The organism is Pseudomonas sp. UTLPPB19802, from assembly GCF_059730225.1.
This window is the reverse complement of the sequence record NZ_AP048545.1, coordinates 5,868,937-5,981,920: the sequence shown is the minus strand read 5'-3', so window position 1 is coordinate 5,981,920 and position 112,984 is coordinate 5,868,937. Positions and strand designations below refer to the sequence as shown.

The window sequence follows — 112,984 nt, the reverse complement described above, 5'->3', positions numbered from 1 at the left end:
CACTGGCTCTCTAACCGTGTGGCCGCCCAGGGCCCTGGAGTTTTTTCATGGTAGATCACACCAAGCCGCCATTGAGCGGTACGAGCAAGATCCTGCGTTTGAGTGGTATTGCCGTGGTCGTCGCGGCGCTGGCTGGTGCCTTCGGCTACGTCAGTGGCCGGCTCGATCCGCAGCGCCTGACGCCTGCGCGTATCGTCGATACGCTGGAGCACAACAGCGGCCACTATCCGGGCCTGCGGCGCAACCATGCCAAGGGCGTCTGCGTCGCCGGTTACTTCGAGAGCAGCGACGAGGCCCGTCCGTACTCCATCGCCAAGGTTTTCGCCGAAGGCAGCGTGCCGGTGGAGGGGCGATTTGCCCTGCCCGGAGGCAACCCTTACGCGCCGGACAGCAGTGTGCCGATCCGCAGCCTGGGGCTGCGCTTCATCCTCGCCAATGGCCAGCAATGGCGCACCGGGATGAACAGCATGCCGGTGTTTCCGGTGAGCACGCCGCAAGCCTTCTACGAACAGCTCAAGGCGGCCGCGCCGGACCCGGCGACCGGCAAGCCGAACCCGGCGGCGATGGCGGCGTTCTTTGCCGCGCATCCGGAAACCGCCCAGTTCCTGCAGTGGGTCAAGACTGCCAAGCCATCGGCCAGCTACGCCACCGAAAGCTATAACGCGCTGAATGCGTTCTACCTGGTCAATGCCACGGGCCAGCGCCAGGCGGTACGCTGGGGTTTCGTCCCGGTGAGCCAGGACGAACCCGGTGCGGTGGCCCCGGCCGGTGCCGACTTCCTGGAAAAGGACCTGGTACAGCGCCTGGCGGCCGGTCCGCTGAAATGGCAGTTGCGCATCACCCTGGCCAACCCCGGCGACCCGACGGATGACGCGAGCAAGGCCTGGACCGGCGAGCACAAGGTGCTCAATGCCGGCACCCTGGTGCTGGAGAGCACGCAGCCGCAGGACAGTGGCGATTGCCGCGACATCAACTACGATCCGCTGGTCCTGCCCAGTGGTATCGAGGCTTCGGCCGACCCATTGCTGGCGGCGCGCTCGGCGGCCTATGCCAGTTCCTACCTGCGTCGCACCAGTGAAGTTGGCCAATTGCCTGCTGGCCAGGCCAAACAGGAGTCCCGCCCATGAGCGCCCCCTTGAAGCATTTCGTTCCCCTGGCGCGCCTGTTGCACTGGCTGATGGCGCTGATGATCCTGGCGATGCTGTTCATCGGCGCCGGCATGGTGGCGTCGGTGTCGGCGCGGCATGAGTGGCTGATCAATCTGCACAAGCCGCTGGGTATTGCGATCCTGGCATTGGCGATCGTGCGGCTTGTGGTGCGCTTGCGCACACGGCAGCCGGCGTTGCCGGCGGATCTGCCGGATTGGCAGGTGCTGGCGGCGAAGTTGTCCCATGTGTTGCTGTATGCGTTGATGCTGGTGTTGCCACTGCTGGGCTGGGCGATGATCTGCGCGGCTGGTGATCCGGTGATGCTCGGCAGTTCGATCCGGTTGCCGGCATTGCTGTCGGCGGATGCCACGACCTTTGCCTTCTTGCGCAAGGCCCATGGCTACCTGGCCTACCTGCTGTTCCTGACGGTGCTGGTGCACCTGGCGGCGGCCTTGTTCCATGGCCTGATTCGTCGGGATGGGGTGCTGGAGAGCATGCTGCGGGGCAAGGGCTGAGGTCTTGCCTGAATCAGCGGGGCGTCACTGCCTGCAGTGACCACCCCCAATACACCAGCGCCGTGGCACTGATCGCGGCCCCCAACAGGCAGACTCCCGTCCATCCGGCCCACGCATACATCGCCGTGGCCCCCAAGGCTCCGCTGGCACTCCCCACCGAATAGAACAGCATGTAGCCCGCGGCCAAGCGGCTCTGGGCCTGGGGCCGGATACTGTAGATCAGCGCCTGGCTGGTCACATGCACCGCCTGCAGGCCCAGGTCGAGGGCGATCACCCCGACCAGCAGGGCCCACAGCGAAGATTGGGTGAAGGCGATCGGCAACCACGACAGCAGCATCATCAGCAGCGACAGGCCACTGACCCACTGCGCCCGGCCGCGATCCGCCCAGTGCCCGGCGCGCGCGGCACCCAGGGCACTGGCCGCACCGGCCAGGCCGAACAGGCCGATCTCGGTATGCGACAACGACAGCGGCGGGGCGCTCAGTGGCAGCACCAGCGGCGTCCACAGCACGGTCCCGGCGGCAAAGATCAGCATCGCCAGCACCGCCCGGTCTCGCAGGATCTTTTCTTCGCGAAACAGCCCGAACAGCGAGACGATCAGCGCACCGTAGCCTTGCCGCGGCCTGGCTGGCTCATGCCGGGGCAGGACCTGCCAGAGCGCCACGGCCATCAGCAGCGTCAGCACTGCCGACAGCAGGTAGACCGAGCGCCAGCCGGCCAGGTCGGCCATGCCGCCGGCAACGGTACGCGCCAGTAGCAGGCCGACGACGATGCCGCTGGTGACGCTGCCGACCACCTTGCCGCGCTCGCCAGGTGCCGCCAGTTGTGCCGCGTAGGCGACCAGGGTCTGGGTCACCACCGCCAGCAGGCCGATCAGGCTCATGCCCAGCAGCAGCCACGAACGGCTGGGCGCCAGGGCGGCGAGCAGCAGGGCCAGTACCGACAGCAGCATCTGGCCGACGATCAGTCGTCGACGGTTGAGCAGGTCACCGAGCGGGACCAGCAACAGCAGGCCCAGGCCATAGCCGACCTGGCTCAGGCTGACCACGATGCCGACGGTGGCGTGGTCCATGGCGAAGGCTTCGGCCATGGCGTCCAGCAGTGGCTGGGCATAATACACATTGCCCACTGACAGGCCGCAGGCGATGGCGAACAGCAGGACCGTCACACTGGAAAGCCGGTTTTCGACCTCCGGTATGGCCAAGGCTTCAAGCGCCATGGAAGGACTCCTTGGGTATCTGGTTGCAATTAAAAACCAGTTGTACCCTAGAGATACCGGTTTTATATTGCAACCACATTTTCCTGTCGGGGGTACCGTGCCGTGGTCAAGCGTTCGAGTCTGGAAGCCGCCGAATGCCCTGTGGCACGCTCGGTGGGCGTCATCGGCGATGGCTGGTCATTACTGATCGTTCGTGACGCATTCGACGGTATTCGCCGCTTCTGTGATTTTCAGCGCAATCTCGGCGTGGCCCGGAATGTCCTTGCCACTCGCTTGAAGAGCCTGGTCGAACATGGGGTGCTGGCCATTGCGCCGGCGTCGGATGGCAGCGCCTACCAGGAATACGTGCTGACGGAAAAGGGCAGGGGTTTGTTCAACCTGATCATCGGCCTGCGCCAGTGGGGCGAGGCGCATTGCTACGAACCGCAGGAGCCGCACTCGGTGCTGGTCGACCGCGAGCAGGGGTTGCCGCTCAGGCCGCTGGAACTACGCGCCGAGGACGGCCGCCTGTTGGGGCCTGACGACTGTCGGCGAGTCCCGGCCACCTGACCGCTCACTCGCCGACGAGTCGTTGCTGGTCGCCGCTTGTCTTGAAACCTAGGCAGGATTGAACAACGTCACGGCGACGATCTTGTTGCCGTCGACTTGAACCAGCAGCAGGCCTCTTGGCCGCGGATGACCTTTCTGGTAGCTCTCCACCAGCACCTGGTCAGCTGTCGTGGTCGTGGCCTGCAAGTGATGGGGTGCACGCAACAGTGCCCGTATCTGGGGTGAAATCGGAAAGTGCTCGCGGTTGTCCCGAACCGCTTCGCAGAAATCCAGCACCACGGTGCGTGGCGCAGGGGCGGGTGGCGAAGTCATTCCAGCTTCGGCGAACAACTGGTTGAGGCGGTCGGCGGTGGCCACGGCCCGGGGAAAACCGGTGAAGGCCGAGGCCTGCAACAGCAGCTCGATGTATTCGCCGGGGGCGAGGCCCGAAGCCAGGCCGGTCTTGAAGTGCACGCTCAATGGTGGTCCAACCATGCCGGCGGCAACGATGGCGGCGAAGGTGGCCGCCTCACGCAGCCGGGGATCGAGGCCGGGGCGCTGATGCAGATGGCCATAGACCACGCCGACGGCCAGTTCACCCAGCGCTGGGGTGGTGTGAAACAGCGCATCGAGGCGCGCGCCGCCGTCGGGTACCAGTTCGATGAATTGCTTGCGGCCTTCGCGGTAGAGCTCGGCCACCGGGTCGTTGTTGTTCATGCTGTCTCCATGGGCGATAGATGGGAACTTCGCGCGTCGACGACAGCAGGACATCGACTCCTGCCAGCCTAGCCAATTCCCTGGAAAATGCTAACGCCAAGGTGTGTCGCGCCCGGTCGATCGAGGCTAGAGTGGCGGCTTTGCCGGAGCGGATCGGGAGCACGACTGTGGCGACGTTTTATGATGCACGGGGGAATATCTACGCGGTGGCGAGCCCGGAGGAGGTGCGCGCTCTGGGGCTCGATGTGCCAGCGGATGCGGCGCAGGCGGCGGTGCACCGTCGCGACTGGTCCCTCGCCGCGGTCGAGGCACTTTGCGGTTGGGCCGGCCAGGAACCGGGACGAGGTGGCAAGCACCACCGCTCCGACGGTTTGCTGGTCGGGCCGTTCCAGTCTTCGGCGCCGTTCGACCTGTTGATCGTCAACACCGATGGCACCCTGGCCGAGCGCAGTGGCAATGGCCTGACCATCTTCGCCCAGGCCCTGAGCGAGCAGGGGCTGCTGCCGGGGCAGGGTAGCAGTCTGTTGCGGGTCCATCACGATCAGGCGGGCGGCACCTCCCCCGTGGCCACGCAGGTGGAGCCGGCCCAGGTCGAGGGCCAGCAGGGTTTCTGGCTGGCACTGGGCAAGCCGCAATTCGGTCCGGAGGCGGTTGCCGCCTTCGGCGTCGGGGACCGCGAGTTGAATGGGCGCGTGCTGAGCCATGTCGCCACCCTGGCGCAGTTGAACGACGCCTGGCAGCGCAGTCAGTTCGTCCGGGTCGGCAATCCCCATTGCGTGACCCTGGTCGAGGATGCCTCGGCACTGCCGAGCAACGCCCAGATGCTCGAGGCCGCACTGGAACCGGGGTTGACCGCCATTGCCTATGCGCCGCCGGTGGGCGAGGGCGAGCCGTGCCCTGCCGGAATCAATCTGCAATGGGCAACGCTTGAGGCCCCAGGGCATTTGCAGGCGCGGGTGTTCGAGCGTGGCGAAGGGCCGACGGCCTCTTCGGGCACCAGTGCCAGCGCGGTGGCCTGTGCTGCGTGGCGGGTCGGCTGGGTCAGCGCTGGCGAGGTCAGGGTCGGCATGCCGGGTGGCACTGCGCCGATTCGCCTGCAGGAGCAGGCGGGTGAACTGCAGAGTGTCCATCTCTTCGGAGCGGCACGGCGCCAGGTCTGATCGAGACGACAAAACACCCCTGACGTGTTGTTCGGATTCTCCTCTCTAGCCACGGGGCTGTTGTGCCCTTGTCCGGCCAGGGCGCTTTTTGGCTTGATGAATCGACGGGATCGTCAGCCGATCCCGGACCGGGCCACAAGAACGGGCCCGGATTCTCAACCCGATCAAATGGAATTTGCGATGAAAGCGCTCAAGGGTATGTGCGGTATGTTGTTGTGTGCGGGGCTGGTGCTGACGGCCGGGGCCAATGCTGGGCAAACGGGCGAGGAGCCCATTGCCGCGTCCTCCACCGCCCCCGACGGGGTCGAACCGTCTCCGGCGGAAGTGCTGGGCGGGATCCGCACCGATTATTTTTCCTGCTCGGTCGGGCGTTTCAGGGGGGAACTTGAAGCCCGGGTGGCCTTTGCCGCGGCTGGTGGGGCCGCGTACTTCGATGTCAGCGCGGTGAGGTACCGGATCGTGCGCAGCGGCGGCCAGGGCGGTGGCGACAAGGCCAATATCAATTTTCACCTGGACACGGTGAATCGCCAGGGTGTGGTCAGGGGCAACGATGTCTACAGCTCGCCCGACTCACTGAAGCAGGATGGCAACTGGCACCTGCTGGACATCAATCGGATCGTGCGTACCGACTACCAGGGCGCCGTGACCTTCGAATTCATCTTTGACCGCTCCAAGGCCGCCGACAGTCGTTGCGCCGCCCACAAGACCTATCAGTGGGCCGGCGCTCCGGTCGCCCGACCTGCTTCTGCCGAGTAAAGCATTCACAGGCGCTCGAGGTCGGGCGCCGGGCGAATCAGGAAGTGATCCAGGTTCTCGATTTCACAGCTGAAGACGCTGAACGTCTGCTCCGGATTCTTCTTGCTCGGCACCTGTTTCAATTCCGGGGTGACCCCGTAGAAGAAGCAGTACAGGTCATCGGCCTGGTCGATCACGCTCTTGATCTCTTCAAGGAACGCCGTGCGCTGGCGGTAGTTTTCGATCAGGCTCTTGCTCAGGTAGACATTCACCGAGTAGCGCTTGCGGTCGGCCCAGACCGGCTTGTCGAAGACCACGCTGAAGCTGCTCTTGTAGTCCTTGATTTCCTTGATCTTGCCCCAGTAGATCAACCCCTGGCGATCCTGGCAGTACTCGACCTTCTTGAAGAAGGCGTTGTAGTTCAGGCTCAGCTCGCCGATGGTCAGCGGCATGCGCTTGAGCAGTTCCTTGTTGGCAAAGTTGGAGACGAAGCACTCCACCGGATGGGCGAACACGCTGGTGCGAGTCGGCGCCGTCCTGGCGCTGCCGTGAGGGGCGCTGTCGGCGGCAGGGCGGGCCACTTGTGGTGCCGTTGGCAGATCAGCCGCCTCGGGTACGGCGGCCTTGCGGGTGTACACGCGACGGTTCAGCAGCAGTTCCACCGGGAAATTCTGCTCGCCTTCGATCTCGTCCGGCGATGGGTCCGAGTCGAGCGTATCGGGCGCGGTTTCCGGGCTGAGGTAGGGGCAATCCGGCAGGTGCCGGGTGTTGGGGGTGTTCTTGAAGTGTGGCGTGCGCTTGAAACGCACCCGGCGGGCATTGTAGGTGGTCAGGTGATTGCCGGGGTCGAACGCGTTGCGACAGGCATCGTTGGGACACTGGAAGGTTTCCGTGGCCGAATCGAAGGGCACGGTTTCATCGAAGTTCAGGTCGCGAACATCGTAGATCGTCAGTTTCTCGTCGAGGCTGACGCAATAGGCTTTGTCGAATTTCATGCTCGGTCCATCGGCGGCGCGTTAGGCCATTAATATCACAGGCATCCTGGCGCCGTGTACCTGCCGCCGATGGTGGTTGGTTGTGGGCGGCGTCGGCGGTGAGAGGCTTCGCGGGCAAGCCCGCGAAGCGCTTCAAGCGCAATCACACATTCAACAGCCGCTCCCGCAGCTTGGCGATCTCGTCGCGCATCTGCGCGGCGGCCTCGAACTCCAGGTCGCGAGCCAACTGGTACATTTTCTCTTCCAACTGGCGAATGCGCTTGCTGATCTCGCTCGGTGAACGCAGTTCGTTTTCGTAGCGTGCGTTCTCCTCGGCGGCCTTGGCCATGCCCTTGCGCTTCTTGCTGCGCGAACCGGGCACGGTGGCACCTTCCATGATGTCGGCGACGTCCTTGAACACGCCCTTGGGCGTGATGCCGTTGGCCTCGTTGAAGGCGATCTGCTTGTCGCGGCGGCGTTCGGTCTCGCCAATCGCCCGCTGCATGGAGCCGGTGATGTTGTCGGCGTAGAGAATCGCCCGGCCATTGAGGTTGCGCGCGGCGCGGCCGATGGTCTGGATCAGCGAACGTTCAGAGCGCAGGAAGCCTTCCTTGTCCGCATCGAGAATCGCCACCAGCGACACTTCCGGCATGTCCAGGCCTTCGCGCAGCAGGTTGATCCCCACCAGCACATCGAAGGTGCCCAGGCGCAGGTCGCGGATGATCTCCACCCGCTCCACGGTGTCGATATCCGAGTGCAGGTAGCGCACCCGGATGCCGTGGTCGGCGAGGTAGTCGGTGAGGTCCTCGGCCATGCGCTTGGTCAGGGTGGTGACCAGCACGCGTTCTTCCACGGCCACGCGCTTGTTGATTTCCGAGAGCAGGTCATCGACCTGGGTCAGCGCCGGACGCACTTCCACCTGCGGGTCTACCAGGCCGGTAGGGCGTACCACCTGCTCGACGACCTGGCCGGCGTGTTCGGCCTCGTAGTTGCCAGGCGTGGCGGAGACGAAGATGGTCTGCGGGCTCACCGCTTCCCACTCGTCGAAGCGCATCGGCCGGTTGTCCAGCGCCGAGGGCAGGCGGAAGCCGTATTCCACCAGGGTTTCCTTGCGCGAGCGGTCGCCCTTGTACATCGCTCCGACCTGCGGGACGCTGACGTGGGATTCGTCGATCACCAGCAGGGCGTCCGCCGGCAGGTAGTCGTAGAGGGTGGGTGGCGGTGCACCGGCTTCACGCCCGGAAAGGTAGCGTGAGTAGTTTTCGATGCCGTTGCAGTAGCCTAGTTCGAGGATCATTTCCAGGTCGAAGCGTGTGCGCTGTTCCAGGCGCTGGGCTTCCACCAGCTTATTGTTGTTGCGCAGGTATTCCAGGCGCTCCTGCAACTCCTCCTTGATCCCCTCGACAGCTTCGAGCAGGGTTTCCCGTGGCGTCACGTAGTGGCTCTTGGGGTAGAAGGTGAAGCGTGGCAGCTTGCGGATCACTTCGCCGGTCAGCGGGTCGAAGGCCGACAGGCTCTCCACCTCGTCGTCGAACAGTTCGACGCGGATCGCTTCCAAGTCGGATTCGGCCGGGTAGATGTCGATCACGTCGCCGCGCACACGGAAGGTCGCCCGGGCGAAGTCCATGTCGTTGCGGGTGTACTGCAGGTCGGCCAGGCGGCGCAGCAGGGCACGCTGGTCGAGCTTGTCGCCGCGGTCCACGTGCAGGACCATCTTCAGGTAGGTCTCCGGGCTACCCAGGCCGTAGATGCAGGACACCGTGGTGACGATGATGGCGTCCTTGCGTTCGAGCAGCGCCTTGGTCGCCGACAGGCGCATCTGTTCGATGTGGTCGTTGATCGACGCGTCCTTCTCGATGAAGGTATCGGAGGAGGGGACGTAGGCTTCCGGCTGGTAGTAGTCGTAGTAGGAAACGAAGTACTCGACGGCGTTGTTCGGGAAGAATGTCTTGAACTCGCCGTACAACTGCGCGGCCAGGGTCTTGTTCGGTGCCAGCACCAGTGTCGGGCGCTGAACCTGGGCGATCACGTTGGCGACGCTGAAGGTCTTGCCCGAGCCGGTCACCCCGAGCAGGGTCTGGTGGGCCAGGCCGGCCTCGATGCCCTGGACCATCTGGCGGATCGCCTCGGGTTGGTCGCCGGCGGGCTGGAAGCGGGTGACGAGCTGGAATTGGGACATAACGTACCTCTTGCACGTGCCATGGAGGCACTTCTGCCCGGCAGGCCGTGCAGCGACGAAAAAGATCGACCACGACGGCAGGTCGCGGAAAAAAACATCATAAGCCTGGAAATGGTGTTTCGTCCGATCGCTTTCAAGGCAAGCGTCTGTCGGACGTGGCGTTACATTTTGACTGTCGGGCGTAAAATAAATCCAAAAAACTTCTCGGATTCCGACAATAGTCGGTCGCCCTCGCCATTGATGGCCTCTATACTAGCTCCCCGTTTGTGCACCGCTCTAGTGCAATCGGCTGGAGCGCTGTCACGCCCGATCACCCTCCATTCAGAGCCGCCGCAATAATGAGCCTGTTCTCCGCTGTCGAAATGGCACCACGCGATCCTATCCTGGGCCTCAACGAAGCATTCAATGCCGATACCCGTACCGACAAGGTCAACCTGGGCGTGGGCGTCTACTGTGACGAAAGTGGCAAGATTCCACTGTTGCGTGCCGTTGTCGAAGCCGAGACCCAGCGCGCGGCGCAGCACGCTTCCCGTGGCTACCTGCCGATCGACGGCATTGCCGCCTACGACAAGGCCGTGCAAACCCTGCTGTTCGGTCAGGATTCGCCGCTGATCGCTGCCGGCCGTGTACTGACCACCCAGGCCGTTGGTGGTACCGGCGCACTGAAGATCGGTGCGGACTTCCTCAAGCAACTGCTGCCGAACGCTACCGTGGCGATCAGCGACCCGAGCTGGGAAAACCACCGCGCGCTGTTCGAAACCGCCGGTTTCCCGGTGCAGAACTATCGCTACTACGATGCCGCCAGCAACGGCGTGAACCGTGCCGGCCTGCTGGAAGACCTCAACGCACTGCCAGCCAAGTCCATCGTCGTACTGCACGCCTGCTGCCACAACCCGACCGGTGTCGACCTGACTCCCGAGGACTGGCAGGACGTGCTGGACGTGGTCAAGTCCAAGGACCTGGTGCCGTTCCTCGACATGGCCTACCAGGGCTTTGGTGCCGGCATTCATGAAGACGCCGCTGCCGTGCGCCTGTTCGCCGAGTCGGGCCTGACCTTCTTCGTTTCCAGCTCGTTCTCCAAGTCGTTCTCGCTGTATGGCGAGCGCGTCGGCGCGCTGTCGATCGTCAGCGAGTCGAAGGAAGAGACCGCTCGCGTCCTGTCCCAGGTCAAGCGCGTGATCCGTACCAACTACTCCAACCCGCCGACCCACGGCGCGACCATCGTGGCCACCGTGCTGAACAGCCCTGAACTGCGCGCCCAGTGGGAAGCGGAGCTGGGTGAGATGCGCGAGCGCATCCGTGACATGCGCATGCAGATGGTCGAGCTGCTGGCCAAGCATGGCGCCAAGCGGGACTTCAGCTTTGTCGGTCGCCAGCGCGGGATGTTCTCGTACTCCGGCCTGACCGTGGAGCAGGTGGCACGCCTGAAGAGCGAGTTCGGTATCTACGCGCTGGATACCGGTCGTATCTGCGTGGCATCGCTGAACCAGCGCAACATCGAGGCTGTGGTCAAGGCCATTGTCCAGGTGATCTGAGTGCAAGGCGGGGTTTTTCCCGCCGCTGTTTTCGGATGAAGAAGGCCCGCAGCGATGCGGGCCTTTTCGTTTCTGGCCGAGGTGGGTGGGGTTTGCCACGCCCATTCGCGGGCAAGCCACGCTCCTACAGGGATCGAGGTGATCAAAGAACTTTGTACGCCGCAAGACTGTAGGAGCCGGGCTTGCCCGCGAATGGGCCAGCAGCCTCGCCGAAAAATACCCAGGCCCCCTCATCCATGAATTCATAAATTGTTACAAATGTCGTAAAGCACTTTTATCAAATCCTTGTTTGTCAGGTTTCCGAGCCCGGACATAAGCTTCCCTGAGCTTCGAAAGTCAACCTGAGCGCCTGCGTCCACGGTTTGAACAATGGCCTCGTTGTCCACTTCCAGTGCAAGTTGAGAAGTAAGGATTCCCGATGCAGTCAAAGTGCGAAGATTCTTTAGCCTCCCATCCCTGCAACAACCCCGACCTCTCCACCGAAAGCAACCCACCCAGCAGTTCCCATCGACTGGCCGAAGAGCTGCTCGACAAGGCCGGCTTGCGCTTGGACGGGCGTGCGCCGTGGGACATGCGCCTGAATCGACCCGGCGTGCCGGAACGGGCGTTGTCCGAGGGCAGCCTGGGCTTGGGCGAGGCCTATATGGACGGTGACTGGGACGCCGAGCAACTGGATGAGTTCTTTGCCCGGCTGCTGCGTTCGGGGCTGGCCGATGGGGTCAACCCGATGGCGATGTTGTTGCATGTTGCCCGGGTCAAGCTACTCAACCTGCAGAACCGCAAGCGAGCCTGGCAGGTCGGGGAGCAGCACTACGACCTCGGCAGCGATTTCTACGCGAGCATGCTTGATCCGCGGATGACCTACACCTGCGGCTATTGGCGCGACGCCGACAATCTGATCGAGGCGCAGAATGCCAAGCTCGACCTGATCTGCCGCAAATTGCGCCTGGAACCCGGCATGCGCGTGCTCGACATCGGCTGCGGCTGGGGCAGTTTCATGTCCTATGCGGCACAGAATTATGGCGTCGAATGCGTCGGCGTGACCATCTCCCGCGACCAGGCCGCCTGGGCGCAGCAGCGTTATGCCGGGCTGCCCCTTGAGTTCCGCCTGCAGGACTATCGCGATGTCGACGAACCGTTCGATCACATCGTCAGCATCGGCATGTTCGAGCACGTCGGGCACAAGAATCATCGGGTCTACATGGAAACCGCCGCGCGCTGCCTCAAGGACGACGGGCTGTTCCTGCTGCACACCATCGGCAAGAACCGCCGCGACTCCACCACCGACCGCTGGATCGACAAGTACATTTTTCCCAATGGCGACCTGCCTTCCATCGGCCAGATCGGTGATGCCGTCGACGGCCTGTTCGTCGTCGAGGACCTGCATAACTTCGGCGCCGACTACGACAAGACGTTGATGGCCTGGTGCGAGAACTTCGAAGCGGCCTGGCCTCGCTTCGCCCCACAGATGGGCGAGCGCTTCCGTCGCATGTGGCGCTATTACCTGCTGTCCTGCGCCGGTGCGTTTCGCGCCAGGGACATCCAGCTCTGGCAATGGGTGCTGTCGAAGCAGGGTGTGGTCGGTGGTTATCAGCGTGTGTCCTGAACACGTTGCAGGGTCGAGTTAATTGTCGATGAACAATCTTTCATGGCTAATTAACTCGGCGAACATGGTTCAGCCCAATAGAAAACTATATATAGAAACCGGCAGTAAAAAATAACAAGAGAGGCCTCTGGTCGGTGGCCTGGAGTGTTCCGGTTTCTATCGCAAATGCCCACAGGGCAAGCCTCCGGACGCGACAGGCAAGGCCCGGCCAGATCCCCGCTTCTGCACTCGTGAAGATTGTCTTTGGCTCTCGGGCCACTCTGCCATTTTCAATGCACCAGGTTTCCACTCTCCGCGCGGATGACGGCGTGTGCGCAGCCGTTCGCTCCAACAAAAGAGTGAAACTTCATTAACCAGGGGATAATAACGATGTCGGTAAAGATCAACTTGCTTACGCTGGCGGTATCGCTGGGGCTGGCCCAGGTCGTGATGGCGGATTCCATCGCCGACCAGGGCGACGCCAAGGGTTTCGTCGAGGACAGCAGTCTCAACCTGCACCTGAAAAACCAATATTTCGACCGTGATCGCAAGGATGGTAAATCCGACCTCAAGGACTGGACCCAGGGCATCTTCGGCAACTACAGCTCCGGCTTCACCCAGGGCACCGTCGGCTTTGGCGTAGATGCCTTTGGCTACTGGGGTATCAAGCTCGATGGCGGTGCGGGTACCGCTGGTACCGGCAACCTGCCGATCGGCCGCGACGGCTCTCCCGAGGATGATTACTCCAAGGCCGGTGCCGCGCTCAAGCTGCGGGTTTCCAAGACCGAACTGCGCTACGGCGACATGCAGCCAACCGCGCCGGTGTTCGCCGCCGGCGGCACCCGGCTGATCCCGGAAACCGCCACCGGTTTCGACTTGCTCAGCAGCGAGATCAAGGGGCTGGACCTGGAGGCCGGGCACTTCACCAGCGGTACCGGGGTGGTCACCACCAGCCACGACCATGATCTGTACGCGGTCTATGCCAACGTCCCCACCAATGCCGTCAGCTACCTGGGCGGCAAGTACAGCGTCAACGACGACCTGAGCTTCACCCTCTACGGTTCCGAGTTCCAGGACATCTGGCGCCAGTACTACACCAACGCCAACTACAACCTGCCGCTCTCGCCGGGGCAGTCGCTGAACTTCGACTTCAACCTCTACCGCACCCTCGACGAGGGCCAGGCCAAGGCCGGGGCGATCAACAACACGACGTTCTCCTTCGCCACCGCCTACACCTTCCTGACCGCTCACACGGTCACCCTGGCCTTCCAGAAGGTGCACGGCGATACACCGTTCGACTATGCCGGCTTCGGCACCAACGGTCCCGGTGATGGCGGCGATTCGATCCTGTTGGCCAACTCGGTACAGTATTCGGACTTCAACGGTCCTGGCGAGAAGTCCTGGCAGGCGCGCTACGACCTGAACATGAAAAGTTATGGGGTGCCGGGCTTGAGTTTCATGACCCGCTATATCCACGGTGACGACATCGATGGTACCCGGATGGCTGCGGACAGCCCGTATCGCGCCTATGGCTACGGTGCCAACGGCGAGCACCATGAAACCGATGTCGAGGCCAAATACGTGGTGCAGGGAGGGCCGGCCAAGGATCTGTCGCTGCGCTTGCGCCAATCGTTCCATCGCGGCAACGCCGACCAGGCCGAAGGCGACAACAACGAGTTGCGGCTGATCGCCGACTACCCGATCTCGATATTCTGATCAGTGAGCGGGAGGAGGGGACGCTTCTCCCGCATCCAGCAGGGCGTCTGTTCGTGCCGCTTCCACGCGGTTCCTGCCCGTACGCTTGGCCTGGTACAGCGCCGCATCCGCCTGGCCATAAGCGCAGTCGAAACTGGTGCCCACGGGGCTGGCGCTGACGCCGAAGCTCGCGGTGATCTGGCGGTTCACGGGTTGGCCGAAGACATGCTCGGCAATCGCCGCGCGCAGACTCTCGGCCAATTCCAGGCCGGCCTCAAGGGTGCCGGCGGGCATCAGCACGGTGAATTCCTCTCCACCCACGCGACCGATGAACCCGGCGTTGCCGACGATCCGGCGCAGGCAGCCGACGATACCCTGGATTACCGCGTCGCCGGCGGGGTGGCCGAACTCGTCGTTGATGTGCTTGAAGTGGTCGATGTCCAGCACCACCATCACCGCCCCGGTTTTCTGCAGGGCCTGCACGGTCAGGTCGATGACTGCGCCACGGTTCAACACGCCGGTGAGAGCGTCATGGGTGGCGCGGTATTCGAGCTGGTGCGCAAGGGTCTGCAGTTGGGTGTTGAGCGTGTTCATTTCCCGTTCGGCGCGATCGCTGCGTCGTATCAGTCGCCGTGTCTCGCGCATCAGGCGCTCGAAGTGGGCAGTGAGGTCGGCCAGCGCCTGCTGGTACACCGGGGCACCGGCTTCAGTCAGCGCCAGGATCGAACGGGCGTGTTCGAGGGCGTCAGTTTCGCTGCGGAACAGGTCGTGTTCGGCTTCATCCTGTGCCGGTGCGCCTACGCGAGAGACTGAAGCGGTCATGCTCATCATCCTTGTCGGGGAGTCACTGGAGGGTCGTGGCGTGGTCGTTGAAGACGATCGCGGTGAAGTCGGCCTTCAACTCTTCGCCGAATTCGAAGATGGTTTCGTCTTCTTCGTCGTGGTACCAGTTCACCTGCATTTCGTTACCGGCCTGGGCCGCACTGTCCAAGGCATCGAAGATGCTGAACAGCATCTTGGTGCTGGAGCTGTTGAAGTAGGCCAGTGCGATGTGGGTAGTGATGAGGGTGTCCTCGCGGGACGCGAGGTAGGCGCGCAGTTGCTGGAGCACGGGGGCATAGAAGGCCGCAGCATTTTCCGGGTAGGACTCGCCCTTGATCGTCAGCAGGTTCTGATCGAAACGAAAGTCGACTTCCGGTGAGGTGGCGGTTGCTTCGATGTAGAAGTTGTCCATGGTGATTGCGTCACTCTAATCAGATAGTTGCTTTAAGGCAGAACAGCGTGGTCCCCGGGTCGTCCGCCCTTGGGAAGAAATCGAACTCCAGGGGTGCGCTGGAATCACGCGCCATGGTCAGGAAACCCAGGCCGGCGCCCTTGCTCTCGACGGGCGTTTCCGCACGCAGGGTGACTTTGTAGGCCTGCTTGATCTCCTCCAGGGACATGTTGCGCAGCGGTTCCAGCTTGGCCCGCAGACGGTCGACGTCGTGGGTGGCGATAGGGTTGGCGCACAGCATCAGGTGGCGCTCGCCTTCGCTGCTGATGCACACCGCGCCCTGGCGCAGTGCGGACTCTTCGCCGGGCTCGTTGGGCAACGAGTCGGAGGAGTAGTGGATGATGTTCTGCGACAGTTCGACGAAGGACGAGAACAGCTTGCGCCGCGTCGGCCCGTTCACCCCGGAGATCTCCAGTTGCAGGCGCACCACCTCGGCCATCGCGCTGACGATGGTGTGGGAGAAATAACCCATGTGATAGAAGATCACATTGCGCTGTTGGGCCAGATCGAAAAAGTGGTAGTCGGGGTGGGCAGTATTCGAATTGATCATTGTTCGTTTCCAAGACGCGCACAGAAAAGGGTGAGATCGTCACGCCGTGCCTGCTCTCCTTGCCAATTGGCCAGCGTGCGTTGCAGGGCTTCGCAGATGACGGTCGCCGGCTGATTGCGGTGCTCCAGTATCGCGTTGAACGCCTTGCTCTTGCCGAAGGCGATGTTGCGCGGGCCGCCGATCTGGTCGGTGAGGCCGTCGGTGGCGATGAACACCAGGCTGGCGGGGGCCAGGGTGATGCGGTTCACCGGCCAGTGGTAGTCGATGGCGCTGTCCACGTAGCCAACGCCGACCCGTTGTCCGGCCAGGGTTTCCATCTGCTCGGCGGTAGGCTGCAGGACATGCAGCGCCATGCGTGCGCCGGCGAAGCTGAGGGTCTGGCTGGCGTTGTCGAACCAGAGGAAGGCGGCGTCCAGGCCGTCATCGGATTCAGGCGTGCCATCGCTGCCGTGCACCTGGCCCAGTAGCTCCTTGACGCTGCGGTTCACCGCCGCCAGCAGTGCGCCGGGATCGCGTGGGCCAAGTTGCGCCAGGGCCTGGGTCAGTGACGAGGAGGCGATCAGGGTCATGAAGGCGCCGGGCACGCCGTGGCCCGTACAATCGGCGATTGCGCCGAACCAGCCATCGGCGTAGGCGCAGAAGTGGTAGAAGTCGCCGCCGACGACATCCCGTGGTTCCCATAGCAGCACGGCGTCTTCCAGGGTCGCCTTGAGGGTGTCCCGCGAGGCGCGCAGCATCGACCGCTGGATGACGCTGGCGTACTCGATGCTTTGCATGATCTGGCGATTCTTCTCGGCCTGCATGGCCGCCACCACCGCCATCAGTTGCAGGCCGCTGCCGAGCCCGGCGAAGCGCCCGTCGCGGGTGACGATGAAACCGTCGGATAGAGCCTTCTCACCGGATTCCACGGTCTTGAAGGTCAGCTCCTCGATGCTCATCCCGGCATCGACGATCAGGGGCTCCTTGTCCATGAAGGCGATGCAGCTCTTCTTGTCGTATAGCTCGCGGTGAAACGGCTTGCTCATCATCGACAGGAAGATGTTGCGATTGATCAGTCCGATGGGGCGAGCATTCTCCACCACGGCCAGGCACGCCATTTCCTTCTGCGAACTGAATGTTTCCATCACCAGGGCATTGGTGCTGTTGGCGTCGATCGCCGGCATCTGCATGCAGAGATCACCGGCACAACGGTGGTCTCTGGAGCGTTGTGGACGCATGAAGGAGAAGTTTTCTGCACGCATGCTGGGGATCGCCGGGCAAAGTGAAGGCACAACGCTATCTCGCCAATATGACGCTTGTATGACGATCTCTCGTTTGCCCCTCGACCCTGGTCACCTGTGGCCGTGAGGACCCGGTCTGCTGCGGCTGTGTATCACAGTGTATACGGACTGCCTGCTGATACATCGCGCGACTTCCTGGCCGGTTGCGCGACACAGAGGGGATACACGCCCGCGATTAACTTTGCTCGTCGAACAGCGCAGCCGGTTGAGCCGCTGATTCGCTCACACCATCGTTGATTAAGGAGAAGACCATGAAGAGCAAATACGCCGCCCTCGCCGCCACCCTCGCCATTTCCCTCAGCGCGTTCGCTGTCGGTGCCCACGCCGCCGACGACCAGTCGCCCAAGGAAAAATGCTACGGCGTCTCCAAGGCTGGCCAGAACGATTGCGCCGCCGGTGCCGGTACTTCCTGCGCGGGCACCGCCAAGACCGACTACCAGGGCAACGCCTGGGTGCTGGTGGACAAGGGCACCTGTACCCAGATCAAGACACCCAAGGGCTTCGGCTCCCTGACGGAGCAGCCATGAACCGTACCGACGGGGCAGTGACCGCCGGCCTCGGCCGGCTGTTGCCCGAATCCCTGTTGTTGCTGGTGGCCCGCGTCGGGATCGCTTCGGTGTTCTTCCTGTCGGGACGGACCAAGGTCGAAGGCCTGCTGACGATCAAGCCAAGCACCTACTTTTTGTTCCGTTCGGAGTATGCGTTGCCGCTGATTTCGCCCGAGCTGGCGGCGCACCTGGCGACCTATGCCGAGCACCTGTTCCCGATCCTGCTGGTGCTGGGGTTGCTGACCCGGCCCGCGGCGCTGGCCCTGCTGGGCATGACGCTGGTGATCGAGGTGTTCGTCTACCCCGACGCCTGGCCGACCCACCTGACCTGGGCCGGACTGTTGTTGCCACTGATCGCCCATGGCGGCGGCAAGTGGTCGCTGGATGGGCTGTTGCGCCGCGGATCGAACTGATCCACCCGCCCGACACCCTTTCGAACAGATGAATTTCAACCACAACATCAAGCCATGACGGCTTGAGGAGATGCAGCATGCGCAAGTTACCCATCCTGGCCCTGAGCGCCCTGGCCCTGGCTGCCCCGATGTTCGCCAGTGCTGCCGCGCAACCGGCGGCGCCTGCAGGTGCCAAGAATATCGTCATCGTCCATGGTTCGTTCGTCGACGGCTCCGGCTGGCGAGTGGTGCACGACATCCTGAGCCACAAGGGCTACCACGTCACCGTGGTGCACCAGCCGGCCACCAGCCTGGATGCCGACGTTGCCGCCACCCGGGAAATCCTCGACCAGCAGGTCGGTCCGGTGGTGCTGGTCGGCCACAGTTCCGGCGGCGCGGTGATCGGTATCGCCGGTGAGCGGGACAAGGTCAAGGCACTGGTCTACGTCGCGGCGTTGCAGCCGGAAGTCGGCGAGACCCTCGGCCAGTTGCTGAGCTCCATGCCGTCGCCGAGCAACGACATCCATGCCACCCGTGACGGCCTGCTGTTCGTCGACCGGGCCAAGTTCGGCGAGGACTTCGCTGCCGACCAGACCACCAATCGCACCGACTTCCTGGCGGCCTCGCAAGTGCCGGCTGCTGCCGCGACCTTCGGCACGCAGAACTGGGCGGCCGCCTGGCACAAGAAGCCGAGCTACGGAATCGTCGCCACCGACGACAAGGCCCTCAACCCGGACCTGCAGCGCTGGATGTACAAGCGTGCCGGTTCCAGGGTCACCGAGATCAAGGCCAGCCACACCGTGTACATCTCGCAGCCTGAGGCGGTGGCGAAAGTCATCGAGGAAGCCGCGCTGAACGCCAAGTAATTCCCACAACCCATATCGATCCACCCATACCTTTATTTACCTGGAGATACACCATGACCACTACCGCTTCCCGCCTGAGCCTCGCCACCGCCGCTGCCCTGATCGCACTGTCCTGCGCTTCCTTCACCGTCTCGGCCAGCGCCGCCGACAAGGAGCAGCCGGGCCGCTGCTACGGCGTCAACAGCTGCAAGGGCGAAAGCCTCTGCGCCACCGCCAAGAACGACTGCAAGGGCCTGAACGGCTGCAAGGGGCAGGGCGTCGTGGTGAAAACCCCAAGCGAATGCCTGAAGGCCGGCGGCACCCTGACCGAGCCCAAGTAAGCGCCACCTGGTAGTGAGGCCCCGATCCATGGGGCCTCTCTGACCTGATCCGTGGGAGCCGGCAAGCCGGCTCCTGCAGACCCCCTTCCTCTCAAGCGAGCATCCGCGATGTCGATATCCACTCCTGTTTTCCCGGGCTTCGGCCTGGGCCTGCGCAAGGAACATTATCGGGACTTCCTGGAGACCGAGGTTCCGGTCGATTTCGTCGAAGTCATTTCCGAGAACTTCATGGTCGACGGTGGCCAGCCCCGGCATATCCTGCGTCAGGTTCGCGAGCGGCATCCGGTGGTGCTGCACGGTGTTTCGATGTCCATCGGTTCGGCAGACGGCTTGAACCCGGACTACCTGCGCCGCCTCAAGCAACTGGTCGACGAGATCGACCCGCTGTTCGTTTCCGATCACTTGAGCTGGTCGCGCATCGGCGGCTTCAACTCCCACGACCTGCTGCCGGTGCCCTACACCGAAGAGGCGCTGGAGATCGTCTGCCGCAATATTTCCACGGCCCAGGATTTCCTCGGCCGTTCCATGCTGTTTGAAAATCCGTCGAGCTACCTGGCCTTCGACGGCGCCTCGATGACCGAGTGGGAATTCATCGGCGCCATGGCCGAGCGTACCGGCTGCGGCCTGCTGCTCGACGTCAATAATGTCTTCGTCAGTGCCAGCAACCATGGCTTCGATGCATTGGCGTTTCTCGACGGACTGCCCGCCGACCGTGTGCGCCAGATGCACCTGGCCGGACACAGCCAGGGCGAGCATCTGCTGATCGACACCCATGACAGCCCGGTCTGCGAAGACGTCTGGGCGCTGTACGCCGAGGCGGTGGCGCGGTTCGGCACGGCCGCCACCATGATCGAGCGCGACGACCATATTCCGCCGCTGGCCGAACTGCTCGACGAGCTGGCGATTGCCCGTTCCATTGGCGCGGCGAATGCCCGTGGCGGCCTGCGGAGGGCAGTATGAACCTGGCTCAATTGCAACGGCAGTTCCAGCAGTGGCTGGTGACCGGTTCCGATGAACTCGCACGTCCCCTGGGTGACGGCCTGGATGCTGGCCTGGCGGTTTACCAGAACAACTACCGGGCGCAACTGGTGGGTTGCCTGGAACAGGCGTTTCCCCAGGTGCGCCGGTGGATCGGCGACGAGGCGTTCCTGGCTGCGGCGATCAGCCATATCGACCGGCAGCCACCCCATGCCTGGACGCTGGATGCCTACCCGCAGGGCTTCCATGCCAGCCTGGTCGAGCTGTTCCCCAACAGTCCCGATGTGCATGAACTGGCCTGGATCGAGTCGGCGATCAATGACGCCTTCGTCGCCGAGGATGCCCAGGCGCTGCCGCTGGAAGCCTTGGCGACCATCGACTGGGACACGGCGCGGCTGTGCCTGACGCCGTCATTCAGGAGCCATGCGCTGACCACCAATGCCGAACCGATCTGGGCGGCGCTGTGCGAGGAAACGCCGCCACCGGAGAGCGAGATGCTCGCCGAGCCGGGTGGGGTGATCGTCTGGCGTCGGCAATTCACGTCACGCCTGCGGCCGCTGGAAAGCCTGGAGTACCAGGCGCTGCTGCACCTGCAGGAAAACGGCAGTTTCGCCGCCCTGTGCCAGTGGCTGGTCGAGCGCCTCGGCGAATCCGAGGGCGTGGCCCGGGCCGGCGCGCTGTTGGCCGGTTGGCTTGCCAGTGAACTGATCGTTTCGATCAATTGATCCCCACACTCTCTCTGCCAAGGAACTGCACCATGTCTGAGTACCTGTTCAATCGTCGTCGTTTCCTTTTATCCGCCGCTGCTGGCGCGGCGGCCATCGGTCTGGCCGACGTGGCCCCGGCACTGGCGTCGACGGGGCAGGGCGCGACAGCTCGTGCCGACAAGCCGGGCAACCCGCTGGCGCGTCTGCCCGTTCGCCAAGTGCGTACCGACCTGCTGGATATCGGCTACCACGAGGCCGGCCCGGAGAACGGCCGCCCGGTGATTCTGCTGCACGGCTTTCCCTACGATATCCATAGCTATGCCGAAGTCGTACCGCTGCTTGCTGCCCAGGGTTTTCGGGTGATCGTGCCTCACCTGCGCGGACATGGCAGTACCCGGTTCCTCGACAGCGCCACGCCACGTTCCGGCCAGCAGGCGGCCATCGGCCAGGATGTGCTGGATTTGATGAACGAGCTGCATATTCCCGAGGCGGTGCTCGCCGGCTATGACTGGGGCGGCCGTGCGGCCTGCGTCGCAGCGGTGTTGCGCCCGAGTCGTTGCGTGGGGCTGGTGTCGGTCAACGGCTACCTGATCCAGGACATCGCCAAGGCCGCCAGCCCTCTGCCAGCCGAGGTCGAATGGGGACTGTGGTACCAGCATTACTTCCAGACCGAGCGCGGGCGTGCCGGGCTGGCCGCCCATCGCCGCGACATCGCGCGACTTCTCTGGCGCAACAATTCGCCGACCTGGCATTTCGACGAGCAGACCTTCGAGCGGGCGGCAGAGACCTTCGACAATCCGGACTATGTCGACGTCGTCATCCATTCCTATCGGCATCGCATGGGGCTGGCCGAGGGCGACCCGAGCTATGCCGAGGCCGAGCAGAAACTCGCGTTGCTGCCGGCCCTCGGCGTGCCGACCATTACCCTCGACGGCATGGCCGATGGCGTGATCGCGGCCACCGATGGCAAGGCGTCCGCCTCCCGCTTCAGCGGTTCGCGCAGCCACCGGCAGATTCCTGGTGTCGGCCATAACCTGCCCCAGGAAGCGCCCAAGGTCTTTGCCGATGCGGTGACTGAATTGGTGCGTGGTGGCAAGTGGCGTACCTGATTCGGCCAGCGCCTGATAGGCAGCGGATTGCATGAAGCATTGATGAAAACTCGCGGTCCGTCGCACAAGACGCTTGGCTCGGCCTGAGGCCGGGTGCTACAAGACCCTCTGAAACATCATCCTGTTCAGAGGTCGCTATGAAACGCTGGATCGTCAATAACCGTGGGCTGCTGATCTTTCTCCTGTGTTTCGGCATCTTCCGGACCTCCATGGCGGACTGGAACCCGATTCCCTCGGGTTCCATGCGTCCGACCTTGCTGGAAGGCGATGTGGTGCTGGTCAATCGGCTGGCCTACGACCTCAAACTCCCCTTGAGCGATATTTCCCTGGCGGCGCTGGGCAATCCACGGCGCGGCGACGTGGTGACGTTCACCTCGCCCAAGGATGGCGTGCGGTTGATCAAGCGGCTGGTCGGTGTTCCGGGGGATGTGCTGGAGATGCGTAACGAGGTGCTGTACGTCAACGGCGTTGCCGCGCACTACAGCGATAACCGCGATATCAGCGAGCCGGGCGGCCACGGGATGAGCATTCCCGGCGTGTCGGTCACCGAAGTGTCGGACAACAGCGTGCGCCGGGTACAGTTCCTGCACGGAGTGGCGGCTGCGCGGGACTTCGGGCCGATCACGGTGCCGGCAGACAGCTACTTCATGCTCGGGGACAATCGCGACAACAGTGCCGACTCGCGCTACATCGGCTTCGTGCCACGTCACCTGCTGATCGGTCGGGCGCACCACATCGTGGTGTCGGCCGATATTCTCGGCCACTGGATGCCGCGCCTGGACCGTACCGGCAAGCGGATCCTTTGACTGGGACAGATGTGCAAAAGCCCGCTCCAGAAGGGCTCTGGAGCGGGCCGATTGCGCAACCCAGGACTCAGGGCTGGGTCGACTTGAAGCTGGGCAGGGCCTGGACCTGCTCCCACCACTGGGCAAACCCCTCGATATCGAACATCCGCTCGGCATCTGCGGTTTGCGAGATGTAGCTGCAGAACGGCACCAGGTAGAAATCGGCGAGAGAAGGATTCGGCCCGGCGATGAAGCGGTCCTGGCCCTTGATCTTCATCAGTTCGCGCAGCACTTGGCGCGATTTTTCGATGCCGGCTTCGCGCGCCGCTTCGTTCTTGCCACCGATGAAGTCGGGGAACAGGTGGTAGCCGGCCACCGCCACCAGCGCGTTGTAGCCGTAGGAATCGTAGATACCGATCGCCATGTTGGCGCGGGCACGGCCCTGGGCGGTGTCTGGCAGCAGCGACGGGCCGGGCAGTACCTCGTTGAGGTAGTGGGTGATGGCTCCGGTTTCGATCACCTTGAAGCCATCATGCTCGAGCACCGGCACCTTGCCGAACGGATGGCGCAACAGGTGTTCGGGGTGATGGGGCTCGCCCTGGATGACGTCCACCGGGACCTGTCGGTAGTCCGCGCCTTTTTCGGCGAGAAGCATTCTGACGGTACGGACGTAGGTGCTGCCGCTGAAGCCGTAGAGGGTGACGCTCATGCTGATGATCTCCGTGGGGTGGTCTTGATGACCGTTACAGTTCATCGCGTCGGTGTATCCGGGATGTGTTCGGCATTCGCGGAAAATTGAGCGGGTGTGTCGCCACGGCACTGATACACACTGTGATACAGGATTGCAGGTGGGGAGGGGCTCGGCACCTTGTCGATCAGGGCTTGACTTCTCTTTTTATATCAGTAACATAGACGCCATTCCGCAATAGCTCAGTTGGTAGAGCAAATGACTGTTAATCATTGGGTCCCTGGTTCGAGTCCAGGTTGTGGAGCCAGATAGAAGAAGAACCTGCAGCGATGCAGGTTTTTTTTTGCCCGCAATTCAGGCGGTTGTGGCGGGCCGTCGCTTACAGTCGAGGAAATCAGCATGGCGGAAATGGCACAGCAGGACGATCTGTTTCAGGTGGACAAGCGGCTTTCCCTCAAGCCCGTGATGGACTTCAACGCCTTTTTGCTCCAGGCGTTCGCCGACGGCCCGTGCCAGTGCCTGCGCTGCGTGGAGAACTCCGGTGTCGAGACCGGCTATGCCTTCCAGCACACCTTCGAACTGGGCAAGGTGGTCAACCGCCAGTTCGCCCGGACCACGCCAAGCGATGTGCTGCTGGCGCTGAAGAAGGCCTGGTTGTCGTTCTTCAAGACCGAACTGGAGGTGCCGGGCCTGCTGGATCTGTTCAAGGTGCAGGAATTCGCCAAACCCGAATTGCACATCCGCCTGCGTCCGCTGCTGCTGGCCTCTGGCCTGATCGTCGAGCGGGACGGCGAATGGTTGTTGCAGGCGGTAGCCGAGTAATCGCCCAGGGTGCGGACGGTCGGTAGGGCTTTCCCCCGCTTTACTGGCCTGGATCAAGGTTTTGCACCGCACAACCCCTTAACGTGAATGCACACCGGTTCACCGCGTTGCGGCGAACCACCACTCTGTGGCCGTCATGCGCCATATGTGTGTTGCGGCCAGGCCAGGAATGCCTGGGGCAGGGTGGCAGTCTCCTCACGTCAATCATGGATGATGCAGAACATGCAGAACCTGGATCGAAAATACGATATCCAGCCGCTTCAACGAGCGGATATGACCCTCCACCTCAACGGCCAGGACGTACCCGCGGCAGAAGGCGAGACCGTGCTCTCGGTGCTGCAGTCGGTCGGCCTGCGTCAGGTCTCGCGCAACGACCACGGGCAACTGGCCGGCGCCTTCTGCGGCATGGGCGTGTGCCAGAGCTGCCTGGTGTCGATCGATGGCCGGCTCAAGCGCCGGGCCTGCCAGACGGTAGTGAAGCCGGGCATGCGGGTCGAGACCGGCGTCAGCCGGTTTACCGCGCTGGAGGTGCTATGAGCCAGCTTCCAGTCATCGTCGGCGGTGGTCCGGCCGGCATGTCCGCGGCCATCGAGTTGGCCCGCCACGGGGTTTCCAGCGTGCTGTTCGAAGAGGCTTCGCGCCTGGGTGGGGTGGTCTATCGCGGGCCCTTGCGCAGTGGCGTCGATCTCGATTATCTGGGCGCGCGCTACAGCTCGACCCTGGAGAAACTGCACGGCGAGTTCGCCACCTGTGCGGACCGGGTCGATGTACGCCTCAACACCCGCATCATCGGCGGCGAAGGCGCCCGGACGCTGATGGCGCTGGATGCCGATGAGTCGCTGTATCCGGTCGAGTACCCCCAACTATTGCTGGCCTCCGGCTGCCATGAGCGCAACGTGCCGTTCCCCGGCTGGACCCTGCCCGGGGTGATGTTGCTCGGCGGCTTGCAATTGCAGATCAAGAGCGGCGTGGTCAAGCCGCTGGGTGCGACGGTCATTGCCGGTACCGGACCGTTGTTGCCACTGGTGGCCTGTCAACTGCATGCGGCAGGCGTACCGGTGGCAGGTATCTACGAGGCCAGTGCCTTTGGCCGCATAGCCCGGGAGAGCCTGGCCCTGCTGAACAAGCCGCAGATGTTCCTCGACGGCCTGAGCATGCTGGCCTACCTGAAGCTGCACGGTATTGCGATGCACTATGGCTGGGGCGTGGTCGAGGCGCAGGGCCAGGAGGAACTGAGCCGCGTGACCCTGGCGCCATACTCCGAGGACTGGCAGCCGGACCTGGCGCGTGCGCATCAGCTCGAAGCACAGACCCTGGCGGTTGGCTATGGTTTTATCCCGCGGACCCAGCTCAGCCAGCAGATGGGCCTGGCTCACGCCTTCAATACCGACGGCTACCTGTGCGCCGAAACCAATGTCTGGCAACAGAGCAGCGAGCCGCATATCCATCTGGCCGGTGACATGGGCGGCATTCGCGGTGGCGAAGCGGCAATGCTGGCCGGGCGGATCGCGGCCATTTCCATTCTGATGCAACGTGACGTGCTGGATGCCGACACGGCCCTGTCCCTGCGCCAGGGCTATCTCGACAGGTTGGCGAAGATCCGCAAGTTCCGCTCCGGCATCGATCGCTACACCCGGCGTGGCACCCGGCAGATCGACCTGCCCCGGCCCGATACGGTGATCTGCCGTTGCGAAAATGCCACTCGTGCCGACATCGACCTCGCCTTGTCCCAGGGGGTGCAGGACATGGCCGCGCTGAAGATGCGTACCCGCGTGAGCATGGGCGATTGCCAGGGCCGGATGTGCGTCGGCTATTGCAGCGATCGCCTGCGCGATGCGACGGGCCGCGCCGATGTCGGCTGGTTGCGACCGCGTTTTCCCATCGAGCCGATTCCCTTTTCCGCCTTCGAACAACTGGGCAAGGACGCCTGAGCCATGAGCAGAACCTACGATGTCGTGATTGCCGGTGGTGGTGTGATCGGTGCTTCCTGTGCCTATCACCTGTCCCGCGAGAAAAACCTGCGGATCGCCCTGATCGACGCCAAGCGTCCGGGCAATGCGACCCGCGCTTCAGCCGGAGGGCTATGGGCCATCGGTGAGTCGGTGGGGTTGGGCTGCGGGGTGATCTTCTTTCGCATGATGTCTGCCCGACGCCGTCGCGAGGCCAATGGTGCGGCGGTGGTGGTGGACTCCAGTACGCCGCATATCCTGCCGCAGTCGTTTTTCGACTTCGCCCTGCAGTCCAATGCCTTGTACCCACAGTTGCATCGCGAGCTGCTCGAACGCCATGGCATGGACTGCAAGTTCGAGCGCACCGGCCTCAAATATGTGATCTACGACGACGAGGATCGCCTGTACGCCGAGCATATCGTCTCGCACATCCCGCACCTGGCAGATCAACTGCGCTGGCTGGATCGTGACGCGCTACGCGAGGCCGAGCCGGCGGTGAGCGGCGAAGCGCAAGGCGCGCTGGAATTTCTCTGCGACCATCAGGTCAGCCCGTTCCGCCTGGCTGATTCCTATACCGAGGGCGCACGGCAGAACGGGGTCGACCTGTTCTTCAACACCAACGTCACCCAAGTATTGCACCAGGGCGGTCGCGTGAGCGGCGTCCGCACGGCGGAGGAGGGCGAGTTCCATTGTTCGACGCTGATCAACGCTGCCGGGGCCTGGGCTGCCGAGCTCAGCCAGCAGGCTACCGGCATCGCGATTCCGGTCAAGCCGGTGAAGGGACAGATTCTATTGACCGAGCGCATGCCCGGCCTGTTGCGCGGTTGCCTGACCACCAGTGACTGCTACATGGCGCAGAAGGACAACGGCGAGATCCTGATCGGCAGCACCACCGAGGACAAGGGCTTCGACGTGAGTACCACCTTCCCGGAAGTGACCGGGCTGGTACAGGGCGCCGTGCGTTGCGTGCCGCAACTGCAGGGCATCAACCTCAAGCGTTGCTGGGCGGGCCTGCGTCCGGGCTCACCTGATGAACTGCCGATCCTCGGGCCGATGGCGGGTGTCGAGGGTTATCTCAATGCCTGCGGTCATTTCCGTACAGGGATCCTGACCTCGGCGATCACCGGGGTGATGCTCGAGCGCCTGGTCAATGAAAAGCCGTTGCCATTGGACATCACCCCCTTCCTGGCGGATCGGTTCGAAGGGGCGACGGCCGTGGAGCCGGCGCCACAGAAGAATCTCGAACACGCCTGAAATGCGCGGGAGCGGTCGCCGCTCCCGTCACTCAACCCAGGGAGGCCAGGTGTTCTACCGTCTCCGGGTACTTCTCCACCAGCCGGATCAGGGTCGTGGCCTGGGCATTCGGCCGGGCTCGTCCCTGTTCCCAGTTTTCCAGGGTGCGGGTATTGGTGCGCAGGTACATGGCGAACACTGCCCGCGACAGTTTCAACTGGGTGCGGATTGCCACCAGTTCCTCGGCACCGAGCGGCTGCAGCTTGCTCATCTGGACTTTGTGGGTGCGCAGGGTGACTTTCCCCTGGCGTTCGTCGGCCAAGGCATCGAAGCCCTCGACCAGTTCTGCAAAGATGTCACGTTTCATGATTTTTTCTTGCCTCTATTTCCAGGAACAGAAGCCGCTTCAGCACGGTTTTCTGTTGCGGACTCAGGTCATCCTGTTCGTCCTTGTCATACGGGGTGAACAGCCAGAACCGGGCGCCTTGTGGCCACCAGTAATAGATCACCCGGATACCGCCCCGTTTGCCTTTTTGCCGTTGCATGTCCATGCAGCGCACCTTGCGCAACCCTCCCGTGCCTTGAATCACTTCACCGGCTTCGGGGTTTTGTATCAGGGCCAACTGAAAACAGCGGAATGCCTCGTCACCCAGGTAGCTTTTGCGGTGACGTTCGAAAGGCGGCAATTCGATAAACAGAGCATTCATTCTTTGTACGCTATCTACGTATAGAAGGAAATAGAAAATTTGTGTCTGTTTTCACCCTAGTAGAGTTCCGACGACCCTTTTGTCAGCTGTTTCCTGCGGTTGAGTGGCTTTTGGAGACAGTTGAGGATTGCTGTTGGTAAGGGGGGATACCGTAATCCTTCAATGAGCGCCCCAAGGAAGGTCATACTGACCCGTGTAGTCGATATGACTATTGATTTTTCAGGGTCATAATGACCACGATCAGGCTGCAGCGCCCTGTTTTCAGGGGGTACGCATTTGGCACGGATGATGAGTGGCAATACGACATTAATCTCTGCCGGAGTCATGCCCATGCTGTTCGTACGTGCCAGCCACCACCGCTCCCTGCTCCAGGACAATGCCCGATTGCGTGAAGAACTGGATCAGGCCCGTCAACGCATTGCCTTGCTGGAGGCCGCCCCGGTCGCGGGAGAGCAGCAAGCGTTATCCGCCGATCAGTTGGCCTTCTACCAGGGACTGGCCGGCAACCTGCTGCTCTTCGGCCGCTCCATTTCCCATGTTGGCGAGTCCTTCGACTATCTCAATCTGCGGCTGGTGGACAACAACCAGCGGGCCACGAGCGTGGCGGCAGCGGCGATCGAGAATCGGCAGAAGTTCGGGGTGTTGCAGGAACAGGCCCATGTCATGGAGGATGGCCTGGCGGACCTCAACGAACAGATTGCGCAACTGGTCATCCGCGCCAGCGAGATCGACCGGATCGTCGGCCTGATCAGCTCCATCGCCAACATGACCAACCTGCTTGCCCTTAACGCGGCCATCGAGGCGGCTCGGGCCGGCGAGTCGGGACGCGGTTTTGCGGTGGTCGCCAGCGAGATTCGCGACCTGGCGGAAAAGACCGCCAGCGCCACCCAGGACATCATTCGCGAAACCGCCGATATCAAGGCCATGATCGGTGTCGCCCAGGAGGGCATCCAGCAGCAGGCGGGTACCGCCGGCGCCTTTCACACGCTGACCACCGAGGCGAGCGGGGCGATGTACGAGGTCTACTCCCTGGCCCAGCGCATGCAGCGGGAGATGAACCAGTCGTGCTTCCGGGCCTCCATCGAGCAGGCCAACCTGGCCGAGCTGGCGCTGAAGGTTTCGGTCTATGAGGGGGTGTTGGGTGACGGGCAGGATAGCGTGCTGATCAGCGACCATGATTGCCCGTTCGGGCGCTGGTACTACGGCGAAGGCAACCAGCAACTCAAGAGTTACCAGGCCTTCAGCCGTATCGAGCGTCCCCATGGCCTGGTGCATTCTGCTGGCGCCGAAGCACTGCTGGCCCACCGCGAGGGCCGCCTTGAAGACATCCTCGGCCACCTGGATATCATGGAGCGCTCGAATGTGGAGGTAATGGACATCATCAAGCATGTGCTCGCCGAGCACGAGCGGCGTGAGCAGGCCAGCCTGGCCTGAAATTCAGATCATCGGGTCCCAGCGCTGGGACCAGTCGGTGTCGGCCTTGATGATTTCGCGCAGCAGTTCGAAGGCTGTCTGCAGGGCGGTCGAGTCCCGTTCGCGGGCGTACACCAGGTAGGTCGGGTAGCTGAACTCCGGCGCCTTGGGCACCCGCTCCATCACGCCGCTGTCGAGGTAGCTCTGGACCACGCGGGTGCGGAAGTAGCCGGAGCCGCCGTTGCCGAGGATGAACTGCAGGGCCACCGGCCCCAGGTTGAAGCTGGCGGCGGCCCTGGCCTTGTCCGGCAATGCGGCGTCGTGCTGGCGCCGAAAGCTTTCGCCCCAGTCGATATACACATAAGGCTCGGGGTTTTCCGTCAGGCGCACCATGATCAGTTTTTCCTCCAGCAACTGCTCGACCTGCAGCCCCGGCCAGTAGGTCGGTTGATACACCAGGGCAGCATCGAGCACCCCCAGTTCGAGCTGGCGCAGCAGTTGCTCGCCGTCGCGGATTTCCGTGCGCAGGGCGTGGGTCGGGATGTGCTCGCGCAGGGCTTTGGCCCAACTGAGAATCAGCGGGTTGCACAGGCTGACTTCGCCGCCGATGTGCAGCACATTGTTGAACCCTTCCGGCAGCGGCAGATCGCGGCGTGCCGCATCCCAGGTCTGCACCAGTTGGTTAGCGTAGACCACGAAGGCCTCGCCGTCGGCGGTCAGCCGGGCACCGGCGCGATTGCGCACGAACAGCCTGGCATCGAGCTGGCTTTCGAGCTTCTGCACCCTGGCGGTGATCGCGGTCTGGGTTACGTGCAACTTCTCGGCGGCGGCCACCAGGCTGCCGCAGCGGGCGATTTCGAGGAAGGTGCGGGCGAGGTCGATATCCATGGGATGTCCCGGGGCAAGGAGCGGGCAGTGTAATCGCTAACGGACCGTTCTGGTCTACGCTGGCAATGTCCCATTACGACTGGAAAGGAAATTCCCATGGGCTGTCCCCAGGTGTGCAGTGGCGCCACCCTGCAATGCAGCTTCGGCGCCGCGCCAGGCATGCTGAACGTGTTGCCGGTCAACCGCGCCCTGACCAGCAGCATGCCCGCCGCTAACATCATGGATCACATCCCGCTGGTGAACATCACGACTTTTGCCATGTGCCAGAGCCTCGCCAACCCGATGGTCGCCGCCGCGACCGCCGCCGCCCTCGGCGTGCTGACCCCCATGCCGTGCATTCCGGCCACCGCCGCACCGTGGATTCCCGGAGGCCCACCGACCCTGTTGCTGGGCAGCATGCCGGCCCTGGATTCCAATAGCTGCGTGATGTGCACCTGGGGTGGCGTGATCAAGATCGTCGTGCCGGGCCAGGTGCAGATGCTGATTCCCTGAGTATCAGGCCTGTTCGGGATCTTCGTGGCGCAGCCACCACCAGCGCCAGCGTGAGATCGGCTTGCCCTCGGCATCCAGTGGCCGGCCATCTTCGGCATAGGGTTGGCCGGCGTCGAGCAACTGGCCATTGCCGTAGCGGCTGCTCACGGCTAGCTGTCCGTTCGGGTGAAAGCGCTGGTACAGGCCATCGCGCACGCCGTCGCGGTTGTGTTCGACTTCGGCGACGCTGCCATCAGCGTAGTAGTTGGTGGCCTCGCCATGCAGCAGCCCGTTGCGGTAGGCCGCCTTGCGTTGCAGGACGCCTTCGGGGCTGAAGAAACTGGCGACGCCCTGGGTTTTCCCGGCGACATAGGGCACCTGCGCCGAGACCCTGCCATTGGGATGATAGAGCGTCGACAGCCCCTGCAGCTCGCCTTGGCTGTAGTTGAGCTGGGCCTGCGGGCGGCCGGCTTCCTCGATCTTCAGCGGACCTTCAAGCTGTTCATCCAGCAGGCGTCCGGTGAGATGGCTGTCACCGCGTGTCAGGTCCAGCTTCGTCGACTCACTCATGTCCCGACCTCAATTGATCTTCACCAGGCCGCCCTTGATGGTCAGCATGCCACCGCCATCCACCGTCTGCTCGGCCCCACCCTTGTTGGTCAGGCTGATGCCGGCATCGTTGGTCATGGTCGTACCGGCCTTGTTTTCCAGCGAGGTGCCGGCCTGGTTGTTCAGGGACGTGCCGGCCTTCTGGCTGATGGACGTGCTGGCCTGGGCCGCCAGGTCGGCGCCGCTCTTGATCGCGAAACTGCCGCCGCTCTGCAGGGTGAGGGTGCCGGTGACCTTGATGGTCAGGTTGCCGTCGACGGTCAGGTTGTAGTTGCCGCTGACCTTGTGCTCGTAGTTGCCGCCAGTGCTGTGGGTCTGGTCGGCACCGACTTTCACCGTGCGGCTGTCCTTCACGTCGAGGTTGTCGCTGCCGGTCTGGATGGTCACGCTGCGCTTGCCCTTTTCCAGGGTCACGGTCTCGTCGCCTTCCTTGACCGTGCGGGTGCGAGCGTTCTGCACGGTCAGCGTCTCATCGTGGCCGACGGTGGCGGTGGTGTCGTTGAGTACGTTTATCTTGAAGTCCTTCTGGGCCTGGAGGAACACTTCCTCGGCATCCTTCTTGTCCTCGAAACGCAGCTCGTTGAAACCACCACCGCCTTTGGAAGATTGGGTCTTGATCCCGGACTGGGTCTGGTTGTCCGGCAGCGCATAGGGCAGGGCGTTGTCACCGTTGTAGACACAACCGCTGACCAGCGGCCGGTCCGGATCGCCGTCGATGAAGGTGACGATCACCTCCTGGCCGATCCGTGGCACGAATTGCATGCCGAAACCCTTGCCGCTCCAGGGTAGTACCACACGAACCCAGCAGGAGCTGGTTTCATTGTTCTTGCCTTCGCGATCCCAGGGAAACTGCAGCTTGATCCGACCGTATTCGTCAGTCCAGATCTCCTCGCCGGACTTGCCCACCACCAGCGCAGTTTGGGTGTGCATGCGTGGCTTGGGGGTGCTGCGCGGCGGGCGAAAGGGCGTGGCCTTGGGAATCGCCTCGAAGCGGTTGCGGTAATGCTGGTGGTCAGCCTCGTGGGTAACCGAGGTGACCACCCAATCGATATTCAGGCTGGCGTCGTCATGCCCGGAGAGGGTGAACCAATGTCCCGGCACCAGCCAGCGGCAGTCGCTTTCGCCGACGAAGCGTTTTTCCTGGCTGCGCAGGCCATCCACGCGCTGCTTGCTCAGGGTATCGCCGCGGGCCTTGGTGGTGTAGCCACCGGGGTGTTCATACACCGAGCGGGGCCCGGCCACGGCTTCGGCCTGGTCGTAGAGCGAAGTGGTGGGGGTGGTGAATTCGTAGTCGGTGGTCCTGTAGGTGCCGGCGACGGCTTGCAGGCACAGTTGCCCGGAGCGGATGCCATGCAGTTCGCGGACACCGATTTCCTGGCCCAGATAGGGCACCTTGGGACCGTTGGGGATCGGCGGGAAGGCGTCGTTGTTGTCGGCCAGAACGAGTGTGTGCAGACCGTCCCCATGGGTGAAGAACCAGAAGATCCCTTCTTCCTCCAGCAGCCGCGAGACAAAGGCGAAATCGGTTTCGCCGTACTGGATGCAGTATTCGCGTGGACTGTAGCTGCCGGTCAGCGAGAGCTTGAAGTCGGTGAAGCCGTGGGCCTTGAAGATCGTGGTGACGATGTCCGAGGTGCTGAGGTTCTGGAACACCCGGTTGTTGCTGGCCAGCGTCAGCCACCAGAGCCAGGGACGCAGCACCAGTTGATAGCGCTCGGCGGTGGCGTCGGCGGGGAGTTGGCGGATTTCGGCGACCAGCGCGTCGAGGGGGCGCTGCTGGGCGTCGTTATGGAAGGTGCTGGTGACGTGGGTGGCAATGGCGTCGGAGAGGGTGAGGCTGGTGCCGTCGCTCAGGCCGAGTAGCAGGTGTTGGCCGAGTTGGTTCAGGGCTTCTTCGCCGGAAATGGACGCAGGGTATAGAGCCGCCAGGGATGTTGCGGTGAGTGATAAACTGGTGTTGGTATCGACGGAACGAGACATCGGGTTGACTCAGTCAGATAGTGGTTCAGAATTAACTTCAATCCGTTCGAAGGTGATTTATCTGTGAAATGAATTTTCTCTCAATCCGGAAAGCTACCAACAAGGCTTGGTACGTTTTGATTGACCCATATTGGGGTTTTTTCGTTTTCGAAGTTAAAATATGTGACGATGGCGGAGCTATAGACTTCCCATGTGTCATTTTTCTTTACACAGACAATGCAGTATTCAAAGTTGAAGACTCTGAGTCCGGCTTCAGAAATCTCTCTGACTTTTCCTTCCAAGGGTCTGCCTACTCCTGCGTATGTGGGCTCGGTCAGGCGAAATTTTTCCTTGCCGGTATCGCTAGGAACATCACTCATGTATTTACCGTTGTAATCATGGAAAAAACGGTTAGCTGCGATACCTTTACCGCCTTTTATTTCATGAACCGCTAGGGCACATCCATTCATAGGGAAGGTGACAGCCAGAGTGCCGCTGTACAGGCCTTTGGGAATGTCGACAAATTTAGCATGCTGTCCTTGGTAGGGTATGTACCAATCGGTGCCCCCGGCACTGACTTCGATCGAAAATACATTCGCTGTTGGCGTACGGGCCAACGACAGGCGGGATGGCCCGCCGGTATTGTCCGAAAAATCCTCGTCTGTACGGACGAACAGGCCAAAGTTATCAAAGAAAACCTGGGGCGTTGTACGTAGCAAGGCAAGGCTTGCAGATGTTCCAGTGCTGGTGCTTGCCTTCGCTTTTTCCTTGGCTTGTATGTTTCCCATTGGTTTTCCAGTTTTACTTGAAATTGGATTTAAGGTGTGGGTTATTTAAAATCCGGGATTCATAGAACTGAGTGCTCGATTTCCTCCCTTTCGACAGTAAACTTTCTAAGTTTTTCTCGTATGTCTTTAGGGATTTTGCAGATGATTTCTGCGCCTTTCCAATACATGAAATTTTTTGCCGGAGATTTGGCGAAGGTGTCCGGAGTATTCGCCAGGTTTGCTTGCCATATATCAACGGCGGTTCCGATGCCCGCTTCTATTTCGCCGAAGGTGCTGCCAATGCAGACAAAGTAATGATCGAATTTTGCATTGCCCATGATGGCGATGTCGTAGTTGTCAAAGTAGGTGTCCTTGATTAGTGTGAATACGGCTGCTCCGGCACAGCTGAAGCAGCGACCTTTTTTTAATTTCATAACTATTCGCCCTAGTTCAATCCAGTAGGCAGGAACTTCCAGTGCATTGGTTTTTATACCAAGTTGCATGTTGACTACTGCTGCGGCAGATCCTTTTTGCATAGTTGTAAATATGTCATCGGGTGTATGTTCGTAGCGGCCGTGCTTGCCGGTGGGGATATCGGTGATTTTTATTTCCTTCCAGACCTCCTGATATCTCATCAGCTGTACAGCGACATTGCTTTTCTTGGGCGTGGAGGACGTCGCTACCGAAGGAATACTGGATGTAGTGGTTGATGTTCTTTGTACTCTGGAGGGGGCATGCTGCACACGACGAATTTGTTGTTGCACTATCGGTTTGAGATTCGCAGGCTCGACATCATTAGCTTCTATATGTGAGCTCAATTGGGCAAAAAGTGCTGATGTTGTCTTCAATGTCGAGAAGGAATACATGTAAATAAAGGGTTTATCACTTTTTCCAATAAACCAGTCCACTGCCTCTTTAAGCTGGTCATCGTATGAGTCTTCGAGGATTACTCGCCGAAGAATCATGGCTGCGGATTTGCTGGCATCGCTCTTGTTCCAATGAAACCAGATCCCGTCCCAGGCGTTCAGCGCATTTTCTACCGCTGTCCTATACTTCATTCGAGCACCCACTCCGCCAATTTTCCGGTCACCTGCGTCATCAACACATTCTCGACATCCCGGGCACCCGCCGCACTGCACTTGGCCAACACCGCCTTCACAATCCCCGCATCGAACTCGAACTGCTTGCCGGTCGCCGCCTTGTACCGCTCGCGCAATTTCTCCAACTTCGCCAACACAATTCCCTCCAGCGTCGCTTCATCCAGCGGCCGATAAGGCACGATCGTCATCCGCGCCAGGAATGCCGGCCGGAACGCCTGCAGCAACACCTTGCGCAGTTGCTCGGTGAACCCATCGGTACCCAGTTGCGTAACCGGTGTGTCGAGAATCAGCTCAGCGCCGACATTGCTGGTCGCCAGCATCACGGTGTTCTTGAAGTCCACCACTAGCCCGGTACCGTCCTCCATCACGCCCTTGTCGAACACGTTGTAGAACGCCTCCAGCACATCCGGATGGGCCTTTTCGATTTCATCGAGCAGCACCACTGAATAGGGTTTGCGCCGTACCGCTTCGGTCAGTACGCCGCCGGTGCCGTAGCCGACGTAGCCGGGCGGGGCGCCCTTGAGCTGGCTGACGGTGTGCGCTTCCTGATACTCGGAAAGGTTGATGCTGATCAGGTTTCGCTCGCCGCCGTACAGGGCGTCCGCCAGGGCGTAGGCGGTTTCGGTCTTGCCGACGCCGGTCGGGCCGAGCAGCAGGAACACGCCGACCGGTTTCTGCGGGTCGGTCAGCCCGGCGCGATAGGCCTGCAGACGCTGGGCGATGGTACCGAGTGCCGTGGCCTGGCCCATCACCCGTTGGCCCATGCGCTGGCCAACGGTACGCACGGCGTGAGCTTCGTCAGCGAGCATCTTGCCGACGGGAATGCCGGTCCAGCCGGCGATCACCGCCGCCACGGTCTTGGAGTCGACCTGCTCGGGCACCAGCGGGTCGTCCTGGCGGATCGCGTCGAGCCCGGCTTCCAGGCGCACCAACTCGGCGGCCAGGGTGTCGATGCGGCCATCGGTTTCGCCATCGGGCTTGCCGTTCTCGACGCTGTCGCTCAGGGCCAGCAGTTCACGGCGTTTTTCCAGCAGTTCGCGGACCGCCTCGCGCTCTTCGCCCCAGCGGGTTTCCAGTTCGCGGATGGCCTGCTGGTTGTCGCGGGATTCGCTTTCAAGCACGGTGATGCGCTCGCGATGATCGAGCCCGGTGGCTTGTTCGCGACGCAGCCGGCCGACTTCTTCCTGCAGGCTCTGCTGGCGATGGCGCAGGCTTTCCAGCGGCGGCGGCACATCATGCTGGCCGAGGGCGACCCGCGCGCAGGCGGTGTCGAGAATACTGATGGCCTTGTCCGGCAACTGTCGCCCGGAGATGTAGCGATGGGACAGTTTCACCGCATCGTGGATCGCCGCATCCAGTACCTGTACGCCGTGGTGCTGTTCCAGCTTGGCGGCCACGCCACGGAGCATTTCTACGGCGGTGGTTTCGTCCGGTTCTTCCACCTGTACCAGTTGGAAACGCCGGGCCAGGGCCGGGTCCTTCTCGAAGTATTTCTTGTATTCCATCCAGGTGGTGGCAGCCAGGGTGCGCAGTTCGCCACGGGCCAGCGCCGGCTTGAGCAGGTTGGCCGCATCGCTGCCACCTTCGGCACCACCCGCACCGATCAGGGTGTGGGCTTCGTCGATGAACAGGATGATCGGTTTGTCGGCGCTGCGCACGGCGTCGATCACGCCTTTGAGGCGTTGCTCGAACTCGCCCTTGACCCCGGCCCCGGCCTGCAGCAAGCCCAGGTCCAGTACCCGCAGGTCGACTTCCTGCAAGGAGGGCGGCACGTCCCCGGCGGCGATACGCAGGGCCAGGCCTTCGACCACCGCCGTCTTGCCAACGCCCGGCGCACCGACCAGGATCGGGTTGTTCTGTCGCCGGCGCAGCAGGATGTCGATGCACTGGCGGATTTCGCCGTCGCGGCCGACGATAGGGTCGATCCGCCCGGCGTGGGCATCGGCGGTCAGGTCCTGGGTGTACTGGTCGAGGATCGAGTCCTGGGCTGGGTTGCGATTGCCAGGTTTCTCCGGGGCCGCCGTCGCCGAACGTTTCGGTCCACTGTGTTCGCGGGAACTCTCCGTCCACTCCAGCAGGTTGCTACGCAACGCCTCGCGGGGAATCTTCAGCAGCGACGAGGCGCTGTTGAGCAGCAGGCTGCGGCGCTCGTCACGGTCGAGCAGGGCCAGCAGCAACAGCCCGGAGCGGATGCTCTCCAGCCCCAGCACGCTGGCCTGCACCACGGCATCCTCAAGCAGGCCGATGGTCTGTGCCGACAGTGCCGGTGTACGGGTGCTGCCGGACTTGAACAGCTCCAGCGCCTGGTTGATCTCCGCCGCCAGGGCATCGCGCTCCAGGCCGAAACGCGGCAGCAGCCAGGCAAAATCGCCGCCTTCGATCTCCAGCAGCTCCAGCAACAGATGTTCGATTTCCACATAGTGATGGCCCCGCTGCAGGCAGCGCTGGGCAGCCTTTTCCAGGGCGCGACGGTTGTCGGTGTTGAGGCGTCCGATCAGGCTGCCCAGTTCCATGCTCAAGCGATCTCCAGTTGGTGCAGGCGGGTTTCAATACGCTGTAGCCGGTCAATGGGCTGCGACTGCAAACCGCTGTTCCAGCTCAATTGTGGTGGGGCGTACTGGTCGAGCAGCATGGGGCTGGCCCCGCGTATCAGCAGGGTCAGGCCGCAATCCAGGTCGGGGCCGAAATACAGGGCGGCGAGGGCGGCCAGTGCCGGGTGGTCACCGCCATCCGGGAGAAAACGCACCGCCTGGCTATTGGGCAGGGGACCCAGGGTCAGGCGAATGCCGGCATGCTCGTCCCAGACCTGGGTGCCCGCCACGGCATCACGACCCAGGGTCAGGTTGCGCCCGCCAGGTACGATGCGGCTGCGACTGGCCGGGGGAATCTCGCGCCAGCCGCCGACATAGGCCTCGACCGTCGCCGGGATATTGAAATGTTGGCGGACCACCGCCGCGAAGCCCGCCAATGAGCGTCGGCCGCCGGCAAACAGGGCGCCACGGGCGAGAACCGCAGCATCGGGTAGTGCCCCGCGATCATGCAGGGCCCTGGGCAACAAGCCGCTCAGGGCGCGCAGTTGGCTGTGCACGGGTGTCGCGGCGGGTGGAAGGAAACCGAGCGCCAGCCGGTGCTTGCGCATCACCCGGTACAGCAGGCTGATCAGCCGGTGCTGGAACAGGTTGAGGAATTCGGCGGGCGCATGGTTCTTTTGCCTGGCCTGTTGTTGCAGCCACTCCTGGTCAGCGTAGGGCAGCGGACCATCGGGGCCGCCGAGACCGAATACCGGTGTGTTCAACACGGGTTGACGACCCCCGGTTTCCTCCAGGCTCTCCACTTCGCTGCTGGGAAACAGCGGCGTCAATGGCCCACGCAGGCGCACGGCTTCGGTCCTGGGGGCGGTGCCGGTGCCCAGCGGCGTGCCCTGCGGCTGCTCGCTTTCGAGCAGCAACAGCGCCTGCAGCAGTTCGAAGGCCTGCGGATCGTCGCGCAGTTGCTGGCTCAGAGGGACAGTGGCTGGCCGGGTTGGGGTTGCCATGTCTTGACCTCCTTGTCGGACTGCACCAGTACCGTACGCACGAAGCGGTTGGCGGTGGCATAAAGAGAGAAGAACTGCGCCAGCACCGCGCTGAACAACACCGCGCTGTCGCCGACGAAGCGTTGTGGGTCGAGCTGTACGCTCACTTGCAAGCCATTGCGCCAACCGCGCCAGGCATCCTCGCCGACATGGGCGACCACCCGTTCGCAGGTCAGGCTCATCAGGCCTTCGATCTGCCGGTGGGCACTGGCCTCGCCGCGCAGGTTGTGCAGTTCGAGAATTTCCTTGAGGGCCTCCAGTGCTTGCGGGCCTTCGACCAGCGACAGATGGTTGAGGGTCAATTGCGAGACCAGTTTCCAGCGCGACTCACCGTTCAGTCGCGGCAGGCTCTGCGGGCTCGGCGGGTTGCGCAGGCGAGCCCAGGCCACCGGTCCCGGCCGCTCGAAGTTCAGCGGCGTACCGGCGCCAAGGCTTTGCGCCAGATGGCGGTTGGTGCACAGCAACTCGGCGGTCACGCTGTATTCGGGAGCGTCTTCGCGGGGTTTGAACTGCGTGTCCACCAGGCTCAGCATCAGGTCGCTGCCGAGCCGGTTGGGGGTTAGCCCGCTGATGCGTCGGGCATGCCAGTACAGGCGGTCCTCGCCCATGGCGTGGTGGCTGCTGTAATAGGCTGGCACCTTGAGCACGCCACGCGGGGTCATGGCGCGCAGGCCGCGGATACTGTGGATCTCGACGCTGTTTTCGCGGTGGCTGTCGGCGATCAGCCGGTACTCGCTGCGGGTACCGTCAGGGCGCAGTGGTTCGGAGGTACGTGGGAACAGGTTGAGTACCGGGCTGCAGCCCAGCACGATGTCGCTGGCCTGCAGGTGCAGGCGACTGCCGGGCGAGCGGTCGAACACCAGGTACAAATAGAGGATTTGATGATCGTCCTGGCCGCCGCCGAAGGGCAGGTCGAAGAAGCTGAATTTCTCCGGGAAGGCGAAGTACTCGGCGAGCAGGCGCAAGCCGGGGTGGACGCCGTCTTCCTCCGGCAGCAGGGCTTCGTCGTTGGCGAATCCGACGATCTGCGGCAGGCCTTGCAGCGCTTGTGGCACCGTCCCGGGCGGACCGGCCAGCACCTGGGTGGTGTGGGCGCCAAGCAGATCGTAGAGCCTGGCGTTGACCACCGGCGAGGCGGCCAGGTGCAGGCGCAGTTGCCGCGCTTGCAGCTCCGACCAGAGGGTCTTGCCCTGGCAGCGAAAACCCAGGCGCAGGGCCGAGCTTGCCTGGTTCACTCCGGTCAGGGCCTGGGTCTCGTCGCTGTCGAGCAGCAGCGCTTCGGTGATTTCCAGCGGCCACAGGTCAACCTCGGTGCTGGTGCGAAAATGGATGCTCTCGCCCTTGACGGTGGTGACGAACAGCGGCGTATCCCGAGGCAGTCGATAACCGGCGGCGAGGTTGCCCTTGCTCGGGTCCGGCTGGAACTGGACGATGGCGCAGGACGGCAGGGGCCTCACCGATAATGGGTAGAGTTGTTCCAGCAGGGCGTCGCTGAACTGCGCGTAGTCATCGTCGAGTCGTCGTTGCAGGCGTGCGGCCAACAACGCGAAACCTTCCAGCAGTCGTTCGACATGGGGGTCGGGGCATTCACCGGGTGACAATTCCAGGCGGCGCGCCACCTTCGGGTACTGCTCGGCGAAGATGCCGCCTGCGTGACGCAGCCAGGTCAGCTCGCGCTGGTAGTAGTCGAGCAGTTCGGCATCAATCGAGTCGCTCATGGCGGACCTCGAACCCTTCCCGGGTCTTCTCGATGACGAACGCCACTGGCCAATGCTGCCGACCGCTGCGCAGGGCGCCGTGGAGGACGATGCCCAGTTGTTGCGGCTGTCCTTCCAGGGCTTGCACGTCGACGGCGTCCAGGGCCAGGCGTGGTTCGAAATGTGCCACCGCCTGGCGGATCTCCCGGGCGAGCTTGCGTCGGTCATCGCTGCGCTGGCCCTGCAACGCGGTCCAGTCGGCGATGCCATAGTCGAGGATGCTGGGCGGTGAGGTCAGTGCCTCGCCGGCCCGGCGGGTGTTGAACAGGCGTAGCAGTTCGCCACGCACCGAGTCGGCCAGTGCTGGCAGGTCGAAGGCCTCGACTTGCGACGACTGCCCCTCGCCAGCCGCGAGGCGCTCGAACAATGGAGGCAGAATGCCGGTCGCCGCCATGGCCGCCCGACTCCCTTACTTGACCAGCTTGTTGGCGGCCATGTCCCAGGTCGACGCGGCCGTGCCTTCCTTGGTGCCGTCATCTTTCTGGGCGGTGAGCTCCCACTTGATCTTGGTGAAGTTCAGCGAGATGGTTTCCACCGGCTTGCCGCCCGCACCACCGCTGACGCTGACGTTGGACAGCACCACGTTGTTCAGCGTGTAGATGATGAACGGCAAGAGTTGCCCGCTGCCTTCGGCGGCGTTGCGGCCGATTGTGATCTTGGCTTCGGGGATCGGTTTGCCGGCGCAGCAGTACTCGTTGAGCGAAGGGGTCGAGGTGTCGATGAACTTGGTCAGGGTGAACTCGCCGATGTGCGGCTTGCCCGAGGTCCGTTCCGAGTTGCTGACGTCGTTGGTCACTTGCATCGCCACGTTGTGGCTGTAGGACATGATTTCGATCTTGTCCTTGTAGCCCTCGAGCAGGCTGTCGCCCTTGATGTCGCCGCCGAGGTCGAGAATGATTGCATCCATCGCCTGAAACTCCTGAAAGTATGTTTACTGCAAGGAACGGGAAATCCCGCCGGCCACGAGGCCGGCGGGTACAGGCTCAGGCTGCGACCGGTGGCGGCAGGCTGGCGACCAGGCGAATCGAGGCGGTCAACTCTTCCAGCTGGAAGTGCGGTCGCAGGAATACCGTGGCGCGATAGGCTCCGGGCTTGCCGGCGATCTCCGTGACGTCGACCCGGGCTTCGCGCAGCGGGTACTGCGCCTTGATTTCCTGGGGCGCGTTGTCGTTGATCAGCACGTAGTCGGCGATCCAGTTGTTCAGGTAGGTCTGCACGTTATCGCGGGTCATGAAACTGCCGACCTTGTCGCGCATGATCACCTTCAGGTAATGGGCGAAGCGCGAGGCCGCGAGCACGTAGGGCAGCATGGCCGAGATCCGTGCGTTGGCGTTGGCCTCGTTGGTGTTGTAGAACTTGGCCTTGTTGGTGGTCTGGCCGCCGAAGAATACCGCCACGTCGCTGTTCTTCTTGTGGCACAGGGCAATGAAGCCGAGGTCGTTGAGTTCCTTCTCGCGACGGTCGGTGATCGCCACCTCGGTCGGGCACTTGAGCGACAGGTCGCCCGAGCTGGTGCGGAAGGTATGCGCCGGCAGTCCCTCCACCGCGCCCCCGCCCTCGGCGCCACGGATCGCCGCGCACCAGCCGTACTTGGCGAAGGCCCCGGTGATGCGCTGGGTCAGGGCCCAGGCGGCATTGCCCCAGAGGTACTTGCTGTGGTCGGTGCCGTTGACGTCTTCGACATAGTTGATGCCTTCCACCGGCTTGGTGTCCGGGCCGTAGGGCAGGCGCAGCAACGTGTGTGGCAGCACCAGGGATACATAGCGCGAGTCTTCGCTTTCGCGGAAGGAGCGCCACTTGATCAGTTCCTGGCTCTCGAAGATCTTCGACAGGTCGCGCGGCACGGCCAGTTCGGTGAAGCTGGTCATGTCGAACAGTTTCGGGCCGGCGGCGGCGATGAACGGCGCGTGGGCGGCGGCGGCGACGTTGGAGAGTTTTTCCAGCAGGCCGATGTCCTGGGGGTGACGGCCGAAGGTGTAGTCGCCCACCAGCAGGCTGTAGGGGTGCCCGCCAAGGGTGCCGTATTCGTCTTCGTAGATCTTCTTGAAGAGGGCGCTCTGGTCGAATTCGACGGCCTTTTCCAGGTCGTTCTGCAGCTCTTTCTGGCTGACGTTGAGCAGGCGCAGTTTCAGCCGGGTGCTGGTCTCGGTGTTCTGTACCAGCATGTGCAGGCCGCGCCAGGAGGCTTCGAGCTTCTGCATTTCCGGGTGATGGTAGATCTCGTTGAGCTGGTCGCTGATCAGCTTGTCGATCTGGCTGATGCGATCGTTGATCATTGCCACGGTGTCCTTGTCGACCGCCATGCCTTCATCGAGGACCTGGGTGGCGAACTCCGCGAGCATGTCACGGGCATATTCCTGCTGGCTGTCGTCGTGGGCCATGCGACCGTCGGCAATGATCTGGTCCAGCAGGGACAACGTCTGGGTGGAACCTTCGCTGCCGGTATTTTCGGCACTGGCGGAACTGGGCATGACAAATCCTCCGTGAATGGATGGGCGATCAGGCTTGCGGTTCTTCGGCAGGGGCGGCGCCGTCTTCGTTGGCGGCCGGGACATCGGTCACGCGGGCCGACGACTTGATTTCCTGCAGGCCCTCGGTGTTGGCGATCACGTCGCGCAGCAGCTTGTCCAGGTCGTCGTTGCCGTCGAGCTTGGTCAAGAGGTCGCGCAGGCGCTGGCGGGCTTCGAACAGACGGCGTAGCGGGGTGACCTGCTCGACCACCTGGACCGGTTCGAAATCGTCGATGTGCTTGAACTTCAGCTCGATGTTGAGCTTGCTCTCGTCCTTCTGGTCCAGGGTGTTCCTGACTTGCAACACCGCGCGCGGGCCGATGGAAGCGAGGACTTCGTTGAAGTTGTCGCGGTCGATCTCGACGAAACGCCGCTCGCCGAGTTTTTCCGGCGGGTTGACGGGCTTGCCCGACAGGTCGGCGAGGATCCCGACCACCAGGGGCAGCTCCTTCTTCTCGATGGCGCCGCCGGTTTCCACGTCGTAGGTGATCTGGACCCGCGGCGGACGAATCCGATCGAGCTTGTGCTGGGTGCTTTCGGCCATGTTGGCTGACTCCGATGCGTTGTGCGGGCGCAATGCATCGGTTGCCCGTGATCGCATCCCTTGCCGAACCGCGAAAGCCAGACAGGGTTGGAGAACACGAGCCTGTCATTCCTTCGACGGTCCCTCCGGTCCGTCATGACAACGAACTACCCAAGACGCTAGAACAGGTCTATAAAAAAGCAAGGCAAATCTATATCTGACCGGCACGGGAAAGGGAAAATTCAATTTTGTGCAAGAAAATCCTGGTTTTTGTATCGGCGCTGATACTGTCGGGCTGCTCGTTTTTCGGGCCAAAGGTCGGTGTGAGCAGCATTACGCTGGACGTCGCGCCCCTGGCCAACGACAACGCGCCGATCGCCGTGGACTTCGTCGCGGTGCGCGATCCCGACCTGTTCAAGCAACTGATCGGGATGAGCGCCCGGCAGTGGTTCAGCGAGCGCGAGCAACTGCGACGCGACTATCGCCAGCAATTGGATATCTGGGGGCTGGAGCTGGTGCCCGGGCAGTTCGTCGCCGAGCAGGACTTCCCCCTGAAGGGTCAGCGCGCGGCTGGACTTTTAGTGTTCGCCAGCTATAACACTCCCGGTGCGCACCGGCTCAGGCTGGATGATCAGCGGGAGGCCTGGCTGAAATTCAACAGCCGGGAAATGAGTCTGTTGAACCCGGCCGATCGCTGATCGGCCCTGCCTGCAAGCACCATCGGACGTCGAAAGGAGTCGTATGAGCCTGTTACCTGATGCGGTCTGCTGGTACGAGGGCATGCAGTTGCTGCCCCAGCACTTCCAGTTGCAGGGCCTGCGGGCCGAGGTCCTGGCGGCGCACCTGGCACAGGCGGGCAATCCGTGGTTCTGGGGTGTCGAGCAACTGGAGATCGATCCCTCGGCGCTGTGCGCGGGGGAGGTCCGTATCCTGTCCCTGCAGGCGACCATGCCCGATGGCCTGCCGGTCCGTCTGGATGCGGCGGACGGGGCGCTGCTGCAGCTCGACGTGAGCGAGGCCATTGCCAACTCGATCCATTCGATGGCCACGGTGTACCTGGCGGTCAATCCGTTGTGGCGCGGTGGCCAGTTGCGTGAACTCAAGGGCCGTCTGCAATCCTCTACCCGCGAGGCCCTGGCCGATCTTACCAGCGGTGAGAACCCGCAACCGGTCACGGTCTGGCGGCCGAACCCGCACCTGTGCACGGATGCGAACAGGGCCGACTCGGTCTGCCTGCCGCTGCTGCGTATTCGCAAGGAAGGTGGTGGCTTCGTTCAGGTGCCTTATGTTCCACCCAGCCCCAGGCTGTTGCCGGAGTCGTCGCTTGGCCGGCGGGTCGCTGCGCTGTGCGCGCGTGCTCGGGAAAAATGCCTGTTTCTCGCCGGCCGCCTGCGTCAGGCACAACAGGCGGGCAGCCAGGACGATGCCATGGAGATCCGGCGCCAGCTCGGTGCGCTCTGGTCACGCCTGCCGGAAGTCGAGGGACTGCTCAACAGTCGGGTCGCCACGCCCCAGGCCTTGCATGGCGTCCTATTGGGGATGGCCGGGGGCTGGTCGGTACTTGAGCCGTTGGCTGGCGTGCCGGCCTTCATGCCGCTGGACTACCAGGACCTGCAACGCGGCTACGACGAAGTGCTCAACTGGCTCGAACTGGGCCTGGAGCAGATTCGTGTCGGTTATCGCTGCCTGCCGTTCGAGCAGAGCGGCGAGCTGTTCTTCCTGCAATTGCCCGAGCGTGACCCCGAACAACGCCTGGTGATCGGCCTGCGGATGCCGGCCGGGGCCAGTGAGAGTGCCGCCGCCGAATGGCTGGAACGGACCATCATCGCCTCCGATCGCAACCTGACGATCCTGGCCCGCCAGCGCATGCCGGGCCTGCGCCACCAGGTCATGAGCCGTCATGAGCAGGTGGCCTACAGCGTTGGCAGCGACACCCGCCTGTTCATCGTCGAGGCGCGAGGCGAGTGGTTCGACCCCGAGCAGCCGCTGCACATCATCGCGCCGGCGTCGAAGCTGGCGGTCAACCCGTGGCAGATCGTTCTGTTTGTCGAGCAGGCCAATGAAACGCTGTAGTCAAGGAAGGGGAAGGCAATGCCGGATGGGAGTCTCGGAGCGGGGTTGCAGCAGTCACCGTTGAGCAGCGCGTTTCGCCAGGCCTGGCTGGAATGGCAGCAGGCCTGGAACGGCTTGAACAGGGACGACGAGGATGTGGCACGGCAGGTCGGCAGCGCAGTGGAGTTCTCCACGAAGATCAGCCGCAAGCTCTGGCGCAATGCCTTTGCCAGTGTCGGCGACTCGGCCGAGCACCAGGTCAAGGCTACCGTCTATGCGTTTGTCGCGCTGGTGGACGAGACCCTGTTGTATGCGAACTGGCCGGGTCAGCGGACCTGGCAGGACGATCCCCTGGAGTCGCTGCTGTACGCCTCCCGGCATGCCGGTGAGCAGTTGCCCCAGGCGATCGAAAAGATCCTGGCTGACGAGGTCTCGGGTACCCGCGACCTGGCCAACGTCTACCTGCAGTGCCTGATCCTGGGTTTTCATGGGCGCCTGCGCGGGGAAGCCGGGCTGGCGCTGCATGAGAAATGGCGGCATGCGCTGTTCGCCTTCGCCTGGCAGCGTGACGCCGACTATGTTGATGTCAGCGACTGCCTGGAGCGGCCCGCCAATGTTCCGGCCCGCCGCTTGCCGATCCGCCAGTCGTTGCCTGACGGCCTGCGCCTGGGAGTGGTGATTCTTGGGGTGGCGCTGGTGCTGTTCGGTCTCAGCCACTACTTCTGGTACGACATCAATGCGCAGGTGCGCTCGGGCATCGATACCAGCGACAGCGCCCTGGAGCAGAACCCATGAGCCCCCTGGCGATTGTTGCGTGGGTGGTCGGCGTGCTGCTGGTGCTGGTGCTGCTGGCCGTGGCGGTCTGGTGGTTGCGGACCCGGAGCGGTGCGGCGATTCGCAGTTTCTACGCTGCGGTCCGCAACATGGAGCAGGAACAGGGCATACAGGATCGTTATCAGTCGCCCTGGCTGCTGATGCTCGGCAACGAGGTCCAGGGGGCTCAACTGTGTTCCAGTTGGCACCTGTTGCCCAGCGACAAGCCGGCCTGGTTCGGCCGTTGGTGGTCTGACCCGGACGGCGCGGTGCTGGTGGTGCCGGAGGCGCTGTTCCTGCCGGACGAAGGGCTGAAGCTCAAACGCGGCAGTTGGTGGCGCCTGCTCGGCCTGCTTCTGCGCCTGCGTGCCAGGCGCCCATTGGACGGGGTGATCTGGACCGTCCCGGCCGGCCGCCTGTGGGACGACGAACAGGCGGCTGCCCTGGGCGTTGCCGCGCGTCGGCGTTTCATTGATCTGTTGCAGCGTTTGGGCCTGAGCCTGCCGGTGTATGTGGTGGTCACCGATATGGAGCAGATTCCCGGCTTCCAGGAGTTGGCCAGCGCGCTGCCCAAGGAGTCCCGCGAGCGGGTGCTGGGCTGGACTTCGCCATTTGCTCCGGAGACGCTCTGGCAATCGGAGTGGAGCGACCAGGCCCTGGACCAGATGACCCGGGTGCTGGGCGAGGCGATCACCGAGGTCGGCGTATTGTCAGGGCATCTGAGCGAAGACCTGTATGCGCTGCCGGATCGCTTCGACACCTTGCGCCGCAACCTGCAGACCCTGCTCGATCCGGTGTTCCAGGGTAACGCCCAGAATGAGGCACCACGTTTTCGCGGGGTGTATTTCACCTCCAGTGAAGCTCCGGGTTCGGCGCCGGCGTTTTCCGCCAGCGATGTACCGTTGCTGCACAGCACCTTTGCCCGCTTGCTCTGGCCCCGTCGGATCATCGCTGAACAAGGGCTGGCCCAGGTGGTGCCGCGGCTGTTGCGGCTGCGCCAGCGTTGGCAGCGGGTGGTCGGGGTGACGGCAGCGTTGGTCGGGCTGGTATGGGCGGTGGTCATGGTCTGGGCCTGGCAGACTTCGCTCAAGGATGCCCAGGAACTGTCGCGCCTGTTACAGGAAACCCGCGAGGGCTACGTCACGGTGGCGGACGAGGCACACCGGCTTGGGCCGACCCGGCGCAACGTGCAGGCTTTCTGGCGGTTGATGGAGCAATCGCCGCATTGGCATTTCACCTCGCTGGCCTTTCCGACTTCCTGGTTTTCATCCCACGACGACGAGCGTGACCAGTTGCTGCACGAGATGGCCATGACCCATATGGTACTGCCACTGCGTGACCTGTTGCAGGCGAACCTGGTTCAGTTGCGGGCGATCCGGAACACCGAGCGACGGCCCAATCTGGAAAGCGAGGACCCGTCGCAATGGCAGACCTATATCAAGTCCAGGGACCTGGTAGAGCGGGCCATGGCACTCGAGCAGCAATACCTGTTGTTGACCAGGGCGATGAACAATCGCAAGGCGCCGCTGGATGACCTGGCGGCGCTCAGCAACCTCACGCTGGGCCTGGGTATCAATGCCGCCACCTTGCCTCGCGCCAGTTTCTACAACCGATACCTGGCGCAGATGGACCTGTCGAACCTGATGCACGTCGACATTCCAGCCGAGCGCCTGACCATTGGGGACAACTTCAAGGAACTGATGGGACGTTGGCTGGACCAGTATTACCTGGCCGAGAACTTTGTCCGCCAGGCCGGTTACCTGAAGTTGCACCTGGACCAGCTGGAGTCCGGTGCGGTCAATTCCCTGGTCGAACTGGAAGACCTCAAGGGGATGATCGAGGACCTGCAGACGGCGGTCAGCCTGACCAATTCGACCTGGAGCCGAGGCAAGGGCCAGGACTTGGTGCCCGGCTACAGTGCGCTGATGGAAAAAGTCCGTCAGAGCGCCTTGCTCGGGGCGCCGGTGGCGCAGAGCCTGGAAGACCAGGCGGCCAGGCTGCAGCAGAGCTTTCGCGACCAGTGGATCGCCAAGACGGGGTCCAGAGGCAACCTGTTGATCCAGCAGGGCAGCGGACAACTGGTCCTGCAGGAGCACGTATTGCAATTGAACAATGCGATCACCGCCTTGTTTCGTCGTGATTTCGTGGCCATGGCCATGCGGGCCGGCGACAGCGTCCCGGGCAGCTACCAGAGTCTCGACAATGATGGCCTGAACACTGCGCTGACCTATTTCGCCAGCTTCAAGAGCTACGCCGGCGAGGAGATGCCGCGCATCCCGCCGGCCTATCGCGGGGCTCTGCTGCATGCCGCCGAGAATGCGGCGGCCAGGGCCATGTGGATGAGTCTGGACAACGGCCAGGGACGGGCGTTGGACACGACGTTCAATATCAAGACCGAACAGGCATTGGCGGTGCAGAGCGCGTTCATCGAACTCAAGCGGCCGGACCTGGCCACCAACCTGCAGAACTTCCTCAATCGTCAGGCGCTGGCCGAGGTCGGCAGCGGGCTGGAGCAGATCAACGCCCAGGCAGTGTTCCATGAGCGGGTCGATATCGATAGCTGGGACGGTTCGAAGAACCTTGGCCTGCAGTTGTTCCGGGCCAACGATGTGCCGGACCTGAAACTCGACCTCAAGCAGCAGTTCACCAGCATGCAGGCCATCGCCGAGGCCCGGGCGCCAGCGCTGGAGTGGCTCAGGGCCCAGCAGCAGAACCTGGGCGCGGGGGATTTCGAACGGTTCACCCGGCTCAACTCCCTGAGCGATGAATTGAACAAGTACAAGGAGCAGAATCCGGCCAGTTCGCCGGCGCTGATCGAGCAGTTGGTCAGTCGCGATTTCATCGATATGGACACCAACTCCTGCGGGCAAATCCTGGCCTCGGCCAACCTGCCCAGCGGTCATGGCGAACTGGCGCTACGTGTGGTGGCCCTGCAACAGAGCGCGATGCGCCGTTGCCAGGCATTGCAGCAGACGCAGGCGGTCGCGGCTTGGAACGAGCTGGCCGGCTATTTCAACCAGTACCTGGCCGAGCGCTTCCCGTTCTCCCATGGGCTGCAGGCAGTGGATGCCGAGCCGGCGCGGGTCCGGCACCTACTGGAGCTGATCGATACGCGCCTGCCCAGGGCCCAGGCCGGGCTGGTGCTGAGCCAGTCGCCTGAGCGGCTGGCCGCGGCGGATTTCCTCGAACGGTTGAAACAGGCGCGGGCCTGGCTCGGGCCGCTGTTCCAGCGCGACCAGAGCGGGATGATCGGCTTCGACATGGACGTTCGCTGGCGCACCGACCGCGAGGAGGAGCGCGGCGCCGACCAGGTGATCGCCTGGGCGCTGAATGCCGGTAGCCAGCAGATCAACTACCCGGGTGATGCCCAGCAACGTTTGCGCTGGATGGTCGGGCAGCCCCTGCGGCTGACCTTGCGTTGGGCACGCAACGGCTCCGAGCGGCCGCTGAGCGATCCGTTGCAGCCGAGCCTGGCGGTGGCTGATCTGGAAGCCGGTTGGGAATATGGCGGGCCGTGGTCGCTGCTGCGGATGATGCGTTCGCACCTGTCGATCATCCGCCAGCCGAGCATGGACTACACCGACTTCCCGCTGACCCTGCGCCTGCCGGTGCGAGGCTCGCTCAACGGCGATAGCCAGACCACCATGTTCATCCGGCTGTCGCTGATGACCCAGGGCGGCAAGCTGCCGTTGTCGCTGGCACCGCTGCCGGTGCGGGCTCCGCTGTCGCCGTTTTCCAGCTTTGGTACGGCGGGCCTGGGTGCGCCAGGTCCTGGCACCACCGGAACCGCGATCGGTAGTCAGGGGGCATTATGAGTCAGGCGGTTATCGAACTGTCGCTGTTGGTCGAGCCGCTGCTGACGGCGATTTCCGAGGATGCGCCGTGCGGGCAGAACCTGCGTTACGAGGCTGACTATGATCGGCTGCGCGAATTGCGGCGCGAGGACGATACCAGCTTGCCGGCTGGAGTATGGGAACGGCAGGCCAAGCGGGCAGAATGGTCGGGTGTCGAGCAGTTGGCCAGTGAAATCCTCCAGGGGCGCAGCAAGGATCTGATGGTCGCCGCCTGGCTCGGTGAGGCCTGGCTTCATCGCCGCGGCCTGGAGGGCTTGCAGGCGGCGTTGGCGTTGCTCTCGGGGTTGTGTGAACGCTATCCCGAGCAGGTGCATCCGCAGGCCGAGGAGGGCGACCAGTCCTGGCGGGTAACACCCCTGGACTGGTTGGTACGGCGTTATGCCGAGGTGCTGCATACACGGGTACCGTTGTTCGAGCCGGGCGGCGGCAGCGAGTTTTCCGGGTTGAATCTGTATGCCTGGCAGCAGTTGCAGGCGCGGCAGGTACTGGCCGGTGACAACAAGGCGGCCAAGGTCACTGTCGAAACTGCCCGGCTCGACCAGCAGAAGGTCAACGAACTGATCCGCGCCACGCCCTTGTCTTGGTGGCTGCACACGCAGAACCTGTTGCTGGCGTCGTTGCGTCAGTTGGAGGTGCTCGAGCAGTGGACCGATCGTTACCTGGGAGAACTGGCCCCGACCTGCCGACCTTTACGCGAGGTCATCCAGACATTGGCCACATTGGCCCGGGAGTTTATCGCCATGCATCCGCAACAGCCGGAACCGCCTGCGGGCGTGATTGAACCTGTGAATACGGACGTTGCGGCCGCGGTGCCCGAGTCGTCCGAGCCGGCCCAGCCGGCAGAACGCCTGGCCACCCCGCGCAGTCGCGAGGAGGCCTACCGGCAACTGCTGCTGATTGCCGACTACCTGGCCCGGACCGAGCCCCATAGCCCGGTACCCTATGTGGTGAAGAAGGCCGTGGAATGGGGCAACAAGCCATTGAACGAACTGCTGGGGGAGCTGATCAGCTCCGATGCCGAGGCTCGGCGGGTGTGGAGCCTGCTGGGGGTGTTGTGACAATTGTCGGGCCGGCTCGCTTGCCCGGCGATTTTGTGTCTAGACTCTCCTGTGCAATGCAGCAGGCCTTCTACTGTCCAGGGTACTGGCCAAGGCCGGACGTCTGTTTCACTTGGGAAAGACAGTAGGCGTGGTTATCCAGTCAGCTCCCCGTCGTATTGAAACGGCTTTCGAATGCCAGCGAGCAGGTGTTTGAGTCGTAGGGTGCGTGTCAGCGCCCCTCTCATGTCGTAGCGCGTAGTCGATCGTCACCAGCACCCCACGAAAACACACATGTGCGAACTGCCAAGGCAGCGCCTTGTCCGTTCGAATGGGAGAGTGTCATGACTTGTCACCTGTCCGGTGCGCGATCCGGCTCATGGAAACGCTACAGCGGGTTCGCGTGGATTCTCTGTCTGTTGATCGTCGCCCCAGGTTCATGGGCGGCAGATGGCTTCCTGACGATCGAACCCGCGCAGTCGCCGCAGCAGTTGCGGCAAACCGATGATCCGACGTTGTCGGCGGTTCTGGAGGCGCAGGCGTTTACCTCGATACAGAGGGTCCGGGCCAATGCCGATCTGTTGTCCGATCAACTCGATGTCCTGCAGATACCGTTGGGCAATGGCCGCGTGGTCAGTGCGCGCAAGCTGCTGTATCGCGCCACGCCGACCGGCTCTGTCTGGCGAGGCGAGATTGTCGAGCCGGGAGCGGCTGGTCCAGGTGGCACCGAGGCCGACAGGTTGCTCGATGAACTGAATTCGGTGGTACTGGTACGCAACGCCGATCAGGTCAGCGGAATCATCCGGGTGGGCGGCGAGGTCCATAGAATCCTGCCGCTTTCTCACGGCGGACAGCTCCTGGTGCAGGTCGACCCGAGCAAGAGGCGCCACTTCGACGAGGGCTACGGTCAGCGGCGGCCCGTGCCTGGCAAGGGTTCGGAGATCTCGACGGTGGAGTCGGCCGCTGCATCGCAGCCACGTGACGGGATCAGCACGATCCGGGTCATGATCGTCGCCACGCCCTTGGCAGTGGAAAAGCTCGGCGGCAATGCCGGCCTGCAGGCCCAGGCTGCGCTGGTGATGGAGGAGTCGAATCAGTCGTTTCTCAACAGCGGCATCCCCACCCGCTTCGAGAGTGCCGGCACCTATATCCTCAATTATGCCCAGCAGGCCCAGGCGGACGGTGATCGGTTGCTGGACAAGATCGAGAGCCGATCCGACCCGGACCTCGGCGCCCCGACCTGGGCGCTACGTGATGAACATCGGGCGGACCTGGTGGTGCTGGTGGCGGATATCCGCTCCTATTGCGGCCTGGCCACGCTCAATTCAAGCAAGGCCACGGCCTATGGCGCGGTCGACTGGACGTGCTTCTCGGACGGTACGACGGTCCAGCACGAAATCGGCCACAATATCGGGGCCGACCATACCCCGGAAGAGGCGCAGGGCAATGCGTTCCCCTATGGCTCCGGCCACCAGAAGACCTCGGGCGATGTCCGCTGGTCGACGATCATGGCGCCTTACTGTTCGCGTTGCACGGTGATCAATTACTGGTCCAACCCCTATCGCACCTACAAGGACGCCCCCCTGGGCGTGGTGAATGTCAGCGACAACACCAGGGTCTGGGTCGTGCGTGCCCCCGTGGTGGCGAACTTCTACCCTGATCCGGTGGAGGCCAATCCACCCTATGCGGTTGCCCGGGCGGAGCCCTCCTCGGTACTCGGCGCCCAGGTGGTGCGGCTCGACGGTTCGCAATCTTCCGACCCGACGGGAGGCGGGTTGCGCTATCGCTGGGAGCAGACGGACGGTACACCGGACGTCAGTATCAGTGGCAGTTCGTCGAGGGAGGCGCGGGCGAGCATTCCGGCGGTGAACCGCAGCAGCCGTTTCACCTTTCGCCTGACGGTGACCAATAGCGACGAGCTGAGCGACAGCCAGGAGGTGAGCGTCAATGCCGAACCGTCCAGTCCCGCGCCCGTGGCCGTTATCACGAGCGACGAGCAGGTCGAAGTCGGCAAACCCCTGGAATTTTCGGCAGCGGCCTCGACGGGCAGCCAGCTGACGTATGCCTGGCGCCTGCCCGACTTCACTCCAGCCAGCGCCAGCAGCCAGCGAGTGGTCGCCATCGCGCCGGCCACCGTCGGTAACCGCACGGTGCAACTCAATGTGCGTGACGGGCAGGGGCGAGAAGACCTGAAAACCCAGGTCGTGCGGGTCGTCGCCGGTTCCGGCGGTGGCGACGATTGTGTGCCGAGTGACCCGACTGCCGGGCAATACCCGCAGTGGGACTCGCTCAAGACCTATGTCGGTGGCAATACGGTGCAGCACAACGGGGTGGTCTGGCGGGCCGGCTGGTCGACCCGTGGTGTCTCTCCGGACAAGACCGATGCCTTTACCCTGGTCAGCCAGCTGCCGGTGCCGTGGCAGGCCGGGCGACCCTATGTCACCGGCAATCGGGTGATTCACGGGGGCAAGTCGTACCAGGCCAGTTACTGGGTGAACACCCCGCCACCGGGTGTCGCCTGGACGTTGCTCGGCGACCACACGTGTCCGTGAATCATGGATGAGCCAGCGCCCCGAACGGCTTAGGGGCGCTGGTGGGTCATTCGCTGAAGAACTGCGCGATCAGCCAGATATTCGCTGCGCTGATCGCCACAAACAGCAGCCAGGCCAGGCCCCTGGTGTACCAGCGGTTGACGAATTCGCCCATCAGGCGCTCGTCGCTGGTCATGCGGATCAGCGGATACAGGGCGAACGGCAGTTGCAGGCTGAGCACCACCTGGCTCAGCACCAACAGCTTGCCGACTGCCCCTTCGCCCATCAACCAGACGCCGATGAACGCCGGGATCAGTGCCAGGCCACGGGTGATCAGGCGGCGCTGCCAGCAGGGGATCTTCAGGTTCAGGTAGCCTTCCATGATCACCTGTCCGGCGATGGTACCGGTGAAGGTCGAGCTTTGCCCCGAAGCCAGCAGCGCGATACCGAACAGGATACTGGCAAAGGCGCCGCCCACCAGCGGGTCGAGCAGGTGGTAGGCATCCTGGATTTCCACCACATCGGTGTGTCCGGACTGGTGGAAGGCCGCCGCCGCGAGAATCAGGATCGCCGCGTTCACCAGCAATGCCAGGGCCAGCGAACCGATGGTGTCGAAGCGCGCCAGGCGCACCGCGTCACGCCGGCTTTCGAGGTCCTTGCCGACCAGCCGGGTCTGTACGATGGAGGTATGCAGATAGAGGTTATGCGGCATCACGGTCGCGCCGAGGATACCGATGGCCAGGTACAGCGGCGCGGTTTCACTCAGCGTCGAAAGCGACGGCTTGAAGCCCTCGAAAACGTCCGGCCAGTAGGGTTTGATCAGCACCAGCTCAATGAAAAAGCACACGCCGATAGTTGCCACCAGCACCAGCATGATCGCTTCCAGGCGTCGGAACCCGCGGTTCTGCAAGGCCAGGATCAGCAGGGTGTCAAAGGCCGTCAGGACGATGCCGAAGGTCAGCGAACAGCCCAGCAGCAGGTGGAAGGCCAGGGCGCAGCCGAGCACTTCGGCCAGGTCGGTGGCAATGATCGATACTTCTGCCAGCAGCCACTGGGCCTTTGCCGAGCGCGGGCTGTAGCGATCACGGCACAGTTGCGCCAGGTCGCGGCCGGTGGCGATCCCCAGGCGCGAGCACAGGCATTGCACCGCCATGCCAGCCAGGCTGGCCAGCAGCACCACGAACAGGAGGCTGTAGCCATAGCGTGAGCCGGCCTCGATCGCCGTGGCCCAGTTGCCGGGGTCCATGTAGCCGATGGAGACCAGCAGGCCGGGGCCGGCGAAGCGCAGCGCACGCTTGAAGAACGGCGCGCTGCTGTCGACTGCTATCGAGCCGTTCACTTCAGAAGGGCAGAAGGGGGCGGTGGCAACTTTCGGCAGGCTGAATTTCACACGGCGATCCAAGGCTGAGGGAATGGGCTCCCCAGCTTAGACGCTTGCAGGCTTCGGCCCAAGCCCGGTTGGTTGTGCTTGGCATCTTGCGGGTGCTCCAGTTTGCGCGAATTTGTCGAGAATCAATCTATATAATAATCATTTACATAAATAGATAAAAATCATTTGCGATTAACTGGCGTGTGAACAGGCAGGTAGTCGAGTGCAGGACCGTCTTACGGAGGGAGGAATCGTGGAAAGGCAGCCCGTGGCGCGTTACGCCACGGGTGGGGGCAGGGCTCAGGCCTTGGTGTCGATGGAGAGGCTGGCGCCGGAGCTGGCGAACTGCTGCAGGTTGAGCATCACGCTGATCGCGCGCTTGTACTCGGGAATCATGTAGTTGGAGAACTGGTCGTTCTTGGTCGGGCCGCTTTGCAGAGCGCTGATCTGGTTGGCGAAGTAGTCCAGGGCGTTGAACTTCTCGTTCGGCTTTTTCTGCGCGCCGGCGGTGGACAGCAGGTTCGCCGTGGACGCACTGATCAGGCCATGTTCCTTGAGAATGTCGCTGTACTTGGACAATTGCTCGGGGGTGACCGCTTTCGGGTCGAAGCCCTGGAATTTCGACTGGAGCTTGTCCTGGGCCATCTTGGCCGTGTCGAGCGCTTTCGGGTCCGGCTTGATGTCCTTGAGGACGTCGCGGGTCTTGACCTCCTGCTTGGCGGCCTTTTCCGCCGCAGCGGTATCCAGCTTCAGGACCCGCGAGCGCATTTCGGTGGCCCAGGCGGTGATCGAACCTACGCTCATACCCGACCTCCAGCGTTGTGGTGGCTGGTGGCCTTGGCGTCCTGCCGGATTTCTGGTGAGAAAACCATGGGGAATATCCTGTCGACTGTAGGGTGCTTGAAAGACTTCCAATCAATTGTATCGACGGGGTATGAAATATATTCAATTTCGTTACAAACTTCATACAAATGCTACAGGCCTTGCCGTTCAAGGCTGCCAGGGCGTCACGTCGCCGCTGAGCTTGCGGTCGAGAAAGCACGCCGCGCTGATCAGCGCCAGGTGGGTCAGGGCTTGTGGTGTATTGCCCAGGTGCCGGGCCTGGGGATCGAATTCTTCGGCATACAGCCCCAGTGGATTGGCGTAGCGCAGCAGTTGTTCGAATTCCAGGTGCGCCTGTTCGACGCGCCCGGCGCGGGCCAGGCACTCGACGTACCAGAACGAGCAGGCGGCGAAGGCGCCTTCGTTGCCCGGCAGGCCGTCGATGGGGTGGTCGTCGTTGCGGTAGCGGTAGACCATGCCATCGCGTACCAGGCTTTTCTCGATGGCGTCCAGGGTCGCTAGCCAGTGCGGATCGGTAGCACCGACAAAACGTACCAGCGGCATCAGCAGCATAGAGCCGTCCAGGCCGGTGCCACCGGTGTGCTGGACGAAATGCCCGCGTTCGGCGTTCCAGAAGTTGCTCCAGATATCGTTGTGGATCGCCTGGCGGGCCTCGTCCCAGCGGGCGAACGGTGCCGGCAGCGAGCGTTTGGACGCCAGGCGGATGGCCCGGTCCAGCGCCACCCAGCACATCAGCCGTGAATGCAGGAAGTGGTGCTTGCCGCCGCGCATCTCCCAGATGCCGACATCGGGCTTGTTCCAGTTGGCGCAGACGTGGTCGATGAGCTGGCCGACCCGCAGCCAGCCCTGATGGGAAATGGCTTCGCCGTATTTGTTGGTCAGGTACACCGCATCCATCAGTTCGCCGAAGATATCCAGCTGGACCTGCTCCCAGGCCTGGTTGCCGATGCGTACCGGGCGGGCATTGCCGTAGCCGGACAGGTGCGTCAGCTCGCTCTCGGGCAGTTCCTGGGTGCCATCGATGGCATACAGGATGTTGAGCTTGATGGACTGGTCGCAGCCGTCGTCGACGCGCCGGCGCAGCCAGCGCATGAAATCGTTGGCCACCTCGATATAGCCCAGGCGCATGAAGGCGTAGACGGTGAATGAGGCGTCGCGGATCCAGGTATAGCGATAGTCCCAGTTGCGTTCGCCGCCGCGGCTTTCCGGCAGGCCGAAGGTCGCCGCGGCGAGGATTGCTCCGTGCTTGCGCGAGGTCAGCAGCTTGAGTGCCAGGGCCGAGCGGTTGACCGCCTCGCGCCAGCGGCCCCGGTAGGTGGAACGGCCGATCCAGTGTTGCCAGAAGGTCAGTGTGTGTTGCAGCGCGACGCCGCTGTCGCCGAGCTTGACCCGTGGATCGTCGACGGCGCCGAGGAGGAATTCGGCTTCTTGTTCCTGGCCCAGCTGGAAGCTGGCAACGGCGGCCTGCTGCTCCAGGCGCAGCGGCTGGTCGGCGCACAGGCGCAGGCTTGGCTGGCCTGGGGCGTCGAAGCAGACGTCGGCGCCATCGAGCCGGGCCACGGTTGCCGCGCGCGCGTAGTCATGCCGTACGGCGCAGCGCACATGGAAGCTGGCCTGGCCGCTGATCACCCGGACGCGGCGGATCAGCAGGGGCAGGTCGTCTTTGTCATCGCTGACCGGCAGCAGGTCGGTGATTTCCACCACCGCCTGGGCACTCAGCCAGCGGGTGCGCAGGACGTTGGTGTCGGGCAGGTAGATCTGCTCACGGCGCGCATCGGGCAGGTCCGGCGCCAGCTGGAAAATCCCGGCATCGGGGCTGTCGAGCAGGGCGCAGAAAATCGCCGGGCTGTCGAAGGCTGGCCAGCAGAAAAAATCGACGCTGCCACGGTCATTGACCAGTGCGGCACTGCCCATGTCGCCGATGACGCCGTGGGCTTCGATGGGGCTCTGGGGTTCCTGGGGGTGATCGGTCATGGCCGCGAGACTCCGGGTCGAGGAACAGGCTGCGGTGAGTGCGCGGGTGGGCGGCACTCACTGAGCTGACCGGTATTGCTCGCCGTAAGTTCAGGCCGATGGCGGTTTACTGCGCTGGCGTGTCTTCTGGCATCTCGTCCGGCGCGTCGTCCGGTTCCAGGTTGCCACCCAGGTGATCGCCGAGCTTGAGGCGGCTTTCCTCGACCCAGCCGGTGAAGTCCTTGCCGCCCTTGGCGACGTACATGACTTGTGCCCAGTCGTCCTGGGTACTGGCATAGACGGTGACGCTATCGCCGGGAATGATGAACACCTTCTTGTCGATGCAGGCGCTGTTGGGCGCACTGTGAAAGTAGGCCCGCCCCTGGCCGATGACGGTAGCTTCGAGAGGGGGACGCCAACTGCCGGCTTCGGCATTGGCCTTGGTATCCAGGGCCGCGCAATCGATCGGCGCCTCGGCGGCCTGGGTCAGGGGCGAAAGGCTCAGCAACAGGCAGGCAAGGGTCAGTGGGCGTTCCATGCAGGAAGTGTCCGTAGGCGGATTGGGAAAGTGGGCGATCATAGCCTATCGCCCCGTCAGTCATCACTCGGGCAGTGCAACGGGCGTGAGTACCGGTTGACCGGAAAAATACGCCAGCAGGTTTTGCGCGACCAGGCTGACCGTGGCTTCCGAGGCCTCCGGCGACAGGCCGGCGACGTGGGGTGTCAGCACCACATTGGCCAGGCCCTTGAGTACCTCGGGTACATTCGGCTCGTCGTCGAAGACATCCAGCGCCGCACCGGCGATCCGGCCTTGTTCCAGGGCTGCCACCAAGTGGTCGGTGTGCACCACGCTGGCGCGGGCGATGTTGACGATAAAACCTTCCGGGCCAAGGGCGTCCAGCTCCGGCTGGCCGATCAGGCCGTTGGTAGCGGCACCGCCGGGAGTGGCAATGATGAGGAAGTCCGAGGCGGCAGCCAGCTCGGCTGGCGTGGCGCAGTAGGCATAGTCGAGGTCTTCGCGTTGACGGCGGTTGTGGTAGCTCACCGACATGCCGAAACCAAGCGCGGCGCGTTGGGCAATCGCCAGGCCGACGGCGCCCATGCCGAGGATGCCCAGGCGCTTGCCGCCCAGCGACGGGCGCATCAGCTTGCGCCATTCGCCACGGCGTACCGACGCATCAGCCCGGGGAATATCACGGACCAGCGACAGCAGCAGGGCCATGGCGTGATCGGCCACCGACGAGGCATTGGCGCCGGCGCCGTTGGTCACGACAATGCCACGCTGTTTGGCGGCGTACAGGTCGACCTTTTCGTAGCCGGCACCGATCACGCAGATGATCTCCAGCAATGGCAGGGCGGCGATTTCGTCGGCGAACAGGCCGAGCGGGCCGCGGGTCAGCACGGCCTTGATGCGCTCGCCATGGGCGGCGATGGCCTCGGCGCGCAGGGCGCTGGTGGGCGCCAGGATCAGTTCGAAGCCATGGCGCTCGATGATCGGCAGGTATTCGTTGACGGTCTCGGTCAACACCAGTACTACGTTGGACATGCGGCTCTCCGCCAGTCGGCCAGTGAATGTCGGCCAACCTACCGCCCGGAACCGCGGCGGGCAAGCCCGCGAATTCATCCTTCTGCACTGACCTGCCTTGTGGGAGTCCGCAAGTCGGTTCCCACGGTGGAGCGCATTTCAAATAGGCAGTCCGAGCAGCGCCTTGGGTTCGAGAAAGGCCTCCATTCCATAGGCGCCGTACTCGCGACCGATCCCCGATTGCTTGAACCCGCCGAACGGCGCCTTCGGCTCATGGGCCAGGGTATTGACCAGCACGCGCCCGGCCTCGATCTGCCCGGCGACCCGACGGGCCCGCTCGACGTCGTTGCCCAGCACATAGGCTTGCAGACCGTAGGGCGTGTCGTTGGCGATACGCAGGGCATCTGCTTCGTCACGGTAGGTGATGATCGACAGCACCGGGCCGAAGATTTCTTCACGGGCGATGGTCATGTCGTTGGTCACCCCACTGAACACCGTCGGCCGGACGAACCAACCGGCCTCCAGGCCTTCAGGCAGCCCTTCACCGCCGCTCAGCAGGCGCGCACCGCTGTCGATGCCGATGCGTATGTAGCGCTGCACCCGCTGCCACTGCTTCTCGCTGACCATCGGCCCGATGCTGGTCTGTGCCGCCCGTGGATCGCCGCTGCGGATTCCGGCGATGGCCTTGCGCACGGCCGCCTCGGCCTCGGCCAGGCGTTGTTCCGGGACCAGGATCCGGCTGCCGGCGACGCAGGCCTGGCCGCTGTTCATGAAGCCGGCCTGCAGTGCCAGGGGAATGGCCTGGTCGAAGTCGGCATCGTCGAGGATCAGCACCGGCGACTTGCCGCCCAGTTCCAGGGTGACTCGCTTCAGGGTGTCGGCGGCCGAGCGCAGGATCTGTTTGCCGACTGCGGTCGAGCCGGTAAAGGAGATCTTCGCCACGTCCGGATGGCTGCTGATCCGCGCGCCGACGGTGTCGCCGCGGCCGGTGACAATATTGAACACACCGGGTGGCAGCCCGGCCTCGTGCAGCGCCTCGGTGACGATACGGGTCTGCAAGGCACTCATTTCACTGGGCTTGATCACTGCCGTGCAGCCAGCGGCGAGGGCTGCGGCCAGCTTGCCGCAGATGAAGCCGGCATTGCTGTTCCATGGGGTGATCAGGCCAGCGACCCCGAGCGGCTGCATGTGGACCTGGGCGCTACCGGCCTGGCGGGTGAATTCATAGTCCTGCAGCACCCGCGCCGACTCCTGCAGTACGCTGGCCGCGTGCCGGGCCATCCACAGTGAGCGCGAGGTGGGGGCGCCGTATTCCTCGATGATCGCCTCGTTGAGTTGCTCCTCGCGGGCGGCAATGGCGGCGTGCATGCGCAGCAGCATGTTCACCCGCTCGGCCTGGCTGGTGCGCGAGAAGGCCGGGAAGGCTGCCTTGGCGGCAGCGATGGCGGCATCGGCGTCGTGTTCGTCGGCGAGACGAACCTGGCCGATGACCTGGGTACTGGCTGGGTTGAACAGATCGAACCATTCCTCGCCATGAGGGGTGACAAAGGTGCCGTTGATGTAGATCTGATCGATGCGGTGCATGGCTGCTCCAGAACGTGTGCGGGTGGTGTCGAACACGGTAAGCCACTAGCATTGGCCTGATAAGCAGGATAAATCGACATGACTTGATGAGGAATTTGGGATAATGCGCACGTCCGGTCTGAGTGAGCTGGAGGCGGTACTGGCGGTGGCCCGGCATCGGAGTTTTCGTGCGGCGGCTGCCGAACTGGATGTGTCCACTTCGGCGCTGAGCCATGCGGTATCAGCGCTGGAAGGGCGGATCGGCGCGCGGCTGTTCAACCGTACGACCCGGAGTGTCGCCTTGTCCGAGGCCGGGGCTCAGTTTGTCGAGAACATCTCGCCGGCGCTGTCGACCATCCGCCAAGCCATGGAGCAGGCCGGCAGCCATGCCGGGATTCCCAGCGGGACCTTGCGCATCAACACCTCGACGGGCGCGGCGAACCAGGCGATGTCGCTGTTCATCGAATACATGCGGCGTTATCCGCAGATGAACGTGGATATCGTCACCGAGAGCAAGCTGATCGATATTGTCGTGGAAGGGTTCGATGCCGGGATTCGGCTGCACGAGAGCGTGCCCCAGGACATGATCGCCATCCCCTTGGGCCTGCCGTTGCGCCTGCTGGTGCTGGGCAGTCCGGCCTACTTCGCGCAACATCCGCTGCCGCAAACGCCGACCGACCTGCACCAGCACCGCTGTATTCGCCTGCGCATGCCCAGCGGGCGGATCTACCACTGGGAGTTCTCCCGTCACGGCGAGAGCCTGGAGGTGGATGTGCCGGGCGTGCTGACCCTGGATGAGCCGAGCCTGGTCCTGGAGGCTGCGCGCGCCGGGTTGGGGTTGGCCTATGTCTCTGAGTGGAACGCCGCAGCCGATATCGCGGCGGGGACCCTGGTGCCGGTCATGCAGGACTGGAGCCCGCCGCTGGATGGGCTGTCGCTGTACTACCCCGGCCGCCGGCATGTGCCGGCGGGACTGCGGGCGCTGATCGAGCTGATCCGCGAGCGCAACCGGCCGCGTCTGTAGTCATTCCGCTTCTGTGCGTGCTCCTTCGCGGGCTGGCCCGTGAAGGGACCTTGGGGTCAGTGCGCCTCTCCAGCCTTGACTCCTGCCGGCAGCGCCCGGGTAAGCAGCACCGCGAGCATGCTGATGCCCAGGGTGATCCCGACGAAGTGGAAGGCGTCGTTGTAGGCCATGATCAGCGCCTGCTGATGGGTGATCTCGCTGAGCTTGCCCAGCGCCGCCGCATCGCTGCCCAGCTTCTCCGCCAGCAGTGCCAGGCGCTCGGCGACCTGCGGGTTGGCCGGGACGATAGCTTCGCGCAGGTAGTCGAAGTAGATCTTGGTTCGCGCGTCCAGCAGGGTGGCGAGCAGGGCAATGCCGATGGCGCCGCCGAGGTTGCGCAGGATGTTGAACAGGCTCGACGCCGAGCCGGCGTCCTGGGGCTGGATGTAGGCGGTGGCGATCAGCGAGATGGTCACCATGATCAGCGGCTGGCCGAGGGCGCGGATGATCTGGATCTGGTTGAACTGCGGGCCGGCGAAGTCTGGGTTGAGTACCCCCGAGGAAAAGCTCGCCAGCCCGAACAGGCCAAAACCCAGGGCGCAGAGTACTTTCGGCGAGACGAATTTCATCAGCTTGGGCACCAGCGGAATCAGGAACAGCTGCGGCACGCCCATCCACATGATCACTTCGCCGATCTGCAGTGCGTTGTAGTTCTGGATCTGCGCCAGGTACAGCGGCAGCAGGTAGATCGAACCGTACAGGCCGACGCCCATGCCCAGGCTGGAGATGCTCGACAGGCCGAAATTGCGATTGCGCAGGATGCGCAGGTTGATCAGCGGGTCGGGCCTGGACAGTTGCAGGATGACGAAGGTGATCAGGCTCAGCAGGGCGACGCTGCCCAGGGTCAGGATCAATTGCGACTCCAGCCAGTCCTTGCGATGGCCTTCCTCCAGGAACACCTGCAGGCAGCCCAGGCCGACCCCCAGGGTGACGATCCCGGCGTAATCGGTGCTCTTGAGCAGTTCCCAGTGCGACTCTTTCTTCTCCAGGCCGTAGAGCAGGCCGGCGATCATGATCAGGCCTGGGGGAATGTTGATGTAGAAGATGTATTCCCAGCCCCAGTTCTCCGTGAGCCAGCCACCGAGGGTCGGACCGATCGACGGGGCGAAGGTGGCGGTCATGGCGAACATCGCCATGCCCTTGGCACGGTGGTGTTCCGGTAGCTTGATCAGGGTCAGGGTGAAGGCCAGCGGGATCAGCGCACCGCCGGTGAAGCCCTGCATGGCGCGGAACACGATCATGCTTTCCAGGTTCCAGGCCAGCGAGCACAGCAGCGACGAGGCGAGGAACCCCAGCGATACCCAGGTCGCCAGGCGCCGGGCCGAAAGCAACTGCACCAGCCAGGCGGTCAGCGGGATCATGATGATTTCCGCCACCAGGTAGGAAGTGGAGATCCACGAGCCTTCCTCCAGGGTCGCCGACAGGGCGCCCTGGATGTCCTTGAGCGAAGAGTTGGTGATCTGGATGTCGAGCACCGCCATGAAGGCGCCGAGCATCACGCTCATCACCGCGATCCAGTCGCGCCGGGTCGGCTCGCCGACCGGGCGGATCAGTGCATCACCGGCCATTGGCGGTGTCGCGGATATCGACCTTGACGGTAACCGACATGCCCGGACGGATCAGCCCTCGCAGCGGGTTGTCGGCAGGGAAGACCAGCTTGACCGGAATCCGTTGCACCACCTTGGTGAAGTTGCCGGTGGCATTGTCCGGCGGCAGCAGGCTGAACTGCGCGCCGGAGGCAGCGAACAGGCTGTCGACCCGGCCCTGGATCGGCGTGTCCTCGTAGGCGTCGAACAGCAGCGTGGCGTTCTGGCCGGGGCGCATGTGGCCGATCTGGGTTTCCTTGAAGTTGGCCTGGACCCAGATGTCCTGGTCCGGAACGATCGACAGCAGGTAGGCGCCGGTTTGCACGTACTGGCCGTTGCGCGCCGCGCGCTGGCCGACCCTGCCACTGATCGGCGCGCGGATCTCGCTGCGGCCCAGGTTCAGTTCGGCCTGGGCCAGCTCGGTGCGGGCGCTGGCGATCTGGCCGTCGAGGCGCTTGAGTTCGGCGGTCAAGGCATTGACCTGCTGGCGTTGGCTCTGCAGGTCGGCCTGGGCCTTGGCCACCTGGGAGCGGGCGATATGGTTGTCGGCGGACAAGGTGGTGACCCGCTCTTCGGAAACGTAGCCGGGCTTGCGCAGGGTCTGCGCCCGCGACAGGTCGATCTGTGAACGACCGAGGCTGGCCTGGCTGGACGCGACCTGGGCGTCGGCGGCGGCGATCAGGCTGGCCTGCTGGGTCAACTTGCTCTGCGCCTGCAGCCGTTCGGCCTCGCGGGTGGCAAGGGTGGCGTTGGCCCGGTCGACGGCGAGCTGGAAGTCGGCGCCTTCGAGCCGGACCAGCAACTGGCCTTGCTCGACAGGCTGGTTGTCGGCCACCAGCACCTGGTCGATGCGTGCCGCGAGTTGGCTGGAGACCCGGGTAATTTCACCCTGGACATAGGCGTTATCGGTGCTTTCATGGAAGCGCCCACGCCAGAACCACTCGGCGAAGAAGCCGAGGGCGATCAGCAGGACGATCAGCAGGAAGACGAACAGGCGGCGTTTGAGTTGGGCGGGCATGGGCAACGATCGAATAATTAGTGAACTTCTCGGTAGACAAATTTGGCACAGCGTAATTAGTGGGTAAATGCCACTAACGAATAAACCGGGGTTTTAGTGGTCCAGCGTTATTTTTAGACCGAAGCTTGGCTTATATGCCCTCGGCCGGGTGCCCCGTGCTGGAGGCGAGGGCGGTCGGCCTGTTACCATTCGCCCTTTGTTTTATCTCTATTTCGAGACCGCCCATGACCACTGTTCGCACTCGCATCGCGCCATCGCCTACTGGCGATCCCCACGTTGGCACCGCCTACATCGCCTTGTTCAACTACTGCTTTGCCAAGCAGCATGGTGGCGAGTTCATCCTGCGGATCGAAGACACCGATCAGTTGCGCTCGACCCGCGAGTCCGAACAGCAGATTTTCGATGCGCTGAACTGGCTGGGCATTACCTGGGCCGAAGGCCCGGACGTTGGCGGCCCGCACGGTCCGTACCGGCAGAGCGAGCGTAGCGAGATCTACAAGAAGTACACCCAGCAACTGGTCGACATGGGCCACGCCTTCCCGTGCTTCTGCACCGCCGAAGAGCTGGACCAGATGCGCGCCGAGCAGATGGCTCGCGGCGAAACCCCACGCTACGACGGTCGTGCGCTGCTGCTGTCGAAGGAGGAGGTGGCCCGTCGCCTGGCCGCTGGCGAACCCCATGTGATCCGCATGAAGGTGCCGAGCGAAGGCGTCTGTGTGGTGCCGGACATGCTGCGTGGCGATGTCGAGATCCCGTGGGATCGCATGGACATGCAGGTGCTGATGAAGACCGACGGCCTGCCCACCTACTTCCTGGCCAACGTGGTCGACGATCACCTGATGGGCATCACCCACGTCCTGCGCGGCGAAGAGTGGCTGCCGTCGGCGCCCAAGCTGATCCTGCTCTACGAGTACTTCGGCTGGGAGCAGCCGCAGCTCTGCTACATGCCGCTGCTGCGCAACCCGGACAAGAGCAAGCTGTCCAAGCGCAAGAACCCGACCTCGGTGACCTTCTACGAGCGCATGGGCTTCATGCCCGAGGCGATGCTCAACTATCTGGGGCGCATGGGCTGGTCGATGCCGGACGAGCGCGAGAAGTTCTCGCTGCAGGAGATGGTCGACAACTTCGACCTGTCCCGCGTCTCCCTGGGCGGGCCGATCTTCGATATCGAGAAGCTGTCCTGGCTCAACGGCCAGTGGCTGCGCGACCTGCCGGTGGAAGAGTTCGCCAGCCGCGTGCAGAACTGGGCGTTCAACCCCGAGTACCTGATGAAGATCGCGCCGCTGGTGCAGAGCCGTGTCGAGACCTTCAGCCAGGTCGCGCCACTGGCGAATTTCTTCTTCGCCGGCAGCCTGCCGCTGGATGCCAAACTGTTCGAACACAAGAAACTCTCGCCGGATGACGTGCGCAAGCTGATGCAACTGATCCTGTGGAAGCTGGAAAGCCTGCGCCAGTGGGAGAAGGACAGCATCACCGCGACCATCCAGGCGGTGGTCGATGCCCTGGAGCTGAAGCTGCGCGATGCCATGCCGTTGATCTTCGCCTCGATCACCGGGCAGGCCAGTTCGGTATCGGTGCTCGATGCGATGGAAATCCTTGGTCCGGACCTGACGCGCTTCCGTCTGCGCCAGGCTCTGGAACTGTTGGGTGGCGTGTCGAAGAAAGAAAACAAGGAATGGGAAAAGCTGCTCGGCACCATTGCCTGAGTCGGCACCCGACTCAGGGCCTGGCCCAGTGGTGGCCACACCGTAGCCGTATCCATCGGTTACGGGCGTGGCCGACAACCCCGGTTTTCCGGGGGATGGCGGTAAGTGATTGTTATCGCGGAAAAATTTTTTGAAAAATGTTCAAAAAAAGTTTGACAGGGGAGTGGGTCGCACTTAATATGCGCCCCGTCCACAAGACAACACGGAAACACAGCAGCAACGCTGAGATGAAGTGAAGTCTGACACTGTGGGGCTATAGCTCAGCTGGGAGAGCGCCTGCATGGCATGCAGGAGGTCAGCGGTTCGATCCCGCTTAGCTCCACCAAATTAGAAGCTTCAGGTTACGCTACACTGACCTGGAGTTTGTACCACGAATCGGAACCAGCGCCGATAAGGGTACACAAGGGTTATGTCCCCTTCGTCTAGTGGCCTAGGACACCGCCCTTTCACGGCGGTAACAGGGGTTCGAGTCCCCTAGGGGACGCCAGTTTCACACAAGTGGCATTGCAGTTTGAATGTCGCTGCGCCGCGAGGCGATAAATCTGGGGCTATAGCTCAGCTGGGAGAGCGCCTGCATGGCATGCAGGAGGTCAGCGGTTCGATCCCGCTTAGCTCCACCAATTTACGGTTCAAGATCTGGCCACACCGGTCTTGATTCGAAGTTGCAGGATACTGAAGGTGCATGAGTCACCGAGAAGTAAAAAGTCGCCAACAAGTCGACTCCTGTAATGTTAGAAGGGTTTGCGTCCCCTTCGTCTAGTGGCCTAGGACACCGCCCTTTCACGGCGGTAACAGGGGTTCGAGTCCCCTAGGGGACGCCACGATTGCCCGCTCTGCGGGATTTTTAAGGGTCATTCATCATTGAATGGCCCTTTTGTTTTTCTGGCGTTTACCTTCTTTCGCCCTGAATCCTCTTTTCGTATTTTTCAGTCGGACCAACGGTCGCACGAAAGTCTTGCGAAAAAATATTATGAGAATAATATTTCCAACGTAACCTCTGGAGATGGCAATGAACGACAAAAAGGCCCAGACCCGTGAGCGCATCCTCCAGGCTGCCAGCGCCGCGTTGATCCAGCGTGGCCCGGCCGAGCCCAGCGTGAGTGAGGTGATGGCTGCTGCCGGCCTGACCGTGGGTGGCTTCTACGCACATTTCGAGAGCAAGGATGCGTTGATGCTTGAGGCATTCAAGCAGTTGCTCTCGCAACGCCGGGCAAAAATAGAAGAAGTCGACGACCAGCTGGATGGCGAAGAACGACGTGCCCTGATTGCCGCGTTCTACCTGTCGCGCAAGCACCGCGATGCCGTCGATCACGCCTGCCCGCTGCCGGCGGTAGTGGGGGAGATCGGTAGCCTGCCGGCGTGCTTTCGCGAGGCGCTCAACGAACATGTGGAATTGATGGTCGCGCAACTGGCGGCCAGTCCCGAGGACACCGACAAGGCTTTGGCCGATATCGCCCTGATGATCGGCGGCCTCGCCGTGGCCCGGGCGCTGGGTCCGGGCGAGTTGTCCGACAGATTGCTGCGCGCAGCCAAGTCGGCGGTGCGCTGAAGGTTCGTCCTGCCCTGAGGGAGTATCCGATGAACACTTTGCGCTGGATTCGTGGCATCAATGGCACCTTGGGGCGTGTGGCACCGCAGGTTGCGGCGAGCCGGATGCGTCAGGTCTTCATGACGCCTCGCGAGCGCTCGCCGCGGGACTGGGAGCTGCCGCTGCTGGCGACGGCCGAAAGAATCACCTTGCGGTTCGGCTTGTCCGCGCTGCGGTGGGGGCAGGGCCCGACGGTATTGCTGATGCACGGCTGGGAGGGGCGGCCCACCCAGTTCGCCAGCCTGATCGAAGCGCTGGTCGCAGCCGGGTACACCGCGGTAGCCCTTGATGGCCCGGCTCATGGCCAGTCGCCGGGGCGTGAGGCGAATGTGGTGGCGTTTGCCCGGGCGCTGCTTGAAGCCGCTGCCGAGCTGCCAGCGCTCAAGGCGGTGATCGGTCATTCCATGGGTGGTGCCAGCGCGATGCTCGCCACCCAGCTTGGGCTGCGTACCGAGGCGTTGGTCAGCATCGCCGCGCCGGCGCGGGTGCTCGGTGTGCTGCGAGGTTTCGCCCGTTATGTCGGCCTGCCGCCGCGGGCGCGCTCGGCGTTTATCCGTGAAGTCGAACGGGATGTCGGGATGCGTGCGGAGCACCTGGATATCGAGCATTACCAGATGGAGATGCCAGGTTTGATCGTGCACGCCGAAGACGACCAACTGGTGGCGGTCAATGAATCCCAGCGTATTCACGAGGCGTGGTTCGACAGTCGCCTGTTGCGCCTGGAAAGCGGTGGCCATCAGCGCGTGCTGGCCGATCCAAGGCTGATCGAAGGGGTTCTTGCGTTGTTGGCCGGGCGGAGCCTGGCGCAGCGCCAGTCGGCCTGATCCGTTACACTGCCCCGGTCTTTGAATCGACCGGGAGTGGTACATGAGCTGGGATCTGGCGACACCCTTCACCCTCGACCTGCAGGTGGCCGCCGAGGACATCGACGGCCTCGGGCACGCCAATAACGCGGTGTACGTCACCTGGCTGGAGCGCTGCGCCTGGCGCCATTCCCAGCGCCTGGGGCTGGACTTGAGCGAGTATCGCCGGCTGGACCGGGCCATGGCGGTGGTGCGGCACGAAATCGACTACCTGGCGGCCGCCTACGAAGGCGACGAGCTGCAACTGGCGACCTGGATCGTCGATTGGGACCAGCGCCTGAAAATGACCCGGCGTTTCCAACTGGTCCGTCCCAGCGACAACCTCACACTGCTACGCGCGCAAACCACCTTCGTCTGTATCGAACTGTCCAGTGGCAAGCCCAAGCGCATGCCCGAGGAATTTCTGCAGGGTTACGGACCCGCCGTGCTGTCGGTCTGAGGGTGTACCGATTTGGCGCGGAACCCCGTAAACTGCCGCGCCTTTCGTTCCCTGCTTTTTTCAATGAGAGTCACCCATGCAAATTGCCCTGGCGCCCATGGAGGGGTTGGTCGATAACATCCTGCGCGATGTCCTGACGCGCGTAGGCGGCATCGACTGGTGCGTCACGGAGTTCATCCGCATCAACGATTCGTTGCTGACGCCGGCCTATTACCACAAGTTCGCTCCCGAGCTGCTCACCGAAGCGCGCACGGCGGCCGGTGTCCCGCTGCGCGTGCAATTGCTGGGTTCCGACCCGGTATGCCTGGCCGAAAATGCGGCGCTGGCCTGCGAGCTGGGTTCGCAGGTGATCGACCTGAACTTCGGCTGCCCGGCCAAGACCGTGAACAAGTCCCGCGGTGGGGCGGTGCTGCTCAAGGAGCCGGAGCTGCTCAACAGCATCGTCGAGCATGTGCGGCGGGCGGTGCCGGCGCATATCCCGGTGACGGCGAAGATGCGCCTGGGCTTCGACAGTCCGGACGGCGCGCTGGTCTGCGGTACGGCCCTGGCCGAAGGCGGCGCATCGCAGATCGTCGTGCATGCGCGGACCAAGGTCGATGGCTACAAGCCGCCGGCTCATTGGGAGTGGGTGGCGCGGGTGCAGGACGTGGTCAAGGTGCCGGTGTTCGCCAATGGCGACATCTGGTCGCTGGAGGATTGGCAGCGCTGCCGCGAGGTCAGTGGTGCCGAGGACTTCATGCTCGGTCGCGGCCTGGTGTCGCGTCCGGACCTGGCCCGGCAGATCGCGGCGCACAAGGCCGGTGAAGAGGTCGTGGAGATGAGCTGGGCCGAGCTGCTGCCGCTGCTCCAGGATTTCTGGCTCCAGGCTCGCGAGCAACTCACGCCGCGCCAGGCGCCGGGTCGCCTGAAGCAATGGCTGGCGATGCTGACGCGCAATTACCCGGAGGCGGTCGAGCTGTTCAGCTTCGTACGCCGCGAGACCGATTGCGATACGGTCAGCCTCCTGTTGCAGGTGCCGGTGTCCGAGGCCGCCTGAAATGGGCGGCTGAAAAAAATTTCGACAATCTCTTGAAATGCGTTTGGCCGCTCCTATCTAAGGGGTACGCGATGCCGAATTCGGGTCGCGAATCAACCGACTCGCTGAATTTCAGGAGATTGACATGACTACCGCATTTTCTTTGGCTCCACTGTTCCGTTCCTCCGTTGGTTTCGACCGTTTCAATGACCTTTTCGAAACCGCGCTGCGTAACGAGCCAAGCAGCAGCTACCCTCCCTACAACGTCGAGAAACACGGCGAAGACCAGTACCGCATCGTCGTCGCGGCTGCCGGTTTCCAGGAAGAAGACCTGGAGTTGCAGGTTGAGAAAGGCGTGCTGACCGTCAGTGGCGGCAAGCGCGAACCCAAGGCTGAACACGTCAGCTACCTGCACCAGGGCATCGCCCAGCGTGCCTTCAAGTTGTCTTTCCGCCTGGCCGACCATATCGAGGTCAAGGCTGCCGGACTGAGCAACGGCCTGCTGAACATCGACCTGCTGCGGGTCGTGCCGGAAGAGGCGAAAGCCAAGCGCATCCCGATCGGAGGGGTGCAGCAACCGGCCCTGCAGCACTAAGCTCCAGCGTGCATGACAGAACCCCGCCTCGGCGGGGTTCCTTGTTTTTGGGGCTTGTACCTTTGTGTGAATGGATGCCTTGAGGTGAATGCAAATCCTGTGGCGAGCGGGCTTGCCCGCGCCGGGCTGTAAGGCAGCCCCAAAACCATCCACCTCGGTATATCAGGCAGAATGAGGTGGCTGGTTTCAGGGCCGCTTCGCGCCCCAGCGCGGGCAAGCCCGCTCGCCACACCGCCACGCAAGCCCGCTAACCCAACTAAACCCGTTCTTTTGGATGCTCACTCCAGGAGTTTCTTGAAATCTGCCAGCGGCAACGGCCGGCTATGCAGGTAGCCCTGGTACAGGTGGCATCCCAGCCCTTCGAGGAAAATCAGCTGCTCCGGCAACTCCACCCCTTCGGCTATCACCTTCAGCCCCAGGCTGCGGGCCATGGCGACGATCGCGCGGATGATTTCCGCGTCGTTGGGATCATGGGTGGCGTCACGGACGAATGACTGGTCGATCTTCAGCGCGTCCACCGGCAACCGCTTGAGATAGGTCAGCGATGAATAGCCGGTGCCGAAGTCGTCCATGGCGAAACTCACGCCGAGCTTGTTCAGGCGGCGCATCTTGTTGATGGTGTCCTCCATGTTCTGGATCACGATGCCTTCGGTGATTTCCAGCTTGAGCATCGAGGAGGGCACGTTGTGTTGCAGCAGGCAGCGCTCCACCCGTTCGACGAAATCGGCCTGGCGGAACTGCCGCGGGCTGATGTTCACGCATAGGCTGAAGGAATGGACGATCAGCCCTTCGCGCAATAGCACGCCGAATGCTTCGCAGGCATGGTCGAGAATCCAGGTGCCGACTTCGAGGATCAGCCCGCTGTCTTCCAGGACCTTGATGAATTCGGTAGGCGATTGCGCACCGAGTTCCGGATGATGCCAGCGCACCAGGGCTTCGGCGCCGACGATGCGGTTGTCGCGGGCGTCCACCTGGGGCTGGAAGTGCACGCTGAATTCGCCCCGCGAGAGCGCCTGGCGCAAGTCGTTCTCCATGCGCAGGCGTTCACTGGCGGCTTTCTGCATGGTGCTGTGGAACATCTGGGTGATGTTGCGCCCGGAGTCCTTGGCCCGGTACAGCGCGATATCTGCGCGCTTGAGCAGGTCGGCGGGCGTCGAGCCATGGTCGGGGATCAGTGCCACGCCAATGCTGGGGGTCACCTGCAGCCGCTGGCCGTCGAGGAACATCGGTTCGGCCAGTAGCTCGCGGATGGTGTCCGACAGGTCGTGGACCTTTTGCTCGACCTCGCTGCGCGAGCCCTCCAGGCCGCTCAGCAGCACGACGAACTCGTCGCCACCCAGGCGTGCCACGGTGTCTTCGACGCGCACGCTGGCTTCAAGGCGGGCAGTGACCACCTTGAGCACGGTATCGCCCACCGGATGGCCGAGGGAGTCGTTGATATGCTTGAAGTGGTCCAGGTCGAGAAACAGCAGGGCGCCGCGCAGGTTGTGGCGCTTGAGCAGGGCGATCTGCTGGCTCAGGCGATCCATCAGCATGGCGCGGTTGGGCAGGTTGGTCAGTGGGTCGTGGTAGGCCAGGTGACGGATCTGCGCCTGGGCGTTTTTCAACTGGCTGATATCCCGTGCGGTCAGCAACAGGCAGGCGGTTTCATTGAGGGTGATTGGTTCGATCGACACCTCCACTGTCAGCACATCGCCACGCTTGTTGTGCCCGAGCATGTCGCGGTGCGGTACGTGGCCCTTTTCCTTGAGTTCTTCGAGCAGGGCGCTGCGCTGCTTGTGGTCGGCCCAGATACCCACTTCATAGACGGTGCGACCGATGACCTCGCTGCTGGAATAGCCGGTCAGGCGGCAGAAGCCGTCGTTGACCTCCAGGTAGCGCCCACTTTGCCGCTCGAAGATGGTGATGGCGTCGGGGCTGGAGTGGAAGGCCTTGGCGAACTTCTCCTCGCTGGCCTTCAGCGCGGCCTCGGCCCGCTGCTGCTGGGTGATATCGCGCAGGGTGGTGACGATACAGGGTTGCTGCTCGACCTCGATCTGCCGGCTGTTGATTACGCAGGTCAGGGCCTGGCCGCTCTTGTGGTGCACGACCACCGCGACATTGTTCAGCGCCTGGTCGCGGATCACCTGCTGGATGCGCTGCAGGCGCTTGTCCGAGTCTTCCCAGAGGCCGATCTGATCGGCGCTGCGATGGCGGATCTCGTCGAGGCTCCAGCCGAAGGTCTGGGTGAAGGCCGGGTTGATCTCGATGAACTGGCCGCTGTCCTGCAGGGTCACGCAGATCGGATCGGGGCTGGCCTGGAACAGGCTGGCGAACTTTTCTTCCGAGGCCTGCAGGCGCTGCTCGCGCTCCACCTGCTCGGTGATGTCGAGCAGGGTGCCGGCCATGCGCAGCGGGTTGCCGTCGCTGTCGCGGTAGAGCCTGGCGCGACTTTCCAGGTAGCGCGAGCTGCCATTGCCCAGTTCCACCCGGTAGGTCACCTGGTAGTTGCCGGCCGGGCCTTCGCGCAGGCTGCGATAGGCATTGCGCATGTTTTCGCGTTCTTCGGGAGGCACCCCGTCGAAGAAGGCATCGAAGGATTCGTGAAAGGGGTGTGGTTCCAGGCCATGCAATTGTGCCGCCCGCGCCGAACCGTAGAGCATGCCGCTGGGAATGTGCCAGTCCCAGGTACCCAGCTGTGCCGAGTCCAGGGCCAGGTCGAGGCGTTCCTGGCTGTCCTTGAGCGCCTGCGCGGCATTGTTGCGTTCGGTGGTATCGAGAAAGGTGCTGAGCAGGTAGGCCTGGCCTTCCAGTTCGACCCGCTGGGCGCTGAGGATGCCATCGTGGATCTGGCCGTTGCTGGCGCGAAACTGCACTTCCTGGCTGGCGGCGTCGCCCTTGGTGCGCAGCGTCTGTACCAGTCGTCCGCGTTCTTCCGGATGGACCCACAGGCCCAGTTCCAGGGTGGTCATGCCGATCACCTGCAGGGCCGGCCAGCCGAACAGGCTTTCGAAGTACTGGTTGGCCTCGCTGATCAGGCCGTCTTCCTCGCGGGTCAGCAACACCATGTTGGGGCTCAGGTGAAACAGCGTGGCAAAGCGTTTTTCCGAGCTGCTGAGGGCCTGTTCGCGCTGGCGCTGCTGGGTGACTTCGCGGATCACCCCGATCATCCGGGGCTTGCCGTTTTTGTCCGGCAGCAGGCTGCCGCTGATTTCCAGCCAGTGCATGCTGCCGTCCGGCCAGCAGATGCGGTGGTGCATGGCCCGTTCCACCGGTTCACCGGCCAGCACCGCGTGAAAGGCGCGCAGCGTGCGCGCCCGGTCCTCGACGGGGAGCAGGTCAAGGTAGTCGACATCCTGGGGAAGTGGCTGGTGCGGGTCGAAGCCGAACAATGCCTGGGTACCACGTGACCAGCTGACCTGGCCGTTCTCGATATCCCAGGACCAGGCTCCCAGGCGGGCGCCATTGAGGGCGGCCAATAACTGCGGGGCGCTTTCCCAGCTCTTTTCCGACTCGTGAGGGTCGAGGGCATGGATGCGCGGCAAGGGCGGAATACGGCTAGCGTTCTTGGGCATCAACGGCAGTCCTTGGGTGAAAGGCACGTTATTGCTGCAAGAGACCTGGCCTGAGACAGAACCGGCTTATGCCGTGGAGGTCGGCAAATCCGTCTGTGCATCCAATAAAGCCATGAAGGCTCGTGCGGCATTCGACAGCGTCCGTTCGGTATGCAAGATATAGCCTAGCTGGCGACTGAGCTGTATGCCCGGTAAAGGTATGCGCGCGACCTGGTCATCGAGCATGGTGCGCGGCAGCACGCTCCAGGCCAGGCCGATGGAGACCATCATCTTGATGGTTTCCAGGTAGTTGGTGCTCATGGCGATGTTCGGTGTCAGGCCCTGGGCCTCGAACAGGCGCTGGACGATGTGATGGGTGAAGGTGTTGCCGCCGGGAAAGACCGCTGGTCGGTGAGCGATGTCCCGCAGGCTGACGCTGGCGTTGCTGGCCAGGGGGTGTTCGGGGGCGACGACGAAGTCCAGCGGGTCGTCCCACACCGGCACGGCGCGCACCAGATGGTGCGGCTCCGGTGCCAGGGTGATCACTGCCAGTTCCGCCCGGCCGTGAAGAATCTCCTCGTAGGCGACCTCCGAGTCGAGAAACTGGATGTCCAGGGCCACCTGCGGATACTGCCGGGTGTAGGCCCGCAGCAGCGGGGGCAGGCGGTGCAGGCCGATGTGATGGCTGGTGGCCAGAGTCAGGCGGCCGGTGACCTCGCCAGTCAGGTTGGTCAGGGCCCGGCGGGTGTCGTCGAGCACATTGAGAATCTGGTAGGCCCGGGGCAGCAGGGCCCGGCCAGCCTCGGTCAGGCCGACCTCGCGGCCCAGTCGATCGAACAATCGGACGTTGAGTTGCTGCTCCAGGCCGGCGATTCGTTTGCTGATGGCTGGCTGGGTCAGGTGCAGGCGTTCGCCGGCGCCGGAGAAGCTGCCGGTTTCAGCGATGGCGATAAAGGCGTTGAGATTGGCCAGGTCCATGATCTGTATTCCATAAAGCTATCCGAAGCATGAAAATTATGAATTTGAGTTATTCACTCTAACCTCATAGCATCGACCTCACAAGCCAAAGGGTTATTGAGAACAATCCTCAATAGATCCAGGGCATAGAAACAAGCTGATGAGGAAACGTCTGATGGCTGGCAAAACGCTTTACGACAAGCTTTGGGAATCCCATGAAGTGAAACGGCGCGACGATGGGTCGTCGCTGATCTATATCGACCGTCACATCATCCACGAAGTGACCTCGCCACAAGCGTTCGAAGGCCTCAAGCTGGCCGGGCGCAAGCCTTGGCGCATCGACTCGATTGTCGCCACGCCCGACCACAACGTGCCGACCACCCCCGAGCGCAAGGGTGGTATCGAGGCGATCGCCGACCAGGTGTCGCGCATCCAGGTGCAGACCCTCGACGATTACTGCGACGAGTTCGGTATCACCGAGTTCAAGATGAACGACGTGCGCCAGGGCATCGTCCACGTGATCGGTCCGGAGCAGGGTGCGACCTTGCCGGGCATGACCGTGGTTTGCGGTGACTCCCACACCTCCACCCACGGCGCCTTCGGGGCACTGGCCCACGGTATCGGCACCTCCGAGGTCGAACACGTGTTCGCCACCCAGTGCCTGGTGGCCAAGAAGATGAAGAACATGCTGGTTCGCGTCGAAGGGCAATTGCCGATCGGCGTGACCGCCAAGGATATCGTCCTCGCGGTGATTGGCAAGATCGGCACCGCTGGCGGTAACGGCCATGCCATCGAGTTCGCCGGCAGCGCGATCCGCGACCTGTCCATCGAAGGCCGTATGACCATCTGCAACATGTCCATCGAAGCCGGTGCCCGTGTGGGCCTGGTGGCGACCGACGAAAAGACCGTCGCCTACGTCAAGGACCGCCCGTTCGCCCCGAAAGGCGCTGAATGGGACCTGGCCGTCGAAGCCTGGAAGGAACTGGTGTCCGATGCCGATGCGGTGTTCGACACCGTGGTTGAGCTCGATGCCGCCGAAATCAAGCCGCAGGTCAGTTGGGGCACTTCGCCGGAAATGGTCCTCGCCGTCGACCAGAACGTACCGGATCCGGCGCGCGAGCCGGACCTGGTCAAGCGTGGCTCCATCGAGCGTGCGCTCAAGTACATGGGCCTGACCGCCAACCAGGCGATCACCGACATCAAGCTGGATCGGGTGTTCATCGGTTCCTGCACCAACTCGCGGATCGAAGACCTGCGTGCTGCTGCGGAGGTTGCCAAGGGCCGCAAGGTCGCCTCGACCATCAAGCAGGCGCTGGTAGTACCGGGCTCGGGCCTGGTCAAGGCTCAGGCCGAAGCGGAAGGCCTGGACAAGATTTTCCTCGAAGCCGGTTTCGAGTGGCGTGAACCAGGCTGCTCGATGTGCCTGGCGATGAACCCGGACCGCCTCGAAAGCGGCGAGCACTGCGCCTCGACCTCCAACCGCAACTTCGAAGGGCGCCAGGGTGCCGGTGGGCGTACCCACCTGGTCAGCCCGGCCATGGCCGCTGCGGCTGCCATCAACGGCCGTTTCATCGACGTTCGCGAATTGATCTGAGGAAAACCACATGAAAGCCTTTACCCAGCACACCGGTCTCGTCGCGCCGTTGGATCGTGCCAACGTCGATACCGATCAGATCATTCCCAAGCAGTTCCTCAAGTCGATCAAACGCACCGGCTTCGGCCCGAACCTGTTCGACGAGTGGCGCTACCTGGACGTGGGTTATGCCTACCAGGACAACTCCAAGCGTCCGTTGAACAAGGACTTCGTGCTCAACGCCGAGCGCTACCAGGGTGCCAGCGTGTTGTTGGCGCGGGAAAACTTCGGTTGCGGCTCCAGTCGTGAACACGCGCCATGGGCCCTGGAAGAGTACGGCTTCCGCAGTATCATCGCGCCGAGCTATGCCGACATCTTCTTCAACAACAGCTTCAAGAACGGCTTGTTGCCGATCATTCTCAGCGACAGCGAAGTCGACGAGCTGTTCCAGCAGGTCGAGGCCAACCCGGGCTACCAGCTGACCATCGACCTCGCGGCGCAGACCGTGACCCGTCCGGACGGCAAGGTCTACAACTTCGAAGTCGACGCGTTCCGCAAGCACTGCCTGGTCAACGGCCTGGACGATATCGGCCTGACCCTGCAGGACGGCGATGCGATCGCTGCGTTCGAGGCCAAGCATCGGGCCAGCCAGCCTTGGCTGTTTCGCGACGCCTGATCCGATGTAGGCAGGTTGGGCCCCGTTCGCGGCGGTTCGGCGCCCCGCCAAGCCCTGCTCCTACAGTTTTGTGCGGTACGCCTATCCTGGGTGCGCCTCTAACCCTGTAGGAGCGTGGCTTGCCCGCGAAGAGGCCTTTGAAGCCCCCGCAAAGCCATTCGGCAACCCGATAGAAGGATCACGCCATGACCAGCAATGCCCACACTCAAGTGGTACAAAAGCAGTTCGGTGAACAGGCCGCTGCGTACCTGAGCAGCGCCGTACATGCCCAGGGCGCCGAATTCGCGCTGCTCCAGGCCGCACTGGCCGGGCGCGCCGATGCGCGGGTCCTCGACCTGGGTTGCGGTGCCGGTCATGTGAGTTTTCACGTCGCGCCGCTGGTGGCCAAGGTGGCGGCCTATGATCTTTCGCAGCAGATGCTCGACGTGGTCGACGCGGCTGCCAGGGAGCGTGGCCTGGGCAATATCGCGACGGTGCGCGGCGCGGCGGAAAGCCTGCCGTTCGCCGATGGCGAGTTCGATTTCGTCTTCAGCCGCTACTCGGCGCACCACTGGAGTGATCTCGGCCTGGCCCTGCGGGAAGTGCGCCGGGTGTTGAAACCGGGTGGCGTCGCAGCCTTTATCGACGTAATGTCGCCCGGCAGCCCGTTGCTCGACACCTACCTGCAGACCGTCGAGGTACTGCGCGACACCAGTCACGTACGTGATTACTCGGCGGCCGAATGGTCGCGCCAGGTCAGCGAGGCGGGCCTGCACATACGCAGTACCAACCGCCAGCGCTTGCGCCTGGAGTACAGCTCCTGGGTTGAACGCATGCGCACCCCGGCCCCGTTGCAAGTGGCGATTCGCGACCTGCAGCAGGCGATGGGCGCGGAAGTGCGGGAATATTTTGAGATTGCGGCCGATGGTTCGTTTAGTACAGATGTACTGGTGCTGTGGGCCGAACGATAGACTTTTTCCAGGTCGCCCGGTGTCACGGGTGGCCCGACAGACGACATGAGGAAAGCATGAGCAAGCAGATTCTGATTCTCCCAGGCGACGGTATTGGTCCGGAAATCATGGCCGAAGCGGTCAAGGTGCTGGAGCTGGCCAACGACAAGTACAACCTGGGCTTCGAACTGAGCCACGACGTGATCGGCGGCGCAGCCATCGACAAGCACGGCGTACCGCTGGCCGACGAAACCCTGGAACGTGCCCGTGCCGCCGATGCGGTGCTGTTGGGCGCCGTTGGCGGGCCGAAGTGGGACAAGATCGAGCGTGACATCCGTCCTGAGCGCGGCCTGTTGAAGATCCGTGCGCAACTGGGGCTGTTCGGCAACCTGCGCCCGGCGATCCTCTACCCGCAACTGGCCGATGCCTCGAGCCTCAAGCGTGAAATCGTTGCCGGCCTGGACATTCTGATCGTGCGCGAGCTGACCGGCGGCATCTATTTCGGCGCGCCACGCGGCACCCGCGAGCTGGAGAACGGCGAGCGCCAGTCCTACGACACCCTGCCGTACAGCGAAGGCGAAATCCGCCGTATCGCCCGTGTCGGCTTCGACATGGCCCGCGTGCGCGGCAAGAAACTCTGCTCGGTGGACAAGGCCAACGTCCTGGCATCCAGCCAATTGTGGCGTGAAGTGGTCGAGGAAGTCGCCAAGGACTATCCGGACGTCGAGCTGAGCCACATGTACGTCGACAACGCCGCAATGCAGCTGGTGCGTGCACCGAAGCAGTTCGACGTGATCGTCACCGACAATATGTTCGGCGACATCCTGTCCGATGAAGCGTCCATGCTCACCGGCTCCATCGGCATGCTGCCGTCGGCGTCGCTGGATGCCAACAACAAGGGCATGTACGAGCCGTGCCACGGCTCCGCTCCGGATATCGCCGGGCAGGGCATTGCCAACCCGTTGGCGACCATCCTGTCGGTGTCGATGATGCTGCGCTACAGCTTCAACCTGCACGACGCAGCCGCTGCCATCGAGCAGGCGGTGAGCCTGGTGCTGGACCGCGGCTTGCGCACTGGCGACATCTGGTCCGAGGGTTGCACCAAGGTCGGAACGCAGGAAATGGGTAACGCTGTAGCCGAGGCGCTACGGAATCTGTAATCTCTCGGGCCCACCGCTTCTTTCATCCCCGGAAGCGGTGACCCACTTTTGTAAAAGGTGTAGTTCGATGAAGCGTGTAGGTCTGATCGGTTGGCGCGGTATGGTCGGTTCCGTGCTCATGCAGCGGATGCTGGAAGAGCAGGACTTCGATCTTATTGAGCCGGTGTTTTTCACCACTTCCAATGTTGGTGGCCAAGGTCCGTCCGTGGGCAAGGATATTGCTCCGCTGAAGGATGCCTACAGCATTGAAGAGCTGAAAACCCTCGACGTGATTCTGACCTGCCAGGGCGGCGACTACACCAGCGAGGTTTTCCCCAAGCTGCGCGAAGCCGGCTGGCAGGGTTACTGGATCGATGCCGCTTCCAGCCTGCGCATGCAGGATGACGCGGTGATCGTTCTCGACCCGGTGAACCGCAAGGTCATCGACCAGCAGCTGGATTCCGGCACCCGCAACTTCATTGGCGGCAACTGCACCGTCAGCCTGATGCTGATGGGTCTGGGCGGTCTGTTCGAGGCCGGCCTGGTGGAGTGGATGAGCGCGATGACCTACCAGGCCGCTTCCGGTGCGGGCGCGCAGAACATGCGCGAGCTGATCCGGCAGATGGGCGCTACCCACGCGGCAGTCGCCGATGACCTGGCCAACCCGGCCAGCGCCATCCTCGACATCGACCGCAAGGTCGCCGAAACCATGCGCAGCGATGCCTATCCGACCGAGAACTTCGGCGTGCCATTGGCCGGCAGCCTGATCCCGTGGATCGACAAGGAACTGCCGAACGGCCAGAGCCGCGAAGAGTGGAAGGCCCAGGCCGAGACCAACAAGATCCTCGGTCGCTTCAAGAGCCCGATCCCGGTCGATGGTATCTGCGTGCGCATCGGTGCCATGCGTTGCCACAGCCAGGCGCTGACCATCAAGCTGAACAAGGATGTGCCGATGGCTGACATCGAAGGGCTGATCAGCCAGCACAATCCTTGGGTCAAGCTGGTGCCGAACCAGCGTGAGATCAGCATGCAGGAGCTGAGCCCGACCAAGGTCACCGGCACCCTGAACATCCCGGTAGGGCGTCTGCGCAAGCTGAACATGGGGTCGCAGTTCCTCGGTGCGTTCACCGTCGGCGACCAGTTGCTGTGGGGCGCGGCCGAACCGCTGCGCCGCATGCTGCGGATCCTGCTGGAGCGTTGATTCGCTGAAGGCTTGAACGAAGCCCGCGTCTCGCAAGAGTCGCGGGCTTTTTGTTTCCTGTGGTACGGTCCTTGTGGCAACGGACCCGTTTAGGAGCAGGGCTTGCCCGCGAAGCTTCTGGCGATCTCGAGGGCCTCTTCGCGGGCAAGCCCTGCTCCTACAGGGGCATGGTGGCCGTACCGAGAAATTGCCTGACCGCCCGGTCAAGGGTAAAGTGCCGCTCCCCCCGTTTGCCTGAGGATAATCCCATGAGCCAGTCCCTTGATATTGCCGTGATCGGTGCCACCGGCACGGTCGGCGAAACCCTGGTGCAGATCCTCGAGGAACGGGATTTTCCGGTGGCCAACCTGCACCTGCTGGCCAGCAGTGAGTCGGCGGGGCAGTCGGTGCCGTTTCGCGGCAAGAACGTTCGCGTTCGTGAAGTCGACGAGTTCGATTTCGCCAAGGTCCAACTGGTGTTCCTTGCCGCCGGCCCGGCGGTCACCCTCAGTTTTGCACCACGGGCGACGGCGGCTGGTTGTGCCGTGATCGACCTGTCGGGCGCCTTGCCGGTGCCACAGGTGGTGCCGGAAGCCAACGCCGGTGTCCTGTCGGCCTTGAACAAGCCGGTCCAGGTCGGTAGCCCGAGTGCCTCGGCCACTGCGCTGGCGGTAGCACTGGCACCGCTCAAGGGGCTGTTGGATATCCGGCAGGTCAGCCTGACTGCCTGCCTGGCGATGTCCAGCCAGGGCCGCGAAGCTGTCAGTGAACTGGCTCGGCAGACCGCGGAACTGCTGAACATGCGCCCGCTGGAGCCGCGGGTTTTCGACCGCCAGGTGGCGTTCAACCTGCTGGCCCAGGTCGGCAAGCCGGATGCCCAGGGGCACGTTCCCCTGGAAAAACGGCTGGTCAACGAGTTGCGCGAACTGCTGGAAGCACCTTTACTAAAAATTTCAGTGACTTGCGTTCAAGCCCCGGTGTTTTTTGGCGATAGCTATAGTGTGTCACTGCAGGCTGCTGGCGATGTCGACCTGCAAGCGGTGAACGCGGCGCTGGAAGCGGCGGAGGGTATCGAGCTGGTGGACGGCGACGATTATCCGACCGCGGTCGGTGATGCCGTGGGCCAGGACGTGGTCTATGTCGGACGGGTCCGGCACGGCGTGGATGACCCGGCGCAGCTCAACCTGTGGCTGACCACGGACAACGTGCGCAAGGGCGCCGCGCTGAACGCGGTGCAACTGGCGGAGCTGTTGATAAAAGACCCGCTGTAAAAGATACTTGGCGACAATTTGCAGAATGATTCTGGCCTGACGCTATGCTCAGGTTGGTTGCTGAAGGTGAGCTGCCCGATGGGCACTTGCAGGGGCATCGGCGACGACAGGGTGATGCAGGCGTATTTTCACGGCTGCGCACCAGGCCGCAAGGCAGCTACATCACCTTCTCGCTGGCCGAGGAACGCACAAACAAAGGAAGAGGCTGATGGTTCAAGTTCGCAAACTGGTGTTAGCAATAGCGGCCGCTTCGGCGCTGTCTTCCGGTATGGCGCATGCCCTTGGGCTGGGGGAAATGACCCTCAAGTCGACCCAGAACCAGCCACTACTGGTGGAAATCGAATTGCAGGATGTCGGCGGCCTCAGCGCTTCCGACATCGTGCCCAGCCTGGCTTCTCCCCAGGCGTTCAGCGATGCCGGCGTCAATCGCCAGGACTTCCTGAATGACCTGACCTTCACGCCTGTCATCAATCCCAATGGCCGTAGCGTGGTCCGGGTGACTTCGAGCAAGCCGCTGTCCGAGGCCTATGTGCGCTTCCTGGTCCAGGTGCAGTGGCCCCAGGGCCGGTTGATGCGCGACTACAGCGTGCTGCTCGATCCATCCAAATATGCTCCTGCGGGCGATACCGCCAAGCCTGCCGTTGCGCCAAGCGCGCCGGTTACTGCGCCTACCAGGGCCAAGCAGTACACCACCGGTGCCAAGGATACCCTGTGGGAAATTGCTGCCAGGGAGCGTAATGGCGCTTCAGTGCAACAGACCATGCTGGCCATCCAGGCGCTGAACCCCGGCGCGTTCGTCGATGGCAACATCAACCGGCTCAAGACCGGCCAGGTATTGCGCATGCCTGACACTGTGCAGAGCACGGCTCTGCCGCAGTCCAGGGCGATCGCCGAGGTCGCTGCGCAGAATGCCGCCTGGCGCCAGGGGCGTCGTGCCGGCAATGGCCATGCTGGCAAGCAGCAGATCGATGCCACCCGGCACAAGGGCGGCGAGGGTGCACCCGCTGCTGGCGAGCGCAAGGACAAACTGAGCCTGGTTTCGGCCGAGAACGGCAAGAAGGGTGGCAAGGGTGCGGCCGGCGACAGCAAGAACCTGACCAACAAACTGGCGGTGACCCAGGAAAGCCTCGACGCGACCCGGCGCGACAATGCCGAGCTGAAAAGCCGCATGGAAGACCTGCAGAGCCAACTGGACAAGCTGCAGCGCCTGATCGACCTGAAGAACGATCAACTGGCGAAGTTGCAGGCAGAAGGTGCGGCTGCGCCTGCCGCTCCGGCAACCACTCCAACTGCGACCCAGCCGGCAGTGTCGGCCGAGCTGGTGGCCAAGCCTGAGGCGGCTCCGGCACCCGCTCCAGTTGTTGCAACGCCGACACCGGCTCCTGCCGAGGCGGCCAAGCCGATCGAACCGGCAGCTCCGCCGGCGCCGACCGAAGAACGCAAGCTCGACGACCTGCTGTCCAGTCCGATCATGATGGGGCTGATCGCCGGTTCCGTGGTGCTGGTGGCGCTGTTGCTCCTGCTGTTGCTGGTTCGTCGCCGAAAGGCCCAGCAGGAAGCCGAGAAGCACCAGCGTATGGCGCGGGCTTTGTCTGAAGAAGCCGATTTCGCCGCAGACATGGATATGCCGGAGGGCAGCTTCGAAGGTTTGGAGGTGCCTGCGCCTAATGTAAAGTTGGCGCCGGCCCCGGCGCCGGCTCCCGCAGTTGAACATCCGATCGACGTCCTGGGCCAGGCTGAGCTGCACATCGGGCGTGGCCATCTGAACCAGGCTGCCGACCTGCTGGAAGAAGCGGCCAAGCTGGAGCCGCAGCGCAGTGATGTGCGTCTCAAACTGATGGAAGTCTACGGTCGCCAGGGTGACCGTGATGCATTCGTGCGCCAGGAGCAGCAGCTGCCAGCCACTGCCGATAACCAGGCCAAGGTCGAGCAGCTTAAGAGCCGCTTCCCCGGCATGGTTGTCGTCGCCGCTGCGGCGGCCGTGGGCTTGGGAGCGGCCGCGGCGGCTGCCGAGCTGGATGAGCAGTTCGTCCAGGACTTGCTGCAGGATGACGAGCTGGCGCCCGTCGCTGCTCCAGAGCCGGTGGTGGCTGTGGAGCCTGCGCCGGTTGTCGACGACTTCGACAACGACTTCGATCTCAGCCTGGATGATCTGGAGGCTGTTTCTCCGGCGGTCGCGCCTGTCGCCGCTCCCGCTCCAGTGGAAAGCGTGGATGACCTGCAGCTCGACGATGACCTGAGTTTCGAGTCGGTGTTGGCGCAGCAGACAGAGGCCAAGGACGACCTGAGTAGCCTGGATGACTTGTCCGACTTCGACCTGGATCTGGGTGGCGATGAGCCAGTTGCTACGGCTCAGGCCGACGAGGACTTCCTGCTCGGACTGGCCGACGATCCCAAGGCGCCGGAAGGCGAGGTGCCAACCCTCGATGCGTTGGATGACCTCGGCCTGCCGGCTGACTTCGACCTGTCTCTGGCTGATGACCTGGCAACCGGCGACCTGGCGACTGATGACCAATTGGTCGACGACCTGCTGGCCGACACTGGGCCGAATGCCTTCACCCATGAGCTGGATGACGTCAACGCCGAACTCGATCGCCTGTCCCAGAGCCTGGAGCAGCCACCACTGGCGACGCCGAGCTTTACTGAGCAGGACGCAGCCCTGGGTGACGAACCGGAGTTCGATTTCCTCGCGGGTACCGATGAGGCCGCGACCAAGCTCGACCTGGCCCAGGCCTACATCGACATGGATGACCGGGATGGCGCCCGCGACATTCTTGCCGAAGTCATGAGCGAAGGCAGCGATGCGCAGAAGAGCGAGGCCAGGGAGATGCTCCAGCGCCTGGCTTGAGTCTATCCGGCCAGGACAAAAACAGCGGCAGCCCTTGGGCTGCCGTTGTCGTTACGGGCGTGCGCCTTATAATGCACGCCTTTGCGTTAATCATCAGGCTGCAAGTTCTTGGCAAATATAGATAACCCGGCTGCCGAAATGGCGGCCGAAGGCTTTTTCCGAATCGCCCTGGGCGTCGAATACAAAGGCTCGCGCTACCGCGGCTGGCAGCGGCAGGCCTCGGGTGTGCTGTCGGTCCAGGAAACTCTGGAAGACGCGCTGTCGAAGGTGGCGGACTCGCCAGTCTCGCTGATGTGTGCCGGGCGCACCGACGCCGGCGTGCACGCCTGCGGGCAGGTGGTACATTTCGATACCCGTGCCGAGCGTTCAATGAAGGCCTGGACCATGGGCGCCAATATCAACCTGCCCCATGACATCAGTGTCAGCTGGGCCAAGGTCATGCCTGCGCATTTCCATGCCCGCTTCAAGGCCATCGCCCGGCGCTACCGCTACGTGATCTACAACGACCAGATCCGTCCGGCGCACCTCAATCAGGAAATCACCTGGAATCATCGACCGTTGGATGAGCAGCGCATGGCCGAAGCTGCGCGCTACCTGGTCGGTACCCACGATTTCAGTGCGTTCCGCGCCGGTCAATGCCAGGCCAAGTCGCCGATCAAGGAAGTGCATCACCTGCGGGTGACCCGGCACGGCAAGATGATTGTCATCGATATCCGTGCCGGCGCCTTCCTGCATCACATGGTGCGCAATATCGCCGGCGTGCTGATGACCATCGGTGCTGGCGAGCGCCCGGTCGAGTGGGCCCGCGAGGTGCTGGAGAGCCGCGTCCGCCGTACGGGTGGGGTGACGGCCCATCCGTTCGGCCTGTACCTGGTGCAGGTGGAGTACCGCGACGAGTTCGAGTTGCCCGAGCGTTATATCGGGCCACACTTCCTCACCGGTTTCTCCGATCTTGCCGGCTGACGCCCGGAAAAGCATTTGCTACCATCCGGGCCTTTATCCGGAAAAACCTTGAGGTTCTGACGAAATGTCCGCCGTTCGCAGCAAAATCTGCGGGATCACCCGCATTGAAGATGCGTTGGCTGCGGTCGAAGCCGGAGCCGATGCCATCGGCTTCGTGTTCTACGCCAAGAGCCCGCGGGCGGTGACTTTCCAGCAGGCGCGGGCCATTATTGCCGCGCTGCCGCCATTCGTCACCACCGTGGGCTTGTTCGTCAACGCCAGCCGTTGCGAACTGGGCGAGATCCTCGATGCCGTACCATTGGACCTGTTGCAGTTCCATGGCGACGAAACCAGTGCGCAGTGCGAGGGCTTCAATCGGCCATACATCAAGGCACTGCGGGTCAAGGCTGGTGACGACATTGCTGCGGCCTGCCGGGCTTATCCCGGGGCCAGCGGCATTTTGCTCGATACCTACGTCGAAGGCGTGCCGGGGGGAACCGGTGAGGCGTTCGACTGGTCTCTGGTGCCGCAGGGCTTGAGCAAGCCGATCATCCTGGCCGGTGGCCTGACCGTGGAGAACGTGGCGCATGCCATTGCCCAGGTCAAGCCGTATGCCGTGGATACCAGCGGTGGGGTCGAGCAGAGCAAGGGCATCAAGGACCCCGCGAAGATCAAGGCGTTCATCCAGGCGGTACGCGCCAGTTGATCGCCGATGTGACGGGCGGCAATCTGCCGCCGTCCATGCTTACCGCCACAGAAAACAGGCGGGCCCGGTTGTCCGACGGGCCGAAAACGAATTGGAGAAAGAAAGCATGAGCAACTGGTTAGTAGACAAACTGATCCCTTCGATCATGCGTTCCGAGGTGAAGAAGAGCTCGGTACCCGAGGGCCTGTGGCACAAGTGCCCGTCCTGCGACGCGGTGCTCTATCGTCCGGAGCTGGAAAAGACCCTGGACGTCTGCCCCAAGTGCAATCACCACATGCGTATTGGCGCGCGCGCGCGCATCGATATCTTCCTGGATGCCGAAGGCCGTGCCGAGCTGGGGGCCGACCTGGAGCCGGTCGATCGCCTGAAGTTCCGTGATGGCAAGAAGTACAAGGACCGCCTGAGCGCGGCGCAGAAGCAGACCGGCGAAAAAGACGCGCTGGTCTCGATGAGCGGCACCCTGCTGGGCATGCCGATCGTGGTTTCCGCGTTCGAATTCTCGTTCATGGGCGGTTCCATGGGTGCCATCGTCGGTGAGCGTTTCGTGCGTGCCGCCAACTATGCCCTGGAAAAACGCTGCCCCATGGTCTGCTTCTCGGCTTCCGGTGGTGCGCGGATGCAGGAAGCGCTGATCTCGCTGATGCAGATGGCCAAGACTTCGGCCGTGCTGGCACGCCTGCGCGAAGAAGGCCTGCCGTTCATTTCCGTGCTGACCGATCCGGTCTACGGTGGTGTTTCCGCCAGCCTGGCGATGCTCGGCGACGTGATCGTCGGTGAGCCGAAGGCGCTGATCGGCTTTGCCGGTCCGCGCGTGATCGAACAGACCGTACGCGAGAAACTGCCGGAAGGCTTCCAGCGCAGCGAGTTCCTGCTGGAGCACGGTGCCATCGACATGATCATCCCGCGCCAGGAGCTGCGTCCACGCCTGGGTAGCCTGCTGGCCCAGATGATGGGGCTGCCGACGCCTGTGTACGTGGCGGCACCTGTCGAACCTGTCGTCGTTCCACCGGCACCGGCCAACGTATGACCGAACGTACCCTGGGTGACTGGCTCGCCTACCTGGAGCAACTGCATCCATCGGCCATCGACATGGGGTTGGAGCGCTCGCGAGAGGTAGCGAACCGCATGGGGCTGGGCAAGCCGGCGCCTCGGGTAGTGACCGTGACGGGCACCAACGGCAAGGGTTCGACCTGCGCCTTCGTCGCCTCATTGCTGATGGCGCAGGGCCTGAAGGTCGGCGTCTACAGCTCGCCGCACCTGCTGCGCTACAACGAGCGCGTGCAGATCAATGGTGTCGAGGCCACCGATGCCCAGCTGTGCGAGGCCTTTGTCGCGCTGGAAACCGGCCGTGGCGATACAACGCTGACCTACTTCGAAATGGGCACCCTGGCGGCGTTCTGGTTGTTCGAGCGTGAACAGCTGGATGCCGTGGTGCTCGAAGTCGGCCTGGGCGGGCGTCTGGACACGGTCAACGTGGTGGATGCCGACTTTGCCTTGGTCACCAGCATCGGTGTCGATCATGCCGAATACCTGGGCAATACCCGTGAGTCGGTGGCCTATGAAAAGGCCGGGATCTTCCGTCCGGGACGGCCAGCGTTGTGCGGTGACCTGAACCCGCCCCAGTCGTTGCTGGACAAGGCTCGTGAGCTGAACAGCCCGTTGCTCCTGCGTGGCCGCGATTTCGATCTTGCGTCCACTGATCGGCATTGGCAGTGGCGCGGCGTGGACGACAAGGGGCAGCCGCTCGAGCTGCACGACCTGCCGTTGCTGGACCTACCGATGGAGAATGCCGCACTGGCGCTGCAAGCCTATGCGCTGATGGGCTTGCCCTGGCAGCCCGAGCGGATCGCGGGGGTCTTGCAGGCAACGCGAATCGTCGGTCGGCTGGACCGCCGAACCGTCAACTGGCAGGGTAGATCGGTCCAGCTGATGCTGGACGTGGGGCACAATCCCCATGCTGCCGAGTATCTGGCCCAGCGCCTGGCGCGTCGGTCATTGGCTGGGCGCCGCCTGGCGGTGTTCGGGCTGCTTTCGGACAAGGACCTCGACGGCGTGGTGTCGCAGTTGGCGGGGTACGTGCAGCATTGGGCGGTCACGCCATTGCAGTCGCCACGTAGTCGCCCGGCTTCGGATCTGCAGGTCGCCTTGCAGGCCCGTGGGGCCGCGGTGACGGTCTACGAAAGTGTTGCCGCGGCACTGGACGGGCAGTGTGCCCAGGCTGCGGTCGATGATGAAATTCTGTTGTTCGGATCGTTCTTTTGCGTAGCCGAGGCGCTGGAATGGCTGGCCCGGCGCGCCACGGAGGAAGCTGCAGATGGCATTGCTGGATAGAGCGTACAAACAGCGGATGGTCGGTGCGCTGGTATTGGTGGCGCTGGCGGTGATCTTCCTGCCGATGCTGTTCTCCCGTCAGGACGAACAGCGCCAGGTGCGTGTCGACCCGCCGGCGGCGCCACAGGCACCGGCGATGCCGCAGGTGCGTGTCGAGCCGGTCGCGGTGCCTGAGCCGCAAGCGCTGCCAGAAGACTCGCTCCCGCCCGAAGATGACGAAGTGGTCGCGGCCCCGGCAGCTCCTGCAGCCAAGCCCGCGGTTGCGACGCCGGTCGCGCCTGCCGTCAAGCCAGCCGCTCCGGTTGTCGCGGTCAAGCCGGCGACGCCAGTGCCTGCTCCGGCCGCCAAGCCGGCTGCTGTGCCTGCGCAGACGCCGGCCCAAGTGGTGGCACAGCCAGTGGCCAAGCTCGACACCACGCAGAATCGCGTGGATCCCAACGGCCTGCCGATCAGTTGGTCGGTGCAACTGGCCAGCCTGTCGAGCCGCGAAGGGGCCGAGAGCCTGCAGAAGAACCTGCGTAGCCAGGGCTACAACGCGTATATCCGTTCCGCCGATGGCAAGAACCGGGTATTCGTCGGTCCCCTGATCGAGCGCGCGGAGGCTGATCGCCTGCGTGACCTGCTCGGTCGTCAGCAGAACCTGAAGGGTTTTGTCGTTCGTTTCCAACCCGAGCGCGGTTAAGCGCCGGGTTGTACGAAATCCACCGAACAATCGCCTTACCAGCAGGGCGGCGCTCTGCTAAAATGCGCCGCCTTATCCGTCTGTAGGCTGCACTGTGCCATTTACCTGGGTTGACTGGGCGATTATCGCGGTAATCGTCGTTTCTGCTTTGATCAGCTTGAGCCGCGGCTTCGTCAAGGAAGCCTTGTCCCTGCTCACCTGGATCATCGCCGGCGTGGTCGCCTGGATGTTTGGTGGCTCGTTGTCCGTGTACCTTGCCGACTATATCCAGACACCTTCGGCTCGCGTCATCGCGGGCTGTGCAATCATGTTCGTCGCGACCCTGCTGGTCGGCGCCATGATCAATTACCTCATCGGCGAGTTGATTCGCGTCACCGGCCTGTCCGGGACCGATCGCTTTCTCGGCATGGCCTTCGGCGCCGCGCGTGGCGCGCTGCTGGTGGTTGTCGCGGTCGGGCTGCTCAGCCTCGGACCGGTGCAGCAGGATCAGTGGTGGCAGGAGTCTCGGCTCGTGCCACAATTTCTAATGGTTGCAGATTGGTCAAAGAACCTCATATTGGGGTGGAGCAGTCAGTGGCTAGCCAGCGGAATCAGCGTACCCGCTGACATTCCGTTCAAGGAGCATCTCTTGCCGGGCAAACCTGCCCAGTAAGAGTCGTTCAGTTCAGATTCATTAAGTAGGGGTTGCGTCGCATGTGTGGCATCGTCGGTATCGTCGGTAAGTCGAACGTCAATCAGGCGCTGTATGACGCGCTAACCGTGCTCCAGCACCGCGGCCAGGACGCTGCCGGTATCGTGACCAGCCATGACGGCCGGTTATTCCTGCGCAAGGACAACGGATTGGTCCGCGACGTATTCCAGCAGCGCCACATGCAGCGCCTGGTAGGTCACATGGGCATCGGCCATGTGCGCTACCCGACTGCCGGCAGCTCGACTTCGGCTGAAGCCCAGCCGTTCTACGTCAACTCGCCGTATGGCATCACCCTGGCGCACAACGGCAACCTGACCAACGTCGAACAGTTGGCCAAGGAGATCTACGAGTCCGACCTGCGTCACGTCAACACCAGTTCCGACTCGGAAGTGCTGCTCAACGTGTTCGCCCACGAACTGGCCCAGCGCGGCAAGCTGCAGCCGACCGAGGAAGACGTATTCGCCGCGGTGACCGACGTGCACAACCGTTGCGTTGGTGGCTACGCGGTCGTGGCGATGATCACCGGTTACGGTATCGTCGGCTTCCGTGACCCCCATGGCATTCGCCCGATCGTGTTCGGCCAGCGTCACACCGACGAAGGCGTCGAGTACATGATCGCTTCCGAGAGCGTGTCCCTGGACGTACTCGGTTTCACCCTGATCCGCGACCTGGCTCCGGGTGAAGCGGTGTACATCACCGAAGACGGCAAGCTGCACACCCGTCAGTGCGCGACCAACCCGAGCCTGACCCCGTGCATCTTCGAACACGTCTACCTGGCGCGTCCGGACTCGATCATCGACGGCGTGTCGGTGTACAAGGCGCGCCTGCGCATGGGCGAGAAGCTGGCCGAGAAGATCCTGCGCGAGCGTCCTGATCACGGGATCGACGTGGTCATCCCGATTCCGGACACCAGCCGCACCGCGGCCCTGGAACTGGCCAACCACCTGGGCGTGAAATTCCGCGAAGGCTTCGTGAAGAACCGCTACATCGGTCGAACCTTCATCATGCCGGGCCAGGCGGCGCGCAAGAAATCCGTACGGCAGAAGCTCAACGCCATCGAGCTGGAGTTCCGCGGCAAGAACGTGATGCTGGTGGACGACTCCATCGTTCGCGGCACCACCTGCAAGCAGATCATCCAGATGGCCCGCGAAGCCGGCGCGAAGAACGTCTACTTCTGCTCGGCGGCGCCGGCCGTGCGTTACCCGAACGTCTACGGCATCGACATGCCGAGTGCCCACGAACTGATCGCCCACAACCGTACCACCCAGGACGTTGCCGACCTCATCGGTGCCGACTGGCTGGTCTATCAGGACCTGCCGGACCTGATCGAGGCCGTGGGTGGTGGCAAGATCAAGATCGAACAGTTCGACTGCGCGGTATTCGACGGCAAGTACGTCACCGGCGATATCGACGAGCACTACCTGAACCGGATCGAACAGGCGCGCAACGATGCGTCCAAGGCCAAGACCCAGGCGGTCAGTGCGATCATCGATCTGTACAACAACTGAGTAAGAACCGGCCCCGAGGGGCCGGTTTCGTATCTTCCAAAGATTGAGAGCAAGGAGTGGCAGCATGAGTCAGGAATGGGATGCCGGTCGGCTGGACAGCGATCTCGACGGCGTAGCCTTCGACACCCTGGCCGTTCGTGCCGGTCAACACCGTACCCCGGAAGGCGAGCACAGCGATCCGCTGTTCTTCACCTCCAGCTACGTATTCCGCACTGCCGCCGATGCGGCTGCGCGCTTTGCCGGTGATGTGCCGGGTAACGTCTATTCGCGCTACACCAACCCGACCGTGCGTTCGTTCGAGGAGCGTATCGCCGCCCTGGAAGGCGCCGAGCAGGCCGTGGCGACCTCGACCGGCATGTCGGCGATCATGGCCGTGGTCATGAGCCTGTGCAGTGCCGGCGACCATGTGCTGGTGTCGCGCAGCGTGTTCGGTTCCACCATCAGCCTGTTCGAGAAGTACTTCAAGCGCTTTGGTGTCGAAGTCGACTACGTGCCGCTGGCAGAACTGTCCGGCTGGGACGCGGCGATCAAGCCCAACACCAGGCTGCTGTTCGTCGAGTCGCCGTCGAACCCGCTGGCCGAGCTGGTGGATATCGCCGCCCTGGCCGAAATCGCCCATGCCAAGGGCGCGCTGCTGGTGGTCGACAACTGCTTCTGCACGCCTGCGGTACAGCAGCCGCTGAAGCTGGGTGCGGACGTGGTGGTGCATTCGGCGACCAAGTACATCGACGGCCAGGGTCGTTGCATGGGCGGTGTCGTTTGCGGTCGCAGCGAACAGATGAAGGAAGTCGTCGGCTTCCTGCGTACTGCCGGCCCGAGCCTCAGTCCGTTCAATGCCTGGATCTTCCTCAAGAGCCTGGAAACCCTGAACCTGCGCATGCGTGCCCACTGCGCCAGCGCGCTGGCCCTGGCCGAATGGCTGGAGCAGCAGGACGGCATCGAGAAGGTTCACTACGCCGGTCTCAAGAGCCACCCGCAACACGAACTGGCGCAGCGTCAGCAGCGCGGTTTCGGTGGTGTGGTGAGCTTCGAGGTCAAGGGTGGCAAGGAGGGCGCGTGGCGCTTCATCGACGCGACCCGGATGATCTCGATCACCGCCAACCTGGGTGACAGCAAGACCACCATTACCCATCCGAGCACCACCTCCCACGGTCGTCTGTCGCCGCAGGAGCGTGAGGCGGCGGGCATCCGCGACAGCCTGATTCGCGTGGCGGTTGGCCTGGAAGACGTAGCGGACCTGCAGGCCGACCTGGCGCGCGGCTTGGCCGCATTGTGATCGAGTTGGCCTTTGATGCAGCCGTTGGCAACAACGGCCGCGTCGCGCTGGTGACTGGCGCTGCGCGGGGCATCGGGCTGGGCATCGCCGCCTGGCTGGTCAGTGAAGGCTGGCAGGTGGTGTTGGCCGACCTGGACCCTGTGCGGGGCGGCAAGGTGGCTGAAGTTCTCGGCGAGAACGCCTGCTTCATCACCATGGATGTCTCCGACGAGGCCCAGGTGGCGCGTGGCGTGGCAGAGGTGCTGGGGCGCTTTGGTCGACTCGACGCGTTGGTGAGCAACGCAGCGATTGCCGACCCGCACAACATCACCCTTGAAAGCCTCGACCTGGCACATTGGAACCGGGTGCTGGCGGTCAATCTCAGTGGGCCGATGCTGCTGGCCAAGCACTGTGCGCCTTACCTGCGCGCCCATTGCGGTGCCATCGTCAATATCGCCTCGACCCGCGCGGCGCAGTCTGAGCCGGACACCGAAGCCTACGCGGCGAGCAAGGGCGGCTTGCTGGCATTGACCCATGCGCTGGCGATGAGCCTTGGTCCTGAGATTCGCGTGAACGTGGTCAGTCCGGGTTGGATCGATGCCCGTGACCCGGCGCAACGTCGGGCCGAGCCGTTGAGCGAGAGCGACCATGCCCAGCACCCGGTGGGTCGGGTCGGGACGGTCGAGGATGTTGCAGCAACGGTTGGATGGCTGCTGTCCAAAAGCGCGGGTTTTGTCACCGGCCAGGAATTCGTGGTCGACGGTGGCATGAGCAAGAAGATGATTTATGCCGAGTAGGGCGCTGTAGTCCGCAGGGCTTGAGGTTTTGTGGTGCCGGAACTGACATGAATGTGTCTTTTTCAGAAAAACTTCAAGCGGGCTATTGACTTAGGTTCTCTACCTGCGTAAATTTCGCGGCCTCAACGAAGCAAAGGGTGATTAGCTCAGCCGGGAGAGCATCTGCCTTACAAGCAGAGGGTCGGCGGTTCGATCCCGTCATCACCCACCACTTCTTGAGTCTTTCGAAAGAGAGAGTCTCGCAAGAGAATCGGAAGTTCTGCGAAGAACCTCCAACCGACGCGCAGCGGTAGTTCAGTCGGTTAGAATACCGGCCTGTCACGCCGGGGGTCGCGGGTTCGAGTCCCGTCCGCTGCGCCATATTCTGTACAGATCGCTTCGGCGGTTTGCGATGTGAAAGCACCGAAGCTTTCATGTCACGGGTTTCAAAGATTCAAACGGACGCAAGTCCGAGCGATACGCAGCGGTAGTTCAGTCGGTTAGAATACCGGCCTGTCACGCCGGGGGTCGCGGGTTCGAGTCCCGTCCGCTGCGCCATACAAGGCTTCGAGGCCCTTGAACTCCTCGAAGCGACAGAAGAAGCCCCGACTTGTCGGGGCTTTTTTTTGCGTGTGTGTCGGACATCGCGAACTCAACGTGGCGAGCAGGCTTGCCTGCGTTGAGGGCGAAGCCCCCCAGAAACCTGTGCACGCGGAGTATCAGGCATACACTGCCTGCAGGTTTCAGTTCCTGGCAGGGAAACCGCTCTTTCCTGCCCGCGCAGTCATCAACAGTGCCACGGCCAGCAGGCCAAGCACCATCCACGGTAGGGCCTCTACACCCAGCTCGCTCAACGCCAGCGCGCCGCTCATCGCTCCCCCGGCAATGCCCAGGTTCCACACGGTCACCAGCATCGACTGCGCGATATCGGCGGCTTCTCCCGCGGTTTTTGCCAGGGCGGTCTGCAGCAGCGCCGGCAAGCCGCCGAACGATAGGCCCCAGATAGCAACGGCGACATAAACCGATACTGCCGACGCGCTCCAGAGCCCCAGTGCGATCGCTGAAGCCGCGAACAGCGCGCAACTGGCCAGTGTCAGCTGCCGCAGCCAGCGGTCGATCAGCAGGCCGGTGCCCCAGATACCGAGTAGAGCGGCGAGGCCGAACACCAGCAGCACCTGGTCAACCCGCTCGACGAGCTCCGCAGGCGCCAGGAACGGTGCGATATAGGTGTAGAGGATGTTGTGCCCCAGCACGTAGAGAAAAGTCACCAGCAGCACTGCCTGCACGCCGGGCAAGGCGGCCACGCGCAACAGTGGCGGGCGTTTGCTGGCGGTTTGTCCGGCGAAGTCCGGTACCTGCCAGCGCACCCAGCCGATCAGCAGCAGGGTCAGTCCGGTCATGATCGCGAAGCTCAGGCGCCAGCCGAAACTGTTGCCGAGGAAGGTGCCAAGCGGAATCCCCAGGGACAGCGCCAGCGGTGCGCCGAGCATGGCGATGGCGATCGCCCGGCCTTGCAGGTGGCTGGCTACCATGCGGCTGGCATAACCGGCCAGCAATGCCCATAGCAGCCCGGCGAAGACTCCGGCCAACAGCCGCGCAACCAGCGTCAGCCAGTAATGGCTGGACAGCGCGGTCACGGCATTGACCAGCGCAAAACCGGCGACAGCACTAAGCAGCAGTGGCCGCCGGCGCCAGCCCTGGGTCAGCAGGGTCAGTGGAATGGCGGCGAGCAGCGAACCCAGGGCATAGGCGGTGATCAATTGCCCGACCAGTGCCTGGGTGACGCCAAGGTCGTCGCTCATTTGCGGCAGCAGCCCGGCGGGCAGGGCCTCGGTAAGGATGGTGATGAAGCCTGCCGCGGCCAGGGCCAGCAAGCCGGAAAGCGGCAGGCGATCGGCTTCTGCCGCAGGCGTGGCGCTACAGCTTTGTGTGTTCATGGGAGTCCTTGTCTGTAATGTCCGAAACAGGGCTCCGAGGTTAGAGGGCTGCGTAAGGGAGAAAAACGGGCTAGAGTTCCAAACTTATCGGACGTTGATGTCCGCAATACTGGAGAACCAGACAATGGACAGCCTGGGCAGTATCTCGGTGTTCGTGCAGGTTGCCGACACCCGCAGTTTCACCGAAGCGGGCCGCGTGCTCGGGGTGTCGTCCTCGGCGGTCGGCAAAAGCATCGCTCGTCTTGAGGCGCGCCTCGGCGTGCGGTTGTTTCACCGCAGTACCCGCAGTATCACCCTGACCGCCGAGGGCGCATTGTTCCTGGAACGCAGCCGGCGCATCCTGGCCGAGGCCGAGGCTGCCGAGCAGGAACTGATCGACACCACCCGCGAGCCCCATGGCAAGCTGCGCATCAGCCTGCCGCAGTCGCGTGGCCTGGTGATGCCGGTACTGGTGGATTTCATGCGGCTTTACCCGCAGATCGAGCTGGAAGTCGACATGTCCGATCGCATGGTGGATGTGATCGAGGAGGGTTTCGATGCCGTGGTCCGCACCGGCCAGCCCCAGGACTCGCGGCTGATGTCCCGGCCGTTGGGACATTACCAACTGACACTGGTGGGTGCCCCCGAATATTTTCGCCAGCACGGGCTGCCGCGCGTGCCGGCAGACCTGGCCGGGCATGCCAGCCTGCGGCACAAGTTCTGCGCCACCGGCAAGCTGGAGACCTGGCCCCTGCGCCTGGCGCCAGGGGAGGAGGAGCCGGCCATGAAAACCCTGATGATCTCCTCGCCGATCGAGGTACTCAGCTATGTGGCCCAGCAGGGACTGGGCATCGCCTGCCTGCCGGACTACATGATCCACGAGGCGGTGGCCGAGGGCCGATTGGTGCGCGTACTCGACGATTACCTGGAGCACAGCGGAACTTTCTGGATGCTCTGGCCGTCAAGTCGTCATGCCTCTGCAAAACTGCGGGTATTGATCGATCACCTGAGCGAAGGTCTTTTTCCTGAAAAATCGCTGTCGTAAGGTATTTAAGACACTAAAAGCGCGCGCTCTGGAATGGCGATCTGATGCACAATACGCCCCGGACCGTTTTACTCAGGATTATCAATGTCGACATCATTCCACTTGCGTACCCTGGCAATGGCCGTGGTGCTGGTGGGCGCCGCAGGTTGCTCCTCGCCCAAGACCGCCGTTTATGAACATGAGAACTTCGACGACTCCGGAACCTTCTCGCGCAACTATTCGGTGAACGAGAAGGCTTCCTGCGAGGCGGCCCGCCGTGCCTTGCTCAGCCAGGGTTACATCATCACCAGCACCGATCCCAAGCTGGTCACCGGCAACAAGAGCTTCCAGCAGACTGGCGAGACGCACCTGCAGATCAGCTTCAGCATCGTCTGTGCGGCCGATGGCAGCGGCGGCAGGCGCTCGACAGTGTTCGCCAACGCCCTGCAGGACCGTTATGCGCTGAAGAAGGTCAACAACTCGGCGAGCCTGGGTGTGGGTGTGTTGGGTTCGGTATCGATGCCGATCGGTTCGACGGATGATTCGATGGTCAAGGTGGCGAGCGAGACGGTGTCTTCGGCGACCTTCTATGACCGGTTCTTCAATCTGGTGGAGCTGTTCCTGCCGCCCGAGGTGAAGAAGGAGCAGCACACCGACGACAAGCCCAAGGCTGATCTCGGCGTGCCGGAAAGTGCGGCGACCAAGCCTGAAGCGGCGGCGGAGCCGGCCAAGGCGTCCGAGGCCGCCCATGCGGAGCCTGCCCATGTGGAGCCAAGCCCTGCTGCTCCGGCCTTGACTGCTCCGGCGGTTCCCGAACCGCTCAAGCCGCTGCCGGAAGCTGCACCGGCCACCCCGGCAACGCCTGTCGAGACGGCACCGGCCCAGCCGGCAGCGACCACGCCAGCCGCCGAGCCGGCTCCGGCCACCGCCCCGGCTACCACCGCCCCGGCTACCACCGAACCGGCTACTACGCCGGCCCAGTAAGACCTCGCTTCAGATCGCCGCGGGATCGGGTTTGTCGACCTCGATTCCGTAGCGACTGATAGCCTGCGCCACGTTGCTGCGGGGAACCTGCCCGTCATCGGCCAGGGCCTTGAGCGCGGCCAGCACGATGAAGTGGCGATCCACTTCGAAGAATTGCCGCAGGGCCTCGCGGGTATCCGATTGACCGAAACCATCGGTGCCAAGGGCGACGAAACGCCGGTCAGTGACAAACGGGCGAATCTGGTCGGCGAAGATTTTCATGTAGTCCGTCGCCACCACCAGCGGCCCGCTGTGCTCGCGCAAGCAACTTCCCACGTAGCTGATGCGCGGTTCCTCCTGCGGATGCAGCAGGTTCCAGCGCTCCACTGCATGCCCTTCGCGACGCAGTTCGGTCAGGCTGGTCGCACTCCATACATCGCTGGTCACGCCGAAATCGCTGTGCAACAACTGCGCTGCCGCGAGCACTTCCCGCAGGATCGAACCACAGCCCATCAATTGCACGCGGGCTTGCCCATCGCTCGCTTCGGCACCCTGTTCGAGCAGGTAGAGGCCCTTGAGAATGCCGTCCTCGACACCCTCGGGCATCGCCGGGTGCGGGTAGTTCTCGTTGAGCAGGGTGATGTAGTAGTAGATGTCCTCCTGCTCGACGTACATGCGTCGCATGCCCTCGCGAATGATCACCGCCAGTTCGAAGGCGAAGGTCGGGTCATAGGACACGCAGCAGGGGATGGTCGAGGACAACACGTGGCTGTGGCCGTCATCGTGCTGCAGGCCTTCGCCCATCAGCGTGGTGCGGCCCGAGGTGGCGCCGAGCAGGAAACCCCGCGCGCGGGCATCGCCGGCCGCCCAGGCCAGGTCGCCGACCCGCTGGAAACCGAACATCGAGTAGTAGATGTAGAACGGCACGGTCATCAGCCCGTGATTGCTGTAGGAGGTACTGGCGGCAATCCATGAGGAAATGCCGCCGGACTCGTTGAGGCCCTCCTGGAGAATCTGGCCGTCGCGGCTTTCCTTGTAGTAGCTCAGTTGCCCGGCGTCCTGCGGGGTGTAGAGCTGGCCCACGGCGGAGTGGATGCCGATCTGGCGGAACAGGCTCTCCATGCCGAAGGTGCGCGATTCGTCGGGCACGATCGGCACCACCCGCTTGCCGATGTGCGGGTCCTTGAGCAGCGTGCCGAGGATGCGCACGAAGGCCATGGTGGTGGAAATCGCGCGTTCGCCGGTACCTTTCAACTGCGCGTCGAAGCTTTCCAGTGGCGGGATCTGCAGGCTCTCGCAGGCCGAGTGGCGCGCCGGTACGTGGCCGCCGAGCCGCTGCCGGCGGGCGGCGAAGTAGCGGGCTTCCTCACTGTCGGCTGGCGGCTTGAGGTAGGGAATCTCCTCGGCCAGCTGTTCGTCCGAGACTTCCAGGCCGAAGCGGTCGCGGAAGGCCTTGACCGCATCCAGGTCCATCTTCTTCAACTGGTGGTTGATGTTCTGGCCTTCACCGGCCTCGCCCATGCCGAAACCCTTGACGGTCTTGGCCAGGATCACCGTCGGCTGGCCGCTGTGGCGCATCGCCGTGGCGTAGGCGTTGTAGACCTTGTCCGGGTCGTGCCCGCCACGGGAGAGCTTCCAGATCTCATCGTCCGTCAGATCGGCGACCAGCTCCAGCAGGGCCGGGTACTTGCCGAAGAAGTGCTCGCGGACATAGGCGCCATTCTGCGACTTGTAGTTCTGGTACTCACCGTCAACGCACTCCATCATGCGCTGGCGCAGCAGGCCGCTGCGATCCTTCTCCAGCAATGCATCCCAGCCGCTGCCCCAGATCACCTTGATCACATTCCAGCCGGCGGCGCGGTACAGGCTCTCGAATTCCTGGATCACCTTGGCGTTGCCACGTACCGGGCCGTCCAGGCGTTGCAGGTTGCAGTTGACGACGAAGATCAGGTTGTCGAGTTTTTCCCGCCCGGCCAGCGAGATCGCCGCCAGGGATTCGGGCTGGTCCATCTCGCCGTCGCCGAGGAAGGCCCAGACCTTGCGGCCCTGGTGTGGCTTGAGGTCGCGATATTCCAGGTAGCGCATGAAGCGCGCCTGGTAGGCCGCAGTGATCGGTCCAAGTCCCATGGATACGGTAGGAAACTGCCAGAAGTCCGGCATCAGGCGCGGATGCGGATAACTCGACAGGCCTTCGCCGCCGACTTCGCGGCGGAAGTTGTCGAGCTGCGCTTCGCTGATCCGGCCTTCGAGGTAGGCGCGGCCGTAGATGCCCGGCGAAGAGTGGCCCTGGATGTAGATCATGTCGCCATCGAAGCTGTCGGTGCGGCCACGGAAAAAATGATCGAAGCCGACGTCGTACAGCACCGCCGCGGAGGCGTAGGTGGCGATGTGGCCGCCGACCCCGGAATGCTTGCCGGCGCGCAGCACCATGGCCATCGCGTTCCAGCGGATATAGGCGTTAAGCCGGCGCTCGAGGGCCAGGTTACCCGGGTAGGGCTGCTGCCGCTCGGGGGCGATGGTGTTGACGTAGGGTGTGGTGACCCGGCCGTGGAAGTCGCCATGGCGGGCAACATCGAAATCCAGCAACTGGTCGATCAGGTAGTGCGCGCGGGGGCGACCCTCGCTGGACAGGACGGACTCGATCGATTCGAGCCACTCGCGGGTTTCCTGTGGGTCGTCGTCGAGAATCAGGGCGTTGGATTGGATCATGCCGGGCTCCTGGGGGCTGCCGGTGGGCAGTGTGATGGCGGCGCGCAGGTGACGTCCGGGCCTTGTGGGCGGTGTCGCGCTGCGCTGGAAAGTAATTGCAATTGCAATTACATGTCCGAATCTATCCCGCCATGCGCTACCATTGCAACCTTTCTGATTTCCCCGGATGGTATTCATGGCTTCCAACGAGCCCGATGTATGGTTTCGCTTTGTCAGGGCTCACCGCACGGTCATCCGCGAGATCGAGCGGCGCCTGGCCGAGGCCGGCTTGCCGCCCTATGCCTGGTATGACGCCTTGTGGGGGCTGGAGAGTGGGCCGGACGGCAGCCGGCGAATGCATGAACTGGCGGATGTCATGGCCATCGAGCGCTACAACCTCACGCGGCTGGTCGATCGGTTGGAGAAGGACGGCCTGGTGGTTCGGTCGCGTTCCGAAGGCGATGGGCGCGGAGCCTTGGCGTCCATCACCGAGCAGGGGCGGGTGTTGCGCAAAAGGATGTGGCAGATCTACGAGGAGGCGGTGGCCGAGCTGTTTCTGTCGCAACTCGATGACGGCCAGCGCCAGGGGTTTGCCGAGGCGCTGGAGCGCACCGCCGAGCTGGCGCGTAGTGCCGGCAGTGAGTCGCGCAAGCGCGACAAGGCCTGAGTGATCGCCGCCGGCTCCCACAATATCGAGTACATGGTCGCGACCCTCACTCAAGCCTGTAACGCTCGTGCGCCTGCCTGACGAGCTGTGCCTTGACCTTCTGCTCATCCGCCAGCGCCCCCAGGGCCAGGGCGGTGATCCAGTACCGATCCGGCGCTCCCGGCCCGACCGACCCAGCCCCCAGCCCGACGAACCGCGCGCGGATATGCCCGGCCAACGGGGCGACCACGGTCTGCGGATAACCGGTGACCGCAATCACCGGTGCCGTGCTGTCCCCCAGGCAGGACGCCAAGTGAGCGCGACGCTTGCGGTCACCCGGATGCAGGCGATTCCAGTGCTCTGCACGACTGGCATCGCGAGCCAGGCGGGTGTAGCTGGGACAACTCCAGACCTGTGCCGTCACTCCCCAGTCGTGCTCCAGCAGGCAGGCGGCGGCCATCACCTCCTGAAGGGCGCGACCCGCCCCAAGTAGATGAACCTGCGCAGCCTTTCCTTCTCCCAGTCGATACATGCCGTCGAGGGCATCCCGCGCCTGTTCCGGTGTCGGCGCCGGTCCTTGCTCCTGGTCGTGCAGCGCCAGGTAGTAGAAGCCTGGATTGCTCTCGACATACAACTGCTGCAAGGCCCCCAGGACAATTGTGCGGGCCTCGGCGCCAGAGGCCGGATCGAATGGCTGGCAGCGCGGATTGCCCGCCAGCCATAAGGGCAGCGATGGCTGCGCACCCTTGGGCCAGCGCGAGGGCAGGGTTTCGCTATCGTTGCAGAAGATACCGCGGTGCCGGGTTTCCTCGGCCACTGCACAGAGTCCGGCGGAATGCTCCGCACTGAGCAGGTACAGCAGGGGCTTTTCGACGTCCTGGCCAGAGAAGCGCAGTGACCAGGCGCTGATCCGGGTCGATGGTGTCGCCGTGGGGTGGCGGTGATTGCGGATGACCCAGGCCCGTTGGGATGCACAGGGACCATTCTCCAGGCGATCGGCGATCTCCAGCACGCTGGCCAACGGCGAGCAGCCGGCCTGGGGCGCGCTCTGCAGTGCCTCGATGCAGGCGCGTGCGGTCGCGGTGGAGCGGGGTGTCTCGCTGTTAAATGCGTTCATGTTCAGTGCTGCCTGGAGGAGGGCTTTTTACCCTAAGGCAGCTGCGCATGTAATTGCAAATGCAACCAGATTTGTTGTGAAGAAAAAATGACTGGAAAAAAACCTGACCCATCTGCTAGTTTTTCTACTCAGGAGCACGTCTGGTAATGGAGCGCTTCATTTTTTCTTCACATGGGCAACTTAAGCTGGCCCTGCGGGTCGGTAATACGAGCGCTTATACCTGCGACTACAAGGAGCTTCACAATGGATGACTATCAAGAAGAACTGCTGGAATTCCACGCTTTCGAGATGGACCCGGTCGAACCGGCAGACGACGCTACCGAGCTGTAAACGGTGGCGTTTTTTTTGCTCAGGCGGAATGTCGCTGGCTGCGGCGGAACTCGCCTGGCGTCTGGCCGCTCCAGCGTTTGAAGGCGCGCTGAAAGGCCTCGGCCGAGGCAAAGCCGAGCAGGTAGGCGATTTCGCCAAACGCCAGTTCCGTATCACGAATGTAGGTCATCGCCAGGTCGCGACGGGTGTCGTTGAGAATCGCCCGGAACTGCGTGCCTTCATCGGCCAGCTTGCGCCGCAGGGTCCAGGTCGGCAGCTTCAGGCGTGCCGCCACTTCCTCCAGGTCGGGTTCCCGGCCACCATTGAGCAACGGTCCCAGCAACCGGGTGATGCGTTCACGCAGGCTGCGGGTGCGGGTCAACTGCTCCAGTTCCCTTTCGCAGAGTTGCAGCAGATGCCGCCAGGTGCTCGGGCAGTGCTCCGGGTTGCGCAGGCCGAGGCTGGCCTGGTCCAGGCGTAGCTGGTTGATCTCGGCACCGAAATGCACCGGACTGTCGCCGAGCAGGTGGTAGTCGGCGGCGTATCCAGGCGCGCTGAACTCGATATCGATCTGTTCGGCCCGCAGCGGCTGGCCGGCGACGCTCGACAGCTGTTTCAGCCAGCCGGCGATGATCGAGTCGACCACGAAACGGTTGTAGGCGTTGTACGGGCTGATGGAGTAGAACCGCAGCCAGGCCCCCTCGGCATCTTCATGGAAGCTGGATTGGCCGCGGTAGTTGGAGCCGTAGAGCGGCTCGAAACGGGTCAGGGTGCGCGCGGCTTCGCGGACTGTCGGCGCCTGGGCGGCGGTGATGCCGGCCAGGCCTGCCTGGCTCAGGCGGCTCAGGCGACCCATGTGCAGGCCCAGTGCCGGGTTGCCGGTGAGCTGGATGGCAGCATGGCCCAGGCGCATGTAGCGTGGAATCGACAGGCGTGCGCCGGGCTCGCCCAGGCGAGCCGAGTCCAGGCCGTATTGCTCCAGCAATCCTTGAGGATCGCAGCCCAGTTCACGGACGGCGTCCGCCAGGCTGTGGACAAAGCCCACCGACAGGTCGCCGAGGCGCATGGCGGCCGGTTTCATGGCAACCACAGGTTGATCAGGCGGGCGCCGCGCCCGCCGGCGTCGTCCTGGGTGAAGGTCTGTCCGTTGTAGCTGATGAAACTCTGCCCCGAACTGCGCTGGTCCCAGAGCTGGCCCCGCAGAAACACGCTGATCCCGGCAATGGACTGGCTGGCCGCTGGTCGGCTGATCAGGGTCAGGCGATGCCAGGCCTCGCCTTCGCTGACTTCACCGGGACGCAGGCCGATCTCTGGCGGTGTGACTGCGTTCCGGAAACCGCGCCAGGGCCGGTCCCAGCTGCCCTTGCCGGCGACATTGGCCGGCACCGCGATCAGCTTGACCCCCAGGGCGTCCAGTTGGCTGTAGGCGTTCGGGTACCAGCTGTCGCTGCCGATCAGGATGCCCAGGCGGCCGGCCGGGGTATCGACGACATTCATACCCTGGTCGGAAGCGCCGAGCACGTAGCCGCGCTGGTCGAAGTTCGGGTACAGCTGGCGCTGTGGCTGTCCGAGGGGCAGGCCGTCGGTACCGAAGGTCAGGCTGGCGTTGTACAGCGAGCCGCGACCGAATTTCAGCGTGCCCTGTTCGACGAACGGCGTCGGCAGCAGGATGGTGCCAGCCACCAGCGTTACCCCGAACTCTTTCGCCAGGCCGCCGAACAGTGCCTGGTAATCGCTGGCCATGGCCTTGGCCTTCATGCGCAACCGGGCATCGTCCAGGCGGCTGCGGCCCTTGGCCTTGAACAGGGTGCTGGTGAATTTCAGCGGGTTGCTGACCATCAGCCAGTTCATCGCCTCCTGCTGGTCGAGGGCCTGGAACAGGTCGTCCTTTTCCCCGCCCAGCATCAGCCAGGTACCGACATGTTCGGGCAGTACCACCACGGTCTTGGAGTTCAGCAGGCCCAGGCTGCGGGCCTGTTGCAGGTAGGCCGCGAGCTTGCGGTGCAGGCGCGGCAGGCTCTGGTAGTCGCTGGGGAACAGCTCTGGCTGGATACCCAGCAGGTTGCCATGCTCGCCGGGAACGCCCTGGTTCAGCGCCAGCCGGATCCGCAGGTCGGACAGGTAGTGGCCGCTGCTGCGCTGCTGGGTCCAGATGCCGTAGCTGGTCAGTCCGGCGACCAGGCCAATGAGAAGGATACCGACGAAAAATTTGCGCATGGAGGGTAGAGCTGGCGGCCGTGGGCGGAATTCACCGACTAGGGTAGGGGTGATGATCGTAGTTGCCAAGGGCTGCTGCGCATTTGGATCAATAACTTGTCAGTTTCGATCATTGAGTGGTCATCGAGGGCTCTTCAATATGCCATTCATACACCTGACGGGGGCCGCAGAGCACCCGCATTCCGTGATCTGGCTTGTTTTGGAGAGTTGTGATGACCACCACCTCGTATCCGCATCTGCTGGCCCCGCTCGACCTGGGTTTCACCACGCTGCGCAACCGCACCCTGATGGGCTCCATGCACACTGGCCTTGAGGAAAAGCCCGGCGGTTTCGAGCGCATGGCCGCCTACTTCGCCGAACGTGCCCGTGGCGGGGTCGGCCTGATGGTCACCGGCGGCATCGCGCCGAACGAGGAAGGCGGGGTCTACTCCGGCGCCGCCCGGCTGACCACTCGCGAAGAAGCCGAGCAGCATCGGATTGTCACCCGCGCCGTGCATGAGGCGGGCGGCAAGATCTGCATGCAGATCCTTCACGCCGGACGTTATGCCTACAGTCCGAAGCAGGTGGCTCCGAGCGCAATCCAGGCACCGATCAACCCGTTCAAGCCCAGGGAGCTGGACGAGGCGGGCATCGAGAAGCAGATCGCCGATTTCGTCACCTGCTCGACCCTGGCCCAGTCCGCCGGCTACGACGGCGTCGAGATCATGGGTTCGGAAGGCTACTTCATCAACCAGTTCCTCGCGGCCCACACCAACCACCGGACCGACCGCTGGGGCGGCAGCTACGAGAACCGCATGCGCCTGCCGGTGGAAATCGTCCGGCGCGTGCGTGAAGCGGTCGGCACGGACTTCATCATCATTTTCCGTCTGTCGATGCTCGACCTGGTGGAGGGCGGCAGCACCTGGGAAGAAATCGTGCAACTGGCCAAGGCTATCGAGCAGGCCGGTGCAACCCTCATCAACACCGGCATCGGCTGGCACGAGGCGCGTATCCCGACCATCGCTACCAAGGTGCCACGTGCTGCGTTCACCAAGGTCACCGCCAAGCTGCGTGGCTCGGTGTCGATTCCGCTGATCACCACCAACCGCATCAACACCCCGGAAATCGCCGAGCAGGTGCTGGCCGAAGGCGATGCCGACATGGTGTCGATGGCTCGGCCGTTCCTGGCCGACCCGGATTTCGTCAACAAGGCAGCTGCCGGGCGTGCCGACGAGATCAACACCTGCATCGGTTGCAACCAGGCCTGTCTGGATCACACCTTTGGCGGCAAGCTGACCTCGTGCCTGGTCAACCCGCGTGCCTGTCATGAGACCGAGCTGAATTACCTGCCGGTCCGGCAGATCAAGAAGATCGCCGTGGTCGGCGCCGGTCCTGCGGGGTTGGCGGCGGCGACCGTGGCTGCCGAACGTGGCCACCAGGTGACGCTGTTCGATGCGGCCGCCGAGATCGGCGGCCAGTTCAACGTCGCCAAGCGCGTGCCGGGCAAGGAGGAGTTCTATGAAACCCTGCGCTACTTCAAGCGCAAGCTGCAGACCAGCCATGTCGAAGTGTGCCTCGGTACCCGCGTGGACGTTGCGCAGTTGGTGGCCGGCGGCTTCGACGAAGTCATCCTCGCCACCGGCATCGCGCCACGGCTGCCGGCCATTCCCGGCGTCGACCACCCCAAGGTGCTGGGCTACCTGGACGTACTGCTGGGGCGTAAGCCGGTGGGTAGCCAGGTCGCGGTGATCGGTGCAGGCGGTATCGGCTTCGACGTGTCGGAGTTCCTGGTGCACCAGGGCGTTGCCACCAGCCAGGATCGCCAGGCGTTCTGGCACGAGTGGGGTATCGATACCCGGTTGGAGGCGCGGGGTGGTATCGCCGGAGTCAAGCCCGAGGTCCAGGCGCCGGCGCGCCAGGTTTACCTGCTGCAGCGCAAGGCGTCCAAGGTCGGCGACGGGTTGGGCAAGACCACCGGCTGGATTCACCGTACCGGGTTGAAGAACAAGCGGGTGCAGATGCTCAACAGCGTCGAGTACCTGAAGATCGATGACGAGGGGCTGCATATCCGTATCGGTGAAGGCGAGCCGCAGGTGCTGCCAGTGGACAACGTGGTCATCTGCGCCGGCCAGGACCCGCTGCGCGAACTGCAGGAAGGCCTGGTGGCGGCCGGGCAGAATGTGCACCTGATCGGTGGCGCGGATATCGCGGCCGAACTGGATGCCAAGCGGGCGATCAACCAGGGTTCGCGGCTGGCCGCCGAGCTCTGATCGATCCGGGCTGCCCGGCACTTTGTGGCGAGGGGGCTTGTCGGGGCGCAGCACCGTCCTGCTGGGCTGCACGGCAGCCTCAAAGCCAGAGTTCGCGGGGTATCAGATGCATCGCGGGGCTGGCTTTACGACCGCTTCGCGGCCGAGCGCGGGCAAGCCCGCTCGCCACTGGGTTCCTCGGCGCGGCAGTCGATACTTTTTCAAGGCTGGTAGACTGGCGTCACTTCGCTTCGTGAGCTTCACCCGATGTTGCCACCGCCCGACTGGCGCCCCCACGCGCCGCTTGAACCCCTGCACCTCGACTGGCTCGCCCGAGCCGCTGTCGAGGTGGCAGTCCTTCGCCTGGACCTGATCGACCCGCTGATCAGCGGCAACAAGTGGTTCAAGCTCACCGAGCACATCAGCGCCGCCCGTCAGGCCAATGCCGCAGGGCTGATCAGCCTCGGCGGTGCCCATTCCAATCACCTGCACGCCCTGGCCGCTGCTGGCCGGCGTTTCGGCTTTGCTACCGTCGGCCTGCTGCGCGGGCATCCACTGGAAACCCCGACTGTCCTCGATCTCCAAGCTTTCGGCATGCAGCTTCACTGGCTTGGCTACGAAGGCTATCGCAAGCGCCATGAGCCGGATTTCTGGGCACCCTGGCAAGCCCGTTACCCGCATCTGCATGGAGTGCCCGAGGGCGGTGGCGGGCTGGCGGGGGCGCTCGGCTGCATGGTTCTGCGCGACATGGTCGAGGCGCAACTGCCACGACTCGGCTGGGCGGATTTTCATGGCTGGTGGCTGGCAGCCGGAACCGGCACCACGGCTGCCGGCCTGGTGCTGGCCGAGGCCGGGCGGCGAACGGTGCATGCGGCATTGGCCGTGCCGGACGGCCACGGTGTTGCGCCTTCGATGGCGAGGATTCTCGACGAGGCTGGAATGAAGGACTGTGGCTATGAGCTGATCGACGCATGCCGTGGCGGTTTTGCCAAGGTCGACGCCGATCTGCAGGCGTTCATCGCCCAGGGCGAACAGCAGGCCGGCCTGCCGCTGGAGCCGCTCTACACCGGCAAGGCACTGATGGCGCTGCAGCAGCGGGTCGACGCCGGGAGCTTTGCCCCCGGCACGCGATTGGTGTTCGTCCATACCGGCGGTTTGCAGGGGCGTCGCGGTTTCAGCGGTGAAGCCTCGGCATGATCCGCGCCAGGGTGTTATCACGCACCACGTAGTGGTGATAGAGCCCGGCCAAGGCGTGCAGGCCGATCAACCAGTAGCCGAGGGTGCCGGCCAGTTCGTGCCAGCCCTTGATTTCCTTGGCCAATGGGCGGTTTTCGGCAATCAGCGTCGGCAGGTCGAAGCCGTAGAACATCACCTCGTGGCCCAGGCCACTGACCACCAGCCAGCCCAGCAGCGGGGTGCCGATCATGAACAGGTACAACGCGATGTGCATCAGTTTCGACAGCAGCCTCTGCCAGGTCGGTGGCGTTGGCACGATCCGGGGCGCCACGCCGATGGCCCTGGCCAGCAGGCGCAGCCAGACCAGGGCGAACACGGTCAGGCCGAGCATGTAGTGAAATTCGACGATCAACGCCCGGCCCCCACTGCCCTTGGGAAACTGGCCGCGAAATTCGATGCAGCAGTAGACGATGGCCAGCAGCGCCAGCATCAGCCAGTGCAGGCTGATCGACAGGTTGCTGTAGCGGCTGTCGGTGTTTTTCCAGGGCATGGGTGGATCCTCTCGCATCAGGGCGCAACGCTCCGCTTTTTTGTAACGGAGTCTTTCCTACACTTTAATACGCTTTTGAACCCTTCGCCCGAGGCGAGCGTTGGTGAGGGGGAGGTCGGTATTCTTTCTGCGGACGGCGGGCGCGAGCTGGCTGACCTGGTCAGGCTGAGCCCGGCACATTCGGCCAAAGGTCGGCCACCAGGAACAGCCGCTCGGCTTCCTCCCAGTCGCCTCCATCATTGCGGGTCAGGCGCACCAGCAATTGCGCCGGCGCCATCGGGTCGAGCTGATCCAGCCAATCGTCCAGGCGTTCTTCGGCCCAGGCCTGGTCGTCGGCATAGTGCGCCGGTGCCAGCCAGGCATGGCGCGGTAACGGCTGCCAGCGTCCTGGCGGGCTTTGCACGCGAAAATCCGCCCAATCGCGCTGATGCAGCCAGCGTCCGTGCAGGTGTTGCGGGTGCACGCCCCGTGGCGGGCAGGAACTGCCGGGCCATGGATAAAGCAGGTAACCGCCCAGCCACAGGTGCGCGCTGAACTGCTCGATGCCCAGCGCCGTCAGCGCCTCACGGCTTTCCGGGCGGGCGGAGATCGGCAGTTGATGTTCACTCAGGTGCGCCAGCTTGCGGTCCAGGCGATCATGGCAGCCGGGGCCAAGCCAGTGTTCAGGCTCTTCGCCATGGCCCTGCTGCGGCCCCAGGTAGAGCTTGATCGCCAGTTCCAGGTGGTGCACGCCGTCGCGGTCGCGCAGCAGCAGGTCGAGTTCGCCCAGGGTATGGCCTTCGCGGCGGATCGGCAGGTTGGCGCCGATCAGCTCGATGCCCGGTGCGTGTTGCACGGCGAACTGCCAGAGCCGCTCGTAATACAATCCCAGCCGGCGCGTGGCGGCCTGGGCCAGCCAGTGCTGCAGGGGCGTGTGGTCATGGTCCAGTTGTCGCAACCAGCGTTCCAGCTGGTGCGGGGCCTGCACCCAGTCGCTGCCGGCCAGCGGATGGCGCTGTGGCCAGGGCGTGTCGAGGAGCATCGGCGGCGCCAGGACGACCCAGGCCAGGTCGCGCACTTCGGGGTGGCGCAACTGTCGGGGGAGGTCGAGCAAGCCGGGAAACAGGATCATTCTGCGAGCATAGCCGTTTGCTTCAGGGCTGAAAGGATTTTGTCTGGGACCTTCTTTCGCCCATAATCGTTCTTTTGCCTGCAGCAGAACCTTTCAGGAGCCCCATGGAGCAATTTCGCAATATCGGCATCATTGGCCGCCTGGGCAGTTCGCAGGTGCTGGATACCGTTCGCCGCCTCAAGCGCTTTCTACTCGAACGGCACATGCATGTGATCCTCGAAGACACCATCGCCGAAGTGCTGCCAGGCCATGGCCTGCAGACCTCTTCGCGCAAGATGCTCGGCGAGGTCTGCGACATGGTCATCGTCGTCGGCGGCGATGGCAGCCTGCTGGGCGCTGCCCGCGCATTGGCGCGGCACAACGTGCCGGTGCTGGGGATCAACCGCGGCAACCTGGGCTTTCTCACCGATATCCGTCCGGATGACCTCGAAGTCGAAGTGGCCAAGGTCCTCGACGGCCACTACCTGGTGGAAAACCGCTTCCTGTTGCAAGCCGAGGTGCGCCGCCACGCGGAAGCCATCGGCCAGGGCGACGCGCTCAACGACGTGGTGCTGCACCCCGGCAAGTCGACGCGGATGATCGAGTTCGAGTTGTACATCGACGGCCAGTTTGTCTGCAGCCAGAAGGCCGACGGCCTGATCGTCGCCACGCCCACCGGCTCCACCGCCTACGCGCTGTCGGCCGGCGGCCCGATCATGCATCCCAAGCTCGATGCCATTGTGATCGTGCCGATGTACCCCCATACCTTGTCCAGCCGCCCCATCGTGGTGGATGGCAACAGCGAGTTGAAGATCGTGGTATCCCGGGACATGCAGATCTACCCACAAGTCTCCTGCGACGGCCAGAACCATTTCACCTGCGCGCCAGGCGATACAGTGACCATCAGCAAGAAACCGCAGAAACTGCGACTGATCCACCCGCTGGATCACAACTACTACGAAGTCTGCAGGACCAAACTCGGCTGGGGCAGCCGGTTGGGCGGTGGAGACGACTGATGCTCGATCCCGCGCGTGGCTACGATCTGATCGGTGATGTGCACGGTTGCGCTCATACTCTGGAACATCTGCTGGACATGCTCGGTTATCACAAGCTGGGCGGCGTCTGGCGTCATCCCCGGCGCATGGCCGTGTTCGTCGGCGATATCATCGACCGCGGCCCGCGGATTCGCGAGGCGCTGCATATCGTCCATGATATGGTCGAGGCCGGGCAGGCGCTGTGCATCATGGGCAACCATGAATTCAACGCCCTCGGCTGGACCACCGCGGCACCGCCGGACAGTGGCAAGCAGTTTGTCCGCGAGCACACGCCGCGCCATGCCCGCCTGCTGCACGAGACCCTTAGTCAATTCGAGGGACACCCGGCCGACTGGCATGACTTCCTCGGCTGGTTCTACGAGTTGCCGCTGTTCCTCGATGCCGGGCGTTTCCGCGTGGTCCACGCCTGCTGGGATGCCGGGCTGATCGAGCCGTTGCGGGCGCAGTACCCTCAAGGCCGCATCGATGAACATTTCGTCCAGGCTTCGGCGGTGTCCGGCAGCTTTGCCTGCACCGTGTTCGACCGCCTGCTGCGCGGCACCGACATGCGCCTGCCGGACGGCTTGACCCTGACCGGCGGCGACGGCCTGACCCGGGCGTTCTTTCGCACCAAGTTCTGGGAAGACGATCCGCAGACCTACGGCGATATCGTCTTCCAGCCCGACGCCTTGCCCGAGCAGGTGGCGAGCAAGCCGCTGTCGCCGCGGGAAAAGAATGCCTTGCTGCGCTACGGCCTGGAGGAACCGATGCTGTTCGTCGGTCACTACTGGCGCAGTGGTCGGCCGATGCCGATCCGTCCCAACCTGGCCTGCCTGGACTACAGTGCAGTGCTGTATGGCAAGTTGGCTGCCTATCGCCTGGATGAGGAAACCCAGCTCGATCTGAACAAGTTCGTCTGGGTCGATGTCGAGCGCCCCGAGGTCCTGAAATGAGTGCCACTGCTGTCCTGCGTCTGCCGCTGGCGACCGATCTCAGCGGTTTCGTGCAATTGCTCCAGCGCCTGCAGGTGCCGCACCGGGTCAGCGAGGAGAGCGGCGAGCAGGTGTTGTGGGTTCCGGAATCGGTCAGCGCCGACGTGCTGGCGCTCTACCAGCATTTCCCCGAGGGCGATCCGCATAATCAGTTGCAGGCGCTGCCACCGTCGCCCGCAGCGCCGGCGCCGAGTCGCCCGAGCCTGGCCCAGCAGGTGCGTCACAGCCCGGTCACCGCGCTGGTGTTGCTGCTGACCCTGGTGGTCGGCGCGATCACCTGGCTGGGTGACAGCCTGTCGACGCTGCGCTGGTTCACCTTTCTCGATTTCCGCGTGAGCGGCGAGTACATCCAGTTCACCCCCTTGGCCGACGGCCTGGCGGCGGGGCAGTGGTGGCGGCTGGTGACGCCGATGCTGCTGCACTTCGGCTTCCTGCACATCGCCATGAACAGCATGTGGTACTGGGAATTGGGCAAGCGCATCGAGCTGCGCCAGGGCGGTATCAACCTGTTGGGGCTGACCCTGTTGTTCAGCCTGGTGTCGAACTTCACCCAATATTACGTCAGCGGCCCGACCCTGTTCGGCGGCCTGTCCGGCGTGCTCTACGGCCTGCTCGGGCACTGCTGGATCTACCAGTGGCTGGCCCCCAATCCGGTCTACCGGCTGCCCCGTGGCGTGCTGGCGATGATGCTGGTCTGGTTGCTGGTGTGCCTGTCCGGGCTGATCTCGCTGATCGGTTTCGGCGAAATTGCCAACGGCGCCCACGTCGGTGGGCTGCTCATCGGATGTTTCACCGGCCTGTTGGGCGGGCTGTGGTCCCGGCGTAGACTGGCCGCCTGATTCGAATGTCTTGAAAA

At 63.3% G+C, this 112,984-nt stretch carries 99 protein-coding genes, 8 tRNA genes and 1 pseudogene; 68 read left to right on the top strand and 40 right to left on the bottom strand.

The genetic code is table 11. The features are described 5' to 3' along the window. Positions 1-47: 47 nt before the first annotated feature. On the top strand, positions 48-1,127 hold the full coding sequence (locus tag AC6I6U_RS25860; RefSeq protein WP_497878831.1) for a catalase family peroxidase: 1,080 nt from the start codon (positions 48-50) through the stop codon (positions 1,125-1,127). Continuing rightward, positions 1,124-1,663, top strand: coding sequence for a cytochrome b (locus tag AC6I6U_RS25855; RefSeq protein WP_497878830.1), 540 nt, complete (start codon positions 1,124-1,126; stop codon positions 1,661-1,663). The genes AC6I6U_RS25860 and AC6I6U_RS25855 overlap by 4 nt, the downstream gene beginning before the upstream one ends. Before the next feature lie 13 nt (positions 1,664-1,676). Here AC6I6U_RS25855 and AC6I6U_RS25850 read toward each other — a convergent pair whose 3' ends face one another. Next, entirely contained in the window at positions 1,677-2,882 is a 1,206-nt protein-coding gene (locus AC6I6U_RS25850) for an MFS transporter (protein WP_497878829.1), read from the bottom strand. Positions 2,883-2,984: 102 nt separating this feature from the next. Between AC6I6U_RS25850 and AC6I6U_RS25845 the strand changes: the two genes are divergently transcribed. Beyond that, positions 2,985-3,431: a winged helix-turn-helix transcriptional regulator gene (locus AC6I6U_RS25845; RefSeq protein WP_497878828.1), complete on the top strand. Its 447-nt coding sequence runs from the start codon at positions 2,985-2,987 to the stop codon at positions 3,429-3,431. 48 nt (positions 3,432-3,479) lie between these two features. Here AC6I6U_RS25845 and AC6I6U_RS25840 read toward each other — a convergent pair whose 3' ends face one another. Next, positions 3,480-4,127, bottom strand: a complete 648-nt coding sequence (locus tag AC6I6U_RS25840; protein WP_497878827.1) for a carboxymuconolactone decarboxylase family protein — start codon at positions 4,125-4,127, stop codon at positions 3,480-3,482. 167 nt (positions 4,128-4,294) lie between these two features. On the opposite strand from AC6I6U_RS25840, the gene AC6I6U_RS25835 reads away from it, so the two are divergent. Together AC6I6U_RS25835 and AC6I6U_RS25830 are read left to right on the top strand one after the other, a co-directional pair. Further along, positions 4,295-5,287, top strand: a complete 993-nt coding sequence (locus tag AC6I6U_RS25835; protein ID WP_497878826.1) for a diaminopimelate epimerase — start codon at positions 4,295-4,297, stop codon at positions 5,285-5,287. 180 nt (positions 5,288-5,467) lie between these two features. Further along, on the top strand, positions 5,468-6,043 hold the full coding sequence (locus AC6I6U_RS25830) for a hypothetical protein (protein ID WP_497878825.1): 576 nt from the start codon (positions 5,468-5,470) through the stop codon (positions 6,041-6,043). Positions 6,044-6,048: 5 nt separating this feature from the next. On the opposite strand, the gene AC6I6U_RS25825 is transcribed toward AC6I6U_RS25830, so the two are convergent. Then, positions 6,049-7,017, bottom strand: coding sequence for a hypothetical protein (locus tag AC6I6U_RS25825; protein ID WP_497878824.1), 969 nt, complete (start codon positions 7,015-7,017; stop codon positions 6,049-6,051). Positions 7,018-7,159: 142 nt separating this feature from the next. Further along, on the bottom strand, positions 7,160-9,175 hold the full coding sequence (uvrB, locus tag AC6I6U_RS25820; protein WP_497878823.1) for an excinuclease ABC subunit UvrB: 2,016 nt from the start codon (positions 9,173-9,175) through the stop codon (positions 7,160-7,162). Between the two features lie 338 nt (positions 9,176-9,513). On the opposite strand from uvrB, the gene AC6I6U_RS25815 reads away from it, so the two are divergent. The 3 genes from AC6I6U_RS25815 (at position 9,514) to AC6I6U_RS25805 (ending at position 14,011) form a co-directional block, all read left to right on the top strand. After that, entirely contained in the window at positions 9,514-10,710 is a 1,197-nt protein-coding gene (locus tag AC6I6U_RS25815; RefSeq protein WP_497878822.1) for an amino acid aminotransferase, read from the top strand. A 418-nt stretch (positions 10,711-11,128) separates the two neighbouring features. Beyond that, entirely contained in the window at positions 11,129-12,316 is a 1,188-nt protein-coding gene (gene cfa / locus AC6I6U_RS25810; RefSeq protein ID WP_497878821.1) for a cyclopropane fatty acyl phospholipid synthase, read from the top strand. A 369-nt stretch (positions 12,317-12,685) separates the two neighbouring features. After that, on the top strand, positions 12,686-14,011 hold the full coding sequence (locus AC6I6U_RS25805) for an OprD family porin (protein ID WP_497878820.1): 1,326 nt from the start codon (positions 12,686-12,688) through the stop codon (positions 14,009-14,011). On the opposite strand, the gene AC6I6U_RS25800 is transcribed toward AC6I6U_RS25805, so the two are convergent. Genes AC6I6U_RS25800 through AC6I6U_RS25785 form a run of 4 tightly spaced genes read right to left on the bottom strand, consistent with a single transcriptional unit; the run spans position 14,012 to position 16,982 of the window. Continuing rightward, the gene (locus AC6I6U_RS25800; protein WP_497878819.1) at positions 14,012-14,812 is read right to left on the bottom strand and encodes a GGDEF domain-containing protein; all 801 of its coding nucleotides are present in this window, start codon (positions 14,810-14,812) and stop codon (positions 14,012-14,014) included. Positions 14,813-14,834: 22 nt separating this feature from the next. After that, complete coding sequence (locus AC6I6U_RS25795; RefSeq protein ID WP_497878818.1) at positions 14,835-15,224, bottom strand: DUF1987 domain-containing protein; 390 nt, start codon at positions 15,222-15,224, stop codon at positions 14,835-14,837. A gap of 19 nt (positions 15,225-15,243) precedes the next feature. Further along, the gene (locus tag AC6I6U_RS25790) at positions 15,244-15,813 is read right to left on the bottom strand and encodes a SiaB family protein kinase (protein ID WP_497878817.1); all 570 of its coding nucleotides are present in this window, start codon (positions 15,811-15,813) and stop codon (positions 15,244-15,246) included. Beyond that, on the bottom strand, positions 15,810-16,982 hold the full coding sequence (locus tag AC6I6U_RS25785) for a SpoIIE family protein phosphatase (protein ID WP_497883103.1): 1,173 nt from the start codon (positions 16,980-16,982) through the stop codon (positions 15,810-15,812). The genes AC6I6U_RS25790 and AC6I6U_RS25785 overlap by 4 nt, the downstream gene beginning before the upstream one ends. A 362-nt stretch (positions 16,983-17,344) precedes the next feature. Here AC6I6U_RS25785 and AC6I6U_RS25780 point away from each other — a divergent pair, with 362 nt between their 5' ends. From AC6I6U_RS25780 to lepB, 8 genes are all read left to right on the top strand, one after another. Then, positions 17,345-17,620 (top strand): BufA1 family periplasmic bufferin-type metallophore, encoded by a 276-nt coding sequence (locus tag AC6I6U_RS25780; RefSeq protein ID WP_497878816.1) that lies wholly within the window; start codon positions 17,345-17,347, stop codon positions 17,618-17,620. Continuing rightward, a complete protein-coding gene (locus tag AC6I6U_RS25775) occupies positions 17,617-18,054 on the top strand; it encodes a DoxX family protein (protein ID WP_497878815.1) in 438 nt (145 codons plus the stop codon). The genes AC6I6U_RS25780 and AC6I6U_RS25775 overlap by 4 nt, the downstream gene beginning before the upstream one ends. Positions 18,055-18,131: 77 nt before the next feature. Beyond that, entirely contained in the window at positions 18,132-18,899 is a 768-nt protein-coding gene (locus AC6I6U_RS25770; RefSeq protein WP_497878814.1) for an alpha/beta fold hydrolase, read from the top strand. Between the two features lie 53 nt (positions 18,900-18,952). Continuing rightward, a complete protein-coding gene (bufA2, locus tag AC6I6U_RS25765) occupies positions 18,953-19,219 on the top strand; it encodes a BufA2 family periplasmic bufferin-type metallophore (protein WP_497878813.1) in 267 nt (88 codons plus the stop codon). A gap of 108 nt (positions 19,220-19,327) precedes the next feature. Next, complete coding sequence (bufB, locus tag AC6I6U_RS25760) at positions 19,328-20,179, top strand: MNIO family bufferin maturase (RefSeq protein ID WP_497878812.1); 852 nt, start codon at positions 19,328-19,330, stop codon at positions 20,177-20,179. Further along, positions 20,176-20,922 carry an HvfC/BufC family peptide modification chaperone gene (locus AC6I6U_RS25755; protein ID WP_497878811.1) on the top strand — a complete coding sequence of 249 codons (747 nt, stop codon included), beginning with the start codon at positions 20,176-20,178 and terminating at the stop codon, positions 20,920-20,922. Before bufB ends, AC6I6U_RS25755 begins: the two co-directional genes overlap by 4 nt. Before the next feature lie 32 nt (positions 20,923-20,954). After that, positions 20,955-22,013, top strand: a complete 1,059-nt coding sequence (locus AC6I6U_RS25750; protein WP_497878810.1) for an alpha/beta fold hydrolase — start codon at positions 20,955-20,957, stop codon at positions 22,011-22,013. Between the two features lie 137 nt (positions 22,014-22,150). After that, on the top strand, positions 22,151-22,819 hold the full coding sequence (lepB, locus tag AC6I6U_RS25745; protein ID WP_497878809.1) for a signal peptidase I: 669 nt from the start codon (positions 22,151-22,153) through the stop codon (positions 22,817-22,819). A gap of 67 nt (positions 22,820-22,886) precedes the next feature. Here the strand turns inward: lepB and AC6I6U_RS25740 are convergent, their stop codons facing one another. Beyond that, a complete protein-coding gene (locus AC6I6U_RS25740) occupies positions 22,887-23,507 on the bottom strand; it encodes a glutathione S-transferase family protein (RefSeq protein ID WP_497878808.1) in 621 nt (206 codons plus the stop codon). A 210-nt stretch (positions 23,508-23,717) separates the two neighbouring features. On the opposite strand from AC6I6U_RS25740, the gene AC6I6U_RS25735 reads away from it, so the two are divergent. The 5 genes from AC6I6U_RS25735 to hcnC all read left to right on the top strand — a co-directional run bounded on the left by AC6I6U_RS25735 (position 23,718) and on the right by hcnC (position 27,511). Then, positions 23,718-23,793, top strand: a tRNA-Asn gene (locus AC6I6U_RS25735). Positions 23,794-23,885: 92 nt separating this feature from the next. Then, positions 23,886-24,308, top strand: a complete 423-nt coding sequence (locus AC6I6U_RS25730; protein WP_497878807.1) for a hypothetical protein — start codon at positions 23,886-23,888, stop codon at positions 24,306-24,308. A 222-nt stretch (positions 24,309-24,530) separates the two neighbouring features. Then, positions 24,531-24,845, top strand: coding sequence for a cyanide-forming glycine dehydrogenase subunit HcnA (gene hcnA, locus AC6I6U_RS25725; protein WP_497878806.1), 315 nt, complete (start codon positions 24,531-24,533; stop codon positions 24,843-24,845). After that, complete coding sequence (hcnB, locus tag AC6I6U_RS25720) at positions 24,842-26,239, top strand: cyanide-forming glycine dehydrogenase subunit HcnB (protein ID WP_497878805.1); 1,398 nt, start codon at positions 24,842-24,844, stop codon at positions 26,237-26,239. Before hcnA ends, hcnB begins: the two co-directional genes overlap by 4 nt. 3 nt (positions 26,240-26,242) lie before the next feature. Next, a complete protein-coding gene (gene hcnC, locus AC6I6U_RS25715) occupies positions 26,243-27,511 on the top strand; it encodes a cyanide-forming glycine dehydrogenase subunit HcnC (protein ID WP_497878804.1) in 1,269 nt (422 codons plus the stop codon). A gap of 31 nt (positions 27,512-27,542) precedes the next feature. On the opposite strand, the gene AC6I6U_RS25710 is transcribed toward hcnC, so the two are convergent. Together AC6I6U_RS25710 and AC6I6U_RS25705 are read right to left on the bottom strand one after the other, a co-directional pair. Further along, the gene (locus AC6I6U_RS25710; protein ID WP_497878803.1) at positions 27,543-27,857 is read right to left on the bottom strand and encodes a helix-turn-helix domain-containing protein; all 315 of its coding nucleotides are present in this window, start codon (positions 27,855-27,857) and stop codon (positions 27,543-27,545) included. After that, positions 27,847-28,197, bottom strand: coding sequence for a toxin (locus AC6I6U_RS25705; protein WP_497878802.1), 351 nt, complete (start codon positions 28,195-28,197; stop codon positions 27,847-27,849). The genes AC6I6U_RS25710 and AC6I6U_RS25705 overlap by 11 nt, the downstream gene beginning before the upstream one ends. A 285-nt stretch (positions 28,198-28,482) precedes the next feature. On the opposite strand from AC6I6U_RS25705, the pseudogene AC6I6U_RS25700 reads away from it, so the two are divergent. After that, a pseudogene (locus AC6I6U_RS25700) lies at positions 28,483-29,232 on the top strand (methyl-accepting chemotaxis protein); the annotation flags it as partial. After that, positions 29,209-29,631: a CZB domain-containing protein gene (locus tag AC6I6U_RS25695; RefSeq protein WP_497883102.1), complete on the top strand. Its 423-nt coding sequence runs from the start codon at positions 29,209-29,211 to the stop codon at positions 29,629-29,631. The pseudogene AC6I6U_RS25700 and the gene AC6I6U_RS25695, both read left to right, overlap by 24 nt. A 3-nt stretch (positions 29,632-29,634) precedes the next feature. On the opposite strand, the gene AC6I6U_RS25690 is transcribed toward AC6I6U_RS25695, so the two are convergent. After that, a complete protein-coding gene (locus AC6I6U_RS25690; RefSeq protein WP_497878801.1) occupies positions 29,635-30,498 on the bottom strand; it encodes a LysR family transcriptional regulator in 864 nt (287 codons plus the stop codon). 96 nt (positions 30,499-30,594) lie between these two features. On the opposite strand from AC6I6U_RS25690, the gene AC6I6U_RS25685 reads away from it, so the two are divergent. Then, the gene (locus AC6I6U_RS25685) at positions 30,595-30,990 is read left to right on the top strand and encodes a DUF4280 domain-containing protein (protein ID WP_497878800.1); all 396 of its coding nucleotides are present in this window, start codon (positions 30,595-30,597) and stop codon (positions 30,988-30,990) included. A 3-nt stretch (positions 30,991-30,993) separates the two neighbouring features. On the opposite strand, the gene AC6I6U_RS25680 is transcribed toward AC6I6U_RS25685, so the two are convergent. The 11 genes from AC6I6U_RS25680 to tssB form a co-directional block, all read right to left on the bottom strand. Next, entirely contained in the window at positions 30,994-31,539 is a 546-nt protein-coding gene (locus tag AC6I6U_RS25680; RefSeq protein ID WP_497878799.1) for a toxin-antitoxin system YwqK family antitoxin, read from the bottom strand. Positions 31,540-31,548: 9 nt separating this feature from the next. Further along, positions 31,549-33,558 (bottom strand): type VI secretion system Vgr family protein, encoded by a 2,010-nt coding sequence (locus tag AC6I6U_RS25675; protein WP_497878798.1) that lies wholly within the window; start codon positions 33,556-33,558, stop codon positions 31,549-31,551. Positions 33,559-33,638: 80 nt separating this feature from the next. Continuing rightward, positions 33,639-34,325: a hypothetical protein gene (locus AC6I6U_RS25670; RefSeq protein ID WP_497878797.1), complete on the bottom strand. Its 687-nt coding sequence runs from the start codon at positions 34,323-34,325 to the stop codon at positions 33,639-33,641. Between the two features lie 59 nt (positions 34,326-34,384). Beyond that, the gene (locus AC6I6U_RS25665) at positions 34,385-35,362 is read right to left on the bottom strand and encodes a hypothetical protein (RefSeq protein WP_497878796.1); all 978 of its coding nucleotides are present in this window, start codon (positions 35,360-35,362) and stop codon (positions 34,385-34,387) included. Then, positions 35,359-37,917 (bottom strand): type VI secretion system ATPase TssH, encoded by a 2,559-nt coding sequence (gene tssH / locus AC6I6U_RS25660; protein WP_497883101.1) that lies wholly within the window; start codon positions 37,915-37,917, stop codon positions 35,359-35,361. The genes AC6I6U_RS25665 and tssH overlap by 4 nt, the downstream gene beginning before the upstream one ends. 2 nt (positions 37,918-37,919) lie before the next feature. Further along, the gene (tssG, locus tag AC6I6U_RS25655) at positions 37,920-38,939 is read right to left on the bottom strand and encodes a type VI secretion system baseplate subunit TssG (RefSeq protein WP_497878795.1); all 1,020 of its coding nucleotides are present in this window, start codon (positions 38,937-38,939) and stop codon (positions 37,920-37,922) included. Then, the gene (gene tssF / locus AC6I6U_RS25650) at positions 38,903-40,696 is read right to left on the bottom strand and encodes a type VI secretion system baseplate subunit TssF (RefSeq protein ID WP_497878794.1); all 1,794 of its coding nucleotides are present in this window, start codon (positions 40,694-40,696) and stop codon (positions 38,903-38,905) included. Before tssF ends, tssG begins: the two co-directional genes overlap by 37 nt. Continuing rightward, on the bottom strand, positions 40,680-41,129 hold the full coding sequence (gene tssE, locus AC6I6U_RS25645) for a type VI secretion system baseplate subunit TssE (protein ID WP_497878793.1): 450 nt from the start codon (positions 41,127-41,129) through the stop codon (positions 40,680-40,682). Before tssE ends, tssF begins: the two co-directional genes overlap by 17 nt. A gap of 15 nt (positions 41,130-41,144) precedes the next feature. Next, on the bottom strand, positions 41,145-41,642 hold the full coding sequence (locus tag AC6I6U_RS25640; RefSeq protein ID WP_497878792.1) for an Hcp family type VI secretion system effector: 498 nt from the start codon (positions 41,640-41,642) through the stop codon (positions 41,145-41,147). Positions 41,643-41,718: 76 nt separating this feature from the next. Further along, a complete protein-coding gene (tssC, locus tag AC6I6U_RS25635; RefSeq protein ID WP_497878791.1) occupies positions 41,719-43,206 on the bottom strand; it encodes a type VI secretion system contractile sheath large subunit in 1,488 nt (495 codons plus the stop codon). A 28-nt stretch (positions 43,207-43,234) separates the two neighbouring features. After that, entirely contained in the window at positions 43,235-43,789 is a 555-nt protein-coding gene (gene tssB, locus AC6I6U_RS25630; RefSeq protein ID WP_497878790.1) for a type VI secretion system contractile sheath small subunit, read from the bottom strand. 302 nt (positions 43,790-44,091) lie between these two features. On the opposite strand from tssB, the gene AC6I6U_RS25625 reads away from it, so the two are divergent. From AC6I6U_RS25625 to AC6I6U_RS25600, 6 genes are all read left to right on the top strand, one after another. Beyond that, the gene (locus AC6I6U_RS25625) at positions 44,092-44,466 is read left to right on the top strand and encodes a type VI secretion protein (RefSeq protein ID WP_497878789.1); all 375 of its coding nucleotides are present in this window, start codon (positions 44,092-44,094) and stop codon (positions 44,464-44,466) included. A 43-nt stretch (positions 44,467-44,509) separates the two neighbouring features. Then, complete coding sequence (gene tssK, locus AC6I6U_RS25620) at positions 44,510-45,841, top strand: type VI secretion system baseplate subunit TssK (protein WP_497878788.1); 1,332 nt, start codon at positions 44,510-44,512, stop codon at positions 45,839-45,841. Between the two features lie 18 nt (positions 45,842-45,859). Then, entirely contained in the window at positions 45,860-46,615 is a 756-nt protein-coding gene (locus tag AC6I6U_RS25615) for a DotU family type IV/VI secretion system protein (protein WP_497878787.1), read from the top strand. Beyond that, positions 46,612-50,448: a type VI secretion system protein gene (locus AC6I6U_RS25610; RefSeq protein WP_497878786.1), complete on the top strand. Its 3,837-nt coding sequence runs from the start codon at positions 46,612-46,614 to the stop codon at positions 50,446-50,448. Before AC6I6U_RS25615 ends, AC6I6U_RS25610 begins: the two co-directional genes overlap by 4 nt. Further along, positions 50,445-51,545, top strand: coding sequence for a type VI secretion system protein TssA (gene tssA / locus AC6I6U_RS25605; RefSeq protein ID WP_497878785.1), 1,101 nt, complete (start codon positions 50,445-50,447; stop codon positions 51,543-51,545). The genes AC6I6U_RS25610 and tssA overlap by 4 nt, the downstream gene beginning before the upstream one ends. Before the next feature lie 323 nt (positions 51,546-51,868). After that, entirely contained in the window at positions 51,869-54,076 is a 2,208-nt protein-coding gene (locus AC6I6U_RS25600) for a PKD domain-containing protein (protein WP_497878784.1), read from the top strand. A 46-nt stretch (positions 54,077-54,122) separates the two neighbouring features. On the opposite strand, the gene AC6I6U_RS25595 is transcribed toward AC6I6U_RS25600, so the two are convergent. From AC6I6U_RS25595 to AC6I6U_RS25570, 6 genes are all read right to left on the bottom strand, one after another. Next, the gene (locus tag AC6I6U_RS25595) at positions 54,123-55,445 is read right to left on the bottom strand and encodes an Nramp family divalent metal transporter (protein WP_497878783.1); all 1,323 of its coding nucleotides are present in this window, start codon (positions 55,443-55,445) and stop codon (positions 54,123-54,125) included. A 279-nt stretch (positions 55,446-55,724) separates the two neighbouring features. Continuing rightward, positions 55,725-56,228, bottom strand: coding sequence for a hypothetical protein (locus tag AC6I6U_RS25590; RefSeq protein WP_497878782.1), 504 nt, complete (start codon positions 56,226-56,228; stop codon positions 55,725-55,727). A 186-nt stretch (positions 56,229-56,414) separates the two neighbouring features. Then, positions 56,415-58,241 carry a glycoside hydrolase family 15 protein gene (locus AC6I6U_RS25585; RefSeq protein ID WP_497878781.1) on the bottom strand — a complete coding sequence of 609 codons (1,827 nt, stop codon included), beginning with the start codon at positions 58,239-58,241 and terminating at the stop codon, positions 56,415-56,417. A 106-nt stretch (positions 58,242-58,347) separates the two neighbouring features. Then, entirely contained in the window at positions 58,348-58,758 is a 411-nt protein-coding gene (locus tag AC6I6U_RS25580) for an SH3 domain-containing protein (protein ID WP_497878780.1), read from the bottom strand. Between the two features lie 63 nt (positions 58,759-58,821). Beyond that, positions 58,822-59,766, bottom strand: coding sequence for a 2-hydroxyacid dehydrogenase (locus tag AC6I6U_RS25575; protein WP_497878779.1), 945 nt, complete (start codon positions 59,764-59,766; stop codon positions 58,822-58,824). A gap of 138 nt (positions 59,767-59,904) precedes the next feature. Then, positions 59,905-61,329 (bottom strand): aldehyde dehydrogenase family protein, encoded by a 1,425-nt coding sequence (locus AC6I6U_RS25570; protein WP_497878778.1) that lies wholly within the window; start codon positions 61,327-61,329, stop codon positions 59,905-59,907. 103 nt (positions 61,330-61,432) lie between these two features. On the opposite strand from AC6I6U_RS25570, the gene AC6I6U_RS25565 reads away from it, so the two are divergent. Beyond that, positions 61,433-62,332, top strand: a complete 900-nt coding sequence (locus tag AC6I6U_RS25565; protein WP_497878777.1) for a LysR family transcriptional regulator — start codon at positions 61,433-61,435, stop codon at positions 62,330-62,332. A gap of 56 nt (positions 62,333-62,388) precedes the next feature. On the opposite strand, the gene AC6I6U_RS25560 is transcribed toward AC6I6U_RS25565, so the two are convergent. After that, positions 62,389-63,939 (bottom strand): MDR family MFS transporter, encoded by a 1,551-nt coding sequence (locus AC6I6U_RS25560; protein ID WP_497878776.1) that lies wholly within the window; start codon positions 63,937-63,939, stop codon positions 62,389-62,391. After that, entirely contained in the window at positions 63,929-64,975 is a 1,047-nt protein-coding gene (locus AC6I6U_RS25555) for an HlyD family secretion protein (RefSeq protein WP_497878775.1), read from the bottom strand. The genes AC6I6U_RS25560 and AC6I6U_RS25555 overlap by 11 nt, the downstream gene beginning before the upstream one ends. Before the next feature lie 224 nt (positions 64,976-65,199). Here AC6I6U_RS25555 and gltX point away from each other — a divergent pair, with 224 nt between their 5' ends. From gltX to AC6I6U_RS25505, 10 genes are all read left to right on the top strand, one after another. Further along, positions 65,200-66,681: a glutamate--tRNA ligase gene (gene gltX / locus AC6I6U_RS25550; protein ID WP_497878774.1), complete on the top strand. Its 1,482-nt coding sequence runs from the start codon at positions 65,200-65,202 to the stop codon at positions 66,679-66,681. Positions 66,682-66,930: 249 nt separating this feature from the next. After that, positions 66,931-67,006, top strand: a tRNA-Ala gene (locus AC6I6U_RS25545). 86 nt (positions 67,007-67,092) lie between these two features. Continuing rightward, positions 67,093-67,168, top strand: a tRNA-Glu gene (locus tag AC6I6U_RS25540). A gap of 57 nt (positions 67,169-67,225) precedes the next feature. Next, a tRNA-Ala gene (locus AC6I6U_RS25535) sits at positions 67,226-67,301 on the top strand. Positions 67,302-67,426: 125 nt separating this feature from the next. After that, positions 67,427-67,502, top strand: a tRNA-Glu gene (locus AC6I6U_RS25530). A gap of 188 nt (positions 67,503-67,690) precedes the next feature. Further along, on the top strand, positions 67,691-68,230 hold the full coding sequence (locus AC6I6U_RS25525) for a TetR/AcrR family transcriptional regulator (protein ID WP_497878773.1): 540 nt from the start codon (positions 67,691-67,693) through the stop codon (positions 68,228-68,230). A 29-nt stretch (positions 68,231-68,259) separates the two neighbouring features. Then, complete coding sequence (locus AC6I6U_RS25520) at positions 68,260-69,093, top strand: alpha/beta fold hydrolase (RefSeq protein ID WP_497878772.1); 834 nt, start codon at positions 68,260-68,262, stop codon at positions 69,091-69,093. Between the two features lie 43 nt (positions 69,094-69,136). Then, complete coding sequence (locus AC6I6U_RS25515) at positions 69,137-69,571, top strand: acyl-CoA thioesterase (protein ID WP_497878771.1); 435 nt, start codon at positions 69,137-69,139, stop codon at positions 69,569-69,571. Positions 69,572-69,647: 76 nt separating this feature from the next. Then, positions 69,648-70,607, top strand: coding sequence for a tRNA dihydrouridine synthase (locus AC6I6U_RS25510; protein WP_497878770.1), 960 nt, complete (start codon positions 69,648-69,650; stop codon positions 70,605-70,607). Positions 70,608-70,731: 124 nt separating this feature from the next. Then, on the top strand, positions 70,732-71,181 hold the full coding sequence (locus AC6I6U_RS25505; protein ID WP_497878769.1) for an Hsp20 family protein: 450 nt from the start codon (positions 70,732-70,734) through the stop codon (positions 71,179-71,181). Positions 71,182-71,459: 278 nt separating this feature from the next. Here the strand turns inward: AC6I6U_RS25505 and AC6I6U_RS25500 are convergent, their stop codons facing one another. Then, positions 71,460-74,735, bottom strand: a complete 3,276-nt coding sequence (locus tag AC6I6U_RS25500) for a sensor domain-containing protein (protein ID WP_497878768.1) — start codon at positions 74,733-74,735, stop codon at positions 71,460-71,462. A 66-nt stretch (positions 74,736-74,801) separates the two neighbouring features. After that, positions 74,802-75,692 (bottom strand): LysR family transcriptional regulator, encoded by an 891-nt coding sequence (locus AC6I6U_RS25495; RefSeq protein WP_497878767.1) that lies wholly within the window; start codon positions 75,690-75,692, stop codon positions 74,802-74,804. 154 nt (positions 75,693-75,846) lie between these two features. Here AC6I6U_RS25495 and leuC point away from each other — a divergent pair, with 154 nt between their 5' ends. The 19 genes from leuC (at position 75,847) to AC6I6U_RS25400 (ending at position 94,736) form a co-directional block, all read left to right on the top strand. Next, entirely contained in the window at positions 75,847-77,265 is a 1,419-nt protein-coding gene (leuC, locus tag AC6I6U_RS25490) for a 3-isopropylmalate dehydratase large subunit (RefSeq protein WP_497878766.1), read from the top strand. Positions 77,266-77,275: 10 nt separating this feature from the next. Then, positions 77,276-77,920: a 3-isopropylmalate dehydratase small subunit gene (leuD, locus tag AC6I6U_RS25485; protein ID WP_497878765.1), complete on the top strand. Its 645-nt coding sequence runs from the start codon at positions 77,276-77,278 to the stop codon at positions 77,918-77,920. Between the two features lie 185 nt (positions 77,921-78,105). After that, on the top strand, positions 78,106-78,870 hold the full coding sequence (locus tag AC6I6U_RS25480) for a class I SAM-dependent methyltransferase (protein ID WP_497878764.1): 765 nt from the start codon (positions 78,106-78,108) through the stop codon (positions 78,868-78,870). Positions 78,871-78,926: 56 nt separating this feature from the next. Next, a complete protein-coding gene (gene leuB / locus AC6I6U_RS25475) occupies positions 78,927-80,009 on the top strand; it encodes a 3-isopropylmalate dehydrogenase (protein ID WP_497878763.1) in 1,083 nt (360 codons plus the stop codon). Between the two features lie 67 nt (positions 80,010-80,076). After that, positions 80,077-81,189 carry an aspartate-semialdehyde dehydrogenase gene (gene asd, locus AC6I6U_RS25470; protein WP_497878762.1) on the top strand — a complete coding sequence of 371 codons (1,113 nt, stop codon included), beginning with the start codon at positions 80,077-80,079 and terminating at the stop codon, positions 81,187-81,189. Positions 81,190-81,437: 248 nt separating this feature from the next. Continuing rightward, the gene (locus AC6I6U_RS25465) at positions 81,438-82,439 is read left to right on the top strand and encodes an aspartate-semialdehyde dehydrogenase (protein WP_497878761.1); all 1,002 of its coding nucleotides are present in this window, start codon (positions 81,438-81,440) and stop codon (positions 82,437-82,439) included. A 208-nt stretch (positions 82,440-82,647) separates the two neighbouring features. Continuing rightward, the gene (locus tag AC6I6U_RS25460; protein WP_497878760.1) at positions 82,648-85,287 is read left to right on the top strand and encodes a motility hub landmark protein FimV; all 2,640 of its coding nucleotides are present in this window, start codon (positions 82,648-82,650) and stop codon (positions 85,285-85,287) included. 138 nt (positions 85,288-85,425) lie between these two features. Next, positions 85,426-86,250 (top strand): tRNA pseudouridine(38-40) synthase TruA, encoded by an 825-nt coding sequence (truA, locus tag AC6I6U_RS25455; protein ID WP_497883100.1) that lies wholly within the window; start codon positions 85,426-85,428, stop codon positions 86,248-86,250. A gap of 64 nt (positions 86,251-86,314) precedes the next feature. Continuing rightward, entirely contained in the window at positions 86,315-86,935 is a 621-nt protein-coding gene (locus AC6I6U_RS25450; RefSeq protein WP_497878759.1) for a phosphoribosylanthranilate isomerase, read from the top strand. 106 nt (positions 86,936-87,041) lie between these two features. After that, positions 87,042-87,962, top strand: coding sequence for an acetyl-CoA carboxylase, carboxyltransferase subunit beta (gene accD, locus AC6I6U_RS25445; RefSeq protein WP_497878758.1), 921 nt, complete (start codon positions 87,042-87,044; stop codon positions 87,960-87,962). After that, a complete protein-coding gene (folC, locus tag AC6I6U_RS25440; RefSeq protein WP_497878757.1) occupies positions 87,959-89,266 on the top strand; it encodes a bifunctional tetrahydrofolate synthase/dihydrofolate synthase in 1,308 nt (435 codons plus the stop codon). The genes accD and folC overlap by 4 nt, the downstream gene beginning before the upstream one ends. Continuing rightward, positions 89,250-89,948 (top strand): SPOR domain-containing protein, encoded by a 699-nt coding sequence (locus AC6I6U_RS25435; RefSeq protein WP_497878756.1) that lies wholly within the window; start codon positions 89,250-89,252, stop codon positions 89,946-89,948. Before folC ends, AC6I6U_RS25435 begins: the two co-directional genes overlap by 17 nt. 94 nt (positions 89,949-90,042) lie before the next feature. Continuing rightward, positions 90,043-90,600 carry a CvpA family protein gene (locus AC6I6U_RS25430; protein WP_497878755.1) on the top strand — a complete coding sequence of 186 codons (558 nt, stop codon included), beginning with the start codon at positions 90,043-90,045 and terminating at the stop codon, positions 90,598-90,600. A 41-nt stretch (positions 90,601-90,641) separates the two neighbouring features. After that, the gene (gene purF, locus AC6I6U_RS25425; RefSeq protein ID WP_497878754.1) at positions 90,642-92,147 is read left to right on the top strand and encodes an amidophosphoribosyltransferase; all 1,506 of its coding nucleotides are present in this window, start codon (positions 90,642-90,644) and stop codon (positions 92,145-92,147) included. Between the two features lie 64 nt (positions 92,148-92,211). Next, positions 92,212-93,423 carry an O-succinylhomoserine sulfhydrylase gene (locus AC6I6U_RS25420; protein WP_497878753.1) on the top strand — a complete coding sequence of 404 codons (1,212 nt, stop codon included), beginning with the start codon at positions 92,212-92,214 and terminating at the stop codon, positions 93,421-93,423. After that, positions 93,420-94,199 carry an SDR family oxidoreductase gene (locus AC6I6U_RS25415; RefSeq protein WP_497878752.1) on the top strand — a complete coding sequence of 260 codons (780 nt, stop codon included), beginning with the start codon at positions 93,420-93,422 and terminating at the stop codon, positions 94,197-94,199. The genes AC6I6U_RS25420 and AC6I6U_RS25415 overlap by 4 nt, the downstream gene beginning before the upstream one ends. A gap of 135 nt (positions 94,200-94,334) precedes the next feature. After that, positions 94,335-94,410: transfer RNA gene (locus AC6I6U_RS25410), tRNA-Val, on the top strand. Positions 94,411-94,482: 72 nt separating this feature from the next. Further along, a tRNA-Asp gene (locus AC6I6U_RS25405) sits at positions 94,483-94,559 on the top strand. A gap of 100 nt (positions 94,560-94,659) precedes the next feature. Then, positions 94,660-94,736, top strand: a tRNA-Asp gene (locus AC6I6U_RS25400). Positions 94,737-94,921: 185 nt separating this feature from the next. Here AC6I6U_RS25400 and AC6I6U_RS25395 read toward each other — a convergent pair. Continuing rightward, positions 94,922-96,115 carry an MFS transporter gene (locus tag AC6I6U_RS25395; RefSeq protein ID WP_497878751.1) on the bottom strand — a complete coding sequence of 398 codons (1,194 nt, stop codon included), beginning with the start codon at positions 96,113-96,115 and terminating at the stop codon, positions 94,922-94,924. Positions 96,116-96,239: 124 nt separating this feature from the next. Between AC6I6U_RS25395 and AC6I6U_RS25390 the strand changes: the two genes are divergently transcribed. Then, a complete protein-coding gene (locus tag AC6I6U_RS25390; protein WP_497883099.1) occupies positions 96,240-97,139 on the top strand; it encodes a LysR family transcriptional regulator in 900 nt (299 codons plus the stop codon). A gap of 84 nt (positions 97,140-97,223) precedes the next feature. Continuing rightward, a complete protein-coding gene (locus AC6I6U_RS25385; protein ID WP_497878750.1) occupies positions 97,224-98,102 on the top strand; it encodes a DUF2242 domain-containing protein in 879 nt (292 codons plus the stop codon). A 9-nt stretch (positions 98,103-98,111) separates the two neighbouring features. On the opposite strand, the gene aceE is transcribed toward AC6I6U_RS25385, so the two are convergent. Next, positions 98,112-100,790, bottom strand: a complete 2,679-nt coding sequence (gene aceE / locus AC6I6U_RS25380) for a pyruvate dehydrogenase (acetyl-transferring), homodimeric type (protein WP_497878749.1) — start codon at positions 100,788-100,790, stop codon at positions 98,112-98,114. A gap of 175 nt (positions 100,791-100,965) precedes the next feature. Between aceE and AC6I6U_RS25375 the strand changes: the two genes are divergently transcribed. Further along, positions 100,966-101,436, top strand: coding sequence for a MarR family winged helix-turn-helix transcriptional regulator (locus tag AC6I6U_RS25375; protein ID WP_497878748.1), 471 nt, complete (start codon positions 100,966-100,968; stop codon positions 101,434-101,436). A 46-nt stretch (positions 101,437-101,482) separates the two neighbouring features. Here the strand turns inward: AC6I6U_RS25375 and AC6I6U_RS25370 are convergent, their stop codons facing one another. From AC6I6U_RS25370 to AC6I6U_RS25360, 3 genes are all read right to left on the bottom strand, one after another. Beyond that, positions 101,483-102,532: a transketolase-like TK C-terminal-containing protein gene (locus AC6I6U_RS25370; protein ID WP_497878747.1), complete on the bottom strand. Its 1,050-nt coding sequence runs from the start codon at positions 102,530-102,532 to the stop codon at positions 101,483-101,485. 349 nt (positions 102,533-102,881) lie between these two features. Beyond that, positions 102,882-103,922 carry an AraC family transcriptional regulator gene (locus tag AC6I6U_RS25365; RefSeq protein ID WP_497878746.1) on the bottom strand — a complete coding sequence of 347 codons (1,041 nt, stop codon included), beginning with the start codon at positions 103,920-103,922 and terminating at the stop codon, positions 102,882-102,884. Continuing rightward, positions 103,919-105,058 carry a nitrilase-related carbon-nitrogen hydrolase gene (locus AC6I6U_RS25360; protein WP_497878745.1) on the bottom strand — a complete coding sequence of 380 codons (1,140 nt, stop codon included), beginning with the start codon at positions 105,056-105,058 and terminating at the stop codon, positions 103,919-103,921. Before AC6I6U_RS25360 ends, AC6I6U_RS25365 begins: the two co-directional genes overlap by 4 nt. A 212-nt stretch (positions 105,059-105,270) precedes the next feature. On the opposite strand from AC6I6U_RS25360, the gene AC6I6U_RS25355 reads away from it, so the two are divergent. Then, positions 105,271-107,307, top strand: coding sequence for an oxidoreductase (locus AC6I6U_RS25355; protein WP_497878744.1), 2,037 nt, complete (start codon positions 105,271-105,273; stop codon positions 107,305-107,307). A gap of 246 nt (positions 107,308-107,553) precedes the next feature. Then, on the top strand, positions 107,554-108,483 hold the full coding sequence (locus AC6I6U_RS25350) for a 1-aminocyclopropane-1-carboxylate deaminase/D-cysteine desulfhydrase (protein ID WP_497878743.1): 930 nt from the start codon (positions 107,554-107,556) through the stop codon (positions 108,481-108,483). Here the strand turns inward: AC6I6U_RS25350 and AC6I6U_RS25345 are convergent. Beyond that, positions 108,461-109,012, bottom strand: coding sequence for a cytochrome b (locus tag AC6I6U_RS25345; RefSeq protein WP_497878742.1), 552 nt, complete (start codon positions 109,010-109,012; stop codon positions 108,461-108,463). The genes AC6I6U_RS25350 and AC6I6U_RS25345 overlap by 23 nt on opposite strands. 160 nt (positions 109,013-109,172) lie before the next feature. Beyond that, on the bottom strand, positions 109,173-110,123 hold the full coding sequence (locus AC6I6U_RS25340) for a DUF1853 family protein (protein WP_497878741.1): 951 nt from the start codon (positions 110,121-110,123) through the stop codon (positions 109,173-109,175). Between the two features lie 104 nt (positions 110,124-110,227). Here AC6I6U_RS25340 and AC6I6U_RS25335 point away from each other — a divergent pair, with 104 nt between their 5' ends. Genes AC6I6U_RS25335 through AC6I6U_RS25325 form a run of 3 tightly spaced genes read left to right on the top strand, consistent with a single transcriptional unit; the run spans position 110,228 to position 112,967 of the window. Beyond that, the gene (locus tag AC6I6U_RS25335; protein ID WP_010445996.1) at positions 110,228-111,118 is read left to right on the top strand and encodes an NAD(+) kinase; all 891 of its coding nucleotides are present in this window, start codon (positions 110,228-110,230) and stop codon (positions 111,116-111,118) included. After that, on the top strand, positions 111,115-112,089 hold the full coding sequence (locus tag AC6I6U_RS25330; RefSeq protein WP_497883098.1) for a metallophosphoesterase: 975 nt from the start codon (positions 111,115-111,117) through the stop codon (positions 112,087-112,089). The genes AC6I6U_RS25335 and AC6I6U_RS25330 overlap by 4 nt, the downstream gene beginning before the upstream one ends. Further along, positions 112,086-112,967, top strand: a complete 882-nt coding sequence (locus AC6I6U_RS25325) for a rhomboid family intramembrane serine protease (RefSeq protein WP_497878740.1) — start codon at positions 112,086-112,088, stop codon at positions 112,965-112,967. Before AC6I6U_RS25330 ends, AC6I6U_RS25325 begins: the two co-directional genes overlap by 4 nt. Positions 112,968-112,984: the final 17 nt, after the last annotated feature.

Bases quoted from the DNA above. Each gene is read 5' to 3' on its own strand.
- AC6I6U_RS25860 (WP_497878831.1), top strand. From the start codon at position 48: ATGGTAGATCACACCAAGCCGCCATTGAGCGGTACGAGCAAGATCCTG.
- AC6I6U_RS25855 (WP_497878830.1), top strand. From the start codon at position 1,124: ATGAGCGCCCCCTTGAAGCATTTCGTTCCCCTGGCGCGCCTGTTGCAC.
- AC6I6U_RS25850 (WP_497878829.1), bottom strand. From the start codon at position 2,882: ATGGCGCTTGAAGCCTTGGCCATACCGGAGGTCGAAAACCGGCTTTCC.
- AC6I6U_RS25840 (WP_497878827.1), bottom strand. From the start codon at position 4,127: ATGAACAACAACGACCCGGTGGCCGAGCTCTACCGCGAAGGCCGCAAG.
- AC6I6U_RS25830 (WP_497878825.1), top strand. From the start codon at position 5,468: ATGAAAGCGCTCAAGGGTATGTGCGGTATGTTGTTGTGTGCGGGGCTG.
- AC6I6U_RS25825 (WP_497878824.1), bottom strand. From the start codon at position 7,017: ATGAAATTCGACAAAGCCTATTGCGTCAGCCTCGACGAGAAACTGACG.
- uvrB (WP_497878823.1), bottom strand. From the start codon at position 9,175: ATGTCCCAATTCCAGCTCGTCACCCGCTTCCAGCCCGCCGGCGACCAA.
- AC6I6U_RS25815 (WP_497878822.1), top strand. From the start codon at position 9,514: ATGAGCCTGTTCTCCGCTGTCGAAATGGCACCACGCGATCCTATCCTG.
- cfa (WP_497878821.1), top strand. From the start codon at position 11,129: ATGCAGTCAAAGTGCGAAGATTCTTTAGCCTCCCATCCCTGCAACAAC.
- AC6I6U_RS25805 (WP_497878820.1), top strand. From the start codon at position 12,686: ATGTCGGTAAAGATCAACTTGCTTACGCTGGCGGTATCGCTGGGGCTG.
- AC6I6U_RS25800 (WP_497878819.1), bottom strand. From the start codon at position 14,812: ATGACCGCTTCAGTCTCTCGCGTAGGCGCACCGGCACAGGATGAAGCC.
- AC6I6U_RS25795 (WP_497878818.1), bottom strand. From the start codon at position 15,224: ATGGACAACTTCTACATCGAAGCAACCGCCACCTCACCGGAAGTCGAC.
- AC6I6U_RS25790 (WP_497878817.1), bottom strand. From the start codon at position 15,813: ATGATCAATTCGAATACTGCCCACCCCGACTACCACTTTTTCGATCTG.
- AC6I6U_RS25785 (WP_497883103.1), bottom strand. From the start codon at position 16,982: ATGCAGATGCCGGCGATCGACGCCAACAGCACCAATGCCCTGGTGATG.
- AC6I6U_RS25780 (WP_497878816.1), top strand. From the start codon at position 17,345: ATGAAGAGCAAATACGCCGCCCTCGCCGCCACCCTCGCCATTTCCCTC.
- AC6I6U_RS25775 (WP_497878815.1), top strand. From the start codon at position 17,617: ATGAACCGTACCGACGGGGCAGTGACCGCCGGCCTCGGCCGGCTGTTG.
- AC6I6U_RS25770 (WP_497878814.1), top strand. From the start codon at position 18,132: ATGCGCAAGTTACCCATCCTGGCCCTGAGCGCCCTGGCCCTGGCTGCC.
- bufA2 (WP_497878813.1), top strand. From the start codon at position 18,953: ATGACCACTACCGCTTCCCGCCTGAGCCTCGCCACCGCCGCTGCCCTG.
- bufB (WP_497878812.1), top strand. From the start codon at position 19,328: ATGTCGATATCCACTCCTGTTTTCCCGGGCTTCGGCCTGGGCCTGCGC.
- AC6I6U_RS25755 (WP_497878811.1), top strand. From the start codon at position 20,176: ATGAACCTGGCTCAATTGCAACGGCAGTTCCAGCAGTGGCTGGTGACC.
- AC6I6U_RS25750 (WP_497878810.1), top strand. From the start codon at position 20,955: ATGTCTGAGTACCTGTTCAATCGTCGTCGTTTCCTTTTATCCGCCGCT.
- lepB (WP_497878809.1), top strand. From the start codon at position 22,151: ATGAAACGCTGGATCGTCAATAACCGTGGGCTGCTGATCTTTCTCCTG.
- AC6I6U_RS25740 (WP_497878808.1), bottom strand. From the start codon at position 23,507: ATGAGCGTCACCCTCTACGGCTTCAGCGGCAGCACCTACGTCCGTACC.
- AC6I6U_RS25730 (WP_497878807.1), top strand. From the start codon at position 23,886: ATGGCGGAAATGGCACAGCAGGACGATCTGTTTCAGGTGGACAAGCGG.
- hcnA (WP_497878806.1), top strand. From the start codon at position 24,531: ATGCAGAACCTGGATCGAAAATACGATATCCAGCCGCTTCAACGAGCG.
- hcnB (WP_497878805.1), top strand. From the start codon at position 24,842: ATGAGCCAGCTTCCAGTCATCGTCGGCGGTGGTCCGGCCGGCATGTCC.
- hcnC (WP_497878804.1), top strand. From the start codon at position 26,243: ATGAGCAGAACCTACGATGTCGTGATTGCCGGTGGTGGTGTGATCGGT.
- AC6I6U_RS25710 (WP_497878803.1), bottom strand. From the start codon at position 27,857: ATGAAACGTGACATCTTTGCAGAACTGGTCGAGGGCTTCGATGCCTTG.
- AC6I6U_RS25705 (WP_497878802.1), bottom strand. From the start codon at position 28,197: ATGAATGCTCTGTTTATCGAATTGCCGCCTTTCGAACGTCACCGCAAA.
- AC6I6U_RS25695 (WP_497883102.1), top strand. From the start codon at position 29,209: ATGTACGAGGTCTACTCCCTGGCCCAGCGCATGCAGCGGGAGATGAAC.
- AC6I6U_RS25690 (WP_497878801.1), bottom strand. From the start codon at position 30,498: ATGGATATCGACCTCGCCCGCACCTTCCTCGAAATCGCCCGCTGCGGC.
- AC6I6U_RS25685 (WP_497878800.1), top strand. From the start codon at position 30,595: ATGGGCTGTCCCCAGGTGTGCAGTGGCGCCACCCTGCAATGCAGCTTC.
- AC6I6U_RS25680 (WP_497878799.1), bottom strand. From the start codon at position 31,539: ATGAGTGAGTCGACGAAGCTGGACCTGACACGCGGTGACAGCCATCTC.
- AC6I6U_RS25675 (WP_497878798.1), bottom strand. From the start codon at position 33,558: ATGTCTCGTTCCGTCGATACCAACACCAGTTTATCACTCACCGCAACA.
- AC6I6U_RS25670 (WP_497878797.1), bottom strand. From the start codon at position 34,325: ATGGGAAACATACAAGCCAAGGAAAAAGCGAAGGCAAGCACCAGCACT.
- AC6I6U_RS25665 (WP_497878796.1), bottom strand. From the start codon at position 35,362: ATGAAGTATAGGACAGCGGTAGAAAATGCGCTGAACGCCTGGGACGGG.
- tssH (WP_497883101.1), bottom strand. From the start codon at position 37,917: ATGGAACTGGGCAGCCTGATCGGACGCCTCAACACCGACAACCGTCGC.
- tssG (WP_497878795.1), bottom strand. From the start codon at position 38,939: ATGGCAACCCCAACCCGGCCAGCCACTGTCCCTCTGAGCCAGCAACTG.
- tssF (WP_497878794.1), bottom strand. From the start codon at position 40,696: ATGAGCGACTCGATTGATGCCGAACTGCTCGACTACTACCAGCGCGAG.
- tssE (WP_497878793.1), bottom strand. From the start codon at position 41,129: ATGGCGGCGACCGGCATTCTGCCTCCATTGTTCGAGCGCCTCGCGGCT.
- AC6I6U_RS25640 (WP_497878792.1), bottom strand. From the start codon at position 41,642: ATGGATGCAATCATTCTCGACCTCGGCGGCGACATCAAGGGCGACAGC.
- tssC (WP_497878791.1), bottom strand. From the start codon at position 43,206: ATGCCCAGTTCCGCCAGTGCCGAAAATACCGGCAGCGAAGGTTCCACC.
- tssB (WP_497878790.1), bottom strand. From the start codon at position 43,789: ATGGCCGAAAGCACCCAGCACAAGCTCGATCGGATTCGTCCGCCGCGG.
- tssK (WP_497878788.1), top strand. From the start codon at position 44,510: ATGAGCCTGTTACCTGATGCGGTCTGCTGGTACGAGGGCATGCAGTTG.
- AC6I6U_RS25615 (WP_497878787.1), top strand. From the start codon at position 45,860: ATGCCGGATGGGAGTCTCGGAGCGGGGTTGCAGCAGTCACCGTTGAGC.
- AC6I6U_RS25610 (WP_497878786.1), top strand. From the start codon at position 46,612: ATGAGCCCCCTGGCGATTGTTGCGTGGGTGGTCGGCGTGCTGCTGGTG.
- tssA (WP_497878785.1), top strand. From the start codon at position 50,445: ATGAGTCAGGCGGTTATCGAACTGTCGCTGTTGGTCGAGCCGCTGCTG.
- AC6I6U_RS25600 (WP_497878784.1), top strand. From the start codon at position 51,869: ATGACTTGTCACCTGTCCGGTGCGCGATCCGGCTCATGGAAACGCTAC.
- AC6I6U_RS25590 (WP_497878782.1), bottom strand. From the start codon at position 56,228: ATGAGCGTAGGTTCGATCACCGCCTGGGCCACCGAAATGCGCTCGCGG.
- AC6I6U_RS25585 (WP_497878781.1), bottom strand. From the start codon at position 58,241: ATGACCGATCACCCCCAGGAACCCCAGAGCCCCATCGAAGCCCACGGC.
- AC6I6U_RS25580 (WP_497878780.1), bottom strand. From the start codon at position 58,758: ATGGAACGCCCACTGACCCTTGCCTGCCTGTTGCTGAGCCTTTCGCCC.
- AC6I6U_RS25575 (WP_497878779.1), bottom strand. From the start codon at position 59,766: ATGTCCAACGTAGTACTGGTGTTGACCGAGACCGTCAACGAATACCTG.
- AC6I6U_RS25570 (WP_497878778.1), bottom strand. From the start codon at position 61,329: ATGCACCGCATCGATCAGATCTACATCAACGGCACCTTTGTCACCCCT.
- AC6I6U_RS25565 (WP_497878777.1), top strand. From the start codon at position 61,433: ATGCGCACGTCCGGTCTGAGTGAGCTGGAGGCGGTACTGGCGGTGGCC.
- AC6I6U_RS25560 (WP_497878776.1), bottom strand. From the start codon at position 63,939: ATGGCCGGTGATGCACTGATCCGCCCGGTCGGCGAGCCGACCCGGCGC.
- AC6I6U_RS25555 (WP_497878775.1), bottom strand. From the start codon at position 64,975: ATGCCCGCCCAACTCAAACGCCGCCTGTTCGTCTTCCTGCTGATCGTC.
- gltX (WP_497878774.1), top strand. From the start codon at position 65,200: ATGACCACTGTTCGCACTCGCATCGCGCCATCGCCTACTGGCGATCCC.
- AC6I6U_RS25525 (WP_497878773.1), top strand. From the start codon at position 67,691: ATGAACGACAAAAAGGCCCAGACCCGTGAGCGCATCCTCCAGGCTGCC.
- AC6I6U_RS25520 (WP_497878772.1), top strand. From the start codon at position 68,260: ATGAACACTTTGCGCTGGATTCGTGGCATCAATGGCACCTTGGGGCGT.
- AC6I6U_RS25515 (WP_497878771.1), top strand. From the start codon at position 69,137: ATGAGCTGGGATCTGGCGACACCCTTCACCCTCGACCTGCAGGTGGCC.
- AC6I6U_RS25510 (WP_497878770.1), top strand. From the start codon at position 69,648: ATGCAAATTGCCCTGGCGCCCATGGAGGGGTTGGTCGATAACATCCTG.
- AC6I6U_RS25505 (WP_497878769.1), top strand. From the start codon at position 70,732: ATGACTACCGCATTTTCTTTGGCTCCACTGTTCCGTTCCTCCGTTGGT.
- AC6I6U_RS25500 (WP_497878768.1), bottom strand. From the start codon at position 74,735: ATGCCCAAGAACGCTAGCCGTATTCCGCCCTTGCCGCGCATCCATGCC.
- AC6I6U_RS25495 (WP_497878767.1), bottom strand. From the start codon at position 75,692: ATGGACCTGGCCAATCTCAACGCCTTTATCGCCATCGCTGAAACCGGC.
- leuC (WP_497878766.1), top strand. From the start codon at position 75,847: ATGGCTGGCAAAACGCTTTACGACAAGCTTTGGGAATCCCATGAAGTG.
- leuD (WP_497878765.1), top strand. From the start codon at position 77,276: ATGAAAGCCTTTACCCAGCACACCGGTCTCGTCGCGCCGTTGGATCGT.
- AC6I6U_RS25480 (WP_497878764.1), top strand. From the start codon at position 78,106: ATGACCAGCAATGCCCACACTCAAGTGGTACAAAAGCAGTTCGGTGAA.
- leuB (WP_497878763.1), top strand. From the start codon at position 78,927: ATGAGCAAGCAGATTCTGATTCTCCCAGGCGACGGTATTGGTCCGGAA.
- asd (WP_497878762.1), top strand. From the start codon at position 80,077: ATGAAGCGTGTAGGTCTGATCGGTTGGCGCGGTATGGTCGGTTCCGTG.
- AC6I6U_RS25465 (WP_497878761.1), top strand. From the start codon at position 81,438: ATGAGCCAGTCCCTTGATATTGCCGTGATCGGTGCCACCGGCACGGTC.
- AC6I6U_RS25460 (WP_497878760.1), top strand. From the start codon at position 82,648: ATGGTTCAAGTTCGCAAACTGGTGTTAGCAATAGCGGCCGCTTCGGCG.
- truA (WP_497883100.1), top strand. From the start codon at position 85,426: ATGGCGGCCGAAGGCTTTTTCCGAATCGCCCTGGGCGTCGAATACAAA.
- AC6I6U_RS25450 (WP_497878759.1), top strand. From the start codon at position 86,315: ATGTCCGCCGTTCGCAGCAAAATCTGCGGGATCACCCGCATTGAAGAT.
- accD (WP_497878758.1), top strand. From the start codon at position 87,042: ATGAGCAACTGGTTAGTAGACAAACTGATCCCTTCGATCATGCGTTCC.
- folC (WP_497878757.1), top strand. From the start codon at position 87,959: ATGACCGAACGTACCCTGGGTGACTGGCTCGCCTACCTGGAGCAACTG.
- AC6I6U_RS25435 (WP_497878756.1), top strand. From the start codon at position 89,250: ATGGCATTGCTGGATAGAGCGTACAAACAGCGGATGGTCGGTGCGCTG.
- purF (WP_497878754.1), top strand. From the start codon at position 90,642: ATGTGTGGCATCGTCGGTATCGTCGGTAAGTCGAACGTCAATCAGGCG.
- AC6I6U_RS25420 (WP_497878753.1), top strand. From the start codon at position 92,212: ATGAGTCAGGAATGGGATGCCGGTCGGCTGGACAGCGATCTCGACGGC.
- AC6I6U_RS25395 (WP_497878751.1), bottom strand. From the start codon at position 96,115: ATGAACACACAAAGCTGTAGCGCCACGCCTGCGGCAGAAGCCGATCGC.
- AC6I6U_RS25390 (WP_497883099.1), top strand. From the start codon at position 96,240: ATGGACAGCCTGGGCAGTATCTCGGTGTTCGTGCAGGTTGCCGACACC.
- AC6I6U_RS25385 (WP_497878750.1), top strand. From the start codon at position 97,224: ATGTCGACATCATTCCACTTGCGTACCCTGGCAATGGCCGTGGTGCTG.
- aceE (WP_497878749.1), bottom strand. From the start codon at position 100,790: ATGATCCAATCCAACGCCCTGATTCTCGACGACGACCCACAGGAAACC.
- AC6I6U_RS25375 (WP_497878748.1), top strand. From the start codon at position 100,966: ATGGCTTCCAACGAGCCCGATGTATGGTTTCGCTTTGTCAGGGCTCAC.
- AC6I6U_RS25370 (WP_497878747.1), bottom strand. From the start codon at position 102,532: ATGAACGCATTTAACAGCGAGACACCCCGCTCCACCGCGACCGCACGC.
- AC6I6U_RS25365 (WP_497878746.1), bottom strand. From the start codon at position 103,922: ATGAAACCGGCCGCCATGCGCCTCGGCGACCTGTCGGTGGGCTTTGTC.
- AC6I6U_RS25360 (WP_497878745.1), bottom strand. From the start codon at position 105,058: ATGCGCAAATTTTTCGTCGGTATCCTTCTCATTGGCCTGGTCGCCGGA.
- AC6I6U_RS25355 (WP_497878744.1), top strand. From the start codon at position 105,271: ATGACCACCACCTCGTATCCGCATCTGCTGGCCCCGCTCGACCTGGGT.
- AC6I6U_RS25350 (WP_497878743.1), top strand. From the start codon at position 107,554: ATGTTGCCACCGCCCGACTGGCGCCCCCACGCGCCGCTTGAACCCCTG.
- AC6I6U_RS25345 (WP_497878742.1), bottom strand. From the start codon at position 109,012: ATGCCCTGGAAAAACACCGACAGCCGCTACAGCAACCTGTCGATCAGC.
- AC6I6U_RS25340 (WP_497878741.1), bottom strand. From the start codon at position 110,123: ATGATCCTGTTTCCCGGCTTGCTCGACCTCCCCCGACAGTTGCGCCAC.
- AC6I6U_RS25335 (WP_010445996.1), top strand. From the start codon at position 110,228: ATGGAGCAATTTCGCAATATCGGCATCATTGGCCGCCTGGGCAGTTCG.
- AC6I6U_RS25325 (WP_497878740.1), top strand. From the start codon at position 112,086: ATGAGTGCCACTGCTGTCCTGCGTCTGCCGCTGGCGACCGATCTCAGC.